Origin of the sequence: Arthrobacter sp. NyZ413 (genome assembly GCF_049390645.1) — a bacterium.
In the GTDB taxonomy this organism is placed as follows: Bacteria; Actinomycetota; Actinomycetes; order Actinomycetales; family Micrococcaceae; genus Arthrobacter.
In genome coordinates, this window is the sequence record NZ_CP155434.1 from 1423047 (window position 1) to 1535193 (window position 112147).

General features: G+C 64.7%; 111 protein-coding genes, 3 tRNA genes and 1 riboswitch (1 of these 115 running past the window's edge). Of the genes, 83 read left to right on the top strand and 31 right to left on the bottom strand.

What is annotated here, in order from left to right; translation table 11 throughout:
• The 5 genes in view from ABCW42_RS06660 to ABCW42_RS06680 are tightly spaced (at most 39 nt apart) and all read left to right on the top strand, a layout consistent with a single transcriptional unit that may run on beyond the window.
• Window positions 1-271, top strand: partial view of an extracellular solute-binding protein gene (locus tag ABCW42_RS06660; RefSeq protein WP_423184104.1) — the 3' end only. It extends 1052 nt beyond the left edge of the window; the window shows 271 of its 1323 coding nt (coding positions 1053-1323); its start codon lies off the left edge, out of view; the stop codon is at window positions 269-271.
• Window positions 268-1230, top strand: coding sequence for a carbohydrate ABC transporter permease (locus tag ABCW42_RS06665; protein ID WP_423184105.1), 963 nt, complete (start codon window positions 268-270; stop codon window positions 1228-1230). Before ABCW42_RS06660 ends, ABCW42_RS06665 begins: the two co-directional genes overlap by 4 nt.
• Window positions 1223-2056 (top strand): carbohydrate ABC transporter permease, encoded by an 834-nt coding sequence (locus ABCW42_RS06670; protein ID WP_423184106.1) that lies wholly within the window; start codon window positions 1223-1225, stop codon window positions 2054-2056. Before ABCW42_RS06665 ends, ABCW42_RS06670 begins: the two co-directional genes overlap by 8 nt.
• Before the next feature lie 39 nt (window positions 2057-2095).
• Window positions 2096-3853, top strand: coding sequence for a DUF4091 domain-containing protein (locus ABCW42_RS06675; RefSeq protein ID WP_423184107.1), 1758 nt, complete (start codon window positions 2096-2098; stop codon window positions 3851-3853).
• Complete coding sequence (locus tag ABCW42_RS06680; protein ID WP_423184108.1) at window positions 3838-5019, top strand: Gfo/Idh/MocA family protein; 1182 nt, start codon at window positions 3838-3840, stop codon at window positions 5017-5019. Before ABCW42_RS06675 ends, ABCW42_RS06680 begins: the two co-directional genes overlap by 16 nt.
• Before the next feature lie 12 nt (window positions 5020-5031).
• Here ABCW42_RS06680 and ABCW42_RS06685 read toward each other — a convergent pair whose 3' ends face one another.
• Complete coding sequence (locus ABCW42_RS06685) at window positions 5032-5976, bottom strand: LysR family transcriptional regulator (RefSeq protein ID WP_423184109.1); 945 nt, start codon at window positions 5974-5976, stop codon at window positions 5032-5034.
• A gap of 115 nt (window positions 5977-6091) precedes the next feature.
• Between ABCW42_RS06685 and tdh the strand changes: the two genes are divergently transcribed.
• From tdh to ABCW42_RS06740, 11 genes are all read left to right on the top strand, one after another.
• Entirely contained in the window at window positions 6092-7138 is a 1047-nt protein-coding gene (tdh, locus tag ABCW42_RS06690; protein WP_423184110.1) for an L-threonine 3-dehydrogenase, read from the top strand.
• Window positions 7139-7186: 48 nt separating this feature from the next.
• The gene (locus ABCW42_RS06695) at window positions 7187-8395 is read left to right on the top strand and encodes a glycine C-acetyltransferase (protein ID WP_423184111.1); all 1209 of its coding nucleotides are present in this window, start codon (window positions 7187-7189) and stop codon (window positions 8393-8395) included.
• Between the two features lie 6 nt (window positions 8396-8401).
• Entirely contained in the window at window positions 8402-9826 is a 1425-nt protein-coding gene (locus ABCW42_RS06700; protein ID WP_423184112.1) for a 6-phospho-beta-glucosidase, read from the top strand.
• Window positions 9827-9871: 45 nt separating this feature from the next.
• Window positions 9872-10360 (top strand): pyridoxamine 5'-phosphate oxidase family protein, encoded by a 489-nt coding sequence (locus ABCW42_RS06705; protein WP_423184113.1) that lies wholly within the window; start codon window positions 9872-9874, stop codon window positions 10358-10360.
• A 6-nt stretch (window positions 10361-10366) separates the two neighbouring features.
• A complete protein-coding gene (locus tag ABCW42_RS06710; RefSeq protein ID WP_423184114.1) occupies window positions 10367-11464 on the top strand; it encodes an NAD(P)/FAD-dependent oxidoreductase in 1098 nt (365 codons plus the stop codon).
• An 11-nt stretch (window positions 11465-11475) separates the two neighbouring features.
• Entirely contained in the window at window positions 11476-12699 is a 1224-nt protein-coding gene (gene hutI, locus ABCW42_RS06715) for an imidazolonepropionase (RefSeq protein WP_423184115.1), read from the top strand.
• 177 nt (window positions 12700-12876) lie between these two features.
• Window positions 12877-13812, top strand: a complete 936-nt coding sequence (locus ABCW42_RS06720) for an SIS domain-containing protein (RefSeq protein WP_423184116.1) — start codon at window positions 12877-12879, stop codon at window positions 13810-13812.
• A 9-nt stretch (window positions 13813-13821) separates the two neighbouring features.
• Window positions 13822-14772: an ROK family protein gene (locus ABCW42_RS06725; protein WP_423184117.1), complete on the top strand. Its 951-nt coding sequence runs from the start codon at window positions 13822-13824 to the stop codon at window positions 14770-14772.
• Entirely contained in the window at window positions 14769-15728 is a 960-nt protein-coding gene (locus ABCW42_RS06730; RefSeq protein ID WP_423184118.1) for a 1-phosphofructokinase family hexose kinase, read from the top strand. The genes ABCW42_RS06725 and ABCW42_RS06730 overlap by 4 nt, the downstream gene beginning before the upstream one ends.
• Window positions 15725-16564 carry a class II fructose-bisphosphate aldolase gene (locus ABCW42_RS06735; protein ID WP_423184119.1) on the top strand — a complete coding sequence of 280 codons (840 nt, stop codon included), beginning with the start codon at window positions 15725-15727 and terminating at the stop codon, window positions 16562-16564. Before ABCW42_RS06730 ends, ABCW42_RS06735 begins: the two co-directional genes overlap by 4 nt.
• 23 nt (window positions 16565-16587) lie before the next feature.
• Window positions 16588-17379 (top strand): DeoR/GlpR family DNA-binding transcription regulator, encoded by a 792-nt coding sequence (locus ABCW42_RS06740; RefSeq protein WP_423184120.1) that lies wholly within the window; start codon window positions 16588-16590, stop codon window positions 17377-17379.
• Between the two features lie 11 nt (window positions 17380-17390).
• Here the strand turns inward: ABCW42_RS06740 and ABCW42_RS06745 are convergent, their stop codons facing one another.
• Complete coding sequence (locus ABCW42_RS06745; RefSeq protein WP_423184121.1) at window positions 17391-18071, bottom strand: histidine phosphatase family protein; 681 nt, start codon at window positions 18069-18071, stop codon at window positions 17391-17393.
• A 115-nt stretch (window positions 18072-18186) separates the two neighbouring features.
• On the opposite strand from ABCW42_RS06745, the gene ABCW42_RS06750 reads away from it, so the two are divergent.
• Window positions 18187-18951 carry a CPBP family intramembrane glutamic endopeptidase gene (locus tag ABCW42_RS06750; RefSeq protein WP_423184122.1) on the top strand — a complete coding sequence of 255 codons (765 nt, stop codon included), beginning with the start codon at window positions 18187-18189 and terminating at the stop codon, window positions 18949-18951.
• Window positions 18952-19120: 169 nt separating this feature from the next.
• Here the strand turns inward: ABCW42_RS06750 and ABCW42_RS06755 are convergent, their stop codons facing one another.
• On the bottom strand, window positions 19121-19759 hold the full coding sequence (locus ABCW42_RS06755) for a VOC family protein (protein ID WP_133202806.1): 639 nt from the start codon (window positions 19757-19759) through the stop codon (window positions 19121-19123).
• A 229-nt stretch (window positions 19760-19988) separates the two neighbouring features.
• Between ABCW42_RS06755 and ABCW42_RS06760 the strand changes: the two genes are divergently transcribed.
• The gene (locus ABCW42_RS06760; RefSeq protein ID WP_423184123.1) at window positions 19989-21305 is read left to right on the top strand and encodes a bifunctional o-acetylhomoserine/o-acetylserine sulfhydrylase; all 1317 of its coding nucleotides are present in this window, start codon (window positions 19989-19991) and stop codon (window positions 21303-21305) included.
• Window positions 21306-21373: 68 nt separating this feature from the next.
• Here the strand turns inward: ABCW42_RS06760 and ABCW42_RS06765 are convergent, their stop codons facing one another.
• Window positions 21374-23767, bottom strand: a complete 2394-nt coding sequence (locus ABCW42_RS06765; protein WP_423184124.1) for a S8 family serine peptidase — start codon at window positions 23765-23767, stop codon at window positions 21374-21376.
• A 213-nt stretch (window positions 23768-23980) separates the two neighbouring features.
• Window positions 23981-24096, top strand: a riboswitch (SAM riboswitch).
• A gap of 13 nt (window positions 24097-24109) precedes the next feature.
• Between ABCW42_RS06765 and metX the strand changes: the two genes are divergently transcribed.
• Window positions 24110-25231, top strand: coding sequence for a homoserine O-acetyltransferase MetX (gene metX, locus ABCW42_RS06770; protein ID WP_423184125.1), 1122 nt, complete (start codon window positions 24110-24112; stop codon window positions 25229-25231).
• A gap of 39 nt (window positions 25232-25270) precedes the next feature.
• Here the strand turns inward: metX and ABCW42_RS06775 are convergent, their stop codons facing one another.
• Together ABCW42_RS06775 and ABCW42_RS06780 are read right to left on the bottom strand one after the other, a co-directional pair.
• Window positions 25271-25714, bottom strand: coding sequence for a hypothetical protein (locus ABCW42_RS06775; RefSeq protein WP_423184829.1), 444 nt, complete (start codon window positions 25712-25714; stop codon window positions 25271-25273).
• A 52-nt stretch (window positions 25715-25766) separates the two neighbouring features.
• A complete protein-coding gene (locus tag ABCW42_RS06780; protein ID WP_423184126.1) occupies window positions 25767-26603 on the bottom strand; it encodes an SGNH/GDSL hydrolase family protein in 837 nt (278 codons plus the stop codon).
• Between the two features lie 72 nt (window positions 26604-26675).
• Between ABCW42_RS06780 and ABCW42_RS06785 the strand changes: the two genes are divergently transcribed.
• Window positions 26676-27341: an alpha/beta hydrolase gene (locus ABCW42_RS06785; RefSeq protein WP_423184127.1), complete on the top strand. Its 666-nt coding sequence runs from the start codon at window positions 26676-26678 to the stop codon at window positions 27339-27341.
• A 64-nt stretch (window positions 27342-27405) separates the two neighbouring features.
• On the opposite strand, the gene ABCW42_RS06790 is transcribed toward ABCW42_RS06785, so the two are convergent.
• Window positions 27406-27636, bottom strand: a complete 231-nt coding sequence (locus tag ABCW42_RS06790) for an RNA-binding S4 domain-containing protein (protein ID WP_423184128.1) — start codon at window positions 27634-27636, stop codon at window positions 27406-27408.
• A gap of 156 nt (window positions 27637-27792) precedes the next feature.
• On the opposite strand from ABCW42_RS06790, the gene ABCW42_RS06795 reads away from it, so the two are divergent.
• The 18 genes from ABCW42_RS06795 to ABCW42_RS06880 all read left to right on the top strand — a co-directional run bounded on the left by ABCW42_RS06795 (window position 27793) and on the right by ABCW42_RS06880 (window position 45072).
• On the top strand, window positions 27793-29178 hold the full coding sequence (locus ABCW42_RS06795) for a glycine--tRNA ligase (protein ID WP_423184129.1): 1386 nt from the start codon (window positions 27793-27795) through the stop codon (window positions 29176-29178).
• Between the two features lie 2 nt (window positions 29179-29180).
• Window positions 29181-30155 (top strand): GNAT family N-acetyltransferase, encoded by a 975-nt coding sequence (locus ABCW42_RS06800; RefSeq protein ID WP_423184130.1) that lies wholly within the window; start codon window positions 29181-29183, stop codon window positions 30153-30155.
• 195 nt (window positions 30156-30350) lie between these two features.
• The gene (locus ABCW42_RS06805; protein WP_423184131.1) at window positions 30351-31478 is read left to right on the top strand and encodes an FAD-binding oxidoreductase; all 1128 of its coding nucleotides are present in this window, start codon (window positions 30351-30353) and stop codon (window positions 31476-31478) included.
• Window positions 31479-31535: 57 nt separating this feature from the next.
• Complete coding sequence (locus tag ABCW42_RS06810) at window positions 31536-31724, top strand: BBE domain-containing protein (protein ID WP_423184132.1); 189 nt, start codon at window positions 31536-31538, stop codon at window positions 31722-31724.
• 53 nt (window positions 31725-31777) lie between these two features.
• The gene (locus tag ABCW42_RS06815; RefSeq protein WP_423184133.1) at window positions 31778-33211 is read left to right on the top strand and encodes a YibE/F family protein; all 1434 of its coding nucleotides are present in this window, start codon (window positions 31778-31780) and stop codon (window positions 33209-33211) included.
• Window positions 33212-33333: 122 nt separating this feature from the next.
• Complete coding sequence (locus ABCW42_RS06820; RefSeq protein WP_423184134.1) at window positions 33334-34272, top strand: ABC transporter ATP-binding protein; 939 nt, start codon at window positions 33334-33336, stop codon at window positions 34270-34272.
• Window positions 34269-35045, top strand: a complete 777-nt coding sequence (locus ABCW42_RS06825; protein ID WP_423184135.1) for an ABC transporter permease — start codon at window positions 34269-34271, stop codon at window positions 35043-35045. The genes ABCW42_RS06820 and ABCW42_RS06825 overlap by 4 nt, the downstream gene beginning before the upstream one ends.
• A 22-nt stretch (window positions 35046-35067) precedes the next feature.
• The gene (locus ABCW42_RS06830) at window positions 35068-36201 is read left to right on the top strand and encodes a sensor histidine kinase (protein ID WP_423184136.1); all 1134 of its coding nucleotides are present in this window, start codon (window positions 35068-35070) and stop codon (window positions 36199-36201) included.
• On the top strand, window positions 36198-36809 hold the full coding sequence (locus tag ABCW42_RS06835) for a response regulator (RefSeq protein WP_423184137.1): 612 nt from the start codon (window positions 36198-36200) through the stop codon (window positions 36807-36809). Before ABCW42_RS06830 ends, ABCW42_RS06835 begins: the two co-directional genes overlap by 4 nt.
• A gap of 55 nt (window positions 36810-36864) precedes the next feature.
• Window positions 36865-38046 (top strand): tRNA dihydrouridine synthase DusB, encoded by a 1182-nt coding sequence (gene dusB, locus ABCW42_RS06840; protein WP_423184138.1) that lies wholly within the window; start codon window positions 36865-36867, stop codon window positions 38044-38046.
• Window positions 38047-38119: 73 nt separating this feature from the next.
• Complete coding sequence (locus tag ABCW42_RS06845; RefSeq protein WP_423184139.1) at window positions 38120-39430, top strand: deoxyguanosinetriphosphate triphosphohydrolase; 1311 nt, start codon at window positions 38120-38122, stop codon at window positions 39428-39430.
• Between the two features lie 155 nt (window positions 39431-39585).
• Window positions 39586-39897, top strand: coding sequence for a hypothetical protein (locus ABCW42_RS06850; RefSeq protein WP_423184140.1), 312 nt, complete (start codon window positions 39586-39588; stop codon window positions 39895-39897).
• Window position 39898: 1 nt separating this feature from the next.
• Entirely contained in the window at window positions 39899-40888 is a 990-nt protein-coding gene (locus tag ABCW42_RS06855; RefSeq protein ID WP_423184141.1) for an FAD:protein FMN transferase, read from the top strand.
• Complete coding sequence (locus ABCW42_RS06860; RefSeq protein ID WP_423184142.1) at window positions 40881-41438, top strand: ferric reductase-like transmembrane domain-containing protein; 558 nt, start codon at window positions 40881-40883, stop codon at window positions 41436-41438. The genes ABCW42_RS06855 and ABCW42_RS06860 overlap by 8 nt, the downstream gene beginning before the upstream one ends.
• Window positions 41435-42721, top strand: coding sequence for an NADH-ubiquinone oxidoreductase-F iron-sulfur binding region domain-containing protein (locus tag ABCW42_RS06865; RefSeq protein ID WP_423184143.1), 1287 nt, complete (start codon window positions 41435-41437; stop codon window positions 42719-42721). Before ABCW42_RS06860 ends, ABCW42_RS06865 begins: the two co-directional genes overlap by 4 nt.
• Before the next feature lie 2 nt (window positions 42722-42723).
• Window positions 42724-42963: a ferredoxin gene (locus ABCW42_RS06870; RefSeq protein ID WP_423184144.1), complete on the top strand. Its 240-nt coding sequence runs from the start codon at window positions 42724-42726 to the stop codon at window positions 42961-42963.
• 9 nt (window positions 42964-42972) lie between these two features.
• On the top strand, window positions 42973-44925 hold the full coding sequence (gene dnaG, locus ABCW42_RS06875) for a DNA primase (RefSeq protein ID WP_423184145.1): 1953 nt from the start codon (window positions 42973-42975) through the stop codon (window positions 44923-44925).
• Between the two features lie 74 nt (window positions 44926-44999).
• A tRNA-Asn gene (locus ABCW42_RS06880) sits at window positions 45000-45072 on the top strand.
• A gap of 125 nt (window positions 45073-45197) precedes the next feature.
• Here ABCW42_RS06880 and ABCW42_RS06885 read toward each other — a convergent pair.
• Together ABCW42_RS06885 and ABCW42_RS06890 are read right to left on the bottom strand one after the other, a co-directional pair.
• Window positions 45198-46328 (bottom strand): IS1249 family transposase, encoded by a 1131-nt coding sequence (locus ABCW42_RS06885; protein ID WP_423184146.1) that lies wholly within the window; start codon window positions 46326-46328, stop codon window positions 45198-45200.
• A 128-nt stretch (window positions 46329-46456) separates the two neighbouring features.
• On the bottom strand, window positions 46457-47227 hold the full coding sequence (locus ABCW42_RS06890) for an MBL fold metallo-hydrolase (RefSeq protein ID WP_423184147.1): 771 nt from the start codon (window positions 47225-47227) through the stop codon (window positions 46457-46459).
• Window positions 47228-47383: 156 nt separating this feature from the next.
• On the opposite strand from ABCW42_RS06890, the gene ABCW42_RS06895 reads away from it, so the two are divergent.
• Window positions 47384-47456: transfer RNA gene (locus tag ABCW42_RS06895), tRNA-Asn, on the top strand.
• A 128-nt stretch (window positions 47457-47584) separates the two neighbouring features.
• Here ABCW42_RS06895 and ABCW42_RS06900 read toward each other — a convergent pair.
• The 3 genes from ABCW42_RS06900 to ABCW42_RS06910 all read right to left on the bottom strand — a co-directional run bounded on the left by ABCW42_RS06900 (window position 47585) and on the right by ABCW42_RS06910 (window position 49524).
• A complete protein-coding gene (locus ABCW42_RS06900; protein ID WP_133202828.1) occupies window positions 47585-47992 on the bottom strand; it encodes a hypothetical protein in 408 nt (135 codons plus the stop codon).
• Window positions 47993-48049: 57 nt separating this feature from the next.
• On the bottom strand, window positions 48050-48226 hold the full coding sequence (locus ABCW42_RS06905; RefSeq protein WP_423184148.1) for a hypothetical protein: 177 nt from the start codon (window positions 48224-48226) through the stop codon (window positions 48050-48052).
• A gap of 68 nt (window positions 48227-48294) precedes the next feature.
• On the bottom strand, window positions 48295-49524 hold the full coding sequence (locus ABCW42_RS06910; protein WP_423184149.1) for a multidrug effflux MFS transporter: 1230 nt from the start codon (window positions 49522-49524) through the stop codon (window positions 48295-48297).
• Window positions 49525-49700: 176 nt separating this feature from the next.
• On the opposite strand from ABCW42_RS06910, the gene ABCW42_RS06915 reads away from it, so the two are divergent.
• The 6 genes from ABCW42_RS06915 (at window position 49701) to ABCW42_RS06940 (ending at window position 54913) form a co-directional block, all read left to right on the top strand.
• Entirely contained in the window at window positions 49701-50549 is an 849-nt protein-coding gene (locus ABCW42_RS06915; RefSeq protein WP_423184150.1) for a phage holin family protein, read from the top strand.
• Window positions 50550-50599: 50 nt separating this feature from the next.
• Window positions 50600-51223 carry a CDP-alcohol phosphatidyltransferase family protein gene (locus ABCW42_RS06920; protein ID WP_423184151.1) on the top strand — a complete coding sequence of 208 codons (624 nt, stop codon included), beginning with the start codon at window positions 50600-50602 and terminating at the stop codon, window positions 51221-51223.
• On the top strand, window positions 51223-52128 hold the full coding sequence (locus tag ABCW42_RS06925; RefSeq protein ID WP_133202832.1) for a DMT family transporter: 906 nt from the start codon (window positions 51223-51225) through the stop codon (window positions 52126-52128). The genes ABCW42_RS06920 and ABCW42_RS06925 overlap by 1 nt, the downstream gene beginning before the upstream one ends.
• A 111-nt stretch (window positions 52129-52239) precedes the next feature.
• Window positions 52240-53436: a glycosyltransferase gene (locus ABCW42_RS06930; RefSeq protein ID WP_423184152.1), complete on the top strand. Its 1197-nt coding sequence runs from the start codon at window positions 52240-52242 to the stop codon at window positions 53434-53436.
• 88 nt (window positions 53437-53524) lie between these two features.
• Window positions 53525-53598, top strand: a tRNA-Ile gene (locus ABCW42_RS06935).
• A 124-nt stretch (window positions 53599-53722) separates the two neighbouring features.
• On the top strand, window positions 53723-54913 hold the full coding sequence (locus ABCW42_RS06940) for an acyl-CoA dehydrogenase family protein (protein WP_423184153.1): 1191 nt from the start codon (window positions 53723-53725) through the stop codon (window positions 54911-54913).
• Between the two features lie 8 nt (window positions 54914-54921).
• Here the strand turns inward: ABCW42_RS06940 and ABCW42_RS06945 are convergent, their stop codons facing one another.
• A complete protein-coding gene (locus ABCW42_RS06945) occupies window positions 54922-55491 on the bottom strand; it encodes a M23 family metallopeptidase (RefSeq protein WP_423184154.1) in 570 nt (189 codons plus the stop codon).
• Window positions 55492-55575: 84 nt separating this feature from the next.
• Window positions 55576-57618, bottom strand: a complete 2043-nt coding sequence (locus ABCW42_RS06950) for a HelD family protein (protein ID WP_423184155.1) — start codon at window positions 57616-57618, stop codon at window positions 55576-55578.
• A 476-nt stretch (window positions 57619-58094) separates the two neighbouring features.
• On the opposite strand from ABCW42_RS06950, the gene rpsB reads away from it, so the two are divergent.
• The 6 genes from rpsB to ABCW42_RS06980 all read left to right on the top strand — a co-directional run bounded on the left by rpsB (window position 58095) and on the right by ABCW42_RS06980 (window position 62987).
• Window positions 58095-58934: a 30S ribosomal protein S2 gene (rpsB, locus tag ABCW42_RS06955; RefSeq protein ID WP_423184156.1), complete on the top strand. Its 840-nt coding sequence runs from the start codon at window positions 58095-58097 to the stop codon at window positions 58932-58934.
• Between the two features lie 121 nt (window positions 58935-59055).
• Complete coding sequence (gene tsf, locus ABCW42_RS06960; protein ID WP_423184157.1) at window positions 59056-59892, top strand: translation elongation factor Ts; 837 nt, start codon at window positions 59056-59058, stop codon at window positions 59890-59892.
• Between the two features lie 147 nt (window positions 59893-60039).
• On the top strand, window positions 60040-60777 hold the full coding sequence (pyrH, locus tag ABCW42_RS06965; RefSeq protein ID WP_423184158.1) for a UMP kinase: 738 nt from the start codon (window positions 60040-60042) through the stop codon (window positions 60775-60777).
• A 121-nt stretch (window positions 60778-60898) separates the two neighbouring features.
• Window positions 60899-61456 carry a ribosome recycling factor gene (gene frr, locus ABCW42_RS06970; RefSeq protein ID WP_133202850.1) on the top strand — a complete coding sequence of 186 codons (558 nt, stop codon included), beginning with the start codon at window positions 60899-60901 and terminating at the stop codon, window positions 61454-61456.
• On the top strand, window positions 61456-62382 hold the full coding sequence (locus ABCW42_RS06975) for a phosphatidate cytidylyltransferase (protein WP_423184159.1): 927 nt from the start codon (window positions 61456-61458) through the stop codon (window positions 62380-62382). Before frr ends, ABCW42_RS06975 begins: the two co-directional genes overlap by 1 nt.
• A 26-nt stretch (window positions 62383-62408) precedes the next feature.
• Window positions 62409-62987, top strand: a complete 579-nt coding sequence (locus tag ABCW42_RS06980; protein WP_423184160.1) for a DivIVA domain-containing protein — start codon at window positions 62409-62411, stop codon at window positions 62985-62987.
• A gap of 9 nt (window positions 62988-62996) precedes the next feature.
• Here ABCW42_RS06980 and ABCW42_RS06985 read toward each other — a convergent pair whose 3' ends face one another.
• From ABCW42_RS06985 to ABCW42_RS07000, 4 genes are read right to left on the bottom strand one after another with little or no spacing between them, the layout of a single operon-like run.
• Window positions 62997-64472 carry a cation acetate symporter gene (locus tag ABCW42_RS06985; RefSeq protein WP_423184161.1) on the bottom strand — a complete coding sequence of 492 codons (1476 nt, stop codon included), beginning with the start codon at window positions 64470-64472 and terminating at the stop codon, window positions 62997-62999.
• Window positions 64469-64831: a hypothetical protein gene (locus tag ABCW42_RS06990; protein WP_423184162.1), complete on the bottom strand. Its 363-nt coding sequence runs from the start codon at window positions 64829-64831 to the stop codon at window positions 64469-64471. Before ABCW42_RS06990 ends, ABCW42_RS06985 begins: the two co-directional genes overlap by 4 nt.
• Entirely contained in the window at window positions 64828-65547 is a 720-nt protein-coding gene (locus ABCW42_RS06995; protein WP_423184163.1) for a LytR/AlgR family response regulator transcription factor, read from the bottom strand. The genes ABCW42_RS06990 and ABCW42_RS06995 overlap by 4 nt, the downstream gene beginning before the upstream one ends.
• A gap of 15 nt (window positions 65548-65562) precedes the next feature.
• Entirely contained in the window at window positions 65563-66729 is a 1167-nt protein-coding gene (locus ABCW42_RS07000; protein ID WP_423184164.1) for a sensor histidine kinase, read from the bottom strand.
• 204 nt (window positions 66730-66933) lie between these two features.
• On the opposite strand from ABCW42_RS07000, the gene ABCW42_RS07005 reads away from it, so the two are divergent.
• Window positions 66934-67308, top strand: coding sequence for a DUF485 domain-containing protein (locus ABCW42_RS07005; protein ID WP_423184165.1), 375 nt, complete (start codon window positions 66934-66936; stop codon window positions 67306-67308).
• Window positions 67305-68921, top strand: coding sequence for a solute symporter family protein (locus ABCW42_RS07010; RefSeq protein ID WP_423184166.1), 1617 nt, complete (start codon window positions 67305-67307; stop codon window positions 68919-68921). The genes ABCW42_RS07005 and ABCW42_RS07010 overlap by 4 nt, the downstream gene beginning before the upstream one ends.
• A gap of 95 nt (window positions 68922-69016) precedes the next feature.
• On the opposite strand, the gene ABCW42_RS07015 is transcribed toward ABCW42_RS07010, so the two are convergent.
• The 4 genes from ABCW42_RS07015 to ABCW42_RS07030 all read right to left on the bottom strand — a co-directional run bounded on the left by ABCW42_RS07015 (window position 69017) and on the right by ABCW42_RS07030 (window position 71514).
• Window positions 69017-69616, bottom strand: coding sequence for a hypothetical protein (locus ABCW42_RS07015; RefSeq protein ID WP_423184167.1), 600 nt, complete (start codon window positions 69614-69616; stop codon window positions 69017-69019).
• A 60-nt stretch (window positions 69617-69676) separates the two neighbouring features.
• Window positions 69677-70090 carry a DUF4383 domain-containing protein gene (locus tag ABCW42_RS07020; RefSeq protein ID WP_133202860.1) on the bottom strand — a complete coding sequence of 138 codons (414 nt, stop codon included), beginning with the start codon at window positions 70088-70090 and terminating at the stop codon, window positions 69677-69679.
• 122 nt (window positions 70091-70212) lie between these two features.
• Window positions 70213-70881 (bottom strand): hypothetical protein, encoded by a 669-nt coding sequence (locus tag ABCW42_RS07025; RefSeq protein WP_423184168.1) that lies wholly within the window; start codon window positions 70879-70881, stop codon window positions 70213-70215.
• A 147-nt stretch (window positions 70882-71028) separates the two neighbouring features.
• Window positions 71029-71514, bottom strand: a complete 486-nt coding sequence (locus ABCW42_RS07030; protein ID WP_133202861.1) for an Lrp/AsnC family transcriptional regulator — start codon at window positions 71512-71514, stop codon at window positions 71029-71031.
• Between the two features lie 195 nt (window positions 71515-71709).
• Between ABCW42_RS07030 and pdhA the strand changes: the two genes are divergently transcribed.
• From pdhA to ABCW42_RS07045, 3 genes are read left to right on the top strand one after another with little or no spacing between them, the layout of a single operon-like run.
• Window positions 71710-72876 (top strand): pyruvate dehydrogenase (acetyl-transferring) E1 component subunit alpha, encoded by a 1167-nt coding sequence (pdhA, locus tag ABCW42_RS07035; RefSeq protein ID WP_423184169.1) that lies wholly within the window; start codon window positions 71710-71712, stop codon window positions 72874-72876.
• Window positions 72876-73886, top strand: coding sequence for an alpha-ketoacid dehydrogenase subunit beta (locus tag ABCW42_RS07040; RefSeq protein WP_423184170.1), 1011 nt, complete (start codon window positions 72876-72878; stop codon window positions 73884-73886). The genes pdhA and ABCW42_RS07040 overlap by 1 nt, the downstream gene beginning before the upstream one ends.
• Complete coding sequence (locus tag ABCW42_RS07045; protein ID WP_423184171.1) at window positions 73883-75262, top strand: dihydrolipoamide acetyltransferase family protein; 1380 nt, start codon at window positions 73883-73885, stop codon at window positions 75260-75262. Before ABCW42_RS07040 ends, ABCW42_RS07045 begins: the two co-directional genes overlap by 4 nt.
• A gap of 8 nt (window positions 75263-75270) precedes the next feature.
• Here the strand turns inward: ABCW42_RS07045 and ABCW42_RS07050 are convergent, their stop codons facing one another.
• Window positions 75271-75927, bottom strand: coding sequence for a TetR/AcrR family transcriptional regulator (locus ABCW42_RS07050; RefSeq protein WP_133202865.1), 657 nt, complete (start codon window positions 75925-75927; stop codon window positions 75271-75273).
• 158 nt (window positions 75928-76085) lie between these two features.
• Between ABCW42_RS07050 and ABCW42_RS07055 the strand changes: the two genes are divergently transcribed.
• The 7 genes from ABCW42_RS07055 to ABCW42_RS07085 are packed head-to-tail and all read left to right on the top strand — an operon-like array spanning window position 76086 to window position 83904.
• Window positions 76086-77693, top strand: a complete 1608-nt coding sequence (locus ABCW42_RS07055) for a carboxyl transferase domain-containing protein (RefSeq protein ID WP_423184172.1) — start codon at window positions 76086-76088, stop codon at window positions 77691-77693.
• A 3-nt stretch (window positions 77694-77696) separates the two neighbouring features.
• Window positions 77697-79823, top strand: a complete 2127-nt coding sequence (locus ABCW42_RS07060) for an acetyl/propionyl/methylcrotonyl-CoA carboxylase subunit alpha (protein WP_423184173.1) — start codon at window positions 77697-77699, stop codon at window positions 79821-79823.
• A 2-nt stretch (window positions 79824-79825) separates the two neighbouring features.
• Window positions 79826-80980: an acyl-CoA dehydrogenase family protein gene (locus ABCW42_RS07065; RefSeq protein WP_423184174.1), complete on the top strand. Its 1155-nt coding sequence runs from the start codon at window positions 79826-79828 to the stop codon at window positions 80978-80980.
• A gap of 20 nt (window positions 80981-81000) precedes the next feature.
• Complete coding sequence (locus tag ABCW42_RS07070) at window positions 81001-81792, top strand: CoA transferase subunit A (protein WP_423184175.1); 792 nt, start codon at window positions 81001-81003, stop codon at window positions 81790-81792.
• Window positions 81793-81794: 2 nt separating this feature from the next.
• Window positions 81795-82547: a CoA transferase subunit B gene (locus ABCW42_RS07075; RefSeq protein WP_423184176.1), complete on the top strand. Its 753-nt coding sequence runs from the start codon at window positions 81795-81797 to the stop codon at window positions 82545-82547.
• A complete protein-coding gene (locus ABCW42_RS07080; protein WP_423184177.1) occupies window positions 82544-83071 on the top strand; it encodes a MaoC family dehydratase in 528 nt (175 codons plus the stop codon). The genes ABCW42_RS07075 and ABCW42_RS07080 overlap by 4 nt, the downstream gene beginning before the upstream one ends.
• Window positions 83068-83904 carry an HpcH/HpaI aldolase/citrate lyase family protein gene (locus ABCW42_RS07085; protein WP_423184178.1) on the top strand — a complete coding sequence of 279 codons (837 nt, stop codon included), beginning with the start codon at window positions 83068-83070 and terminating at the stop codon, window positions 83902-83904. The genes ABCW42_RS07080 and ABCW42_RS07085 overlap by 4 nt, the downstream gene beginning before the upstream one ends.
• Before the next feature lie 8 nt (window positions 83905-83912).
• On the opposite strand, the gene ABCW42_RS07090 is transcribed toward ABCW42_RS07085, so the two are convergent.
• The gene (locus ABCW42_RS07090; protein WP_423184179.1) at window positions 83913-85382 is read right to left on the bottom strand and encodes a lipase maturation factor family protein; all 1470 of its coding nucleotides are present in this window, start codon (window positions 85380-85382) and stop codon (window positions 83913-83915) included.
• Window positions 85383-85420: 38 nt separating this feature from the next.
• Here ABCW42_RS07090 and dxr point away from each other — a divergent pair, with 38 nt between their 5' ends.
• The 5 genes from dxr (at window position 85421) to ABCW42_RS07115 (ending at window position 90393) form a co-directional block, all read left to right on the top strand.
• Window positions 85421-86605 carry a 1-deoxy-D-xylulose-5-phosphate reductoisomerase gene (gene dxr / locus ABCW42_RS07095; RefSeq protein WP_423184180.1) on the top strand — a complete coding sequence of 395 codons (1185 nt, stop codon included), beginning with the start codon at window positions 85421-85423 and terminating at the stop codon, window positions 86603-86605.
• 17 nt (window positions 86606-86622) lie between these two features.
• Window positions 86623-87954 carry a M50 family metallopeptidase gene (locus ABCW42_RS07100; RefSeq protein WP_423184181.1) on the top strand — a complete coding sequence of 444 codons (1332 nt, stop codon included), beginning with the start codon at window positions 86623-86625 and terminating at the stop codon, window positions 87952-87954.
• Window positions 87955-88010: 56 nt separating this feature from the next.
• Window positions 88011-88307 carry a YciI family protein gene (locus ABCW42_RS07105; RefSeq protein ID WP_423184182.1) on the top strand — a complete coding sequence of 99 codons (297 nt, stop codon included), beginning with the start codon at window positions 88011-88013 and terminating at the stop codon, window positions 88305-88307.
• Between the two features lie 63 nt (window positions 88308-88370).
• Window positions 88371-89537 (top strand): flavodoxin-dependent (E)-4-hydroxy-3-methylbut-2-enyl-diphosphate synthase, encoded by a 1167-nt coding sequence (gene ispG, locus ABCW42_RS07110; RefSeq protein WP_133202877.1) that lies wholly within the window; start codon window positions 88371-88373, stop codon window positions 89535-89537.
• Entirely contained in the window at window positions 89500-90393 is an 894-nt protein-coding gene (locus ABCW42_RS07115; protein ID WP_423184830.1) for a GNAT family N-acetyltransferase, read from the top strand. The genes ispG and ABCW42_RS07115 overlap by 38 nt, the downstream gene beginning before the upstream one ends.
• Window positions 90394-90432: 39 nt before the next feature.
• Here ABCW42_RS07115 and ABCW42_RS07120 read toward each other — a convergent pair whose 3' ends face one another.
• Genes ABCW42_RS07120 through ABCW42_RS07130 form a run of 3 tightly spaced genes read right to left on the bottom strand, consistent with a single transcriptional unit; the run spans window position 90433 to window position 92590 of the window.
• Window positions 90433-91041 (bottom strand): TetR family transcriptional regulator, encoded by a 609-nt coding sequence (locus ABCW42_RS07120; protein ID WP_423184183.1) that lies wholly within the window; start codon window positions 91039-91041, stop codon window positions 90433-90435.
• Window positions 91038-91781 carry an ABC transporter permease gene (locus ABCW42_RS07125; RefSeq protein ID WP_423184184.1) on the bottom strand — a complete coding sequence of 248 codons (744 nt, stop codon included), beginning with the start codon at window positions 91779-91781 and terminating at the stop codon, window positions 91038-91040. Before ABCW42_RS07125 ends, ABCW42_RS07120 begins: the two co-directional genes overlap by 4 nt.
• A gap of 8 nt (window positions 91782-91789) precedes the next feature.
• Complete coding sequence (locus ABCW42_RS07130; RefSeq protein WP_423184185.1) at window positions 91790-92590, bottom strand: ABC transporter ATP-binding protein; 801 nt, start codon at window positions 92588-92590, stop codon at window positions 91790-91792.
• A 524-nt stretch (window positions 92591-93114) separates the two neighbouring features.
• Between ABCW42_RS07130 and ABCW42_RS07135 the strand changes: the two genes are divergently transcribed.
• From ABCW42_RS07135 to ABCW42_RS07145, 3 genes are read left to right on the top strand one after another with little or no spacing between them, the layout of a single operon-like run.
• Window positions 93115-94926 (top strand): proline--tRNA ligase, encoded by a 1812-nt coding sequence (locus ABCW42_RS07135; RefSeq protein ID WP_423184186.1) that lies wholly within the window; start codon window positions 93115-93117, stop codon window positions 94924-94926.
• Complete coding sequence (locus ABCW42_RS07140; RefSeq protein ID WP_423184187.1) at window positions 94923-95717, top strand: sulfite exporter TauE/SafE family protein; 795 nt, start codon at window positions 94923-94925, stop codon at window positions 95715-95717. Before ABCW42_RS07135 ends, ABCW42_RS07140 begins: the two co-directional genes overlap by 4 nt.
• A gap of 9 nt (window positions 95718-95726) precedes the next feature.
• Complete coding sequence (locus ABCW42_RS07145) at window positions 95727-97118, top strand: pyridoxal phosphate-dependent decarboxylase family protein (protein ID WP_423184188.1); 1392 nt, start codon at window positions 95727-95729, stop codon at window positions 97116-97118.
• 34 nt (window positions 97119-97152) lie between these two features.
• On the opposite strand, the gene ABCW42_RS07150 is transcribed toward ABCW42_RS07145, so the two are convergent.
• The 3 genes from ABCW42_RS07150 to ABCW42_RS07160 are packed head-to-tail and all read right to left on the bottom strand — an operon-like array spanning window position 97153 to window position 100046.
• Window positions 97153-98175 carry an aminoglycoside phosphotransferase family protein gene (locus tag ABCW42_RS07150; protein WP_423184189.1) on the bottom strand — a complete coding sequence of 341 codons (1023 nt, stop codon included), beginning with the start codon at window positions 98173-98175 and terminating at the stop codon, window positions 97153-97155.
• 35 nt (window positions 98176-98210) lie between these two features.
• Complete coding sequence (locus tag ABCW42_RS07155) at window positions 98211-98939, bottom strand: VIT1/CCC1 transporter family protein (RefSeq protein ID WP_423184190.1); 729 nt, start codon at window positions 98937-98939, stop codon at window positions 98211-98213.
• Window positions 98940-98990: 51 nt separating this feature from the next.
• The gene (locus tag ABCW42_RS07160) at window positions 98991-100046 is read right to left on the bottom strand and encodes a DUF4439 domain-containing protein (RefSeq protein ID WP_423184191.1); all 1056 of its coding nucleotides are present in this window, start codon (window positions 100044-100046) and stop codon (window positions 98991-98993) included.
• 149 nt (window positions 100047-100195) lie between these two features.
• Here ABCW42_RS07160 and rimP point away from each other — a divergent pair, with 149 nt between their 5' ends.
• The 6 genes from rimP (at window position 100196) to ABCW42_RS07190 (ending at window position 106743) form a co-directional block, all read left to right on the top strand.
• On the top strand, window positions 100196-100819 hold the full coding sequence (rimP, locus tag ABCW42_RS07165; RefSeq protein WP_423184192.1) for a ribosome maturation factor RimP: 624 nt from the start codon (window positions 100196-100198) through the stop codon (window positions 100817-100819).
• Complete coding sequence (nusA, locus tag ABCW42_RS07170) at window positions 100809-101789, top strand: transcription termination factor NusA (protein WP_423184193.1); 981 nt, start codon at window positions 100809-100811, stop codon at window positions 101787-101789. The genes rimP and nusA overlap by 11 nt, the downstream gene beginning before the upstream one ends.
• Window positions 101790-102049: 260 nt before the next feature.
• On the top strand, window positions 102050-102325 hold the full coding sequence (locus tag ABCW42_RS07175; RefSeq protein WP_423184194.1) for a YlxR family protein: 276 nt from the start codon (window positions 102050-102052) through the stop codon (window positions 102323-102325).
• A gap of 152 nt (window positions 102326-102477) precedes the next feature.
• Entirely contained in the window at window positions 102478-105372 is a 2895-nt protein-coding gene (infB, locus tag ABCW42_RS07180; protein ID WP_423184195.1) for a translation initiation factor IF-2, read from the top strand.
• A gap of 296 nt (window positions 105373-105668) precedes the next feature.
• Window positions 105669-106178 carry a 30S ribosome-binding factor RbfA gene (gene rbfA, locus ABCW42_RS07185; protein WP_423184196.1) on the top strand — a complete coding sequence of 170 codons (510 nt, stop codon included), beginning with the start codon at window positions 105669-105671 and terminating at the stop codon, window positions 106176-106178.
• Between the two features lie 82 nt (window positions 106179-106260).
• On the top strand, window positions 106261-106743 hold the full coding sequence (locus tag ABCW42_RS07190) for a nucleoside deaminase (protein WP_423184197.1): 483 nt from the start codon (window positions 106261-106263) through the stop codon (window positions 106741-106743).
• 15 nt (window positions 106744-106758) lie between these two features.
• On the opposite strand, the gene ABCW42_RS07195 is transcribed toward ABCW42_RS07190, so the two are convergent.
• Entirely contained in the window at window positions 106759-107913 is a 1155-nt protein-coding gene (locus ABCW42_RS07195) for a pyridoxal phosphate-dependent aminotransferase (protein ID WP_423184198.1), read from the bottom strand.
• A 76-nt stretch (window positions 107914-107989) separates the two neighbouring features.
• Here ABCW42_RS07195 and truB point away from each other — a divergent pair, with 76 nt between their 5' ends.
• The 6 genes from truB (at window position 107990) to rpsO (ending at window position 112140) form a co-directional block, all read left to right on the top strand.
• Window positions 107990-108940 (top strand): tRNA pseudouridine(55) synthase TruB, encoded by a 951-nt coding sequence (gene truB / locus ABCW42_RS07200; RefSeq protein WP_423184199.1) that lies wholly within the window; start codon window positions 107990-107992, stop codon window positions 108938-108940.
• 2 nt (window positions 108941-108942) lie between these two features.
• Window positions 108943-109296 carry a hypothetical protein gene (locus ABCW42_RS07205; protein ID WP_423184200.1) on the top strand — a complete coding sequence of 118 codons (354 nt, stop codon included), beginning with the start codon at window positions 108943-108945 and terminating at the stop codon, window positions 109294-109296.
• Window positions 109297-109319: 23 nt separating this feature from the next.
• A complete protein-coding gene (locus tag ABCW42_RS07210) occupies window positions 109320-109748 on the top strand; it encodes a hypothetical protein (protein WP_423184201.1) in 429 nt (142 codons plus the stop codon).
• A 77-nt stretch (window positions 109749-109825) separates the two neighbouring features.
• Window positions 109826-110809, top strand: coding sequence for a bifunctional riboflavin kinase/FAD synthetase (locus ABCW42_RS07215; protein ID WP_423184202.1), 984 nt, complete (start codon window positions 109826-109828; stop codon window positions 110807-110809).
• A gap of 25 nt (window positions 110810-110834) precedes the next feature.
• Window positions 110835-111689, top strand: coding sequence for a tryptophan 2,3-dioxygenase (gene kynA / locus ABCW42_RS07220; RefSeq protein WP_133202897.1), 855 nt, complete (start codon window positions 110835-110837; stop codon window positions 111687-111689).
• Window positions 111690-111870: 181 nt separating this feature from the next.
• The gene (rpsO, locus tag ABCW42_RS07225) at window positions 111871-112140 is read left to right on the top strand and encodes a 30S ribosomal protein S15 (protein WP_133202898.1); all 270 of its coding nucleotides are present in this window, start codon (window positions 111871-111873) and stop codon (window positions 112138-112140) included.
• Window positions 112141-112147: the final 7 nt, after the last annotated feature.

The following is a 112147-nucleotide window of genomic DNA, read 5'->3' on the forward strand; positions in this document are numbered from 1 at the left end:
AGCCAAGATCCAGGCGGAAACCGGAACCGTCATTCCAGCCTTCAATGGCACCCAGGATGCTTGGGTCAAGTCCGTTCCCTCTGTTGACCTCAACGTGTTCCTTGACCTGGCCAAGGACGCCTCGCCGTACCCGGTGTCAGCCGACACTGCGGCGTGGAACGAACTCGAGAACACCTTGCTGCCCCAGGCGTTCGCCGGAACCAAGCCGGTTGCCGACGTCGCCAAGGATCTTGCCACGCAGATGAATGCCGCACTGGCCAAAGAATCATGAAAACCCAGACCCTGACGCCCGAGTCGACACCCACGTCTACGCCCGGCCGTGCCACTGAACCGACCAGGGTTCGCTCCAAAGGACGATCAAAATCGGATGGCTGGTGGCCCTGGCTGTTCGTAATTCCTACCGTCGTGGGCATCGGCGTGTTCTACCTTTGGCCGATTGCCCAGACGTTCTACTACAGCTTCACCAAGTGGGGAGTGTTTGGCGGGACCAAGTTCATCGGCCTGGACAACTACGTACGGATGTTCGCTGACTCCACCATCCCGCAGTCAATCCTCAATACGCTGATCTACACGGTCATCGTGCTTCTGGCGATACCCATCGCGGTCATCCTGGCGTCTTTGATCGAGCGTCCCGGTTTGCGGTTCGCGGCCTTGTACCGGACGTTGTACTTCATTCCGTACATCACCATGCCGGCCGCCGTCGGGATCGTGTGGCGGCTGATCTACAACGGCGACTTCGGGCCCATCAACTGGTTCTTGGGCTTGTTCGGAATCCAAGGGCCCTACTGGACGTCCACGCCGGGGTTCGCCCTGCTTGCCGTGGCTACGGTGGGGTTGTGGATGTCGCTGGGATTCAACCTCATCATCATCAGTGCGGGGCTGCGCGAGATCCCTCGTGAGCTCTTCGAAGCCGCCGAAATGGATGGGGCCGGCCGGGTCCGCCAGTTCTTCGGCATCACGGTTCCTTTGCTGACACCCAGTATTTTCTTCGTCACGATCGTCACCGTGATCAGCGGCTTCCAGCTGTTCGACCTGCTGTACGTGATGATGGGGAAGGCCAACCTGGCCATGCCGCAGACGCAAAGCCTCGTCTATATCTTCTACAACCAGGCCTTCCTGCAGAACGACAAGGGCTACGCGGCAGCCATCGGCATCCTGATCCTGGCCATCATCGCCCTCTTGACCGCTTTCCAATTCCGTATCCAGAAGAGGTGGGTCAACTATGTCTAGCTCGAAAGGCGGCAAGCAAGGCTCCAACGTCCTGGCCCACTGTGTCCTGGCCATCGGCGGCCTGGCGATGGTTTCACCCCTCCTGTACCAGATCGTGATGTCGATTTCGACGAACGCCGAAGTCCAAAGCACGCCGCCCACACTGTGGCCCGGCGTTATCCAGTGGCACAACTTCGCTGACGTTTTTACTTCGATGAATTTCGGTTCGCAGCTTTGGGTGACTGTGGCAATTACCGTCATCAGGGTGATCGGCCAGGTGCTGCTGTGCTCGATGGCGGGCTACGCGTTCGCGCGGATGCGGTTCCGGTTCAAAGGACCCATCCTGGCCGTGGTCTTGTCGATCATCATGGTTCCGTCCCAGTTGTTCCTCATCCCGCAGTACCAGATCATCCAAAACCTGGGCTGGCTGAATAGCATCGCGGGCATCGTGGCTCCGGGGATCTTCAGCGCCTTCGGCCTCTTCTTGATGCGCCAGTTCTTCATGGGGCTCCCCGACGAACTCGAAGACGCGGCCAGGCTTGACGGGGCCAACCCGTTCCAGGTCTTTTTCCGGGTCATGCTGCCCCTCGCTGCCAACGGGCTCTGGGCGCTGGTCATCATCACCGTGTTGTGGTCCTGGAATGACCTGCTCTGGCCTTTGGTGGTGACGTCGACGGCGAACGCCGCACCGTTGAGCGTGGGGCTTTCGAACCTCCAGGGCGAACACGCGAACAACTACCCGATCCTCATGGCGGCGTCGTTGATGGCCATGGCGCCCATCCTGGTCATGTTCCTGCTCATGCAAAAGCGGGTCATGGCCGGCATCGGCCGCTCGGGGCTCAAGTAGGGGCTCAAGTAGGGACTCAAGTAGAAAGGATTCGCTGCCTTGACGGAACAGAACGCTGTCCCGACGGAGGGCTGGCGGTTCGTGCTTGCCGACTCCTTGGAGAAGGTCTACCCGGACGTTCCACCGCGGCCGTTGGACAGGACCATCCCCATGTCGGTTTTCCCGGGCGAGACTGCGTCGGTCCAAGTGGCCATCAGGCCTCCGATGAAGCACGATTTCCGGTTCTCCGGACCGCTCGCGGTTTCAGTCAGCGGAGCCGCGGCGGGAATCGTGTCCATTTCCCAGGTTGAGCTGGTGCCGTGCTCCTTGGCGGCGTTCCCGGAGCATGATTCGGGCTATGACCGCGACACGCCAGGACTGTACCCGGACCTTCTACGGCCTGCTTCGGACGGGCTGATCCATCCCCGCTACGGGCAATGGACGGCCGCCTGGATCGACGTCGTGGTCCCTTCCGCGGAGCACGCGGGAGACCACGAAATCCGGATTTCGCTACGGGACACGGAGGGCCGCATCCTCTTCACCACTGGTATCAAGGTCACGGTCCTGGCGGTTCGGGCGCCGGAACTCGGGATTGTGAACGCCCACTGGTTCCATTGCGACGGGCTGGCGGCCCACTACGACGTCGGCGTGTTCAGCGAGGAGCATTGGTCGATCATCGATGCCTTCATGGGATCTGCGGCGAGGATGGGAGCCAACTCGCTGCTGACGCCCACATGGACTCCTCCGTTGGATACGGCGGTCGGGGGAACCCGGCTGCCAACCCAACTGGTCGGCATCCGCGAGGATTCCGGTTACCACTTTGATTTCAGCAAGCTGCTGCGCTGGGTAGGCCTTTGCGCCAAACACGGCATCCGCTACTTGGAAATTGCCCATTTGTTCACGCAATGGGGGGCCAAGGCAACACCGGCGATCTATGTGCAGACTGCCCAAGGCCTGGAACGCCGTTTCGGCTGGGACGTGCCCGCCACGTCGGCATCGTACCGGGAACTGATGGCCCAGCTGCTTCCGGCCTTGCGCTCGTTCCTTGCCAAGCATTGGTCGCTTTACCGGGTCATCTTCCACATCTCCGATGAACCGGAGGGTGCCGAAGCCCTCGCGGGGTACCGGCAGGCAAAGGACGCCGTCGCGGATCTCCTGGACGGACTGACTGTGGTTGACGCCCTGAGCGACTTTGACTTCTACAGCAGTGGGGCGGTGCCGAACCCAGTGGTGGCAACAGATGCCGTGGCGCCGTTCCTGGACGCCGGCGTGAAAGATCTGTGGGTCTACTATTGCGTCGCCCAGGACAGAGATGTAGCCAACCGCTTCATTTCCATGCCCTCGGCGCGTAACAGGGTGCTGGGCCACCAGCTCTTCGCCTTGGATTGTGGTGGCTTCCTGCACTGGGGATTCAACTTCTACAACTCAGCCCACTCCTTGGCCACGGTCGATCCGTTCAAGGACACCTGTGCCGGAGGGGCTTTCCCGGGCGGCGACGCCTTCATGGTCTACCCGGGACCGGACGGGGTGCCGTGGGAGTCGATTCGCTACAAGGTGTTCGCCCAAGCCATGTGGGACCACCGGGCATTCTCGCTGCTGGCACAACTGGCCCGCCGCGAGGACGTGCTGGCACTCATCGATACGAACGGCTCGGGCGGCCGCCTCGCCATGGACAGCTTCAGCTACGACCCCCTTCATTACAGAAGGGTCCGCGAGCTGGTCAACGAAGGAATCGCGCAACGCGTGGGTCAAACAACCTCTCATGACGCGGGCACATCAACTATCCAGATAGGAAAGCATTTATGGACCTCAAAGTAGGCATCGTCGGATTCGGTTTGCGGGCGTCCTTGTGGCGCCACGCGCATCAACCCGGCCACGGTTCGGAAGTCACAGTCGTGTGCGATCTGGGCGAGCGGGGCAGGGCCGATGCGGCCGAAAAGATCCCGACGGCGGTCATCACCGACGATTTGGACGTCTTGCTCGACTCCGGTTTGGACGCTGTCCTGGTCCTCACCCCGGACAACCAGCACGCCGCCGTCGCCGTCCGGACGCTCAAGGCCGGCATCCCCACGTTCTGCGAGAAGCCTCTTGACGTCACGCTGGAAGCGGCAGACCTCATCCTGCAGACGGCCTTCGAAACCGGAACGCGCCTCTACGTGGGCCACAACATGCGGCACATGCCCGTAGTGGTGCAAATGCGCGACATCATCCAGGCAGGCACCATCGGAGACGTCAAAGCCATCTGGTGCCGGCACTTCGTCGGAAACGGCGGGGACTACTACTTCAAGGATTGGCATGCCCAGCGTGCCAACACCACCGGCTTGCTGCTGCAAAAAGGTGCGCACGATATCGACGTCATCCACTGGCTCGCCGGCGGATACAGCACCAAGGTCCAGGCGGTCGGCGAACTGGCGGTGTATGGTGACGTCACTTCTCGCAGGGACAACTCAGGCCGCCGGATGGGCGATTGGTTCTCGGTGGACAATTGGCCACCCACCGAACAGACGGATCTCGCCGAGACGATCGACGTCGAGGACATCTCCATGATGAACATGGTCCTGGACAACGGTGTACTTGCGTCCTACCAGCAGTGCCATTTCACGCCCGACTACTGGCGGAACTACACCGTGATCGGCACGAAGGGCAGGATCGAGAACTTCGGCGACGGTCCCGGCGAACAAATCAAGGTGTGGACGACGCGGACCAGCGGTTTCGCGGAGCCGGATGATGTGATCGAGATCCAGGACGGCGAGGGTGGCCACGGCGGCGCCGATCCTCGCTTGATTTCGGAGTTCCTCCGCTTCGCCGCTGAGGGCGGGCTGACCCAGACCAATCCGATCGCGGCCCGGCAGGCGGTTGCCGCCGGTGTCCTGGCGACGGAGTCCCTCCGCGGCGAAGGTTCCTCGAAGATTGTTCCGGACTTGCCCGAGGAACTCGTGGAATACTTCGACGCCGGACAGCCCGCCCGGGTCCGGGAACCTTAGCGTCCCGGGCTATTAAGCGCCGGGTGGGTCGCCGCCGGCGAGCCCGGTCATGACCGTCCGCAATGCGTCGCAGACGGCCATGACCGACGCCCGCTTGAGCGTTTCCGGGCGGGCAAGGATATCGATTTTGCGCACCGAATTGACCCCGGCCAGCGGGCGCAGCACCACTCCGGCGTCCAGGACGCGCCGGGCGGTAAACCGTGGCAGCAGGCCGATCGCGCCTCCCGTCGCCACGAGGGAGGCAACAGTCGAGTAGTCGTTGATGCGGTGCAGCACTTCTGCCGGCCGCCCGCTCACGGCGACGACGGCGGCCAGCACGTCCGCGGGCGAGTACCCGGCGCGGCTGGTCACCCAGGGTTGCCCGACGACGTCGGCCGGCTTGAGTTCGCGCCTGGCTGCGAGCGGGTGCCCGGCCGGGAGAGCGACGTCGAGCGGTTCGTCGGCGAGCGGGATGACGGCCACTTTGTCGCGAGGCCATTCCGGGCTGTGTTCCATGCGGTGGGCGAGGACGAGGTCGTACCGTGCGGCCAAGCCCGGAAAGTCTTCCTGCGCGACGTCCTCGTCAGCAAGCTTCACGCGGGGGACGCTGTTTTCGGGAGCGCCGTGGCCCGCTTCGGCCAGCAACGCCGCCAGGGGAGCGAAAAGGGCCTGCCCGGCGCTGTGGAAGGCGCTGACCGTCACGGTGGAACCGGGGGAATCGTGGTAGGCGCCTATAGCGGCCCGCGCATCCGCCATGGCGCTCACGACGGCGGCCCCTGCGTCGGCGAGGACCCTCCCCGCGTCGGTGAGCACCAGGGCCCTGCCCTCCTTGCGGGTCAGGGGCACCTCCACGGATTTTTGCAGGAGCGCGAGCTGTTGCGATACGGCGGAAGGGGTGACCATGAGGGTCTCTGCGACAGCCTTGACACTGCCAAGATCTCCTAGTTCCCTGAGCATCTGGAGCTGGTGCACTTCCATTTAGTAAATGCTAAATCGTTGATTGAGAAAAACCTAGTTGTGCTAAACCTTTGCGGGGGCTTCAATGAAGTGGAACGGCACACAAACGGCCCCGTCCCTGGAGTGAGGAAGACCAATGAAGGCTCTCTACAAGTCCGGCCCGCACGCCGGTTTTGAACTCGTCGAACGTCCCGAGCCGGAAGCCGGTCCCGGCGACGTCAAGATCCGGGTCATGACCACGGGCATCTGCGGAACGGACCTGCACATCCAGTCCTGGGACGCCTGGGCGCAAAGCATCATTGAAACTCCGCTGATTGCCGGCCACGAGTTCTATGGCGAAGTGGTGGCCGTGGGGGAGGACGTCCGCGACGTCAAGGTGGGGGACCGGGTTTCCGGTGAGGGCCATGTGGTGTGCGGGATTTGCCGGAACTGCCGTGCCGGCCGCCGCCAGATGTGCATCCACACGGTGTCCGTCGGCGTGCAGCGCGATGGCGCGTTCGCCGAGTACGTCGTGATTCCGGAGACCAACGTCTGGGTCCACCACGATCCTTCCGTCACGCCGGAACTTGGGGCGATCTTCGATCCCTTCGGCAACGCCGTGCACACGGCCTTGAGCTTCCCGCTGGTCGGCGAGGACGTCCTCATTACCGGTGCCGGGCCCATCGGACTCATGGCAATCGCCGTCGCACGCCACGCCGGCGCCCGCAAGATCGCCATCACGGACGTCTCGGCCCCGCGGCTGGAGCTCGCCAGGAAGATGGGCGTGGATCTCGCCGTCGATGTTTCGAAGATGCGGGTCAAGGAGGCCCAGGAGGAACTAGGCATGCGTGAAGGATTCGATATCGGCCTGGAAATGTCCGGACATCCCACCGCGTTGCCTGAGATGATCGACAACATGAACCACGGCGGACGCATCGCCATGCTCGGCTTGCCCAGCCAGTCCATCGATATCGACTGGGGCAAGGTGGTCACCCACATGCTCACCCTCAAAGGCATTTACGGCCGCGAGATGTTCGAGACGTGGTACGCCATGAGCGCCATGCTGTCCTCAAACGCCGAACTCCACCGCAACGTCTCCGCCGTCGTCACGGACAAGCTGTCCGCCACTGACTGGGAAAAGGGATTCGAGATCGCCCGCGCCGGCGTGGGCGGCAAGGTTGTCCTCGACTGGACCGAACTCTAGCAAAGACCACACACAGACTGTCCTCCGATCCGGCACCGGGAGCCACCAATGTACTCAAGCATCAAAGACCAACTGCACGGCGAACTCGAGGAAATCCGCTCCGCCGGACTCTTCAAGACCGAGCGGCACATCGACTCACCGCAGGCCAGCCACATTTCGGCCGGGCAGCTCGGACAGCCTGCCAATTCCGTCCTGAACTTCTGCGCGAACAACTACCTGGGCCTCGCCGACCACCCGGACATTATCGCGGCCGCCAAGTCCGCCATGGATGAGCGCGGCTTCGGCATGGCGTCGGTCCGCTTCATTTGCGGTACCCAGGACCTGCACCTTGAGCTCGAAGCCCGCGTTTCACAGTTCCTGGGAACGGAAGACACCATCCTGTTCTCCAGCTGCTTCGACGCCAACGGAGGCGTCTTCGAATCCCTTTTCGGACCCGAAGACGCCATCATCTCCGACGCCCTCAACCACGCCTCCATCATCGACGGCATCCGCTTGAGCAAGGCCAAGCGCTTCCGCTACGCGAACCAGGACATGGCCGACCTTGAGGCCAAGCTCATCGAGGCCTCCAGCGGTGAGGCGCCTGCCCGCCGCAAGATCATCGTGACCGACGGCGTCTTCTCGATGGACGGGTACCTCGCCCCGCTCAAGGCCATCTGCGATCTTGCGGAGAAGCACGATGCCCTGGTCATGGTGGACGACTCCCATGCCGTGGGCTTCATGGGCCCCACGGGAGCCGGCACCCCGGAGCACGCAGGCGTGTCCGACAGGGTGGACATCTACACCGGCACCTTCGGCAAGGCCCTCGGCGGAGCTTCCGGCGGCTACGTCTCCGGGCGCGGGGAAATCATCGCGATGCTGCGCCAGAAAGCCAGGCCCTATCTGTTTTCGAACTCGTTGGCGCCCGCCATCGTCGCGGCAACCATCAAGGCGCTCGAGCTCGTCCAGGGCTCCGGCGAGCTCCGCTCGAGGCTCTTCGCGAACGCGGGGCTGTTCCGCCGTCGGATGGCCGAGGAAGGATTCGAGCTCCTCAACGGCGAGCACGCCATCATCCCCGTCATGTTCGGCGATGCCGTGGCGGCGGCGAAGGTGGCCGACGAGATGCTGCAGCACGGCGTCTTCGTCACTGCATTCAGCTATCCCGTGGTGCCGAAGGGCGCGGCACGCATCCGCGTGCAGCTCTCGGCCGCCCATAGCCCGGAGGACGTCGAAGCATGCGTCCAGGCCTTCGTGAAGAGCCGTGCCGCAGCGGACCTCTGACCGGCCATGATCCTCACCCTCTTGGGCGGCGGCGGTTTCCGGGTTCCGTTGGTCTTTTCGGCATTGCTGGCGGACCACGGGCCCGGCCGCGTCACCGCGCTCCGGCTGTTCGATACCGACGCAACCCGGCTCGCTGTGGTCGCCAAGGTGCTCGCCGAAATGGCGGAGGGGGTCCCGGACGCGCCGACGGTCACGCTATACACCGAGCTTTCCGCGGCGCTGCCAGGCACGGACTTCATCTTCTCGGCCATACGCGTCGGCGGGCTGGAGGGCCGCGCGGCCGATGAGCGGATCGCCCTGCAGCACGGCGTCATCGGCCAGGAGACCGTCGGCGCCGGAGGGATTTCCTACGCCCTCCGGACCATACCCGTGGTGGTGGGCATCGCCGAAGCCGTCAGGAAATACGCACCGCACGCCTGGTTCATCAACTTCACCAACCCGGCGGGCGTCATCACGGAAGTCATGATGCGGTTCCTCGGCGACAAGGTAGTGGGGATCTGCGATTCGCCCGTGGGCCTCGCGCGGCGTTGCTTGTCCGCGGCAGGCGTACGGGGGGTGGACGTCCGCGGGGAACGCGTGGAGATCGACTACATCGGCCTCAACCACCTTGGCTGGCTCCGCGGCCTGGCGGTGGATGGCGAGGACGTCCTGCCGCGCTTGCTCGCCGACGCCGCGGCGATCGAATCATTCGAAGAGGGCCGCCTGTTCGGAGCGCCATGGATCCAGGCCCTCGGCGCAGTGCCCAACGAATACCTGCACTATTACTACTTCAGGCGGGAAGCGCTCGACGCCGACGGTCGCGCCTCGGACACCCGCGGTGCCTACCTCGAGCGGCAACAGTCCGCCTTCTACGAGGGCCTCCGGCCCGGAAACCACGAGGCCGGAAACCACGAGGCCGGAAACCACGACGCCGGACGGCCCGTTCCGCGTGAAGGCGGCGGAAAGCCGGCGCTCAGGCTGTGGGAAAAGACCAAGCTGGACCGCGAAGAGACGTATATGAAGAGCAACAGGGACGCCGCCGGTGCCTTCGAGCGGGACCCCGCGGACCTGGAGTCGGGCGGCTATGAGGGCGTCGCGCTGGCGATCATGCGCGCCATCAGCCAAGGCGAAACCGCGCGCCTCATCCTGAACGTGCCCAACGGGGCTACTTTGGCCGAACTAGGCCCCGAGGCCGTGATCGAGGCGCCCTGCCTCGTGGACGCGGACGGGGCCAGGCCACTTCCGGCCCGGCCCTTGCCTGATTATGCCCGCGGCCTCGTGGTCAACGCCAAGGCCGTGGAACAAGCAACCATCGAGGCCGCGCTCACGGGTTCCCGGCGCGCCGCCTATAAAGCGTTCGCCATGAATCCTTTGGTGGACTCTGTCCGGGTGGCGCGGGGCTTGCTGGACGACTACATCGGGCACTTCCCGCAGCTCGGGTACTTGCGCTAGGGATGGCTCTGTCCCGCGACGCCCCGGAGGCCTAGGATCGGCACCATGGACAATGATGAAGCGCAACACCCGGTCGCAGGCCAGCAAGCCACCGAAGTGTTGGATTCCCAGGAATGCTGGAGCCTCCTGAGGACCGTGTCCGTCGGGAGGCTCGCCGTGTGGCTCGGAGACCACCCGGATATCTTTCCCATCAACTACGCCGTGGACCGGGGGACGGTGGTGTTCAGGACCGGGTCCGGGACCAAGCTCGAGGCCGCCTTGAGTGATTTTCCGGTCGCCATGGAGGTTGACGGCGTTGACGCGAACACCGGGGTTGCCTGGAGCGTCGTGCTCCGTGGAAAGGCGGCACCCGTGACGCAGATCGACGACGTCGTAAAGTCCTTTTCGTTGCCTCTCTTCCCGTGGGAAGCCGGCCGGAAAGACCATTTCGTGCGGATTCCCGCAGACTCGATCTCCGGTAGGCGCTTCACCGTCACGGAACCTTTGACCTGGTGGACTCCGTACAGCGGCGTCAAACCGTCCGCGATGGAGTAGGCGCGGATGGCTTCGATCTATGACGTGGTGATCGTCGGTGGCGGGATCGCCGGACTGTCACTCGCTTCCGCGCTGGCGGGCCAATGCTCGGTTGCCCTCGTGGAAGCCGAACAAACGCTTGCCTACCACACGTCTTCGCGTTCCGCCCGGCAGCTGATCCCGAGCTACGGTCCCGCCGTCGTGCAGGAACTCACTGTCCGGACGCTGGAACTCATGTCCGCGCGGGACGCGGCGCTGCCGGTGCCGGTGCTGGAACCGCGGTCCTTCATGCTGGTGGGTGACGAAGCAACCGTCAAAGCCGAAGCCAGCGGCCACATGCATTCGATCACGCACGCCGAAGCCCTGGAATTGTGTCCGGCGTTGAAGCCCGGTGCGTTCACCGTGGCGGGGTTGGACACGGGATCGTTCGCCTGCAATGCGCCGGTGCTCTTGCAAGACCACCAGCAGCGCGCCGAGGCCGGGGGAGTGGACATCGTTACGGGCGCTCGGGTCCATTCGGCCCAGCGGCTTGGCTCGGGCTGGCAGCTCGGCGCCGGGATGGAGGGGTTCCAGTCCGCCGTCGTCGTCAACGCGGCCGGTGCGTGGGCTGACGAACTCGCTGTGCTCAGCGGCGTCGAGAAGCTCGGGCTGCAGCCGTTCCGACGCACTGCGGCGATTGTCGACGTCGAACGCCCGCTTGCGCCGGGAACTCCGATGGTGGCGGCCGCCGACAACACTTACTACTTCCGGCGGGAAGGCGAACAGGTACTCATTTCGCCATCCGAAACCGTGCCGAGCGGACCGGAGGACGCGCGTCCCAGGCCGGGGGACGTGGAGGCGATCGTCGCGCTTGTGGATTCACTCACGACCCTGGGGATCCGTTCCGTCGCCAAGGCCTGGACCGGGCTCCGCACCGAAGCCGCGGACGGCGTCCCGGTGGTCGGCTTCGACGCCGAAGCTTCAGGATTCTTCTGGCTCGCCGGTCAAGGAGGCTACGGATTCCAGACGTCCTCGGCCATCGCCGAACTCGCGGCCGCCGACATCCTGGGGTTCCTCTCCGGAGCCAGTCCGGTATCCCGTACAGCGTCGGAGCTTGCGGCCACCCGATGGTCCATCCGCCGTTGAACAATAGGTTCATGAGCGGGCAGACGAGCACACTGATCAGCAACATCGGCGAATTGATGACCCAGGACGCGGAGCACCGCGTCCTCAAGGACGCCGCGATGGTGATCGAGGGCGAACGGATCTCCTGGATCGGCGCGGCCGTGGACGCGCCCGCCGCCGACCGGTTCGTGGATGCGGAAGGCCGTGCCGTGCTGCCGGGATGGGTGGACTCCCACTCGCACCTAATTTTCGCCGGCGACCGTACCGCCGAATTCGAAGCGAGGATGGCCGGCCAGAGCTACAGCGCGGGCGGCATTGCCGTCACCACCGGGGCGACCCGCGCGGCGAGCGATGACGAATTGCGGCGCCTTGCCGCAGGGCGCGTGGCCGAAGCTGTTTCGCAAGGCACCACCTACCTTGAGAGCAAGACCGGCTACGGGCTGGATGTCGAGAACGAGGCGCGCAGCGCCCGCATCGCCGCCGAGACCGTGGACGAAGTGACCTACCTGGGCGCGCACCTTGTTCCCGCCGGCGCCGACGCCGAGGAATACACGGACCTCGTGTGCGGTCCCATGCTCGACGCCGTGCGTCCGCACGTGCGCTGGGCCGACGTCTTCTGCGAGCGGGGCGCCTTCACCGAAGAGCAGTCGCGCCGGGTCCTGGCGGCTTGCCGGGAGGCGGGCCTCGGCCTGCGCGTCCACGGCAACCAATTGGGCGAAGGGCCGGGTGTGCGATTGGCCGTGGAGTTCGGAGCCGCAAGCGTTGACCACGTCAACTACCTCAACGACGCCGATGTCCAGGCTCTTGCGGGAACCTGGAGCAAGTGGGACGCGTCCACGGGAACGGGGGAGCGTGGCACGGTGGCCACGTGCCTTCCCGCCTGTGACTTGTCCACCCGTCAGCCCCTCGCGCCGGGCCGGGCGCTGCTTGACGCCGGCGTGCAGATTGCCTTGGCCGCGAACTGCAATCCCGGCACGTCCTACACGAGTTCGATCGCCTTTTGCGTCACGACGGCCGTGCTGCAGATGCACTTGAGCGTCCACGAAGCCGTCCGGGCGGCCACCTACGGCGGCGCGTTGGCGTTGGGCAGGGAGTCGGGCAACGACGTCGACGGCGAACGCGCGGTGGGCTCGATCGCCGTCGGGCACCGCGCGGACCTGCACATGCTCAAGGCGCCGTCGGCCACGCACCTCGCGTACCGTCCCGGCATCCCCTTGACGTTCGCCGTCTGGCGGGCCGGAGAGCGCGCGGCCTAAAGCCTGCAGGCGCCGAAAGCAGGGTCCTTCCGTTCCGGAGGGGCCCTGCTTTTTCTTTGCCCGCGGTGAGGGTGCGACGATTCTTGTGCGATTGAAAATGATCGTTTAGTGTTTGTATAGATCAAAAAACGTCAAATCGAATCGGCGAGCAGTCGGCGGACAGGAGCGGTAAGCACGATGAGTAACAACACCCCCGGTGCCTTCATTGGACTCGGCGCCTTCATGGAAGAAGAGCTTTCATCTCAGCCCGAGGTCTGGCGCAGGGCGATCGAACAGGCCTCGGCCGAGCACCTGCTGCCCGCGGACGGCGAGCGGGTCGCCGTCGTTGGCTGCGGAACCTCCTGGTTCATGGCGCAAAGCTATGCCGCTGCCCGCGAGGCGGCAGGCAAGGGCGTCACCGACGCGTTCGCGGCGTCGGAAGCCTTCCTCAACCACAACAGTCCGGACCGCAAGTACGACGCCGTCATCGCCATCACGCGCTCCGGCACCACCACTGAGGTGCTCGAGTTGTTGGCGGCTTTGAAGGGCACGGTGCGCACCATCGCCGTGATCGGCGACGTGGAGTCGCCCATCACCTCCCTTGCCGACGCCGTGATCGGACTCCCGTACGCCGATGAGAAGTCCGTGGTCCAGACGCGCTTTGCCACGACGGCCCTCGCGTACCTGTTGACGAGCCTTGGCGTGGACCTTGGCGACGCCATTGAGGAGGCCCGTGCCGCCGTCGTCGAACCGGTCCCGCAAGAACTGATCGATGCCGAACAATTCACGTTCCTCGGAACCGGCTGGACCGTGGGCCTGGCCCACGAAGCGGGACTCAAGATGCGCGAGGCCGTGCAGGGGTGGACGGAATCCTACCCCGCGATGGAATACCGCCACGGTCCCATTTCCATTGCCGCCCCGGGCCGCGTCACGTGGCTCTTCGGAGAGCAGCCCGAGGGCTTGGACGCGGAAATGGTCCGCACGGGAGCTCTCTACCTGAATACCGGCAAGCATCCCCTCGCGGAGCTTGCACGCGTCCACAAAGTCACGCTGGAACGCGCACGCGCACGGGGACTTAACCCTGATGTGCCACGAAACCTCACGCGCTCAGTCGTCCTGAACGCCACGGCCTAGGGCCCTCCCATGATCCTCGGAGCCGCCGAATCCGCTGTCCTGGCGTTCGACGTCGGCGGGACGGACCTGAAGGCCGGGCTCGTCGACGCGTCCGGAAACATCCTTGGCCTGCGCAGGATTCCCACGCCACGCGATCCGGGCAATCCCGGTGATGCAATCGTGGACGCGGTAGGCACCCTCGCCGCGGAGTTCGCAGCCGAATTCCCCGCCCACGCGGCAAAAGCCGCCTGCGTCGTCGTCCCGGGAATCGTGGACTCCGACGCAGGAATCGGAATCTACTCGGCAAACCTCGGATGGCGGAACTTCCCCTTCCGCGAAATGGCAACGCGGCGCTTGGGCCTCCCGCTCGCTTTCGGCCACGACGTCAGCACGGCTGCCGAGGCGGAATTCCGTTTCGGTGCTGCCCGCGACTACAGGAATGTGGTGGTGATGGTGGTCGGAACAGGGATCGCGGCGGCCGTGATCTCCGACGGCTACCCGCTGCGGGCCGGGGGCTTCGCCGGGGAATTGGGCCACGCCCTTGTTCCGGACCCTGACGGCAAGGGTCACGCGATCCTCGAGGCAATCGGATCCGCCGGCGGAATCGCGCGGCGCTACAGCGAAAAATCCGGAACTCCGCGCGCCGGAGCCCGGGAAGTGATCGAGCGGGCCACGGCCGGCGATCAACTTGCTTCCCGGATCTGGTCCGACGCCGTGGACGCCCTCGCCTTCAGCCTCAGCCAGTGCGTGAGCATCATCGGTACCGAAGCAGTGGTGGTAGGCGGCGGCCTTGCCGAAGCCGGCGATCGACTCCTGGATCCATTGCGCATGCGCCTTGACCAGATGCTCGACTTCCAACGCCGGCCCGTGATCGTGCGCGCACAACTCGGCCAGGACGCCGGATTGCTCGGTGCGGCATTGCGGGCCCGCGCCCTCCTGCCGGCCGCGAAAGCCACCTCCGGAACCGGGGTGGGGCGATGAACCACGAGATAGGGCGCGTCGTCACCATTACGCCCAATCCAGCCATTGACATCAGCTACCACGTCGCAGGGATCACTGCCGGAGCGAGCCACAGAGTGGAGTCCCCGATCAGCCGCGCCGGAGGCAAAGGCCTCAACGTCGCCCGCGTGGTGCACCAGCTCGGCTACCCGGTGCTCGCCCTCGCCACCGCCGGAGGAGCCACGGGAGCGGAAATCGCCACGGACCTCATCGCAAGCGGCGTGCCGCACCGTTTGGTTCCCGTAGCAGGGGAAACGCGGCGCAGCATAGCGCTCGTGGACACGGTGGGCGGCGAAACATCCATCTTCAACGAGCGGGGAAAGCCCCTGGAACCCGCCGAATGGCAGGCGCTCGCCGCCGTCGTCGTCGAGTCCCTGGAGAGCGGGAACCGTACCGGAGTGATCGTCGCTTCCGGGAGCCTGCCGCCCGGCGCCCCAGCCGACTTCTACCCGGCGATCGTAAGGTTGGCGCACGACGCCGGGATCCCCGCCGTCGTCGACACCTCCGGTCCCGCGATCATCGCCGCCGCCCGCGCGGGAGCGGACCTGCTCAAACCAAACCATCACGAACTGCTCGAAGCTACCGGCGAGAGCGATCTCGAAGCCGCCGCGAAGCGGTTGATCGGCGAAGGAGCCAAGACCGTCCTGGTGAGCGCGGGCGCCGAAGGAATGCTCGCCTTCCATCACGCCGCGCCCGGGGGCTACTGGAGCGCCCGGCTCCCGGAAGCGCTCAGCGGAAACCCCACGGGAGCCGGCGACGCCGCAGTGGCTGCTGCCGCCGTCGTCCTCGCCGCCGGCAACCCTGACATTCAGACCATGCTCCGCAAGGCCACGGCCTGGTCGGCGGCGGCGGTGCTCATGCCGGCCGCCGGCGAGATCTCGCCGCTCTACGCGGACCTCGAACAGCAACTGATTCTTAACTGGAAGGAAACCCCATGACCCTTGTCGGTTCCCGGGAACTCATGGAAACCGCCGCCGCGGGCGGCACCGGCCAAGGCGCCTTCAACGTCGTCCACCTCGAAACCGCGGAAGGACTGGTGGCCGGGGCGGAAGCCGCCGGGCTTCCGGTGATCCTGCAGATTTCGGAAAACTGCGTCCGCTTCCACGGCGGACTGGTGCCGATCGCCCGCGCCACGATGTCCATCGCGCGGGACGCGGCGGTTCCCGTGGCCGTGCACCTAGACCACGCCGAAACCGAGGAACTGGCGTTACAAGCCATCGACCTCGGCTTCGGTTCAGTGATGTACGACGGCGCCCACTTGCCTTACGCCGCCAACGTGAAGGTCACGCGGCGGGTCGGCGAATACGCCGAAGCCCACGGAGTCTTCTTCGAGGCGGAACTCGGGAAAGTCGGAGGAAAGGACGGCGCCCATGCCCCGGGCGTCCGGACCGACCCCGCCGAAGCACGGTCCTTTGCGGAAGAAACCGGAATAGATGCGCTCGCGGTCGCCGTCGGGTCCTCGCATGCCATGACCGAACGGACCGCAGCCCTCGACCTCGGCCTCATCACCCGCTTGAAGGAAGCCGTCCATCTTCCGCTCGTCCTCCACGGTTCTTCCGGCGTAGCAGACGAAACCCTGGTGGCGGCGATCCGGGCAGGTATGACTAAGATCAACGTATCCACACACTTGAACGGGTTCTTCACCCGCGCCGTCCGTGAATACCTGGATGCCAACCCGTCAGTGGTGGACTCCCGGAAGTACATCAAGGCCGGCCGGGACGCGCTGGTGTTGGAAACCGCACGTCTGCTGACGCTGTTTGCGAAAGTGGACTAGCTTCAATTTCCGGAAGGTTCGTGATGACCCGCAACGATCGGCTGACAGCCATCCTTGACCTCCTCGCAGAGTCAGGGCACGTTGAAGTCGAAGATATCGTGACCCGCTTGGGCGTCTCGCCTGCCACGGCGCGCCGAGACCTCGACAGCCTTGCCAAGCAGAGGCTGCTGAGCAGGACCCGCGGGGGAGCCACCACGGGCTCAGTTGCGTACGACCTTCCGGGACGGTACAACCGGGACGACAACGCCGAAGCCAAACAGCAGATCGCCCTTGCGGCGTCGGAGCTGATTGTGCCCGGTGCCGTGATCGGACTCAGCGGGGGCACCACCAACACGGCCCTCGCCCAAGTCCTCTCCACCCGCGAAGACTTGAATGCGCCCTCCAACCGGCCCATGCTGACGGTAGTCACCAACGCCATCAACATCGCGGCCCAACTCGCGGTGCGCCCCAACATCAAGATCATGGTCACCGGTGGCATCCTGAACCCCCGCTCCTATGAGCTCGTGGGACCGTACACGGACGTCATCATGCAGAAGGTCGCCCTGGACATCGCCTTTATCGGTGTCAACGGGGTTGATCCCAAGATCGGCCCGACCATCACGGACGAGGGCGAAGCCATGGTGAACACCGTGATGGCCCGCCGCGCCACGGAGTCCTACGTCCTCGCCGATTCCAACAAGATCGGCAAGCGTGCCTTTGCGGCCATGGCAGGATACGAGTTCCGCCGGCTCATCACCGACTCCGGTATTTCGGACCAAGACAAGGCCGCGTTCGAGGCCGCCGGCACCGAGGTCATCGTCGCGAAGGATTCGTAGCGGGGCGCCGTTCAGAACCTCATGGGCGGCGCGTTCAGGACTGTGGCATCCATGCCCCGCTGCACCCACTGGCTGAACGGTGTATCGAGGTCATATTTGCCTTGCTCGTTGAGAACGAGCGTCCGCAGTTCGGCATTGCCCGGGTTGTTGAGTGATTCGAAGTACTCTACCGACCAATGGAACCACCGCATGCAGAACAGCCGCATCGTGAGGCCATGGGTCACCAGGAGGGTGTTCGGAGCATAGTCCGGCTTTTCCCAATGCCGGTACAGCGTTTCCATGAAGGACGAAATACGGTCGTACACATCCGAGCCTGATTCACCTTCGCGGAAGCGGTAGAAGAAATGCCCGTAGAGGTTGCGCAGTTCCTTCTGGTCGCCGATGTCGCCGGCGATCTGGAAGTTGGCCCAGTCTTGTTCGCGCAGCCGTGGTTCTTCGATGACCCTTTCCGTCAGGTTGCCTAGCTCAAGTGCCTCAAGAGTCTGGTACGCCCGAAGATATGGCGACACATAGACGCACACCGGCTCGCCGTCGAGCTTCCTGCGCAGTTCGGCGCCGGCAACCCGGGCTTCCTCGATCCCGCGCTCTGTGAGCGGGATCCGGTAATCGGGCACGCGGTTGTAAATGGACGTATCGGCATTGGCGGCCGACTGGCCGTGCCGGATCATGAAAATTCTTGCGGGCGCGCTCATCCCACCAAGCATAGGGTCCGACGCCGGAGCGGGGCGCCGGTGCCTTGGCGTACAGGCCATCGGGGTACAGGCGCCTCACGGGAAAATATCAGGCAAATGCGGGCAAGATAGGAGCATGCTCCTTGCCTCAACGCGCCGGCTGCGCACCGAAGTGCTGATTGTCCTTGGCCTGTCACTGGGCCAATCAGCCGTGTATTCCGTGGTGCAGTTGTTGGACAAGATGACCCGGGCGCCCTTGGCGCAGGGAACATCCACCCTTAACCAATCCCAGAGCCCGCGCGAGTATTTCGACCTCACGTACCAATTGCTGGACATTGCCTTCGCACTGGTTCCCGTGGTGCTGGTGTTCTACTTCCTGGCTGTCGACCGACGTTCGGGGGAGAGTCCTTCCGGGTTCGCCCGCTTGGGCTTCAACTTCGCACGGCCTGGCCGCGACGCGCTCCAGGGGCTGGGGCTCGCCGCCTTGATCGGCATCCCGTCGCTGGGGCTCTACGCTGTGGGCCGGGCATTGGGGATCACCACAGCGATCATCCCCAGCGGCCTGGACGCCTATTGGTGGACGGTGCCGGTACTGGTCCTCTCCGCTATACGGCACGCGATCGTCGAAGAAGTCATCGTGGTGGGCTACCTCCTGGACCGCTTCGCGAAGTTCGGCTGGAGCACGCCGCTGGCCATCGTGCTGAGTTCGCTCCTGCGCGGCAGCTACCACCTCTACCAGGGCTTCGGGCCGTTCATCGGCAACATGGTGATGGGCCTCGTTTTCGGCTGGATCTATACCCGGACGAAGAGGGTCATGCCGCTCGTCGTGGCCCATTCCCTCCTGGACATCGTGGCATTCGTCGGATTCAGCGTGTTCGGGAAGGCAGTCGGGCTGGGGTAGGCGGCACGCCGCGCCGAGTCGCGCCGCGCCTCAGTCGTGCCTCCGCTCGGCGCCGCGCGACGCCGGTCAAAAAAATTCGGCCGCCATTTACGGGTGACATCGTTGGCACCCGTGAATGGCGGCCGAAGCTGGCGGGCCTCCTTGCCCATGGCCAGTCAGTGGTGGCCCGTCAGATAGTGACGGCCCCGTTGGCGGTTTCAAACGTTACCGACATGATTCCCGGCGTTCCATGCGGAGCCATCCATTGGACCGCAACGTCCTCAAGGGGCTTCTCCACGGGCTCGCCGAGCCATTCGGTGACACGCTCGGCGGAGCCGGCGATGGTGAGGCTGGACATCTTGACGTCGCTCGCGTAGACGAGGGAGGGATGAAGAGCCGGGTCGCCCTCCCAGCGGAGCAGGTACGGAACCTGCGGATCCGCGATGAGGCCGAGGATGCCGATTTGCTGCCAGACGAGTTCGCGGCCGTCCGGGAACTTGCGGTTGCCGGGGACTGCGGAACGTCCGAGTCGCTGTTCGAAGGGGCTCAGGTCGTCAACGGCGACGCACCAGCCCATCCAGCCACCTCCCGCAGCGGAGCGTGCACGGACGGCTTGTCCAAAAGGTGCCTTGTCGGATGCCGGGTGGTCCAAGACCTCGACAACCTCCAGGTATTTGTGGTCAGCAAGGGGAATGATCATGTTGCGGGTACCGAAGCGCGGGTGCACTCCGCCCCGGACTGCGTCCACTCCCAATGCTGCGGAAATCCGCTCGGTGGTGGCCAAGAGGCCATCTCGTTCACAAGCGTAAGAGACGTGATCCATGCGCATGGCTTCATCTTGGCACTTTGTGATTGAGCTCTCAGCTAAGTCAAGCCTAACCGAGATGGGATGTACTAAAGATGCAGCTCAGGGACGCATGAAGACCGAATGCTACTGCGTTCGTCACAAAGGTTCCGTCCAGTGCGCTGCCATCCCTAGACTGGCGGGAACCGCGCGCCGGACGGCTGAACCGCGGCCCATTGCTCCACCCAACAACCCGAGGAACGAGGAGTCCGCAATGTCCCAAGGATGGTCATTCGAAACGCGACAGATCCACGTCGGCCAGGAGCCGGACGCCGCCACAGGCGCCCGGGCGCTTCCCATCTACCAGTCCACCTCGTTCGTTTTCCCCAGCGCCGAAAGCGCGGCAAACCGCTTCGCGCTGGCCGAGCTCGCCCCCATTTACACCCGCATCGGCAACCCCACGCAGGACGCTGTCGAACAGCGCATCGCGAGCCTCGAGGGCGGCTTGGCCGCACTCCTGCTGAGCTCAGGCCAAGCAGCGGAGACGTTCGCCATCCTCAACATCGCCGAAGCCGGTGACCACGTGGTGGCGAGCCCGAGCCTCTATGGCGGTACCTACAACCTGTTGGCCCACACCCTGAAGAAGTTCGGAATCGACGTCACGTTCGTGGAGGACCCGGACAACCTCGAGCAGTGGCGCGACGCCGTCCGGCCCAACACCAAGCTGTTCTTCGCCGAAGTGGTCTCCAACCCGCGGCAGGACGTCCTGGACATCGAGGGCGTTTCCAAGACGGCGCACGAGGCCGGTGTTCCACTGGTGGTGGACAACACCCTCGCGACGCCCTACTTGATCCGTCCGCTCGAGTGGGGTGCGGACATCGTGGTCCATTCGGCCACGAAGTACCTTGGCGGCCACGGTTCAGCTATTGCGGGCGTCATCGTGGACTCCGGGAACTTCGACTTCGCCAAGAACCCGGAGCGCTTCCCCAACTTCAACACTCCGGACCCGAGCTACAACGGCCTCGTCTACGCACGGGACCTCGGCAAGGACGGAGCCCTCGGGGCCAACCTCTCCTACATCCTCAAGGCCCGCGTCCAGCTCCTGCGTGACCTCGGTTCCGCGGTATCGCCGTTCAACGCGTTCCTGATCGCCCAGGGCATCGAGACGCTGAGCCTGCGGGTGGAACGCCACGTCGAGAACGCCACCAAAGTGGCGCAGTGGCTTGAAGTGCATGACGACGTCGAATCGGTCGCGTACGCGGGCCTCCCGTCCAGCCCCTGGTTCGAGCGCGGCCGCAAGTATGGTCCCAAAGGCACCGGCGCAGTTGTTTCGTTCACCATTCGGGGCGGGATCGAGGCCGGCAAGCGATTCGTGGACGCACTGGAGCTGCATTCGCACGTGGCAAACATCGGAGATGTGCGTTCCCTCGTGATCCACCCGGCGTCGACCACCCACAGCCAGCTCACGCCCGAACAGCAAGCCGTGGCAGGCGTGAACCCCGGCCTGGTCCGGCTGTCCGTGGGCATCGAGCACATCGACGACATCCTCGCCGACCTCGAAGCCGGGTTCAGGGCAGCCAAGGGAGCATAGGCCAAAGCCCGGGGCACAGTAGACCGTCCAGTCGTGGGCGTCCGCTTCGGCGGGCGCCCACGACCCCGTTAACCCCCTATGTAGTACCCGGACGTATCGGCGATGAGCTGTACTGTGCCCGAGGAACTGTTGGTGAAGGCAATGGTGCCGTCCGGGGCCACGGGAGTGATCGAGAAGTTCGGGATGATCTGTCCCGTCGCGTAGTTCACGTTCGAAGTGCTCGGCTGGGAGCTGCCGCCCGCATACGCCGTGATGTAGCCGAAGGACGACGGGTTGGCCACAGTGATGTTCATCGCGACGGCGGAAACGCCGGACGCTTGGATACCGCCCCGGCCGGTGACCTTGACCCTGATGGTCTGGCCTGGGGCGACCGGTCCGAGGACGCCGCCGGTGCCGTCGCGGGAGTCAAGTTGCCGGAAAGGTGCCTGGGCAGAAAACGCGCCTGCCGCCGTCGGCGTTCCCGCGAGGAAGTAGCCCGATGTGTCCGCGATGAGCTGGACCGTTCCTCCGGACGTATTGGTGAACGCGACCGTTCCATCCGGCGCGACTGGCGTGATGGCGAAGTTCGGCACGATCTGGCCGGGGGAGAAGTTCAGGTTCGAGGTGCCGGGCCGCGGGGTCCCGCCGGCGTACGCGGTGATGAAGCCGTTCGACGTCGGATTGGCCACCGTGATGTTCATTGCGACGGCGGAAACACCGGACGACGGGATGCCGCCGCTGCCTGTGACCCGGACCCTGATGGTCTGCCCTGGTGCCACCGGCCCCTTGACGCCACCGCTGCCGTCCCGGGTGTCGAGCTGCCGGAACGGAGCCTGCGCGGAGAACGTGCCGGGTACCGAGGGCACACCGGTGGCAAGGTAGTAGCCCGTGGTGTCGGCGATGAGCTGCACAGTGCCGTTGGACGTGTTCGTGAAGGAGATGGTTCCGTCCGGCGCGACCGGCGTGATCGCGAAGTTCGGGACGATCTGGCCTTGGTCGAAGTTCAGGTTGGAGGTGCCGGGCCGCACCGTGCCGCCGGCGAAAGCGGTGATGAAGCCATTCGACGTCGGATTCGCCACGGTGATATTCATGGCGACTGCGGAAACACCTGATGCGGGGATTCCGCCCTGGCCGGTTACCTTGACGCTGATGGTCTGGCCCGGTCCGAGGGCTCCGAGGACGCCGCCTGTGCCGTTGCGCGTGTCCAGTTGCCGGAACGGAGCCTTGGCGACGAAGCCGCCCTGCGATACGACGGCCCCGTTGCTGTCATCCGAACCGACATAGAGGAGGCGGTTCGGAGTCCCGGCGCCCGCGTATTGAATGACGCCGGGAGTTGCCGATGCGGTCATGGACGCTGCCACCTGTGCGGGACTCCATGACGGGTGGGCATAGAGGATCATCGCTGCCGCGCCCGCGGCGTGGGGCGAAGCCATGGAGGTGCCGTTGAGGACAGCCGTGGCTGTATTCGAGGTTTGCCAGTCCGATGTGATCTGGACACCAGGGGCGTACAGGTCAACGCAGGATCCGTAGTTTGAGAAGGATGCCTGCCCGTCGAAGCTGTCGCTCGCGGCGACGGTGATGGCGGCGGGCACCCGGCTGGGGGACAGGGTGCATGCGTCCGTACTGGAATTTCCTGCCGCCAGGGTGACGGTGATGCCGCTGTTGATCGCGCCTTGGACGGCGTCGTCCAGGCTTTGGTTTGCCGGTCCGGAGAGGCTGAGGTTCGCGATGGCAGGCTGGCCGGCCTGGTGCTGCTGGACTATCCAGTCCAAACCGGCAATGACGTCGGAGGAGTAACCCGTGCCGTCACAGCCCAGGACCCGCACCGGGACGATGGTGGCGGACTTTGCCACGCCGTAAACGCTTCCGGCCGCGATGCCGGCAACGTGGGTCCCGTGCCCGGCTTCCGAGATGGTCGGGTCGGTGCACGGAGCGTTGGCCGCTTGTCCCGAGAAGGCACTCCACCCGGTAGTTACCCGGCCGCCGAAGTCTTGGTGCGTACCCAACACCCCGTTATCCACGACGTAGATGGACACCCCGGCCCCGCTTGACGGTGGTGTGTAGCCCCCGGACAACGGCAGGGCCCGCTGGTCGATGCGGTCCAGGTTCCACGGAGCCGGCGACTCGGTGCCTGAAATCCGGACGGGCGTGTCCAGTTCCACCGATGCCACGCGGCTGGACTTCGCCAGCTGCGCTGCCTTGGCAGGCGTCGCGGTGACAACTGCGCCCTTCACGGCGTGCGTGAAGGTCTTGTCCACTGCGACTCCCTCCGAGCGCAGCTCCTGGGCCTTGCCGGCGACGTCCGTCCCTGGCACGTAGTGGACCAGGTAACGGTCCTCGCCCGCCGCGGGGCCAGTGCTTGCCGCGGGGCCAGTGCCCGCCGTAGGGCTGCTGTCCGCCTGGGCGGGGAGCGGGACTCCGAAGGTGAAACCCGAAGTGAGGAGGAACAGGGCTATCGGAACGAGGCCGAGCGGCTTTTTCACGATCTTCAATCTTCCTGTGGCGCGCAGTGCTGGTGGAGGCATTCGACGGCGGAGACTACTTCCCACCATTCTATCGAGCCACATGCGCAACACGCGCCCCTTCTTTTTCAGGACGCCCCTGTCCGTGCTTGGCGAATAAAAGGCCATCAATTGTCACAAAGTCGTCATAATCTTCGTCAGGAGGGTGCCGTTTTTCCTAGACTCTTCACACAAGGTCATGAGTGCCAGCAACAGCCCCGGCTTGCTGGCCGGCAACCCTCCTCTCGCGGTGGGGTGCCCCGGGTGAAGACCTGGCCCTTCGCTTTTTTGGCGGCGGGCAAGCGCGATGTGAGGTGTCAACGAATGACAATTGCTGCAACAGCCGTACCCCTTTCCGGTTCCTCGGACGGAACCCTCAAATACCAGTCCGTCGGCGCCCTTGAGCTCGAAGCCGGCGGTTTCCTTCCCGGCGTCGTCCTCGCGTACGAAACGTGGGGACAGCTCAACGCGGACGCTTCCAATGCCGTCCTCGTGGAACACGCCCTGACGGGAAGCACGCATGTGGCCCGTGGCGACAGCGACGAGGAAGGCTGGTGGGAGCACCTCGTCGGTCCCGGGGCCACCATCGACACAGACCGCTACTACGTGGTCTCCGTCAACATCGTGGGAGGGTGCTACGGAAGCACAGGGCCGTCGTCGTCCGCTCCCGACGGGAAACCCTGGGGTTCCCGCTTCCCGCTGGTGACGCTGCGGGACAGCACCGTGGCCGAAGCGCGGCTGGCGGACGCACTGGGGGTCAGGAGTTGGCACACGGTGGTGGGCGGGTCCATGGGAGGCGCCCGTGCGCTGGAATGGGCAGTCACCTTCCCGGACCGCGTCAAGCGGTGTGCGGTCATTTCGGTGGGTGCCCACAGCACTGCCGAGCAGATCGCCTTCGCCCAAGCCCAGACGCTAGCCATCCGGCAGGATCCTGCTTTCAACGACGGCGACTACTACGGCCAGGCCGCCCCCGAAGCGGGGCTCGCGCTTGCCCGGCGCATCGCCCACATCACCTACCGTTCGGCGCATGAGTTCGACTTCCGCTTCGGACGCAACCCCCAGGGCGCCGAGTCGCCGCTCGACGCGGCACGCCTGGACCGCCGCGGCCGCTACCAAGTGGAAAGCTACCTCGACCACCAAGGAAGCAAACTGGTCAAGCGTTTCGACGCCAACAGCTACATCGCCATCACCGAAGCCCTCATGAGCCACGACGTCACGCGCGGCCGGGGCACTTTGGAAGACGCGTTGTCCGTGGCCACGGCGGAATTCTTCGTCGCGGCGGTGAACTCGGACCGGCTCTACTTCCCGGAACAGTCACGCGAACTCGCGAACGCCCTCCCGGGCGATGTGCCTGTCCACGTGATCGAGGCGCCCATCGGGCACGACGGATTCCTCACCGAAATCGGCCAGCTCGGTCCCCAGCTGCGGGACGCCTTCTTCGGCTGATGCTGCTTCTTCGGCTGATGCTGCGCCTCTTGGGCGGCTTCAGCCGTTCATGATCTCCTGGCGGAGCTTCATGTAGTCCTCCATGGCAATTTTCCCGTCGCTGTACTGCTGGTCGAGTTCGGCCAGTTTGCGGGCACGGTAGCCCTGCGGGGCGGCATCATGCGGGAGGGTGCTGTTCGCTGCCGGAGCGGATGACGACGGCGGAGCGGCCTGTGGTGCCGGAGGCTCCGGCGGATACATGCTTGGATCGTACGGCCTGGGATCGTAGCGGCCCGGGGGTGGCGGGTTCATGGGAGCCGGACCCGGAGGATAGGGGTTCTGCCCGTGCGGTCCTTGGTTGTAGTTCCCGGGCGGGCCGACGGGGAAATTCCGGTAGCCGTTGGTCTCGAACTCGTCATTCCGGGTCCTGCGCATGCGCGAGCGGTTGTACATGCGGATTCCCATCGGAATCAGCCAAAAGCAGACGATGATCCAGAAGAACATACTGTTCACGGTAGCGGCCTCCCTGTCTTCCTCCAGCTTAGACCCGCACCCGCTAGCCCCGGGGCACGGGCGAACCGGCGGAACCGAAGACGGGTCCCGGCGTCGGGCGCTTTGGCAGGATTCCATCGCCGGACGACTGGTGGCGGATCCGGCGGATGACCCAGGGAACGAAGTACTCGCGCGCCCACACCAGGTCTCCGGACCGTGCCTCGCGCCAACTGCGGGGCGGGAGGGGCTTGGGCAGGAGTGGCTCAAGGCGGTGTGGCACGTTGAGGGCATCGAGCACCATCGCGGCAATCGTATGGTGGCCAAGGGGCGAGAAATGCAGGCGATCCGCGTCCCACATCTGCGAATCGGCGAGTTGGCGCAAGGACCACATGTCCGCCACCACGGCGTCGTGCCGGGCGGCCACCGTCCGCAGGTTCTCGTTGTAGATGGCCACTTTCCCGCGGATGCGGCTCAGTACCGAAGATGCGGTGTCCGGTCCATTGAACAGGACTACGGTCGCGCCTTCGGAACTGAGCGTCTGAACGGCGGCATCGAGTTTTTCGGCCAGGGCATCGGGGTCGCCTCCTGGCCGGATGAGGTCATTGCCGCCGGCGGAAATGCTCACGAGGTCGGGCCTGAGCTCCATGCACGGAACAAGCTGTTCATCGAGGATCTGCTGCAGCAAACGCCCCCGGATGGCGAGGTTGGCGTAGGCGAAGTCCTGGTGCCCGCGGCTCAATTCCTCGGCCACGCGATCAGCCCAACCGCGGTGGCCGCCGGGACTGTGGGGCTCGGGATCGCCGATGCCCTCTGTGAAGGAATCACCTAGAGCCACGTACCGGGTCCACGGGTGAAGTCCTTCCCCGGGATCGTTGACCGCCGTGGAATCAGTGTCACTCACGTTCTATCCTGCCTTTGCTGCGAAGCTACATGGCGTAACTAGTTACTCGTCGGTAACTGTAAGAATAGACCCATGAGTCAAGCTGCCGCCTTTCACGCCCCGTCCTTTTCGGATCCCGTAGTCCTCTGGTCCCATGAGGAAAACGAACGGGCGGGAAGGCCCTTGCTGGTGATGTTGCACGGCTACGGATCCAACGAGCAAGACCTCTTCAGCCTGGCAGAGCTGCTGCCTTCGGAGTTCGTCGTAGCCTCCCTGCGGGCGCCCCTCGCCACGGGCCCGGGCTTCACGTGGTTCCCGCTCACGGCGTCCATCGACTACTCGCTCGAGGCCGTGAAGGACGCCGCGGAGTATGTCCTTTCCTGGCTGGACTCGGTCAAGTCCGGCTTCAGTTCCGTGACGCTCCTCGGTTTCTCGATGGGTATGGCGATGGCCACCTCCGTGTTGCGGCGGCGCCCCGCCGACTTCGCCGCCGTCGTCGGTCTTTCAGGTTTTGCCGTCGACGCCGGAACGGACACCGCGTTCCGCGACGCCGAACTGGACGGTACCGTTCCGCTCTTCTGGGGACGGGACCAGCAGGACCCCGTCATCACGCCGGACAAGATCGAATTCACCATGGGCTGGGCGCGCAAGCACACCGACCTCACCAAGGTCCTCTATTCGGGCATGTGGCACGGCATCAACCAACAGGAAATCGGCCACGTCCGGGAGTTCCTGGAACACAAAGTCCTCACCAACTAAGAGTTTGTGTACACATCACACCCGTTAAAACGGCTCTTGAGGGGTATTAGGTGTACACAAACTCCTAGGAATCCTTGGTGATGCGGACGGTTTGTCCGTTGACGCTCACGGTGTCGCCCGCATGGAGCTGGCGGCCGCGGCGTTCGTCGATGTCTCCGTTGACCTTGACCAAGCCGTTCTTGATGAGCTCGGTGGCTTCCACGCCGTCCTCCACAAGGTTGGCGAGCTTCAACAGCTGGCCAAGGCGGATCATGTCGTCACGGATGGGGATCTCTTCGATTTCCGGGTTGCTCATACAAGCAATCATGCCTGACGGACAGCCTTCGGTACTTTCCAAAGGCCGGTAGGCTAGGACACGCAGCTTTCCTGCAAAGCATTCCCCTTGATGACTGTTCCCCTAGAGCAAAACCGCGGACCGCACCCAGCGGCCCTGTAGAACATTGGAGTACCCATGGCAGCAAAATCCGTCCTCGACCAGATCATTTCCCTCGCCAAGCGGCGCGGCTTCGTGTTCCAGGCCGGTGAAATCTATGGTGGCTCGCGTTCCGCTTGGGACTATGGGCCCCTCGGTGCCGAACTGAAGGAGAACATCAAGCGCCAGTGGTGGCAGAGCATGGTCCGTGGCCGCGAAGACGTGGTGGGCTTGGACTCCTCCGTGATCCTGCCCCGCCAGGTATGGGAAGCTTCCGGACACGTCGAGGTGTTCTCGGACCCCCTGGTCGAGTGCCTTTCCTGCCACAAGCGTTACCGCGCAGACCACCTCGAGGAAGAATACGAGGAGAAGAAGGGCCGCCCGGCCGAGAACGGCCTCAAGGACATTGCCTGCGCCAACTGCGGCACCCGCGGCGAATGGACGGAACCGCAGGAATTCTCCGGCCTGCTCAAGACCTACCTCGGGCCGGTGACCAGCGAAGAAGGCCTGCACTACCTCCGCCCGGAGACCGCACAGGGCATCTTCGTGAACTTCAACAACGTCCTGACCACCTCGCGCAAAAAGCCGCCGTTCGGCATCGGCCAGATCGGCAAGTCCTTCCGCAACGAGATCACGCCGGGCAACTTCATCTTCCGTACCCGCGAGTTCGAACAGATGGAAATGGAATTCTTCGTCGAGCCCGGCACGGATGAAGAATGGCACCAGTACTGGATGAAGGAACGCATGTCCTGGTACACCGGCCTGGGCATCCGGCCGGAGAACCTGCGTTTCTTCGAGCACCCGCAGGAAAAGCTCAGCCACTACTCCAAGGGCACCACGGACATCGAGTACCGCTTCGGATTCCAGGGCTCCGAATGGGGCGAGCTCGAAGGCATCGCCAATCGGACGGACTTCGACCTTTCGACCCACTCGAAGGCGTCCGGCCAGGACCTGAGCTACTTCAACCAAGCCACCGATGAGCGGTACACCCCGTACGTGATCGAGCCCGCCGCCGGCCTGACCCGCTCCTTCATGGCCTTCCTGATCGACGCGTACACGGAGGACGAGGCCCCCAACACCAACGGGGGCGTCGATGTTCGTACGGTTCTCCGACTGGACCCGCGCCTTGCTCCGGTCAAGGCGGCGGTCCTGCCGCTGAGCCGCAACGAGTCCCTGTCCCCGAAGGCCAAGGACCTCGGCACACAGCTGCGGAAGAACTGGAACATCGATTTCGACGACGCCGGTGCCATCGGCCGCCGCTACCGTCGCCAGGACGAGATCGGCACGCCGTTCTGCATCACCGTTGACTTCGACACCCTTGACGACCAAGCCGTCACGATCCGTGAGCGCGACACCATGAGCCAGGAACGCGTCTCCCTCGACAAGGTTGAGGCCTACCTTGCCGCGCGCCTGATCGGCGCCTAGGAATGGCCCTCGAGTACCGCGAATGGCGGGAGGGCGACGACCTCGCCCTCCTGGAAATCTGGGGTGACCCGGAGACGTTGCCTGCCCAGCAATTCCGCGCAGCCTTCGCGCCGTCGAGCGACGGCGGGCAAGGCCGGCAGTGGCGCCGTTGCATCGTGGCCGAGGACGTCGTTGACGGCGTCGGCATCCCGGTGGCCGCAGGTGTGGTCCACGAAGCATCGCTGCATCCGGAACGGCTGTGGGCCTACATCGAGGTCGCCAAGGACCATCGCCGCAGCGGCATCGGGGCCACGCTCCTGACCATGCTGCGGCACGAAGCCGCAGAGTCGCCGTCGGGAGTCAGCAAACTGCGGAGCAAAGTGGAACCGGGAACCCCAGGGGCGGCGTTTGCCGAATGGGCAGGGCTTGCCCCTATCCAGCGTTCGCAGCTCGTCGTCGTGGATCCCGAGCCCTTGAAGCTCCCGGTGTTCGGAGACGGTTCCGAGGAAGCGGCGTCCGAGCAAGTGGAGGACCTTGCCACGGGGTCCGTCGAGTTGAGCGACGTCGTCGGGCGCTATTACACGGCGGTGCACCATTGGGACAGCCCGGGCGAACTGGGCATTCCCAGAGTGCAGCGCTTGTTCCTGGATGAGCTCGCAGGAGCCCATGGTGCGCTCGTGCTGCGCGCACCCAAGGCCAGTGCGTTCGGTGTGGACGTACCGGCGAGCCGCAAGGGTAAGCTGCAGGCCTTCGCCATCAGCTACGCGCAAGGCAACTCGGATGACCCCTCTGAAGTGTTCCTGGGCCACGAGCCGCGCTTGGAGGAAGGCCCGGCACGCGAAGCCGTGCGCGATCTGCTCGCGCTGATCGCGTACCAACACCCTGTGCTGCTGGAAGTGGACGATTCCATGACGGCCCTGCGCGCCGTCGTGGATCCCCTGCTGGATCAGGGCAAAGCGAAGCTCCGCGGAGCCGACACCGTGGTAGTCAGCGACTGAACCTGTCCCTTTTCTCGCGCGTGCGGTGGCCGTTTCTTTTTTGAAACGGCCACCGTTACGCGTTAACCCGGAACATCTTGACGGCGTTGCCATGTGGGTGTAGGCCTTACCGGGTAAGCCCCGGCCGCTCGTCTGGCGGGTAGGCGGCAGGAAGCACGGATCCGGTCTCACACACGAGAATCGGCGGTAACACCCATGAATGGAACAGCGCTCGACGGACTGCGCGAACAGCTTCGCGGGCAACTCGTCACGCCCGATGATCCGGACTACGATTCAGCCCGTTCTGTCTACAACGGAATGGTCGACAAACGACCTGCCGGCATCGCCCGTGTGGCGCAGGTTGCAGACGTCATCGCATGCGTTAACTTCGCCAGGGAGAACTCGATGCCCTTGGCCATCAGGGGAGGCGGACACAGCGCTCCCGGTTTCGGGACGTGGGACGACGCCCTGGTGATAGATTTCGCGAACCGCAACGGTGTGCGTGTGGACCCCGAAGCGGCCACTGCCCGCGCCGAGGCAGGGACAACCTGGGCCGATTTCAACCACGCGACGCACGCTTTCGGGCTGGCAACGCCCGGCGGGATCGTCGGGTCCACGGGCATCGCCGGTCTGACCTTGGGCGGCGGCATCGGATACTTGGCCCGGAAGCACGGCCTCTCTTGTGACAACCTGATCTCCGCCGATGTTGTCACCGCGGACGGTAAGTTCCTCGTTGCCAGCGAATCCCGCAATGAAGACCTCTTCTGGGCATTGCGGGGCGGCGGCGGCAATTTCGGCGTGGTGACTTCGCTCGAGTACAAGCTGCACCCGGTGGACATGGTCCACGTTGGCATCGTCATCTACCCGGCCGAACACACGGAAACCGTCGCGAAGTTCTACCGGGATTACATCGAGGATGCGCCGGAGGAGTTCGGGGCATTCCTTGGCTTCCACCAAGGGCCGCCCGTCCCGTTCCTCCCGGAAGAGTGGCACGGCAAGCCGGTGAGTGTCGTCGTCGGGATGTGGACGGGGGACATGGCAGAAGGCGCCGCGCGCTGGCAGCCATTCCTCGACGTCGCGCCCGTGGCCGGGTCCCTCATCGCTCCAATGCCGTACCCCGCACTCAACGTCGCTTTCGACGGACTCAACCCCAAGGGCCTGCAAGGGTATTGGAAAGCCAATTTCATCAGCGAGCTCAATGACGGCATCATCGGGGCACACAAGGAATTCGGTTCCACTGTCACCAGCGTCAACACCTCGGTCCAGTGGTGGTGCCGTCCGCCGCGGCAGGGCAGCTCGAACTGGTCCGCCGGATCGTCAAGGGCATCAAACCAGCACACGTGACGGACGAAATCGAGGTGGCGGGCGCGTGAACCGGAAGCCCATCATCGCGGTGGTGGCATGCGGCATCATTGCCGCCCTGGTACTGGTCTTCGGCGTCAGTTGCGGCGGCGGGAACAACAACGCGGCGGCGCCCAAAGCAGGATCCAGGACAACTACGGTGCCAACTACGACCGCCTGCAAGCCATCAAAGGAAAATACGATCCCGGAAACCTCTTCCACGTGAACCAGAACATCAAACCCGCATGACCTGTTGTCCCCGCCGCTCCCAGTAGGGTTGAAGGCATGAGGTCTTCCTACTGATGGGTCACGGTCATTCCCACGCCCACGCCGAAAATCCGGAGCCTGGCCCGCAAGCGCTCGCGGCACGCAAGCGGGCAAACTGGTTCCTTGTGGCGGTCTTGGCGCCGCTGGCAGTGCTCACGGCCGTAGCAATGTTCCTCATGTGGCCGAGCGGGAGCAAGGAAGGTATTTCCTTCGCCAGCCCGTACCAGGCGGCGCCGGGGGTGACTTTCGATACCGGAAAGATCCAGGCCGTCACCCAGGAGAACTGCACCCAGGGCGTGCCGCCCGCGGGGACAGGCCAGGACCCTGGCAGCCAGCCGCAACAAGGTTCGCAATGCACGTTCGCGTCAACGCAGCCGGACAAGGGCGGCAGCCCCGTCAAAGTGGTCATCAACCCTGATGTTGCCAAGTCGCACGGCGTCAAGGTGGGGGACAGCATCCGCTACTTGAACCTCACCGGCGTGCAGGGCGCGACGGCGGGCAACGGCTCGCCGTCGTACGTTTTCCTGGATTTTGTCCGGAACGTTCCCATGGCGCTCTTGGCGATCCTCTATGCCGTGGTGGTGATCGCGGTCGCACGCTGGCGGGGCTTCAGGGCGTTGCTGGGCCTCGCGGGGGCGTACCTCGTCCTGGTGAGCTTCATGCTTCCGGGATTGGTGGAAGGCAAGCCACCGCTGCTTGTGGCGTTGGTCGGCTCCACTGCGATCATGATGGGCGTCCTCTACTTCGCCCACGGCTTCTCGGCCAGGACCTCCACCGCGCTCCTAGGCACCATTTTCGGCCTTGGCATTACGGCGCTCCTGGCGGCCTGGGCAACTGACGCGGCCAACCTGACGGGGATCGGAACCGGCGAGGGCGCCACGCTCGTGAACATGTCGGACAAGATCTCCCTCTCAGGCATCATCCTGTGCGGCCTCATCATCTCGGGCCTCGGGGTCTTGAACGACGTCACGATCACCCAGGCCTCGGCGGTCTGGGAGCTTTACGAACTGGCACCCGAGACGGGCGCGCGCACGCTGTTCACCTCGGCGATGCGGATCGGCCGTGACCATATCGCCTCCACGGTCTACACCATCGCTTTCGCCTACGCGGGAGCCGCCCTGCCAATCCTCATCATCGTCATGCTGTATGACCGGCCCCTCGTGGAAGCCTTGACGAGCGCCGAACTGTCCGAGGAAGTCGTCCGGACCTTGGTGGGTTCCATCGGACTGGTCCTGGCCATCCCTGTGACGACTTTGATAGCCGTGCTGGTGGTCAAGGCGACAGGACGACGGCGGCTGGCGGTCGCCGTGGATTCCGGGCCGGCTTCGGTAGCGCCCGACGACGGCCCGTTCCGCGAGCTCGAAACCTCGCCCCGGTCGGCGGACGCCTTCGAGTCGTTCGACACCGGTGAGCTGGCGGCCGTCGTCATGACCAGGAGGGCGCGCCGGGACGCCGAGCGCCGGCAGTAACCCGCCCGCCCGAACACCGGTCATGACATTTGTCATCCCGCATTGGTGACACGCGGCCCGGGTGCCGGACCGGGAAAGCGGCTTTGATGGGTAGTGGAGCAAACCATCAGCCAAGGAGCGCCATGACAACAATGAGTGTTCCGGCCGTCCACGCGGCCGGACTGCACAAGAGCTTCGGGAAAGTCCACGCCGTCCGCGGCCTGGACCTGACCGTGCAACCGGGGGAGGTGGTGGCCTTCCTGGGGCCCAACGGCGCAGGCAAGACCACCACGATCGACATGATCCTGGGCCTGAGTGCTCCGGACCAAGGAAACGTTTCCATTTTCGGCCATTCACCCCGCGGAGCCATCGCGCGCGGCCAGGTGGCAGCCGTCATGCAGACCGGCGGGCTGCTGCGTGATATCAGCGTCCGCGAAACCGTTCAACTTACCGCAGCGATGTTCGATTCCGCCCGTCCTGTCGACGAAGTCCTTGCCCGGGCCGGCATTCTGGAGATCGCCGGCCGCAAGGTGGAAAAGTGCTCCGGCGGCCAGCAACAACGGCTGCGCTTCGCCATGGCTCTTGTCTCCGATCCCGGGCTCCTCATCCTGGATGAGCCCACCACGGGCATGGACGTTGCCGGTCGGCGCGATTTCTGGTCGGCCATCAGGGCTGACGCCCTGCGGGGACGGACGGTCATCTTCGCCACTCACTACCTTGAAGAAGCCGATGCCTACGCGGACAGGATTGTCCTGGTCCGGCAAGGGCGCATCGTTGCCGACGGCACCGCCGCTCAGATCAAGAACCTCGCCTCCGGCCGCACCGTCAAGGCCTCCTTGCCGCAGTCGGACCGTGCGCTGCTGGGCGGGATGCCGCCGGCGGAAAGCGTGGAGTACGACGCCGGACGCCTCACCGTCCGCACGGGCGACTCGGACGCGATCGTGCGCTTCCTCCTCAAAACCACGGGAGCCCACGACATCGAGGTTGCCGCCAACAACCTGGAAGAAGCCTTCGTTGCCCTCACCGGAGACGAAGCCTTGACGGACACCACCACGAACGCTTTCGAAGGAGACCCCGTATGAGCACGGCGGCAATCATCCAGGACCGGGTTCCCTCCCGCGGCGGAGTCAACCGCACGTTCCTGTGGATCGAAATCAAACGGATGCTCCGGAACCGCCGGACCATCATTTTCACCTTGGTCATGCCGGCTGTCTTCTTCTTCATTTTCGGCCTGTCCAACAAGGACCAGCACCTGCCGAACGGACACACGTACGGCCAGTACATCCTCATCAGCCTGACGGTGTACGCGGCCATGACGGCGGCCACCGGTGCGGGAAGCCAAGTGGCCGTGGAGCGAGCACAAGGCTGGAGCCGCCAGCTTCGGCTCACGCCTCTCATGCCGGGGGCGTACATCGCGGTGAAGGCATTGGCCGCACTGACACTGTCCTTGGTGGCCGTCATTGCCCAGTTCGCCATCGGTGCCATGGCAGGGGTCACGATGGATGCGCAGACCTGGCTGACGGCTGGCCTCGTCGCCTGGCTCGGTTCCCTGGTCTTCGCTGCCCTGGGGCTGTTCGTGGGGTACCTCATGCCAAGCCAGAACGTCATGCAGATCCTCGGCCCGGCCCTGGCCATCCTCGCCATGCTGGGCGGGCTGTTCATGCCGATCGAGGTCATGGGGGACACCTTTGGCCAAATCGCGAAGTTCACGCCGGCCTACGGGATCGGACAATTGGCCCGAAGCCCCATCACTGGTGAGTTCGACTGGGCGTGGGTGGTCAACGTGGTTCTGTGGCTCGCGGTCTTCGTTGCCGGGGCGGCGATGGCTTTCCGCCGCGACACGAAGCGCGTCTGAAGCGGCCACTAAGGTAAGCACCATGGACAGCGGCGCTTTTACCGGCAGACCCGGGCTTGAGGGACGCGGGCCCCGGGGCTGGTTCATCGGGGCAGGGTTTTCCATCATCTTCTGGACCGGACCAACCTGGAGCCTCGTGTGGTCCGTTGACGAGCCGGGAGCCTGGAAGGCGGCTTCGACGCTGGCCCTCATCGCGTTCTTTGGAGCGTACGTGTACCTGCCGCAGTTCAGTTGGCGCCGGGCCATCCGGACCGGCATCCTGTCAGTCGGCATCCTGGTGGCGTTGAACGCAGTGGTGGTTGCCCTGCTAGGGAAAGACGCGTTGTGGACGTGGACTTTCCTCGCTTGCGCCATCGCCATGACGTCCCTTCCGCGGCGGGCGGACTACTTCCTCATCCTCGCGCTGTCCGGGGCTTCCTTGGTCACGCAACTGCTGACAGGCAACGCTGACCAGGCATACTTCCAGCCGGCAATCATCCTTTCCCTCGGACTCATGATGTCCGCCTTCTCCCGGCTCATCCGGCAGACCCTGCGGCTACGTGAAGCACAGACGGAACTGGCCGATGCCGCGGTGGCAGCTGAGCGCAGCCGCGTAGCCAGGGACATGCACGACATCCTGGGGCATTCCTTGACCGTGATCGCCGTCAAGGCCGAACTGGCCGAGCGTTTGCTGGACACAGCGTCGCCGGATCCTGCCCGGGAAAATGCCGCAATCGACCGTGCCGCCGCCGAAATCGCCGCAGTACAGGACCTCGCGAGGGGTGCGCTCGCCGATGTCCGGGCCACTGTGGCGGGATACCGCGGAGTCAACGTCCTCGCGGAACTGGCAGCCGCCCGGACGGCGCTGGAGTCGGCCGGGATCGATGCCGAATTGCCCGGAACGGTCGAACAGGTTCCCGCGCGGCACCGGGAACTGTTCGGCTGGGTGCTGCGCGAAGGCGTCACGAACGTGGTCCGGCATTCCGGTGCCGCGCACTGCCGCGTCCGGTTCACGCCGTCGAGCGTTTTGGTCGAGGACGACGGCGTCGGGCCGGCGTCGGGGGCACGCCCGGGCAGCGGACTGGCCGGGATCCGGGAGCGCGCCGGTGCTGCGGGAGGAACGGTCAGCACCGGCCCGAGTGAGCTGGGAGGATTCAGATTGGCGGTGCAAGTATGAGTATTCGATTGGTGATTGCCGACGACCAGGCCCTGGTGCGCGGGGCGCTCGCGGCGCTGCTGGGCCTGGAGCCGGACATCGAAGTGGTCGCGGAACTCGGCGATGGAACCGGGGTGGCGGCCGCCGTCGTCGAACATTCCGCCGACGTCGCCATGCTCGACGTCGAGATGCCGGGATTGGACGGGATCAGTGCGGCCGCCGCCGTCCGGCGGGCCGCCCCGTCCTGCAAGGTCCTCATGGTCACCACGTTCGGCCGGCCGGGATACCTCAAGCGCGCGATGCTGGCAGGGGCTTCGGGATTCGTAGTCAAGGACACCCCGGCCCGGCAGCTCGCCGAAGCCGTGCGGAAAGTCCGTCAAGGCCTCCGCGTGGTGGATCCGGCGCTCGCGGCGGAATCGCTGACGGCCGGGGACAGTCCGTTGACGGACCGCGAGGCGGAGGTGCTCAACGCAGCGTCCGACGGCGGTACGGTCGCCAACATCGCGAAGGCCGCGATGCTCTCGGAAGGGACCGTCCGCAACTACCTTTCCTCGGCCATGGCGAAAACCGGCGGTCGGACCCGGGCGGAGGCCGTGCGGATCGCCGAAGACAACGGCTGGTTGCTCTGACTGCCGGAAATCCATCTGGAACACCCGATTTGCCCCGCTTTGAGACAATGGACGGGTGACTGTCGTAGCAACACCCCCTTCGCCCAAGCTTGAACTGCCTCCCCTGCAGCTGGGCAGGATCACAGTGGACACTCCCGTGATCCTGGCCCCGATGGCCGGCATCACCAACTCGGCGTTCCGCCGCTTGTGCCGTGAATACGGCGGCGGCCTGTACGTCGCGGAGATGGTGACGTCCCGTGCCTTGGTGGAACGCACCCCGGAATCGCTCCGGATCATCTCGCATGACGAGGACGAGAAAGTCCGGTCCGTGCAGTTGTACGGCGTGGACCCGGTAACCGTTGGCCAGGCCGTCCGCATGCTTGTCGAAGAGGACCGCGCGGACCACATCGACCTCAATTTCGGCTGCCCCGTGCCCAAAGTGACCCGGCGCGGCGGTGGTTCCGCCCTCCCGTGGAAGATCGACCTCTTCACCTCGATCGTGCAAACGGCGGTCAAGGAAGCGTCCAAGGGCGGCATTCCGTTGACCATCAAGATGCGCAAGGGCATCGACGACGACCACCTCACGTACCTCGACGCCGGCCGGATCGCGCGCGATTCCGGTGTTGCCGCCGTCGCACTCCACGGCCGCACAGCCGCGCAGTTCTACTCCGGGAAAGCCGACTGGTCCGCCATCGCCCGCCTGCGTGAAGCGCTCCCGGACATTCCCGTGTTGGGCAACGGCGATATCTGGTCCGCTGAAGACGCCGTGCGCATGGTGCGTGAAACGGGGATCGACGGCGTCGTCGTCGGACGCGGATGCCAAGGCCGGCCATGGCTCTTCGGTGACCTCCAGGCCGCTTTCGAAGGAAGCGAAAAGCGCCACCGTCCCGGCTTGCGCGAAGTGGCGGACGGTGTATACCGCCACGCGGAGCTCATGGTGGAGACCTTCGGCAACGACGAATACAAGGCGCTCCGCGAGATCCGCAAGCACATCGCCTGGTACTTCAAGGGGTATTCCGTCGGCGGTGAATTGCGGGCCAAGCTGGCCACCGTCCCCACCCTCGAGGTGTTGCGCGAATTGCTGGACGAGCTCGACACGGACTTGCCGTACCCGGGTATCGACTCGGAAGGCCCGCGCGGCCGTGCCGGGACGCCCAAGAAGCCTGCGCTTCCCAAGGACTGGCTGCTCTCACGCCAGATGGACGCGGATCAGACCCGGGATATCACCGCGGCGGAACTGGACGTTTCCGGCGGCTGACCGCCGCGCATGCAAGACTGGCTTCAAGAAGCCATGACGGCTATGGGCCGGTAAGCGGAGGAGGCAGATACCGATGGGAACGAAAGAGATGTCCGCGGCGCGGGCTGCCGAAAACCCCGGGGGCATCCCCGGCTATGGGGATACCGACTCGGAACGCTGGGTGCGGGAACCGCGGAAGAGCACATACCGTTCGGATTTCGAGCGGGACAGGGCCAGGGTCCTGCATTCCTCCGCGTTGCGGCGCCTGGGGGCGAAAACCCAAGTGGTCGCACCGGACACGGACGACTTTGTCCGCACCCGCTTGACGCACAGCCTCGAAGTCGCCCAGGTAGGCCGCGAGCTCGGCCGTGTCCTCGGATGCGATCCGGATGTCGTGGACACCGCATGCCTGAGCCATGACCTCGGACACCCGCCTTTCGGCCACAACGGCGAATCCGCGCTCAATGAGGTGGCCCACGCCATCGGGGGTTTCGAGGGCAACGCCCAGACCCTCCGTTTGCTCACGCGGCTCGAGCCGAAGGTCCTCACGGCCGATGGCCATCCGGCGGGATTGAACCTGACCCGCGCGAGCCTGGACGCAGCCTCCAAATACCCGTGGTCCGCCGTCGACGCCCCCGTCATCCACGGACACCGGAGCAGCAAGTTCGGCGCCTACGAGGACGACCTGCCGGTCTTCGCGTGGCTGCGGGACGGCGCCCCGGGCAACCGCTCGTGCATCGAGGCCCAGGTCATGGACCTTGCCGACGACATCTCGTACTCGGTCCATGACGTCGAAGACGCGATCGTCGCCGGACATTTCCAGCTCAAATGGCTCGACAACCCGGACCACCGGGCCCGCGTGGTGGGGTACACGAAGCAGTGGTACCTCCCACACAACGATCCCGCCGAAATCGATGCCGCGCTCGCCCGCCTCGAAGCCACCAAGGTGTGGGTCCGGGAAGCGGACGGCAGCCGGAAATCCATGGCTGCGCTGAAGGACATGACCAGCCAGTTGATCGGCCGTTTTTGCCAAAGCGCCCTCGAGACCACGCGCGCCCGCTTCGGTCCGGACCGCCTCACGCGCTACGGCGCCGAGCTCATGGTTCCCGACGAAACCGTCACCGAGATCGCCGCGATGAAGGGCCTGGCCACCACCTTCGTGATCTCCACGGAACACCGCCAGCCAGTGTACGAGCGCCAGCGGGAAGTGCTGCACGCCCTCGTCTCCGTGCTCAACGCGAGCGGCGACCGCCATTTAGAACCGATGTTCGCCGCGGACTGGCGCGACGCCAAGGACGACGGCGCGCGGCTGCGCGTCGTGATCGACCAGGTGGCGTCCCTCACCGACGCCTCGGCCTTGGCGATGTACGAGCGGTTGGTGGGCAGCCTCCCGTCGCTCTGGTAGCTTTCCAGGGATCCCGACGGCGATCCAAGCCAACCCTGCGGCGGTTCCGTCCGCCCCTTCCACGTGTAAACGATTGATATCCGATTCAAAGCGTTTACATAGGAAAAAGGCGCACCATGAAGTCAGGGGAAGCGCTGCATGGAGAGGAGCCGTTCATGAGTATCCGGAACAGGGGCAAACGCCTCGCCAGCGGCATCACCGCGGTGGCGGGAGCAGGAAGCCTTGCCGGTGCCGGGATCGTCGCGGCTGTCTTGTACGCGGGGACGCCGGGCAGCGCTTCGCGGGTTGACAACTCCTCTACCAATTCCAATACGTCCGACGGCTCGGTGGGTGGCGATTCCGGGTCGACGTCCGGCGACGGCAGCAACCCGTACAACGGTTTCAGCCGGTCCCGGAACTTCGGCGGGACGAATCCTGTCCAGCCCGGATATGGCGGCGTGACGCACGGGAACTCCTCCGGGTCCTGACATGGGAGGAGAAACGGACGGCAGCGCACAGTCACGGTGGACCGTCTGGGGCCTGGAAGCTTCGATGGTAGTGACCGACGCCGGTGTCCTCGCGGCAGCCGAAGATATAGTCCGGTCCGTCCTGGCCGAGATCGACCAGGCATGCAGCCGTTTCCGGGCCGACTCGGAACTCATGCGGCTCCAACCGGTCCTGGCCCAAGGGGCAAGTGTCAGCCCGACCCTCCTAACCCTGGTGAATCACGCCCTCGATGCCGCCCGCTGGACCGACGGTGATGTTGATCCGACCCTTGGCGCCGATTTGACCGCCCTCGGGTACGACCGGGACATCGTCAGCGTGAAGTTGTCCCCGGACAGCCTTACCGGTGGCGGGGCTCTCAACCTGGACCGTGGTGAGGCTTCCCTGCCTTCCCGCACGGGTTCAGGATGGGCGAGGGTCACGGTCGACGGCGATGTCCTGACGGTTCCTGCCGACCTCCGCCTTGATTTAGGGGCGACCGCGAAAGCTCATGCCGCCGACCGCGCCGCGGCGATGGTCCACTCCGTTCTTGGCTGTGGCGTCCTCGTCAGCCTGGGTGGCGATATTGCGACGGCCGGCACGGCACCGCTACCTGGAGCGTGGCAGGTCCTGGTCCAGGACTTGCCGTCCGATCCGCTCCAACGAATCTCCCTGGAGCCCGGGTTCGCCGTTGCAACCTCGAGCACGCAAAAACGGCGTTGGAAGCACGGAGGAAAGGACGTTCACCACATTCTTGATCCGCGCTTCGGGCTGCCCGCGGAGGACGTGTGGCGGTCGGTGACCGTCGCTGCCCGGAGTTGCCTCGAGGCCAACGCGTTCAGCACCGCCGGCGTCGTTCGCGGCCTTGCCGCTCCTGGCTGGTTCCGCTCCATGAGGGTGTCCGCAAGGTTGGTCGACCGGGAAGGACGCGTGGTGACCACGGGAGGTTGGCCGAAGGAGAACTACGTCCGGGAAGAGGCGGTAACCCATGGATGAGGCGATGTGGGCCTTCGGGAGGGCCAGCGGATTCGTCTCCCTTGCGCTTTTCACGGCCTCGGTCCTTTTGGGCATCGTCAACCGTTCCGGCAGGCCCCTGTTGACCCTGCCAAGGTTTTCCATCAGCATCCTGCACAGGAACATCGCCCTCCTCGCCACAGTGTTCCTCGGCTTGCACGTCGGCTCCTTGATGTTGGATCCGTTTGCCAGGTTGCGGCCGGTGGACGTCCTTGTGCCCTTCCTGGGTTCCTACAGGCCGCTTTGGCAGGGGCTTGGGACTGCGGCTCTCGACCTTCTGGTCGCTGTGGTGGTCACGGCCCTCCTGCGCCAGAGAATCGGCCTGCGAACGTTCAAAGCTGTGCATTGGTTCGCGTATGCCGCCTGGCCTGTTGCGATGGCGCACGCCCTCGGCAACGGCACGGACGCGGGCAGCGCATGGTTCCTCGCATTGGCTGTTGCGTCGGCGGCTGTGGTTGTCGGTGCGTTGTTATGGCGGCTCTCCGCGACATTCCTCGAAACCACCAGGGCCCGTCAAGGGAGGCCGCTATGAACGTGCACGCCGGCGTGGACCAGCAGGCCACGCGCCGTCCACAACAGCAGGTCCACCCCAAGGCAACGCGGCCTTTTCCTTCCCGGCTGATGGCCGCGGGACCGGCTGCCGGCTTGGCTGCCCACCTGGCTACCTTCGGCCCCCTGTACGCTGACGCCGCCGCGTCGCTTCCTGGCATGCTGGAGGCAGCCGGGCTGACGGGACGCGGCGGCGCTGCCTTCGCGACGTGGCACAAGGCATTGTCCGCCAGCCGTTCCGGGAGGCCAGGCAATTCCGGGAAGCAAGGAGCCGTGGCTCCTGTGGTCATTGCGAACGGGGCCGAAGGCGAACCGCTGAGTTTCAAAGACCGCACGCTGCTGGCCAACGCCCCGCACTTGGTGATCGACGGATTGCTCGCAGTGGGCCGGGCTGTGTCCGCAGCACAGGTGTATATCTACGCTTCCAGCGTCAGCCTGCCCGGAGTTGCCCGAGCCGTCGCTGAGCGCCCGGGTTCACCCGGAATAGTGCTCGTGGAAGCCCCTCCGGGCTTTATTTCGGGCGAGGCGAGCGCCGTTGTGAACTACCTCGCAACAGGTGCCGCGATCCCGTTCGACAAACAGGGGCGGCTCAGCGAAACGGGGTTCAAGGGGCAGCCCGCGGTAGTGCTCAACGTGGAAACCCTGGCACACATCGCCTTGATTGCGAGGTACGGCCCGGATTGGTTCCGCGAAGTCGGCACGCCAGAGGACCCCGGCACCCGGCTCGCTTCAGTGTCGGGCGGGGCGCCGGAGGACGACTTTGTGCTGGAACTACCAGGGGGAGCGGTGCTCACCGACGTGCTCTTGGCCGCGGGAACCAACCTTGCCAACGTCTCGGCCGTGCTCGTGGGTGGCTACCATGGCCGGTGGGTCCGCCCGGAACCATACTTGATCTCGCCTTTCGGCCCGGCCCACCACGTGGTCCGGCCTGGCGCCGGTGTGATCCATTCGATCGCCGCCGGACAATGCGGACTGCAGGTGACCGCCGGCATGGCCCGATACCTTGCCGGCGAATCCGCCAAACAATGCGGACCGTGCATGTTTGGACTACCCGCGATGGCTTCGGTTTTCGAACGGCTCGCGGCAGGAGTGCCGGATCCGCGGCTGCCGACCGAAGTGGATCGCCTCGCGGCGCTCGTTGCCGGCCGCGGTGCCTGTCGCCACCCGGACGGTACCGCACGATTGGTCACCAGCGCGCTCGACGTGTTCTCGGACGATGTCCAGGCGCACCTCTCGGGACGTTGCCTGTCGGCAAGGCGAAACTAGCCATGGGAACTATCCTGCATATCGACTGGACCAAGTGCGACGGGCGCGGACTCTGCACGGAGTTGCTCCCGGCACTGCTGGGCCGCGACGATTGGGGCTACCCCGTTGCCCTCGGCTACCAGGGCCAAGCCCGTACCGATGTCCCGATTGAGCCGCGTGACGAGGAAGCTGCACAAGAAGCAGTCTCCCTGTGTCCGACCATGGCGCTCGCACTGAGGAAGGCCACCTCCCGCGGCGACTAAGATGGTTGGGTGGCTGGACTGATCAAACGTGAAGATATCGACGAAGTCCGCCAGCGCACAGACATCAAAGAAGTGGTGGACGGTTACGTCACCCTGAAAGGCGCGGGACTCGGAACCTTCAAGGGCCTGTGCCCTTTCCACGACGAGCGTTCGCCCTCGTTCACCGTGCGCCCGCAAGTGGGCCGTTACCACTGCTTCGGATGCGGCGAAGACGGCGATGCCATCTCGTTCGTCCAAAAGATGGATCACAGCTCGTTCCAGGAAGCGGTGGAAAAGCTCGCTGCAAGGATTGGTTACGAGCTCCGCTACGAAGACGGCGGCACCGGCCCCAACCGCGAAGAAGTCGGCAAACGGCAACGGCTCCTGGACGCGCACAAGATCGCGGACGAGTACTTCCGCTCCCAATTGCTTACCGGCGGCGCGGCAGAGGGCCGGAACTTCCTGCACGGCCGCGGCTTTGACCGGGCCGCCGCCGAACAGTTCGGCGTGGGCTATGCGCCGCAGGGTTGGGACTCGCTCCTCAAGCACCTCCGGGGCCGTGGTTTCACGGACGCCGAGCTGAGGCTTACCGGTATGTTTTCGGAAGGCAACAGGGGCATCTACGACCGTTTCCGTGGCCGGCTTATTTGGCCCATCCGCGACATTGCCGGAGACACCATCGGCTTCGGTGCCCGAAAACTCTATGAAGAGGACCAAGGCCCCAAATACCTGAACACTCCCGAAACGACGCTCTACAAGAAGTCCCAAGTGCTCTACGGCATCGATGTCGCGAAGCGGAACATCGCCAAGGACCGCCAGCTTGTGGTGGTGGAGGGCTACACGGACGTCATGGCCTGCCATTTGGCAGGGGTCGGCACCGCCGTGGCTACCTGCGGCACAGCGTTCGGTACGGACCACATCAAGGTCGCCCGCCGCTTGCTGTCCGACGACGGCAGCGGAGGAGAGGTCATCTTCACCTTCGACGGGGACGCCGCGGGCCAGAAAGCCGCGCTGCGCGCCTTCGAGGAGGACCAGCGATTCGTCGCCCAGACTTACGTCGCCGTGGAACCTACCGGGGCGGATCCGTGTGAACTCCGCCAGCTCAAGGGTGATGCAGCCGTCCGGGAACTGATCGGCACCCGCAAGCCCTTGTTCGAATTCGCCATCCGTGCCTCGCTCAAACGGCACAACCTGGACACCGTGGAAGGACGGGTGGCCGCACTCCGGGAGGGGGCGCCCGTCGTTGCCCAGATCCGCGATTCCGGACTCCGCCCGGGCTATGTGCGTGAGCTGGCCGGGTGGCTCGGCATGCCCATCGAAGAGGTCAGCCGCGCCGTGGGCCTCGCAGCCAAGCGCGCTGCCTCCGGGGCGTCGTCGACGTCCGGTTCCAGTACCCATGGAACGGGACCCTCGACGGCGGCAGTCCAGGCCGGGCCGGGAGCACCGGCAGGCCAGGCGGCAGCACCGCCGTCGGACGCTTCCAGCCCTTACATGCGCCCGGACCCGCGGGACCCGGTTGCAGCCATGGAGCGCCAGGCCCTTGAAGTGGTGATCCAGAATCCTGCCTCGCTCGGCGACGGCACCGTGCACCATGGCACGTGGCAGCGCTTCGAGGAGTCCCGTTTCACGACGCCCGCCTACGCAGCCGTACACACCGCTGTCCGGGCGGCCGGACTGGCGTACGCGGGCGACCCCGTCGCGTGGGTGGAGGGGATTCGCCGGGAAGTGCCGGAACCGCTGCAGGGCCTGGTCTCCGAGCTCGCGGTGGTGCCGTTGCCGGCCAGTACCCCGGAGGCGCTCCAGCGGTATTGCCGCGACATCCTGGCCCGCCTCTTCGAGCTGCAGATCACCAGGGTCAAGGCGGACAAAATGGGCCAGCTCCAGCGTCTGGATCCCGCGGCATTCCCTGAAGAATTCCAACGGCTCAACCGGGAACTCATGGAGTTGGAAATGCAGCGCCGGGCCCTCCGCGCGGACGGATGACGGCTTTTCGGAGACGCTTGATGGCGCCGATTTCGTTTCCTGCCCGGCCTTTGTTAGGCTAGTACCCGCTTCATTCCTCCGTAGCTCAATTGGCAGAGCATTCGACTGTTAATCGAAGGGTTACTGGTTCAAGTCCAGTCGGAGGAGCGCTACTGAAAAATCCCCGTCCTCGTAGGAGGGCGGGGATTTTTTGCGTGCCGAGTCAGCGAGGCCCGGGACGTCGGCCGCCCAGCTCGGGTTATAGGACAAAACGTGTGTAAATCCCGGGCGCGTCATGTGCGGCCTGCCCATCCTTTGCGGGTCCAGAGGCCTTCTTCGGCGATGAGGCCGGTGCTGTAGAGCTCAGGGCCTGGGTTCTGTTCGGTAGGGGCCGCGGGTGTGGTCTTGGCGGGGCGGTAATGACTGGTCTTGATGAGTTTGGCCGGTGGCAGCGGCTGCTCGCTGTGGAGGTAGAGGTACCATTCGATCGCGCGTTTGCGGTGCTCTTCGCTCATTCCGCGGTGTGCTCGGAGGAGTAGTCGGAGTTGGGCGTTGGTGCCGCCTTCAATGCGGTTGGTGGTCGAGGCGATCTGAAGGCCTGCGAACTCGGTGCGCAGGTAGGTGAACAGCGTCCCGGCCTGGCTGAGTCGTTCCAGGAGCCGGTATGCCTTGCGGAGCCTGTCATGGGTGTACCACCAGGCCTGATTGGCCCTGACCCATCCCGGCACGACGGCGGTGCCGTTTCGGTAGGTGCGGGCTTTGACCAGGTGCCCGTGGCTCCGGTGCCAGTCATTGAGCCCGCCTAGCCACGCGGCGGCTTCGGACGCGGTGGGGATCCTCGTCAATGCCCGCCCGAGCCGCAGCAATGCCTTGCCTGCGTCGGTCCGGGGCCGGCCAGTCAGGTAGGTGCGGACATTGCGCTGGACATGGACCAAGCAGCGTTGGACCGCGGTCTCACTCCAGCACTCGGACAGGGCTGCTGCGATTCCGGAGCCACCATCGGTAATCACGACGGTGGGGGCCCGGAACCGGCCGAGCAGGGCAGCCCACGCGGCCTTCTTTTCGGTGTCGCACCACTGCCAGCCGAGCACGTGATCCCCAGCGACAGCGATCAGGCAGCACCACGAGCCCACGTAGATCCCGTCGACCTGGATCTGGTCATGGATCTCGCCGGTGACCGGGATCTCCGGGGCGATGTTCCAACACCACGAGGTGCGGCGCCGAAAGGACCTTGCCGTTCCGAAGGAGGTCGCGGACGACTGGCTCGACGTGCCCAGCAGCCAGTCCAGGAACGCGTCCAATTCCGCACGCCGGCTCACGTCAGGACGTTCACCCGAACGGCTCGCCCCGCATTCCAGGCACCGGTATCGCTGCTTGCCGGCAGCTGTCTTGCCGTTCCGAACCAGCGCACGACCACAAATCAAACACTCCAGAGATATGCAAGCACCCCAGCCACACTAAGCTTCAAAAGCTTAGCTATCCCTGATTTCCCGCGCGCTCACTGGGAAGCAAGCCCCTCCCATACACACGTTTTGTCCTATAACCCCCCAGCTCATCCGAAAGGCGGGTAGCTGCCGTCGGAGACGAGGTCCGTGATTCCGTCGGGCGTCTCCATGAGGGGCCCGTGGCCGGGCAAGACATGCCGCACATCGAGCTTCCTCAAGGTTTCCGCGCTGGTTTTGGCCTCGGCGGGCTTGTGGTGGAACACCGCGGGGAGTAGCTGAGGTCCGCATGCCGGGCTGACGGCGTGGCCTGTGATGAGTGCGTCACCGGTAATCACTGCCATTGCGGACGGGACCAGGAAGGCCGCGTGTCCGCTCGTGTGTCCAGTGCAGGAAATGAGCTGCGGACGCCCGGGAAGCCCGTCCAGGACCTCCTGGGTGATGGCTTCCACCCCGGGGACCGCGACGTCGGACAAGCCGCCCGCGCGGACGGCGTGGAAGGCCCAGGCTCCCAAGCGAGGGTGCAGGATCCGCAGGCCGAAGTCCTTCACGCCGACCTGCTCCAGGATCTCGCGCCTGACATTCGGCAGTTCGGCGGCGTCGGCAAATACCGGGATACCCATGGCAGATAATCTCGCGGCATTGCCGATGTGGTCCGAATGGCCATGGGTCAGGAGCACCGCGGTGGCGTTTTCCATCGCCAGGCCCAGATATTCGATGCTGGATTGGAGGAGCGGCCAGTTTCCCGGATATCCCGTGTCAACGAGAGTGAATTTCTTGCTCCTCCGAAGGATGGTCCAATTGACGGCGGGGCCTTCGACGAAAAAGACGTCTTCTGCGACTTCCTTCACGTTGTTCCCGGGGGACCAGTTCTTCGACATGCTTCCGTCCGTTCGTGGCTGGCGGAGCATCATGTCTCCGGGGACCGTGGGGCGGTTTCAGCATAGCGGGGGAAGCCGTGACAAGGGCTTTGGACGGCCGTTTTCGAGCCGATTTCACTTGTGGCAAAACCTTTGCTAAAGTCATAACCGCTTCATTCCTCCGTAGCTCAATTGGCAGAGCATTCGACTGTTAATCGAAGGGTTACTGGTTCAAGTCCAGTCGGAGGAGCAAACAACAAATGAGCCCCGTATCGGTTATTTACCGGTACGGGGCTTATTTTGTTTTCATGTAAAGCGGGTTTGCCGTTTGTTCCACGCCGGAAAAATCGAATGCCGCATATCCGAAGAACCGGGTGCCTAGACGAAATCCATCTCGACTTGCAGGAACCGTGCGGCTTCTTCCACTGCATCCTGGAATGCCTGGTCTTCGGTGGGCGGGGTCCGTGGATCCCGTGGATGCCACTCGTGGGCCGCGGAATGGACGCGGGTGAAGCCTCCGCCAGGAGGCGCGTAGAAGATGCCGAAGCGCTGGACGGGCCATTCGGGTGATGTTTCGGGGGCTACCAACAAGGCCGATCCGTTGCTTGGGTTGAACCATTGGGCGATCGGCCTGCGGCGGTCTTCCGTGAAAAGCCCGGCGGCGTAGAGGGCCGCAGATTGGGGGCTGGTCACGGTGCACAGGCGGTCCCACCACAGCGGGAGGATGCCGTCATCCTTGCGCTGCCAGGGAGTCGGAAGAGGCTGCAATTCCTGCCAACGGGGCACATCTCAACTTTATCGCCGGGCACCGGACTGCAACAGATCCCGCGCGCTCCCGGCTGTTCAGTCGCGCTTCCAGGGGCCCGGATTGACGCGGTACAGGAGCGCCGCCCCTACGACGGCACCCAGGAGGGCGCCGAACAGCGGGTTTCCAGCCCGTGCGAGGAAGAAGCCGACGACGGCGCCAAGCACCGCGCCGATGAAAAGTCCCCGGCCGTTGCGGTTTGGTTTGCGCGTCATTCCTCGAGCCTACTTCCTGCGGTCCCGCACGTGCCCGCGGGCCCCCGCGCCGCCGTCGTCATCCCGCGTCAGTGGATGGACGGCACGGACCGGGGACGAACCACGAGCCACAACGCCGCGACTGCACAGGCAAGGCAGACTGCCTGGACTCCACCCATGGGGATGGCGGAACGGACGCCGAGCCAGCCGACGATCGGCGGAATGACGCCGGCCATGAAGAAGTTGGAGGCACCCAGGAGGGATGCCGCGGTTCCGGCTTGTGCGCTGTGCTTGGCCAAGGCGAGGACCTGGACGCAAGGGAACATGAAACCTGTTGCGAGGATGTAGAACCACAGCGGGACCACGATGCCCCACAGTCCGAAGTGGAGCATGTCGAAGGTGACGATGAGGGCCGCCATGAGCAACATCCATGCGGTGGCGACGGCCATGATCCATTGGGGCGCGACGCGCTTGATGACCCTCGAGCTGATCTGGACGCCGGCCACGATGCCCAAGGAGTTGATGCCGAAGAGCAGCCCGTATTCCTGCGGCGAGAAGTCGTAGACCTGCTGGAAAAGGAATGTGGACGCCGAAAGGTAAGCGAATAGTCCGCCGAAGTTGAACCCGCCCACCAGTAGCATGCCAACGAAAATGCGGTCGGCGAACACCGCTTTGTAGCGTTGGCCCGCCGTCGACGTCGATTGCCGGCGGAGTTCGGCAGGGTACGTTTCGCGGATGAGGAACACCGCGGCGATGATCACGAGCAGGCCGTAGATCGTGAGGAAGTAGAAGATCCCGGGCCACGGCATGATCAAAAGTAATTGGGAGCCGATGATGGGAGCGAGGATGGGCGCCAGGCCGTTGACCAGCGACATGCGGGAGAACATGCGGACCATGGCGTATCCGGCGAAGAGGTCGCGCACCATGGCCATGGCCACGACGCCGCCGCCCGCGGCTCCGACGCCCATGAGGACGCGGAACAACGCGAGTGTTCCGATGTCCGTGGAAAGTGCGGCGCCGAGCGAGGATCCGATGTGCAATGCGGTAGCGAGGATCAAAGGCATGCGGCGCCCGAATTTGTCACTGAAAGGCCCCACTACCAATTGCCCGACGGCGAAGCCAACCGTTGTGCCGGTCAATGTGAGTTGAATCGCAGCAGCCGGGACGTCGAAATGATGCTCCAAAGCCGGGAACGCCGGTAGATAAAGGTCTACCGTAAATGGACCCAAGGCGGTAAGCGCCCCAAGGAGGAGGATATAGAGGAGTTTTTCTCGTCGGCTCAGGGAATCGCCCGGTGCAGGGGGAGTGGTCACGATCACCAATCCTAGGTGCCAAAGATCATATTTATCAGGTTCGAAGGGGCGCGCCGCGCGACTATACCGGAAGTTGGGGCTGAAGGTGAATGGTAGTTTTGTGGACAGGTGCGCGTGGGCAGTTATTCGTCCCGGCACTGTGCCGGGGTAGGAGCAAAGTAGGAAGCAGTGAGGCGGAACCAATGAGTGGACGTCACAGCGGACGGGCTGGCCAGCGCCCGGGTATTTCGGCATTGCCGGACACCCTCAAACTTGCAGCCAGGCTCGCGCCGAGGCAGCTTAATGACGAAATCAGCCTGGCCAAGATGGAACTCGCGGGCAAAGGGAAGCAACTCGGGGTGGCGGGTGCATTTGTCGGCGTCGCGCTTGTCTTCGTGGGATTCCTCGTCATTGCCTTGGTTGTCGCAGCCATCCTTGGCCTCGCCACTGTCATGCCTGCCTGGCTGGCGGCGCTGGTTGTCGCGGCCGCGTTCCTCCTGATCGTCCTGATCGGTTCTTTGATCGGCCTCCGTGGGTTCAAGAAGGCCATGCCCGTCCTGCCCGAGCAGACCGTCCGTGGCGTCAAGCACGATCTCGGCATCCTCAAGGAAGGATCGTCGTTCGACGCCAGCGTCCTCGACCCGTCGTCGGACGCGTACAAAGCCGCGCAGGCCGCCAAGGCCGCGAAGGCTGAAATGGCAAAGGCCGAAAAGGCGGCCAAGGACGCCGCCCGCAAAGCCGAGCAGCCCCCTGCACCCAGCGAGGCCGAGCTTCTCCGGCGCTTGAAGCAGCGCCGCGAGCACCTTGCCAGTGTGCGTGACCAGCTCAACGTCGAACTCGACGTCAAGACCCAAGGAAAGGCCCTCCTCAACGCCGCCGAGCACAAGCTCGACGACGGCCGCCGGTTCGCATCCAAGACGTTCACCGATCTCTCCGCCAAAGTCCCGGCCGGCCTCACCGAAAGGCTCATCGCCCGCTGGAAGGAAATCTTCCTCTTCGCCGCCTCCGCCACGGTGGCGACCGTGGGATTGAGGAAGCTGTTCAAGAAGTAATCGAGACGGCTATCGACACCACCAGCCGCGGATTGCAGGAAGGGGGACAGATGAAATTCATCGGCGCAGGCGCCCGCCCTGGGCAACCGCAAATCGATCACGATCTCGTCTTCACCGTCCCCAATTTCCTGACCGTCCTGCGCTTCATGGGCGTTCCGGTCTTCGTCTGGCTGGTCCTTTGGGAGAAGGAATACGGCTTCGCCGTGCTGGTCCTTGCCATCATGGGCGGGACCGACTGGGTGGACGGCTATGTGGCCAGGCGCTTCAACCAGGCCTCCAAGCTGGGCCGCGTCCTCGACCCCGCGGCCGACCGCCTCGCCCTCATCACCGTTGCCGTAACCCTTGCCTTGGCCGGCGTGGTCGATTGGTGGTACCTCGCCGCACTGGTGGTTCCCGACGTGATCCTTGGCACAGCCTCCCTTTTCTACTTCCATAGCCACCCGGACCTTCCCGTGAGCCGCGTCGGCAAGATCCGGACTGCGTTCCTTCTCGTCGGCACGCCACTCCTGGTGCTCTCCAAGTTGGCGGTTCCTTTCGCCGGGACCTACTTCGTTATCGCCTGGTGCTGCCTCGGCCTCGGCCTCCTGGGGCACTGGGTGGCCGCCTACAACTACTTCTGGGCGATCCTCCGCAAGGGCAAAGAGCTGAAAGCCCACGACGGCGGTCGTCGCTGATGGTCTGGTTCGCTGTACTTCTCGCCGTGCTCGGCGCTTTTTGCCTCGCCATCGGCGCCCAACGCCAAGGGAGCGCCGTCAAGGCGGACACTGGTGGCCTCGCGCTCAGCTCCCGCGGATTCCTGCGGCTCCTGCGCAACCCGCGGTGGGTCCTGGGACTCTTGCTGCTTGGCTTGGGGATGGCCATGAACGCGATCGCCCTGGTCTCTGCCCCCCTGACCGTGGTCCAGCCGATCGGCGCCATCGCCTTGGTAATCACCACCGTCGTCAACGCCAAGGACCAAGGCCTCACCATCAACCGGGGGACCGTCGTAGCCATCTCGTCCTGTGTGACGGGCTCGGCGTTGTTCGTCCTCCTGGCGGTCAACGCCACTCAGGAAAACCACCATGTGAGCGGCGAAGACGAAGCAACCATTGTGCTCCTCCTCGCGCTTGCCGTGGGACTGTTCGGATCGCTCGCGGCGATGTTCCGGCACCGCATGAACGCCTTCGTGTACATCCTCGGCGCCGGGGTGCTCTTCGGTTTCGTGGCTGTGTTGACGCGCATCATCGGCAGGCACTTGCTGGATCCGAACGGACTGTTTCTGCTCAACGTCCAGTGGTACACCGTGGTGGCCATCGCAGCTGCCGGCGGGCTCGGTTCCTGGTTCGTCCAGAGCGCCTATTCCAGCGGACCACCGGACCTGGTCATCGCGGGCCTGACCGTGATTGACCCCATTGTGGGCATTGCGATCGGCATCGCCATTTTGGGTGAGCTTCGTCCCGATGTCCACGCCGTGCTGGCAATCGCCATGGCTGCGGCCGCTCTCCTTGCTATCGTGGGAGTTATTGCCCTGAGCCGGCACCATCCCGAAGTCACCAAGCGCAAACGTGACGCGAAGGCGGCATCCAGCCGGAAGGCCTAGGTCAATAGCTCGACAACAGTGCCCCGCACACCTGCGGCCGGCAACCGGCGAAAACATCGGAGGGCCAAGCGCCTTTCGACGTTCGCACCGTGACAATCAGGAGTTCTCCACGTGACCATTCCCGAAACCACCAAACCCCTCACCATCCTGATAGCGGCAGACACCTACCCGCCGCACGTCAACGGCGCAGCCCAGTTCGGGTACAGGCTGGCCAAGGGCATGACGGCGCGGGGACACAACGTCCACGTCCTGGCCTGCAGGGCGGACAGCGGAAAGAGCTTCACCGAATTCCGGGACGAAGCCACGGTGCATCGCCTGAGGTCCCACGCGGTGTTCACGCATGAATATTTCCGGATCTGCTTCCCTTGGGAAATCAAGAAGGAAATAGCGCTGCTCTTTGACCGGGTGAAGCCCGACGTCGTGCACATCCAAAGCCATTACATGATCGGTGAACACGTCCTGTACGAGGCCGTGAAGCGCGGCATCCGGGTGGTGGCCACCAACCACTTCATGCCGGAAAACCTCAATCCCTTCCTACCCTTCCCGCAGTGGTTCAAGAACATCATCGGGCGTATTTCGTGGAAGGACATGGGCAAGGTCATGGGCCAGGCCGACGTCGTCACCACGCCCACTCCGTTGGCCGCCAAGGCCATGCACCAGCACGCCTTCCTGCGCAAGGTCCTGCCCTTGTCCAACGGGATCGACTCCGCGGCGTACGAGGTCAAGCCCGACGAAGTCATTGAACCCCATCCCTACCCGACGGTCCTCTTCGTCGGACGCCTCGCCGAGGAAAAGCACGTGGACGTGCTGATCGATGCGATCTCCAAGACGCCCGCGGAGCTCAACGTGCACCTGGAAATCGTGGGAGGCGGCGAAGTCCGTCCCGCCCTCGAGGCCCAGGCGAAGCGCCTAGGCCTAGGGGACCGCGTCAAGTTCGTTGGACTGGCAAGCGATGAGGAGCTGCGCAAGGCGTACATTCGCGCCGACATCTTCTGCATGCCTGGAACCGCCGAACTGCAGTCCCTCGTGACGCTCGAGGCGATGTCGGCCTCGACGCCGGTGCTCCTCGCCAACGCCATGGCGCTGCCGCACCTCGTCAACGAAGGCGAGAACGGTCATCTCTTCACTCCCGGCGACAGCAACGAACTCGCCGCACGGATCACAGAGCTTTTCCGCCTCCCCGCCGGCGAACTGGAGACCATGGGCAAGGCCAGCCGATGCATGGTGGAACCGCACAGCATCCAAGGGACCCTGCAGACCTTCGAGGATCTTTACCGCGGTGCGTCCTACGAGGACAAGGTGCTTTAGCGGTCACGCGGCGGAGCAATGGCCTTGGCGGGCGAATTGTTTTGCTAGAGTGTTTTGGCCGGGCGCTGACAGTGCTTCCGGCCGACACGGGGCTATAGCTCAGCTGGTTAGAGCGCGGGACTCATAATCCTAAGGTCCTCGGTTCAAGTCCGAGTAGCCCTACGGGAGAGGAGCCTTTGACTCACGGAAACGTGAGCCAAAGGCTCCTTTTTGTTGTGCAGGTTTTGTTGCGGTGTGTCACTCGTTGCGATAAGTTACTCATCGGTAACTTAAGCGAAGGGGTGCCATGTCCAAGCCAGCAATCGATCTCGACAACCTCCCATATGCCGACGGGGATTTCTTCGGCTTTGAGGACCTGCTCACGGGAAAGGAGAAGGACAGGCTGGCCGAGATCAGGGACTTCCTCTCCCGCGAAGTCAGGCCGATCGCTGTTGACTGGTGGAACCGCGGCGAGTTCCCCCTTGACCTCATCCCCAAGCTCGCGGAGATAGATCTGGTCAGCCCCGTGAAGCGGCAGGGCCATTCTCACGTCTTTGCCGGACTCATCCACGCCGAAGTCACCCGCGCCGATACCTCGATTGCCACGTTTATGGGCGTCCACGACGGCTTGTTCACCGGCTCCATCGAGGCGCTCGCCTCGCAAGAGCAGCAAGACGAATGGCTCCCGGAGATCTACTCCCTCAAGAAGGTGGGTGCCTTCGGGCTGACCGAACCCCTGGGCGGTTCGGATGTAGCCGGAGGTACCCGGACCACAGCGCGCCGGGACGGGGATTCGTGGATCCTCAACGGCGCCAAGCGATGGATCGGCAACGCGACGTTCTCCGACTGGGTGGTGGTTTTTGCCCGGGACCTCGCCGACAACCAGGTCAAGGCGTTCATGGTGGACACCGGCCTTCCCGGATTCAAGGCCAGCAAGATCGAAAACAAGATCTCCCTGCGGATCGTTCAAAACGCGGACATCACCCTCGATAACGTTGTGGTTCCGGACTCCTTCAAACTGGCCAATGCGAACAGCTTCAAGGACGTCAACAAGGTACTCAAGGTCACGCGGCTCGCGGTTGCCTGGCAGGCTGTCGGCCAGCAACTCGCGGCGTTCGACGTCGCCCGGCGCTATGCGGTGGAACGCATCCAGTTCGGGAAGCCCTTGGCCGCTTTCCAACTGGTGCAGGACCAACTCGTGCAAATTCTCGGCAATGCGGTCAGTTCGATGGGCATGATGGTCCGCCTTGCCCAACTCGAGGACGCTGGAGTGGCCAGGGACGAACAATCCGCCCTGGCTAAAGCGTTCACCACGGCCCGCATGCGCGAAAGCGTTGCCTTGGGCCGCAGCATCCTCGGCGGCAACGGGATTGTCACCGACTTCGGAATGGCCAAGATCTTCGCCGACGCAGAGGCGATCTACTCCTACGAAGGCACGCACGAAATCAACACCCTGGTTGCCGGACGGGCGATCACTGGAGTCTCCGCCATCGTCTAGGCGCAATGCTATTTACCATCCGCCGGCCCTGGTTCATTGAACGCTGGCCGGTTAAGGGGAAGCAGCACCGACGGGCGGAGATCAGTGACGAACGCGAGGGGATTGACGTAGTCCTCTCCGCGCCGGACACCCCAGTGGAGGCACGGAATAGCCTCGCGATGGCCGTTTTCCAAAGTTCCGATGACTTGGCCTTTGGACACCGGAGCGCCTTCCTTGAGCTCGGACTTCACAGGTTCGAAGCTGCTCCGGATCCCGCCGCCGTGGTCGACTGTGATCACAGGCCTGTCCACCACGGTGCCCACGAAGCTCACGGTGCCGTCCGCAGGAGAGGTAACCGGGCCGGCGTCGTACGCTGCTTGCAAGTCCACGCCGCGGTGCCCGCTCAACCACGGCTTGTCCGGCGGTTCGAAACGCCGCAGGACCGGCGGAACGGGAGGCAGCGGCCACGACCACTCCGGCCGGGTGCGGGATACCCCTTGGCCGGCCGGAGGAGCGGCCTCAGCCCATACGGGCGTGCTCGCGGGCGCCGCGAGAGCCAGCACCAAGATGAGATGGAACAAGGATTTCGCCGTTCGCATGGCACCAGCCTTCGGCATCCTGTCGGCTCCCGGTAGCCCGGAAGACGGCTATGTGGAAAACCGCGGAAAGCAGCATTCCCGAAGCTACGGAGTGAGAACGGCCAGCTGCCGGGTCGCCCGGGTCATTCCGACATAACGGTCCACGGTGCCCTCGATACCCGCGCCGAATGCCTCCGGGTCAACCAGCACCACAAGATCGAACTCCAAGCCCTTCGACTCTTCCGGCGACAAGACGCTCACACGCGGAATTCCCCGCACTGAGTCGAAGCCTGACGGCGTCGCACTGATGACGCACGCAGTGCCTTCCGTGTGGGTGGAGAGCCAATCGTCGAGGACCTGCTCCAGATCCGACGCAGCCGCATGAAGCACGGGGATACCGCTGCTTCGGATGGACGAGGGCACGTTGGCATCCGGAAGCGCGGCCCTGATGACGTGCTCGGCTTCCGCCATGATCTCGGAGGGCGTGCGGTAGTTGACCCCGAGGGGCGCCACGGTGACGGCGGGCATCCCGATCCGGCCGAGCCTTTCCTGCCAGGACTCGGCGAATCCATGCCTGGACTGGGCACGGTCCCCGACCACCGTGAAGCTGCGGGACGGGCAACGGAGCAAGAGCATGCGCCATTGCGCGTCGGTCAGTTCCTGTGCTTCGTCCACGATGATGTGGGCGAACGGCCCGGCGAGCTGGTCCGGCTCGGCTTGGGGCAAGGCATCGTAGTCGACCAACTTCTCCTGCATGTCCTGCCCACACAGCATCGACATCACAAGGAGCTCCGAATCGTCCGCGGCCACCAGGTCTTCGACCACACGATCCATGAGCTCCCGCTCGCTGGCGATTGCCGCGTTATGAAGGCGCTTGCGCCGGGACGATTCCGGATCACCGAGGCGTTGCCTGGCCGCGTCCAGCAACGGCAAATCGGAGACCGTCCAAGCCGTCAGCTCAGTGTTCCGGGCCAGCGCCGTCCGCAGCATCGCGGTGGTGGCGTCGTCGCCGTCGTACGTGTCCTGATGCCTGTCCATGAGGATTCCGAGCAACTCTTCCCAAACCTCGTCCCGGGCTTCATTGTGCGGGGTGCCGGGTGAAGGGGCGGCAAACGCGTCTGCCCAGTCCCGGGCGCCGAGCAGGAAATCGCCGTACGGAGTTTCCACCTCCACATCCATGGCCGGCGGCTCCTCGTAGAACCTGACTGCCGCTTCGATCGCGTTCACGAGGTCCGCGGACGATTTCAAGCCCGCAACCTGCGGATCTGATTCGACGACGGCGGTGGCTCCCTCGGGAACCAGGTCCCGCAAAGTGCACATCTGCACGCCTTCCTCGCCCAGGCTTGGGAGGACGTCAGCGACGTAGGCCAGGAAGCGCCGGTGCGGGCCGACGAGCAGCACGTGGCTTGAGCTGCGGGTGCTGCGATGGCCGAAGCGCGGGTCGGAATAGAGGAGGTATGCGGCGCGGTGCAAAGCCACAACCGTCTTTCCGGTACCCGGGCCGCCGTCGACCACTAATGTCCCGCGGGAGGAAGCCCTGGTGACGGCGTCCTGTTCGGCCGCGATGGTGCCGAGGACGTCGCGCATCCGGTCGGAACGGCTGCTGCCCAGGCTTGCGATAAACGCGGAAAGGTCTTCGAGGGCCGCCTGCCCTTCGAGGCCTTCCGGGGTGAACGCCTCGTCCCAATAGTCGCTGACACGGCCGCGGTTCCAGCGATAACGACGGCGGCTGGCGACGCCCATCGCTTGGGCGTGTGTGGCTCCGAAGAACGGCTCGGCGGCAGGGGAGCGCCAGTCGACGAGCAGTCGCCGGCCTGCACTGTCCGTGAGGCCAAGCCGTCCGATGTACATGGGCTCCGGACTGCCGGCCAGGACGATGCGGCCGAGGCACAGAGCCAGGCCGAAGCGGCGCAAGGCGCGGAGGCGGGCGGTGATCCGCCGCACTTCCGCGTCCCGCTCGAGGGCTTCCTGCCCTGGCCGGCCCGGTGCCTTGCGTGCTTTGTCGAGGCTGTCGGAGAGCTCGGCGATCGAGTGTTCGAGGCTTTCTGCGATGGAGGCGAAGTGGCGCTCGTCGTCGGCAATGAGCACGGGGTCGGATTTGCGGACGAGGTGGTCGGGAAGATCGAACGCGCTGGTGGACAGGGGCATGTGGTCAACTCCATTTCCGGGCGGGCAGCAACCAATTCTGCGCCGGGCAGCAACCAATTCTGCGCCAGGGCGGGGGCCTTGCGGCAAGGGCCGGGGGCGGGGATATCCTGAAAATGGAGAGGGAAAACCGTGGCTGGTGCCGCGGTTTTCGCGGTCATGGGGCTGGGTCCGCTGTAGTACACTTGGTGGAGCAGTCTGCTGTGCCCTCAAGCTTGTTCAGGAGCGCGTCTCATTCAGTTGCGCGAGGGTGTCAGGCTGACTACGCGTATCCAACCCTCCAACGGTGAATCCCCATGGATTCGATGCTGAGGAGGATTGTGCCTCTTGCGGTCCGGTGAGCCATCGCCGGATGAGGGGTGCAATGGATGCCAGGAGCCGGGCCCGATCGGGTCAGGCTAACCAACCGTCAACTATTGGCAGGGTAAGAGCGGCCCGTGTGGCTCTCTCATGAATGACCTGCCGGAAGGAGCGTCGGCATGCCCGTCGTAACCATGCGCCAGCTGCTTGACAGCGGCGTCCACTTTGGACACCAGACCCGTCGTTGGAACCCGAAGATGAAGCGGTTCATCTTCACGGAGCGCAACGGCATCTACATCATCGACCTTCAGCAGTCGCTGTCCTACATCGACCGCGCTTTCGAGTTCGTCAAGGCTACTGTCGCCCACGGCGGCACCGTCCTGTTCGTCGGCACCAAGAAGCAGGCCCAGGAAGCAATTGCTGAGCAGGCTACCCGCGTTGGCCAGCCGTACGTCAACCAGCGTTGGTTGGGCGGTATGCTCACCAACTTCCAGACCGTTGCCAAGCGTATCCAGCGCATGAAGGAACTCGAAGAGATCAACTTCGAGGACGTCGCCGGCTCCGGCTACACCAAGAAGGAACTCCTGCTCCTCAAGCGCGAGCTCACCAAGCTGGAGACCAACCTCGGTGGTATCCGCAACCTGAGCAAGGCTCCTTCCGTCCTGTGGGTTGTCGACACCAAGAAGGAACACCTTGCTGTTGACGAAGCCAAGAAGCTGAACATCCCGGTTGTTGCCATCCTGGACACCAACTGCGACCCCGACGAAGTCGATTTCCCGATCCCGGGCAACGACGACGCCATCCGCTCCGTCAACCTGCTGACCCGCGTCGTTGCCGACGCCGTTGCCGAGGGCCTCATCGCCCGCAACCAGCGCGCAACGGGTACCACGGAAGCTCCGGAAGAGCCGCTGGCCGAGTGGGAGCGCGAGCTCCTCGAGGGCAGCAAGGCCGAAGCTGCGGCTGCTGAAGCTGCTGAAGCCCCGGCCACCGAAGCTCCCGCCGGCGAAGCCGACAAGTAAATCCGGACCTTCCCGGCGCCGGATAGTGGCGCCGGGAGTTACTGACAGGATGGTGGCCCACGAGGTGGGCTGCCGTCCTGTCAGTCCGTAAACACATAAATTTCTAGACAGAGGGGTTCACATGGCGAACTACACTGCTGCTGACATCAAGGCCCTGCGCGAGCGCACCGGCGCCGGCATGATGGACGTCAAGAAGGCTCTTGACGAAGCCAACGGCGACGCCGAGAAGGCCATCGAGATCATCCGCATCAAGGGCCTCAAGGGCGCTACGAAGCGTGAAGGCCGCTCCACCGCCGAAGGCCTGGTTGCCGCCAAGGTCACCGGTAACGTCGGCGTCATGATCGAAGTCAACTGCGAGACCGACTTCGTTGCCAAGGCCGACCGCTTCATCCAGCTGGCCGACAAGGTCCTGGCAACCGCCGTCGAGTCCGGCGCTGCCGACCTCGAGACCCTGCTGGCCACCGACGTCGACGGCAAGCCGGTTTCCGAGTACGTCATCGAAGAAGGCGCCGTCCTCGGCGAGAAGGTTGTGGTTCGCCGCATCGCCCGCATCGAAGGCGGCACGGTTGACGCCTACCTGCACAAGACCTCCAAGGACCTCCCGGCCCAGGTCGGCGTCCTGTTCGCTGTCGAGGGCGAAGGCGAAGCCGCCGCAACCGCAGCCCACGACGTCGCTGTCCACGTCGCAGCCATGGCTCCGAACTACCTGACCCGCGAAGACGTCCCGGCCGAACTGGTCGAGTCCGAGCGCCGCATCGCCGAGGAAACCGCCAAGGCTGAAGGCAAGCCCGAAGCTGCCCTCCCGAAGATCGTGGAAGGCCGCGTGACCGGCTTCTACAAGGGCGAGGTCCTCCTGGACCAGGCGTTTGCGAAGGACTCCAAGAAGACCGTTGCCCAGGTCCTCGAAGAGGCCGGCGTCAAGGCAACCGCAGTGGCCCGCTTCCGCGTCGGAAACTAGTCAGTCATAAAAAAGGGGTGGTCACTTCGGTGGCCGCCCCTTTTTCATGCAATGGATCGCCCGCATCGCCGGGCGTCCGGGTCAGCGGCTTTATGCCCTGGCCCCCAGCAAGATAATCTAGCCAGAGTGAACCAACGGGAAGGCACCATGGAAACCGAGAACACTGCAATCCAGCCCGGGAAGACCCGCCGCCGCGTTCTGCTGAAGCTGTCCGGCGAGGTCATTGGCGGCGGTAAGCTCGGTGTCGATCCGGAAACCGTCCGCGCCATCTCCAAGCAGATCGCAGCAGCCGTTTCCGAAGTCGAGGTTGCGATCGTCGTCGGCGGTGGAAACTTCTTCCGCGGCGCCGAACTGTCCCAGAGCGGCATGGACCGCTCGCGCGCCGACTACATGGGGATGCTTGGCACCGTGATGAACTGCCTGGCCCTGCAGGACTTCCTGGAGCAGGCCGGCGTCGAAACCCGCGTCCAGAGCGCAATCACCATGGGCCAGGTGGCCGAGGCCTACATTCCACGTCGCGCAATCCGGCACATGGAAAAGGGGCGCGTCGTCATTTTCGGCGCCGGTGCCGGCCTCCCGTACTTCTCGACCGACACGGTAGCCGCCCAGCGCGCGCTCGAAGTACACGCCGACGTCGTCCTCATGGCGAAGAGCGGCGTGGACGGCGTTTACACCGCCGACCCCAAGAAGGACCCCGCGGCCCAGAAGCTCGAAACGCTCAGCTACGATGAGGCCTTGCGCCGGGACATCCGGGTCATGGACCAGACGGCCATGACCATGTGCAAGGACAACGACTTGTCCATGGTGGTCTTCGGCATGGAGGGCGAAGGGAACGTCACCCGTGCCATCCTCGGCGAAAAGCTCGGCACCCTGGTCACTCCGTAGCGGGGGAGTGACTCCCGGGCAAGGACTAGGATATTTCTAGGACTCTTCCGCTCGAGAGGGCGGAATTCTATTGTGCATCGCGGCCCGCGGATCGGGTCGCGACTATTTCTGAGGAGAAACCGTGATCGAAGAAACCTTGCTCGAAGCCGGGGAAAAGATGGACAAGGCGATCGAGGTAGCCAAGGAGGATTTCGCCTCGATCCGTACCGGCCGTGCCAACCCCGGGCTCTACAACAAGGTCATGGTGGAGTACTACGGCACTCCCACGCCGCTGCAGCAGTTGGCGTCCTTCGCGATTCCCGATGCCAAGACCATCCTGATCACCCCGTATGACAAGACGGCGTTGCGCGATATCGAGAAGGCCCTGAGCGACTCTGAGGTGGGCGCGAATCCTTCCAACGACGGCAATGTCATCCGGATTACCATCCCGGAGCTGACCCAGGAACGCCGCAAGGAATACGTGAAGATCGTCAAGGGCAAGGGTGAGGACGCGAAGGTCAGCATCCGCAGCATCCGGCGCAAGGCCAAGGACGCCCTGGACAAGCTCGTCAAGGACGGCGAAGCAGGCGAAGACGAAGGCGCCCGCGGCGAGAAGGAACTGGACGCGATCACCAAGGCCCACGTCGACGGCATCGATGAGCTCCTCAAGCGCAAGGAAGCCGAGCTGCTCGAAGTCTAATGAGCGAGGCTGAGCCGGCGCCCGCGCACGGGGCTCCCACACGCGCAAGGCGCCCACGACGAGGCAACCCGACGCCCAAGGCGGGCCGTAATCTTCCGGCTGCCATCGGCGTCGGGCTTGCCATGCTCTTCGCCATCCTCGGCGGGCTGCTCTTCCTGCCCTTGGGGTTCGTCGTCCTGACCACCGCGTTCGCCGTGATCGGGGTGTGGGAGCTCTTCCGTGCCCTCGACAGCCAGGGAACCCGGATGCCGATCATCCCCGTGTTGACGGGAACAGTCGCCATACCGTTCGCGGCCTATTTCGGTGGCTTGGAAAGCATGCTTTTCGCCATGGTGCTCAGCAGCACGGCCGTCCTGCTCTGGCGTTCGCTCGAAAGCGCTGCGGGCGCGCCGCGCAGCGTCTTCGCGGGAATCTTCACCCTCGCGTGGGTGCCTTTCCTGATCAGTTTTGCCATTGTGCCGCTGCACGCCAGCGGAGGAGCGACGACGGCGGGCTTCTGGCCGGACGGGCAGGTCCCGGGCGGCGCGTGGCAGATTGCCGTGATGCTGTTGCTGGTGGTGTCCAACGACACCTTTGGGTACCTCGTCGGCGCCCTGTTCGGCAAGCACCCCATGGCCCCCAAGATCAGTCCCAAGAAATCCTGGGAGGGCTTCGGCGGTTCCGTCGCCGGAGCCATGGTCATCGGTATCCTGGCCAGCTTGTTCGTCCTGGACAAGCCGTGGTGGGTCGGCGTGGTGCTCGCGGTCGGCATGGTGGCAGCTGCGACTGCCGGCGACCTCGCCGAATCCATGGTCAAACGCGAACTTGGAGTCAAGGACATGAGCAGCATCCTGCCTGGCCACGGCGGCGTCATGGACAGGCTCGATTCAATCGTCTTCGCGGCTCCCACAGCATTCATTCTTTTCGCGCTGCTGAGCGGCGCCTGACAACATCCAGAAGGAAAACACCGTCAGTGGACATTCGTCGTCAAATCCCCGCTGCGTTCCAGCGCGTGGAGCGCAGCAAGTACGGCTACAACGCAAAGCAAGTGGACCAGTTCTTCCAGCGGGCCAGGGTGTCGTTCGAGAACAGGGCCGAGGCTTCGGAAAAGATCGGCAGCCAGGATGTCCGTGCAGTGTCCTTCGATCCGGTCAAGGGAGGCTACGACGCCTCGGTAGTCGACGCCGCCCTTGACCGCCTTGAGGACGCCTTCGCCCGCAGGGAACGGGACGAGCTCATCGCGGCGGAAGGCGAAGACGCCTGGCTGCTGAAGATCGGCAAGCTTTCGGGTGTCCTGAGGGGCCGGCTGCACCGGCCCGACGGCGAACGGTTCCGTCGCCCGGAAAAGAAGCGCACCCGCGGATACAACATCGCCGAGGTGGATGCCTTGTGCGCGTCGCTGATCGGCTACTTGGAAAACGACAAACCGCTAAGCGTTGACAACGTCCGCCGTGCGGCCTTCTCCGAAGCCAAGGGGCACGACAGCTACGAAGAGGCCCAAGTGGATGCCTTCCTGGACCGCGTTGTCGAGCTCATGGCGGCCATCGACTGACGGACTAAGTCAGCGCACTTGGCGCCCGGTGGCCACGGGCCGTTCAGGCACGTGCAGCCTGGTCATGAGGCGGGTGACGCTCCGCGGAACCCGGTGTTTGGTGGCCCGCGAGACCAACACCATGACGCCGAACGCCGCTGGAACGGTCCAGGCCGCGGGTTGGGCAAGCCACGCTGGGGCGAGGGTTGAACCCATGATCGTGCCCGCGCCCAGCGCACCGCCGCACAGGACGGCCCCCGTCACCATCCCGGCGATGGCCCCGGCATCGCTCAGTCCGCGCCACCAGATGCCCAGGAGCAGGACGGGGCAGATCGTGGACGCGGTGAACGCGAAGACCAATCCCACGCTGCCGGCCAGCGCCGTCGAATCGGTGGTGAATGCGAACGCCAAGGGTACGACGGCGGCCACGAGGGCGGCTGCACGGAACCCGCGGACGCTGCCGCCCAAGAGGTCCTGGCTGATGACGCCTGCGAGCGACACCACCAGGCCGGACGTCGTAGAGAGGAACGCGGCGAACGCTCCCGCAACCACCAACGCGGAGAGCAGGTCGCCGGGGATCCCGCCGAGCAGCTTCCCGGGGAGCAGGAGCACCAGCGCATCGGGCTGGCCGTTGCGTGCCAGCTCCGGGGCGAAGACGCGCCCCAGCAAGCCGGTCGCCGTCGGGAAGAGGTAGAAGACGGACAGCAGTCCCAGGACGATCAGCGTAGTTCGCCGTGCCGACTGGCCGTCCGGGTTGGTGTAGAACCGGACCAGGACGTGGGGGAGTCCGAGCGTGCCGAAGAGGAGCGCCACGAGGAGCGAGACGGTTTGGTACAGCCCGGCTGACGGAAGGCCCGTGGGATTGCTGGCGGCCTCCGCAACGGCGAGCGTTCCGGCGTCCGCTTGGTGCAGGAGCAGGAACACCACCGGAACCGCAAGGGCCGTGAGCTTGAGCCAGTATTGGAACGCCTGGACGAAGGTAATGGAGCGCATTCCGCCGGCCACAACGGTCAGGCACACCACCACGACGACGGCAGTGGAGCCGACCCAGGACGGCAGGCCTGTGCTGATGCGGATGGCGAGACCGGCCCCGTGAAGTTGCGGCACGATATAGAGCCACCCGACAGCTACCACCACGAGGCTCGTGACGCGGCGGACGGCTTTGGACTCGAGCCGGGCCTCGGTGAAGTCCGGGATGGTGTAGGCGCCCGAGCGGCGCAGCGGAGCGGCCACGAACAGCAGGAGCATCAGATAGCCGGCGGTGTAGCCCACCGGGAACCACAGCGCGTCCGTTCCGGTCAGCAGGATGAGCCCGGCAACGCCCAGGAAGCTTGCGGCGGAAAGGTATTCGCCGCCGATCGCCGAGGCATTCCACCAGGGCCGGACAGTGCGGGACGCTACATAGAAGTCGCTCGTAGTACGGGAAATGCGAAGTCCGTAGAAGCCGATGGCCGCCGTCGCAAGCACCACAGCCAGGAAGGCAGTGAGGCCGACCGCCGGATTCACCTGTCCTCCACGAGGTCGCGGTAGCGGGCTTCGTTCCGCGCCGCGGCGCGGTTGTACAGCCACGCGCTGAGTCCGATCACCGGGTACAGCGCAGCGCCGAGGATGATCCAGTTCACCGGGACACCAAGAATCCGCATTTGCGCCAAGTCGGGGACAAGCGCCACCATCAGGCCATAAGCGGCGATCACCAGCAGGAATCCCGACGCCACAACAACGGCGAGACGAAGTTGCGAACGGATCAGTGACCGGACGAATACTTGGCCGACATCCGAGTCTTCGGCGGCTTCACGCGATGTGTAGGGCCTCTTCGGCGCGGGCCTGGCAGCGGATTGGGGTGCGGTGACCCGGACGCGGGTCATCCTTGCGGCCGGATCCGGGTGGCCTGGAGCTTGTCGCGCACGTAGGGCAGGTGCCTGCGGCTGATGGGCAGTTCGGCCCCGGCAACCGTGACGCTTGGCCGAGCCGCGGCGAGTTTCATGTGCCCGACGTGGTTGAGGGACATCAGGTAGGAGCGGTGGATCCTGATGAATCCGGCGTCGGCCCACTGCTGTTCGAGGTCGCTGAGCGGGACCCGGATCAAGTAGCTGGCTTCCGCGGTGTGGAGGCGTGCGTAGTCTCCTTGGGCCTGGACGTAGCTGACGTCGTCCCGACGAATCATCCGCGTGGTTCCGCCCTGGTCCACCGTGATCATCTCCGGAACCTTGCTTCTGTCCTTCATCAGCTCGCAGATGCGGCTGACGGACCGCGTCAGCCGTTCGGTCCGCACGGGCTTGAGGAGGTAGTCGACGGCGGCCAGTTCGAAGGCTTCCAGCGCGCAGTCTTCGTCGGCGGTGACGAAGACGACGGCGGGCGGCCGGGTACTGTGCGAAATGGCGCGGGCGATGTCCAAGCCCGAGACGACAGGCATGTGGATGTCGAGGAAAACCGCATCCACGGATTCGGCGTCGAGGGTCCTGAGCGCTTCGGCTCCCGAGACGGCGCGGTGGATCGTGCCGATGCGCTCGTCACGCCCCAGCAGGAAGGCGAGCTCTTCAACGGCGGGGAGCTCGTCGTCGGCGACGAGTACGTTGATCATGTTTATAGATTAGCTTCAGGCGTCATGGCGCGGTTGGGACTTGGGCACGCGCATCGTGATAAGCATGCCTTCGCCCTGTGCTGTTTCGATGACCAGGCCGTGGTCGTCGCCATAGACCTGCCGGAGCCTGGCATCGACGTTCCGCAAGCCAACATGGTCGGCGTCCGAATACCCGGCCAGGACGGCCCGCAAGTGCTCCGGATCGATGCCCACGCCGTCGTCTTCGATGGTGACCTCCGCGAAGGCGCCGGAGTCGTTGGCGCAAATGGTGATGTGGCCGGGGCCATCCTTCGCTTCCAGCCCGTGGCGCACGGCGTTTTCCACGAGAGGCTGCAAGCTGAGGAAGGGAATCACGGTGCTCAGGACTTCGGGCGCGATCCTGAGGCTTAGCTGCAGCCGCTCGCCGAAACGGGCCTTCTCCAGCAGCAGGTAGCGGTCAATGCTGCGAAGTTCCTCGGCCAAGGTGGTGAAATCGCCATGGCGCCGGAATGAGTACCGCGTGAAGTCGGCAAACTCCACCACCAGCTCGCGGGCCCTCTCGGGATCGGTATTGATGAAGGAAGCGATCGCGTTGAGGGAGTTGTAGATGAAATGGGGACTGATCTGCGCCCGGAGAGCCCTGACCTCGGCTTCGATGAGGAGGGTGCGCGAAGCATCGAGTTCGGCGAGTTCCACCTGAACTGCCACCCAGTCCGCGAGCTCGCTGGTCGCGCGGACCAGCCCGGCTCCGGCTTGGGGAGCGAAGGCCGCAACGGCGCCCACCACCCGGTTGCCGGCCCGGATCGGCGCGACGACGGCACTGAGTTCGCGGGATGCGGAAACCACCGCGGTCCGCCCGTCGTTGAGGACTCCCGCGGCGAGGTCCATGAGCGACGGCTTGAGTTCCTCGGCGGCGCCGTCCCATGCCAAGACCGATTCGGCGTCGGTGATTGCCAGGGCGTCGCATCGGAGCATGGAGCGCAGTTGCCTGCTCGCCTTCGCGGCTCCCGCCGCGTGCAATCCGGTCCGCAAATGCTGTCCAGCGCGCGACGCCGCGTGGAGGGTCTGGTACGTGGCCCGCTCGGCATCGGTGCCCAACTCCCGGAAGGAGCGGATCACTTTGAGCCCCACCCCGACGACGACGGCCACGGCGAGGACGATGACCGCAATGGCGGCCGCGGTGACGAGCGGGGAATCCGGCATGGAGCAAGAGTAGCGAATCCGCGTAAGGCAGCCGCAGGGGAGCAGTGCCTTTCGGAGTGTGCCGTTCGGCGCAACAACATGTCCGCTGGGCGACGCCCGGTGCCGTAGGTCTGGAAGTGCCGGGCCCGCCCGGTCGATAGTGATGTCAGTCACACTGGGCCGGAGCGTGCGGCTGATGTGGACGTTCACCACCAGGAGGAAACCATGGGTAACGAAGCCCCAACACCGGACACAGCGTCCGTCGATTTCCAGGAAGTCCAGCAAAGCCCGCAGTTTCACGAGCTCCGCAAGCGCCACCGCAGTTTCGTCTTCCCCATGGCCATCGCGTTCCTGCTGTGGTACTTCGCCTATGTCCTCCTGGCCGACTACGCGGTGGGCTTCATGTCCACCAAGCTGTGGGGGAACATCAACGTCGGCCTGGTCCTGGGCCTGCTGCAATTCGTGACGACGTTCGGGATCACCACTTGGTACGTCAGCTACTCCAACCGCAAGCTCGACCCCGTTGCCGAAGAGATCCGGCACGGCATCGAAGGCCATGAATTCGACAAGGACGCCGCCGTGAAGGGACTCGCGCAATGAAAACGATGGTCCCCATGGTCGAGGTCTCCGCGCTCAAGGACACCACGATGCTGAACATGGGCATTTTCGCCGTGTTCGTCCTGGTCACCATGGTCATCGTGTTCCGGGCCAGCCGAAACAACAAAACCGCCGCCGACTACTACGCGGCGGGCCGCTCCTTCACCGGCTCCCAAAACGGAACAGCCATTGCCGGCGACTACCTCTCGGCAGCTTCCTTCCTCGGGATCACCGGAGCGATCGCCGTCAATGGCTACGACGGGTTCCTGTACTCCATCGGCTTCCTCGTCGCGTGGCTCGTGGCGCTGCTCCTCGTGGCGGAGCTGTTGCGGAACACAGGGAAGTTCACCATGGCGGACGTGCTGTCCTTCCGCCTCCGGCAGCGCCCCGTGCGCATCGCCGCCGCCCTTTCCACCCTCGCCGTCTGTTTCTTCTACCTGCTGGCCCAAATGGCCGGTGCGGGAAGCCTGATCTCCTTGCTCCTGGGCATCAGCGATTGGGGAGGCCAAGCGCTGGTGATTGTCGTCGTCGGCGCCCTCATGATCATGTACGTGCTGATCGGCGGAATGAAGGGGACCACCTGGGTCCAGATCATCAAGGCTGTCCTCCTCATCTGCGGTGCGGCCGTCATGACCCTGTGGGTCCTCTCCATCTACGGCTTCAACCTCTCGAACCTCCTCGGTTCCGCGGCGGACGCCGCAAAGAATCCCAATGTCCTGAACCCGGGCCTGCAATACGGCAAAACAGGGACCTCCAAGCTGGACTTCCTGTCCCTCGGCCTGGCCCTTGTCCTCGGTACGGCTGCCCTGCCGCACGTCTTGATGCGTTTCTACACCGTGCCTACCGCGAAGGAAGCCCGCAAGTCCGTGGTCTGGTCCATCTGGTTGATCGGCTTGTTCTACTTGTTCACGCTGGTCCTCGGGTATGGTGCCGCCGCGCTGGTCGGGGCCGACACCATCAAGTCGGCCCCCGGCGGAGTCAATTCCGCCGCTCCGCTCCTCGCGTTCCACCTGGGCGGGCCGTTGCTCCTGGGCTTCATCTCCGCCGTCGCGTTCGCAACAATCCTTGCCGTGGTCGCGGGCCTCACCATCACGGCGGCAGCGTCGTTCGCGCACGACATCTATGCGAACGTCATCTCCAAGGGCAAGGCCGATCCCGGGGCCGAGGTCAAAGTGGCCCGGAGGACAGTCGTGGTCATCGGCATCCTGGCCATCCTTGGCGGCATCTTCGCCAACGGCCAGAATGTCGCCTTCCTCGTCGCCCTTGCCTTCGCGGTAGCGGCGTCAGCCAACCTGCCGACCATCATCTACTCCCTGTTCTGGAAAAAGTTCACCACCCAAGGGGCCATCTGGAGCATGTACGGAGGGCTTGCCGCCGCAATCATCCTGATCGCCCTCTCGCCAGTGGTTTCCGGTGCGAAGACGTCCATGATCCCAGGCGCGAATTTCGCGGTTTTCCCGCTGAGCAATCCCGGCATCGTGTCTATTCCGCTCGCGTTCCTGCTCGGTTGGCTTGGAACCGTGTTGGACAAGCGGCGTGAGGACGCGGCCAAGCAAGCGGAAATGGAGGTTCGTTCGCTGACCGGTATCGGAGCCGAGAAGGCACTGAACCACTAGGGTCCCTGTTGGTCCCGCCAAAAACAGCGTCCGTCCCGCCGCTATTCAACGCGGCGGGACGGACGCTGTCCTTGTTCTGGATACTGCAGGCAGGTTCAGTGATGGTGCCCGGTGGGCAATGAATGCTCCTGGTGCGGGACGGCGTGCTGGCCGGCGACGGAAGCCGCGAGCCCCGGCGTCGTAATCGCGGCGACCACGACGGCGGCCGCGAAAGCCGCCGCTACCAGCAATCCGGGGTGTGGGGGAACCGCCATTCTTGCGCCCGGCCGGGCGCTGGTTTCCTCACCGTCCGGGTACCTCCGGGCAATCCATGCGGACGATCCCAACGTCATGAGGACCAGGAAAAGAGCAGCCAGGTGGCCGCCGTCGAGCACTTGTTGGGAAATACCCACGGTGAGCGCGGCAACGTGGAACACCACTGCCACTGCCAGCGCTTTGGCGGTCAACCGACGGAACCTGAGCCGGCCGCGCTGCAAGCTTGCCACCGAGACCGAGAGCAACGCCAAGCCCCACACCGCCACAACGAAACCCGGCAACATGAGGGGTCCGCGGGGCAGAATGTAGCTTGACGCGATGGAAAGCTCCACGAGGCCGGCACCCATTCCCGCGAAGCAAGAAAACAAGGTGACGGATGCCCCTGCTGTCGGCCCTACGGACGACGGTGTTTGTACTGTTCGCGCTGATTGCGCTGTCACGGTCGGCTCCTTCCGGATCCGTTGCTTTGCGGTCCCTGAACCGCGGTTCCCCGGGTGGTCCTAGGCGTGGGCCCTGGCGTGGCCGGCCGGGACCTTGTCCTGCGAGAGTCCCACGCCCAGCAGTACAACAGCGCTCGCGAGGTGCAGCACATTGTCTGCTCCGTTAAGGGCAATGATATTCAGTGCGGAACCAACGAGGAACAGCCCAAGGATACCTACCAGGAGGTAGACGGCGCCGACGGTTGAATTGACGGCTTTGGAGAGGGTTGCGTTGTTCAGGCCGGCGTAGAGCAGTGCCGCGCCGACCGCCAGGTGAATGATGTTGTGCAAGGGGTTGACCGCAAAGATGATCAGGTTGGCACCGTCGGTCGCGAAGAATCCGATCCCCGAGGTGACAAAGAATCCAAGGACACCCACGAGCAGGAAGACGGCTCCAAAGATGGTGGCGATCAGGCGGTTGGGTGAAGTGCGCATGGTCCAAACCTTCCGGTATGGCCGGAGTCTCCGGCCTTTGGTCGAGCCCCGGGCGGGGCTCTCAACCAGCGGTTCGGAGCACTCGGCCAGGCGGATGGGTGGACTTGGGAAACTTTTTTGCGTCAGCCTTCGGGCCGGAGGCGGATGGCATCCATCTTGGGGTCGTTGCCTTCAAAGTTGTACTGGAGATCGATGGTCTTGCCTTGGCATTGCAAGGTGCCGATGACCTCTGCGGTGTTGGTCCCGTTGACCGTACTGACGTTCACTGAGTCGTAGTGCGGCTTGCACGTGCTGTCCAAGCCCAGGCCCGCAACACCGCTCTCGAATTCGTCTTTCGTCAGGTTTTGGGCCAGGTCCGGGTGCATGTATTGGTCGTATGCTTGCCCGCTCTGGCCGTTCACGATCAGGCGCGTGAAATCATCGGAGGCAGCCCGCGCCTTGTTCGTGGCGCTTCCCACCACGTTGAACAGCACGACGGCACCCACTATGACCAAGACAAGGAAGGCGCCCGCGACTCCCAGGACGATCCAGAGAAGCCTGCGGTTCCTGGGCCGCGGCGGCGGAGGGCCGTACGGGCCCGGATATTGTCCGTAGTGGGCTGGCGGGTACTGTCCGGAGCCGTATTGCGCCGATGGGTACTGGCCGGGCGCGCCATATTGTCCCGACGGCGGGAACTGGGTTGGCGGGCCGTAGGGTTGGGCCGGGCTGTGCTGGTGCGGACCAGCGCCCGACGCCGGTTGGCCGGCGTCGGGGTCATGGTTCGGCTGCGGCGGCACGTGCGGGGTGCTCATGGCAATTCCCCTTCCCGGCGGCCAGGCGTGTGCCGCCAACCGGACGGAAGCCGCCTCCCGGCCCCCATGGCGTCCACCTGCATCAAATCGTACAAAGTTGCTCAGGGCAAGGGCCGGGCCCGGCTTTACCGGGTGACCCGGTGGAACTTACGTGGCGCGGGGCGCTTTCTGGCTGGTGCGGTTCAAGAGGGGCTGCACCCGGAAGGGGATCAGTTCGCCCATGGACATGGCGGTATCCGTGCGTTCCACGCCGTCGCACGCCAGGATCTTGCCGTTGATGCGGAACAGGTCCTCGGCGTCGAGCGCTACCACCCGCAAGAGGAGGTCGGCTGATCCTGTCAGCCCGTATCCCTCGAGGATTTCCGGGATTTCCGCGAGTTCCACGGTCAGTTGTGCGAGCTTTTGCTGCTGGACGTGGATCGAAATGAAGGCCATGAGCGGATAGCCGAGAGCCGCGGGATTGATGCGTCGTTCGAACGAGAGGAATGCGTGTTTCTTCTCCAATTGGGCCAGCCGGGCCTGCACGGTATTACGGGACAATCCCAGCTTCTGGGCGAGGGCCACCACGGTGCCGCGGGGGTCCTTGGCCATGGCCGACAGCAGCCGGGTATCAGTGCCATCCAAAGCTTGCATAATGCGCAACGGTAGCACGGTGCAGGTCACTGAAATAGGGCATTATGCGCAGAATTTCCGGCGGTGGTTGTACCCAATGAGCATTGTGAGTAGGGTCACAATTAATCCGGGCGACGACGCCGGGATGCTGGCACGCGAGTGGACCACAAGTCCTTCCGCAAGCCTGTGAGCACGAGCTGAAAGGTGCGATCAACGGTGTTGACGGACAAGGCCGGCAAGGACGCCTACGAGGCTTCGACAACCGGAATCAGTGCAGAAAATCCGCGTCGGACCGGCGGGAACCTGGTCCAATTGATCTCCGCCAACGGGGAACGCATCAGCCACCCGGAGTTCGATCTTTGGGTCAGCGACGTCACCGACGAGCAGTTGTGCTCGCTGTATGAGGACATGACGGTCATCCGGCGCATCGACGCCGAGAGTACGGCACTGCAGCGCCAGGGAGAGCTGGCCTTGTGGCCGCCGCTCCTCGGCCAGGAAGCATCCCAGATCGGCTCGGCCCGGGCCCTCCGCGACGATGACTTCGTCTTCCCCAGCTACCGCGATAACGGCGTGGCCTATTGCCGTGGCGTGGACCCGCTGGACATGGTGCGGGCCTGGCGCGGCAATGCGTCATTCGGTTGGGATCCGTACCGCTACAACATCGCCACCCAACAGATCATGATCGGATCGCAAACGCTGCATGCCACCGGATATGCCATGGGTATCCAGAACGACGGAGCGGACTCGGCGGCGGTCGCCTATTTCGGTGACGGCGCCACGAGCGAAGGCGATGTCAACGAGGCCATGGTGTTCGCGGCCAGTTTCCAGGCGCCGGTGGTCTTCATCTGCCAAAACAACCATTGGGCTATCTCCGAGCCGGTCCGGCTGCAGTCCCACATCCAGATCGCCGACCGCGCCTTGGGCTTCGGCATCCCCAGTATCCGCGTGGACGGGAACGATGTCCTGGCCGTCATGGCAGTCACCCGCATCGCCCTTGACCGGGCGCGCAAAGGCGGTGGTCCCACCTTCATCGAAGCGGTGACCTACCGTATGGGACCGCATACGACGGCGGACGACCCCACTCGGTACCGCGATGCCAACGAACTCGAGGATTGGCGCGCGAAAGACCCGATCGCAAGGCTCAAGACGTTGCTCCTGACGAAGGGCCTCCTGACGGACGAGGCTGAAGCGAGGGTGCGGGCGAAAGCGGACGAGGTCGCCAACAAGCTGCGCTCAGGCTGCGTCAATATGCCCGACCCCGCGCCCCTGGACCTTTTCAACCACGTCTACAGCACGCCCAACTCGTGGATCGAACGGCAGAAGGACCATTACTCCCGCTACCTCGAAAGCTTCAGTGGATCAACCCAGGAAGGTGCACTCTGATGAGCAAGCTGACCTTCGCCCGCGCCATCAACGCCGGCCTGCGCAAAGCCCTCGACAGCGATCCCAAGGTAGTCCTCATGGGTGAGGACATCGGCACGCTCGGTGGTGTCTTCCGTGTGACCGACGGACTGCAGAAGGACTTCGGCAAGCACCGCGTGGTAGACACCCCGCTGGCCGAATCGGGCATCCTCGGGACCGCCGTCGGGCTCGCATACCGTGGCTACCGTCCCGTATGCGAAATCCAGTTCGACGGGTTCATCTACCCGGCGTTCGACCAGATTGTCAGCCAAGTGGCCAAGATGCACTACCGCACTCAAGGGCGCGTGAAGATGCCCATCACCATTCGCGTGCCGTTCGGCGGCGGCATCGGTTCTCCCGAGCACCACTCGGAGTCACCGGAAGCGTACTTCACCCACACTTCGGGGCTGCGCGTCATCAGCGTTTCCAACCCCCAGGATGCCTATACGATGATCCAGCAGGCCATCGCTTCGGACGATCCCGTGCTGTATTTCGAACCCAAGCGCCGCTACCACGACAAGGGCGATGTCGATGAGGCCGCGGACCTGTCCACCGCATTGTCCATGGAGAAGGCCCGGGTGGTCACCCAGGGCAGCGATGTCACGCTGGTCACCTACGGTCCACTCGTGAAAACGGCAAGCGATGCCGCCCTGGCGGCCTCCGACGAGGGCATTTCGGTGGAAGTGATCGACCTCCGTTCGCTCGCGCCGATCGACTTCCCTGTGGTGGAAGCGTCCGTCCGCAAGACCGGCCGCCTGGTGATCACCCACGAAGCAGCCCAATCCGGAGGGCTCGGCGCCGAAATCGCAGCCAGCATCACCGAGCGTTGCTTCAACTACCTTGAATCCGCCCCGGTCCGGATCACCGGGTTCGACATCCCGTACCCGTACTCAAAGCTTGAAATGCACCATTTACCGGACCTCGACAGGATCCTGGACGGCGTGGACCGCTCGCTGGGCCGCCGCAACTCGTTGAGCGGGCTGGAAGGATGACGGCCACGATGATCAAGGAATTCAGGCTGCCGGACCTCGGCGAGGGGCTGACCGAGTCGGAAATCCTCAGTTGGAAAGTAGCCGTGGGGGACACCGTGGCCCTCAACCAGGTGATCGCGGAAGTCGAAACGGCCAAGGCTGTGGTTGAGTTGCCTTCGCCCTTCGCCGGAACGGTCGCGGCCCTCCATGAAGAGGCTGGTGCCGTAGTGGAGGTCGGCAAGCCGATCGTCTCGTTCGAGGTCGACGACGTCGGTGCTGCCGGTTCAACCGGCGCCGGTTCCGGTTCGGAAGTTTCCACCTCGAACGGCGCCGCCGCGGCTGTTCCCCAGGCGACCCCGGCCAAACGGGAGGCCAACCTCGTGGGCTATGGCGCCGTCGTCGAAGAATCCGGGCACCCGGTGCGACGCCACCGCACCTTCGACCCGGTCGCTGAGCGGGAGGCTGTCCAGGCACCCGTGCGGCAACCAGTCCAGCAGCCCGCGCCGCAAACCATCCAGGAACCGGAGCGTCCGCGCTCCACCCCGCCGGTCCGAAAGCTGGCGAGGGACCTTGGGATCGATCTCCAGTTGGTCAAGGGCACCGGACCGGCAGGGCTTATCACCCGATCCGACGTCCAGGGCTTCGCCGCCGGATCGCACGAGCAAACGGAGGCGCGGGCTGCCGCGGTTCCCGGTGGGCGTGAGACCCGGACGCCGATCAAGGGTGTCCGGAAGTTCACTGCCGCGGCCATGGTGCAAAGCGCCTTCACGGCACCGCACGTGACCGAATTCCTGACCGTCGACGTCACGCCAACCATGGAGCTTTTGGAACGGCTCAAGTCGAGCAAGGCATTCGCGGGCTACAAACTGACGCCGTTGACCATCGCGGCCAAGGCGGTGTTGATTGCGCTGCGCCGGAACCCGACCCTCAACTCCCGTTGGGACGAGGCATCGCAGGAGATAGTGCAGTTCAACTACGTCAACCTGGGAATCGCCGCGGCAACGCCACGAGGGCTGACCGTTCCAAACATCAAGGACGCGGACGGCATGACGCTCCTGGAGTTGTCGGCCGCCCTGTCCGAGCTCACGGATACGGCCCGATCCGGAAAGACCTCGCCGTCGGACCTGTCGGGCGGGACAATCTCCATCACGAACATCGGAGTCTTCGGTATCGACGCCGGCACCCCCATCCTGAATCCCGGGGAAGCCGCGATCATTGCCCTCGGTGCCGTTCGTAAGGCCCCTTGGGTACACAACGACGAACTCGCCGTGCGGCAAGTGATGTCGCTCAGCCTGTCCTTCGACCACAGGCTCGTGGACGGCGAGCAGGGTTCGAAGTTCTTGGCCGAACTGGGGGCTATCCTGGCTGACCCCGCGATGGTCATAACGATGGTCTAGCCCCTTGGCTACTCCACCATCAGCGCAGCCAAGGCCATGCGCTCAAGGATGGGCCGGGCGCTCTTGGCTGCCATGCGGCGCCCATGGTGCCGCACGGAATGGGGAGTCGAGTTGATGAGGCCGAAAGCGGCGTGTGCCCGCACCCGCAGTTCGCTTGGATCCGTGTGGGGATGCACGTCGCCGAGCACCTCGACCCAGAGCTCGACATAATTTCGCTGGAGGGCGCGGACTTCGGCCTGGTCGGCCTCGCCAAGGTTGCTGAAATCCCGGTCCTGGACGCGGATGACGTCGGGGTTGCTCAGGGCGAAGTCGACGTGGAACTCCACCAACCCGCGAAGGGCCGCTTCTGCTTCCGGCGCATCGGACACCACGCCGCGTCCGCCGTCGAGCAGGTTGCGGCTCACGCTCAGCAGGAGCTCGGCGAGCACCGCCTGTTTCCCGGGAAAATGCCGGTAAACCGCAGGCCCACTGACTCCCGCGGCGGCGCCCAGGTCCTCCAGCGAGACGCGGTTGAAGCCATCGGCCGCGAAGAGGCCGGCGGCGGCAGCCAGAAGTGCCTTTCGCCGTGTCTCCTTGGCCTGGCTGCGCTGGGTCTGGACGTGATTGTCCTGCTTGGTGCCATCCTTGGCGGGGGTGTCCTTTGGGCTCCGCTGGAACGTGACCACGATTCCTCCTTGTTGCACGCGATCCGCTGTGAGCTCAAGGCCGGGGCGCCGCCGGGGATGCGCCAAGGTGATGGACAACACAGTTAACAGAGACTAACCTAAATTCCAGTTACGCGGTACTAACTGAGATGGCCGTTGGCCGGGATGGAACGCAGTCGATGGAGACACTTGCCAGCCAGCTGGATACCGGCAGCGAGCAATTCGCCGCCAACGCCGAGGCGCAGCTGTCCCTCGTGGGCGAACTGAAGAAGCGCCTCGCCGTGGCTGCCCTTGGCGGTCCGGAGAAGTCCCGCGAGCGCCATATGTCGAGGGGCAAGTTGTTGCCGCGGGAGCGCATCGACTACCTGCTGGACGATGGGAGTCCGTTCCTGGAGATCGCGCCCTTGGCGGCCAACGGCATGTACAACGACGATTCGCCCGGCGCCGGAATCATCACGGGGATTGGACTCGTCCACGGCCGCCAAGTGATGGTGGTCTCAAACGACGCCACGGTCAAGGGCGGGACCTACTACCCGATGACGGTCAAAAAGCACCTCCGGGCCCAGGAAATAGCACTTGAGAACCGGCTGCCGTGCATCTACCTCGTGGATTCCGGGGGAGCGTTCCTGCCCAGGCAGGACGAGGTTTTCCCTGACAAGGAGCACTTCGGCCGGATCTTCTTCAACCAGGCGAAGATGTCCGCCGCGAAGATCCCGCAGATCGCCTCGGTCATGGGCTCCTGCACCGCCGGCGGCGCCTATGTTCCGGCGATGAGCGACGAAACGGTGATCGTCCGCAACCAGGGCACGATCTTCCTTGGCGGCCCGCCCCTCGTGAAAGCCGCGATCGGCGAAATCGTCACGGCGGAAGAACTTGGTGGCGGGGACGTGCACTCGCGAATCTCGGGCGTCACGGACCACCTCGCGGAAAATGACGAGCACGCCTTGCAGATTGTCCGTGACATTGTCTCCACGCTGCCCCTGCCGGCCGCGCCCGCCTGGGAGGTGGACGCCGTCGTCGATCCCGTTGCGGATCCGGAGGAAATCTACGGCGCCGTTCCTACGGACGTGAATGCCCAGTACGACGTCCGGGAAGTCATTGCCCGCCTCGTCGATGGTTCAAGGTTCCACGAGTTCAAGAAGAACTACGGCACCACCCTGGTCACTGGATTCGCGAAGCTGCACGGCCACCCGGTGGGAATCGTGGCCAACAACGGCGTGCTTTTCAGCGAGTCCTCGCTCAAGGGTGCCCACTTCATCGAATTGTGCGACCAGCGGGGGATCCCCTTGATTTTCCTGCAGAACCTCTCGGGTTTCATGGTGGGCAAGGACTACGAGCAAGGCGGGATCGCGAAGAACGGCGCCAAGATGGTCACCGCCGTGGCTACGGCCCGCGTGCCGAAGCTGACCGTGGTGATCGGAGGTTCCTTCGGGGCCGGAAACTATTCGATGTGCGGCCGTGCCTATTCGCCGCGGTTCCTGTGGATGTGGCCGGCCTCGCGGATTTCGGTCATGGGCGGAAACCAGGCCTCGAGCGTGCTGGCCACAGTCAAGCGGGACCAGTTCGAAGCGCGCGGCGAGCAATGGTCGGCCGAGGATGAAGAAGCCTTCAAGGCCCCCATCAAGCAGCAATATGAGGACCAAGGCAGTCCCTATTACTCCACGGCCCGGCTCTGGGACGACGGCATTATCGATCCCTTGGACACGAGGCGCGTCCTGGGGATGGCCCTTGATACGGTCTCCCGCCAACCCCTGCCGGATACGTCATTCGGCCTCTTTCGGATGTGAGCCATGACCACTAAGCCATTCGATACCGTCCTCGTCGCCAATCGCGGGGAAATCGCCTGCCGTGTGATCCGCACCCTTAAAGCCATGGGGATCCGGTCCGTCGCGGTCTATTCAGACGCCGACGCCGGAGCCCGCCACGTGCGCGAGGCCGATACCGCCGTCCGGATCGGCACCGCCGCCGCTACGGACAGCTACCTGCGCATCGATTCCATCATCGAAGCCTGCCTGCAGAGCGGCGCCCAGGCCGTCCACCCGGGCTATGGGTTCCTGGCGGAGAACGTCGAGTTCGCGAAAGCCCTGGACGCAGCCGGCATTGCGTTCGTCGGCCCGGGCATCGAGGCGATCGACATCATGGGCGACAAAATCCGCTCGAAAAACCACGTGATGTCCTATGGCGTCCCCTGCGTTCCCGGCGTTGCCGAGCCCGGCCTCAGCGACCAGGAACTCATCGAGGCGGCGCCCGGCGTCGGATTCCCCCTGATCATCAAGCCCTCGGCCGGCGGCGGTGGCAAAGGCATGCACGTCGTAGAGCGGCCGGAAGACATGGCAGCCACGCTGGCAACCGCGCGCCGCGTCGCCGCCGGCGCCTTCGGCGACGACACGCTCTTCCTGGAGCGGCTCGTCCCTGCACCCCGGCATATCGAAGTCCAGGTACTCGCGGACAACCACGGCAACGTCATACACCTCGGCGAGCGCGAGTGCTCGTTGCAGCGACGGCACCAAAAGGTGATCGAGGAAGCGCCGTCCCCGTTGCTGGAGTCCCAGCCAAACGGGAAGGAACTCCGCGCGCGCATCGGCGAAGCAGCGTGCGACGCAGCCCGGTCGGTCGCGTACAGCGGAGCAGGCACGGTCGAATTCCTTGTGTCGGACCAGGATCCCGGGCACTTCTTCTTCATGGAAATGAACACCCGCCTCCAGGTCGAGCACCCGGTCACCGAAATGGTCACCGGGATCGACCTTGTCGAATGGCAAGTGCGGATCGCCGCCGGTGAGGTCCTCACCGTGGCGCAGTCCGACGTCGTACTTGACGGTCACGCCGTCGAGGCGCGCGTCTACGCGGAGGTTCCTGAACGCGGCTTCCTGCCGTCCATCGGCGAGGTCGTGGCGCTTCGTGAGCGGTCCGGCGACGATCCCCATGTCCGGATCGATTCCGGCATGCTCCGGGGAGCGGCCGTCACGGGGGACTACGACCCCATGCTCGCCAAGGTCATCGCGTGGGGACCGGACCGCAAGTCGGCCTTGGACACGCTGGACCACGCCCTGGCGGACTACTCGTTGCTTGGTGTCCAGACGAACGTCGAGTACCTGCGGCTCCTGATCAACGACGACGACGTCCGCGCGGGCCGCCTCGATACCGGGCTCATCGGGCGCAAGCTCGAAGGGATGCAATTCCGCCACGCGGCGGACACGGAAATCGTTGCCGCAGCCCTGCTCGCCCGCAACGCTGTGGCGCCGCTTGAAGCCGAGTCGCCATGGAACGCTGCCGATGGCTGGCGAGTGGGCGCACCTGCCCCGTGGCGGGTGACTATCGGCCTTCCCGACGGCGGCCTTGCCACCGTCTCGCTGACCGGGCACGGTCCGGACACCACCGCACGCGTGGATGCCGGCGTCGAACACCCCGGCATCGAACACCGCGCGGCGCTGCGTGCCGGTACGCCGGGCACTGGAGACGCCGTGTTGGTGCTCGACGGCGTCGAGCACCTTTTCGAGCTCGGCTTGCCTTCTGCCGGCGGTACCCCGGGTGCCAACCTTCCGCGGGAAATCTGGCTTGGCAGCGGCGGCTGGTCCTGCCGGCTCGAGATCCTTGACCGCGAGGCCCGCCTCCAACGGGTCCTCGCGGGGATTCAGCGCGAAGAGGGAGCCGCGGACCCGGAAGTCCGCTCTCCCATGCCCGGAACGGTTGTCTCCGTCCCTGTGAACAACGGAGACCAAGTGGAGAGCGGACAGGTCCTCGTCGTAGTCGAGGCGATGAAGATGGAGCACCAACTCGTGGCCTCTGTGTCCGGCACAGTCCACCTCAGCAGCAAACCGGGGGACCTCGTCAAAGCGGACCAGGTCCTCGCCACCATCCACGTAGCAGCCGAATCCCCGACTCCGGCAGCAGGAAACCAGGAAGACAAGGAAGCCTAGCCATGGAACTCAACGAGGAATACCAGGACCTGAGCGACTCCGTCCGGGAATTCGCCGACGAGGTGGTGGCCCCGGTGTCCACCAAGCACGACGAAGAACACAGTTTCCCGTACGAGATCATCAAGCAGATGGGGGAGATGGGCCTCTTCGGCTTGCCCTTCCCCGAAGAGTATGGCGGCATGGGCGGCGACTACTTTGCGCTCGCGCTGGCCCTGGAGCAGCTAGGCCGGGTGGACCAGTCCGTCGCGATCACACTCGAAGCCGGCGTCTCCCTGGGAGCCATGCCGGTGTACCGCTTCGGTACCCAGGAACAGAAAGAGCGCTGGCTGCCGCAATTGACCTCGGGCGCCGCGCTCGCAGGGTTCGGGCTGACGGAACCGGAAGCCGGCTCGGACGCGGGCGGCACCAAGACGAATGCCCGCCTTGAGGACGGCCATTGGGTCATTAACGGCAACAAGGAGTTCATCACCAACTCCGGAACGAACATCACCCGACTGGTCACGGTGACCGCGGTCACGGGGCAAGGGACACGCGAGGACGGGAGCCTCAGGAAGGAAATCTCCACCATCCTGGTACCTACCGACACGCCCGGGTTCACGGCGGAAAAGGCGTACAACAAGGTCGGGTGGAACGCGTCAGACACGCATCCGCTCACGTTGAAGAACGTCCGCGTTCCGCAGGAGAACCTCCTTGGCGTCCGGGGGCGCGGCTATGCCAACTTCCTTTCCATCCTCGATGAAGGCCGCATCGCGATCGCGGCGCTCGCAACGGGCGCCGCGCAAGGATGCGTCGATTTGTCCGTGAAATACGCCAAGGAACGCATGGCATTCGGCCAAAACATCGGCAAGTACCAAGCGGTACAGTTCAAGATCGCCCGCATGCAGGCGCGGGCCCATACCGCCCGCCTCGCGTACTACGACGCCGCGTCAAGGATGCTCGCGGGGAAGCCATTCAAGACCGAAGCGGCCATCGCTAAGATGGTCGCAGGCGAGGCAGCCATGGACAATGCGCGGGACGCCACCCAGGTGTTCGGCGGCTACGGCTTCATCAACGAATTCACGGTGGCACGGCATTACCGCGATTCCAAGATCCTGGAAGTCGGGGAGGGAACCACCGAGGTCCAGTTGATGCTCATCGCCCGCGAGCTGGGCCTTTAACCGCTAGGGAAAGGTGAACGATGATCGACAAAGTTGTTGCCAGCGCCGCGGAAGCGGTGAAAGACATCCACGACGGCGCCTCACTCGCCGTCGGCGGCTTCGGCCTTTGCGGAATCCCGGTGGCCCTCATCGGCGCCCTGTACGCCCAGGGGACCTCCGGTTTGGAAACCATCAGCAACAACTGCGGCGTTGACGACTGGGGATTGGGCATCCTGCTCAAGGACGGACGGATCAGCCGGACCATCAGCTCCTATGTCGGCGAGAACAAGGAGTTCGCCCGCCAGTTCCTCGCCGGCGAGCTGGAAGTTGTCCTCACTCCGCAGGGGACCCTCGCCGAGAAACTCCGCGCCGGGGGCGCCGGCATTCCGGCGTTCTACACGAAAGCCGGAGTGGGCACCCAGGTTTCCGACGGCGGACTTCCGCAAAAGTACGACGCCGACGGTACGGTCGCGACCGCGTCCTCACCCAAGGAGGTCCGCACCTTCAATGGCGGAGACTACGTGCTGGAAGAGTCCCTGACGCCCGACTTCGGGCTCGTCCATGCGTGGAAGGGTGACCGCCACGGCAACCTCGTGTTCCATGCGACGGCCATGAATTTCAACCCGTTGTGCGCCATGGCCGCCCGGGTCACCATCGCCGAGGTGGAAGAGCTCGTGGAACCCGGCGAGCTGGACCCGCAAAACATCCACACCCCGGGAATCTTCGTCCACCGGGTGGTGCTCGCTCCGGACACCGAGAAACGCATCGAAAAGCGGACCGTGGCATTGGCCCCGGCGCCGGAATCGGAACCAGGCCGGAAGGCAGGAGCGTAAACATGGAAACCAACACCGCCCAGGACGTGCCGCCCCGTCCGGAAGCGGTCCGGCACGAGTACCGCCGCTCCGACGTCGAACACCACGAAGGCAAGGGTTGGACGCGGAACGAACTGGCCGCCCGCGTGGCCCGCGAGCTCAGCAACGGCCAATACGTCAACCTCGGGATCGGCATGCCCACCCTGATTCCCAACTACATTCCGGATGGCGTGGAGGTGATCCTGCATTCCGAAAACGGGATCCTCGGCGTCGGTCCCTACCCGGCCGACGACGCCGTGGATCCGGACCTCATCAATGCGGGCAAGGAAACCGTGACCGTCAATGCGGGCGCCGCGTTCTTCGATTCGGCAACCTCGTTCGGCATGATCCGGGGCGGTCATGTGGACGTCGCCGTGCTGGGTGCCATGGAAGTCGCCGCCAACGGAGACCTGGCCAACTGGATGATTCCCGGAAAAATGGTCAAGGGCATGGGCGGCGCCATGGACCTGGTGTTCGGCGCCAAGCGGGTCATCGTGATGATGGAGCACGTGGACCGCAACGGCAAGCCCAAGATCGTCAAGGAATGCTCGCTACCGGTCACCGGGAAAGGCTGCGTCGACCGGATCATCACGGATCTCGCGGTGATCGACGTCGTTTCCGACGGCGGGGAATCGCGGTTGGTCCTGCGCGAACTGGCGCCGAACGTCTCGGCCGAGGACGTCGCCGCGGCCACGGGCGTCGAGCTTTTCGAGGAAGACCAGGAACTCACGGTATGACAGCGGACCCCGCCGTCCCCGAAAAACGCGTTATTGAACAGCGCGGGCTGTATTTCGATGAGCTTGAAGAAAGCGTGGTCTACGCCCACCGGCCGGGCCGCACCGTCACCGAGGCGGACAACGTCCTGTTCACCACGCTCACCATGAACACGCAAGCCCTGCACCTGGACGCCGCCTGGAGTTCCAAGCAGCCCTTCGGGCAACGGCTCATGAACTCCATGTTCACCTTGTCCACCATGGTGGGGCAGTCAGTGAATCAGTTGACGCAAGGCACCATCATCGCCCAGCTCGGCCTCACGGACGTCACGTTTCCGCATCCGCTGTACCACGGCGACACCCTCTACACGGAAACCGTCATCACCTCGAAGCGGCTGTCGTCGTCGCGTCCCGGGCAGGGAATCGTGACCATGCAACACACAGGCCGCAACCAAGCCGGAACCGTGGTGGCCCTCGCCACGAGGACCTGCCTCATGTGGATCCGGACCGCGCATCTGGAGGCGCAACAGGGGACAATCAATACATGACGTTCACGATGGGTCCCGCACTGCTTTTCTGTCCCGCCGACCGCCCCGAACGGTACCAAAAGGCCGCCGAGCGTTCCGACGCCGTGATCCTGGATCTCGAAGACGCGGTGGCTCCCGAGAGCAAGAAACGGGCCAGGGGAGCCATCCTTGCACAGCTCGGATCGGGCGGCGAGACCGCGGAGCTCGATCCGAGCCGGACGATCGTCCGGGTCAACCCCGTGGGTACGGCGGAATTCGAGAAGGACCTGCACTGCCTCGCGCACACCCCGTATCGCACGGTGATGCTCGCCAAGGCGGAGTCCCGCGAACAATTGAAGGTGCTTGAGGGCTACCACGTCATTGCGTTGTGCGAGACGGCCAAGGGGATCGTCAACGCGGTCGAGATCGCCCAGGCGCCCAACGTCGTCGGGCTCATGTGGGGCGCCGAGGACCTGATCGCGTCCATGGGCGGGACCTCCAGCCGGAAGGACGACGGCGGCTACCGGGCGGTAGCTCTGCACTCCCGTTCCACTGTGCTGCTGGCAGCGAAGGCCGCGGGCAAGGAAGCAATCGACGCGGTCTATGTGGATATTCCGGACCTCGCAGGACTGGCTGTTGAATCCGCCGATGCCGTAGCCAGCGGATTCGGGGCCAAGGCCTGCATCCACCCCAACCAGGTTGCCGCGGTCCGCGACGCCTATGCTCCGTCTGCGGACGTCGTCGCCGAAGCGCAGGAGTTGCTCGACGCCGCCGCCTCAGCCGGCACGGGAGTTTTCCAGCACAAAGGAAAAATGGTGGACGGTCCCATCCTTAAGCACGCCGAAGCGACGCTGCGCAGGGCCCGGCTCTCGTAAAACGCAGCTCAGCTCCCATGCTGCCGCGACCGCGGCAGGGACAACGGCGGGATCACTTCGTACAGCTCCATCCGGATCCAGCGTTGGCCGGTTTCCCGGAACTCGGCCCGGGTTGCGAACCGGTACAGGAAGCTGCGGGCCCGTACCCACCTCGGCCGCCCGCCGTCGAACGGGTCAAGGCGCAACAAGCGCAAGGTGGGCTTGTCGGCGTCGAGCAGCTTGCCGAGGAACGCATAAAACCATTCCTCATGCACCGTCCGCAGCGGCAGGAACCACATCAACCAATCAAGCCGCAGATGGTAAGGCGCCCACTGGCGCGGCAAGCGCCGGACGTCCCCGGGCTTGCCTTTGAAGCCGTACTCGAGCCACTCGGCTTCGTCGACCGGCGCGTCGGACCGGGTGCCTTCGACCACGATTTCCACCCTGTGCCGCGTCACGGTGCCGAAAGCACCGTACGTGTTGACCAGTTGCCAGCGGTTGAAGCTCGCGTTCATGAGCTGCCCGCGCGAAACCAGGTTCCTGGCCGGCCAATAGCTGAGCACCAGCAGGAGGACAGTGACGCAAAGAACGACGGCGAGCCACCAGGGCGGCGTCCCGGGCGCCGTCGTCGCTGCACCGGCATGCGGTGCCGGGGTAAACGGCAGCACCGCGTGGATCACGGGGTCGCTCACCGCAGCGAAAGCGAGCACGATGGCGGACCAGTTGAGCCAGGCGAAGTTCCCGCTACCCACCAGCCAAAGTTGCGTGAAGACAACAATCCCGGCGGCAACGCTGGCGAGCGGCTGCGGGAAGAACAGGAAGAACGGCACCACCAGCTGGGCGAAGTGGTTGCCGAGCACTTCGACGCGGTGCAGCGGTTTCGGCAGGAGGTGCGCCTGGCGGCTCAGCGGCCCAGGCATGGGCTGCGTCTCGTGGTGGTAGTACAAAGCGGTCAAATCACGCCATTCGCTCCCGCCATGGATCTTGATCATGCCGGCGCCGAACTCCAGCCTGAACACGAGCCACACCAGCAAGATCAGGATGGTCCTGGGCGGGGGAACCTGGTTCGAACCGAGGAATGCCACAGTGAATCCCATTTCGAGCAGGAGCATCTCCCATCCGAACGCGTAGAAGGTCTGGCCGACGTTCACCACCGACATATAGAGCAGCCACAAGGCCAGGAACGCGAGCGCGGGCAGCCACGGCGGTCCCAACTGCGGCAGCCCGAGCACAAGGACACCGGAGACGAGCAGGCCGATGGCGCACACGGAGCGCAGCAAAGTGTCCGAATATCCCCAGCGGAAGAGGCTTGGCCTGCGCAGTTTCCGGTGGCCATCAACGTACCGCGGGACGGGGAGGAGCCCATGTTCGCCCAGGAGTGCGGGAAACTGGTTCAGCGTGGACAAAAACGCGATGAAGTAGAGTACCGCTGTTCCGCGCTGGAGCACTTGCCGGGCGAATTCATAGTCCGGCGCCTCGAACCACGAGACCCACTCCACAAATCAACGCTACGCCTGGGGTACGGGATACTTAAGCAATGCAGCCGCGAAAAATCGTTCTCCTCGGGTCCACTGGTTCCATCGGCACGCAGGCAATCGACGTCGTCGACGCCGCCCCCCATTTGTTCGAGGTTGTGGCACTCAGCGCGGGCGGCGGGAACCTTGACCTCATCGCTCAGCAGGCCGTCCACACCAAGGCGCAGGCGGTCGGAATCGCCCGGGGCGATGCCCGTGAACTGCAGGAGCGGATCGATGCTGCCGCGTCCGCCGTCGGGATTCGCAACTACAAGCCAACCATCATGACCGGACCGGACGCCTCCACCCGGATTGCCGCCATCGAAGCCGATGTGGTCCTCAACGGCATCACCGGATCCATTGGTTTGGCACCGACCCTGGCGGCCTTGAATTCCGGAGCCGTCCTGGCCTTGGCCAACAAGGAATCCCTGATTGTCGGCGGCGCGCTGGTGAAGGCCGCGGCCGCACCCGGGCAAATCGTGCCGGTGGATTCGGAGCACTCGGCCATTGCCCAATGCCTCCGTGCCGGCTCGGCCAACGAAGTCGAAAAGCTCATCCTGACGGCGTCCGGTGGCCCGTTCCGGGGGCTCACCAAGGAACTGCTCCGGGACGTCACCCCGGCCGAGGCACTTGCGCACCCCACATGGGACATGGGCCTCATGGTCACCACCAATTCGGCCAGCCTCGTCAACAAGGGACTCGAGGTGATTGAAGCCCACCTGCTTTTCGACGTCCCGCTCGACCGGATCGACGTCGTGGTCCACCCCCAATCGGTGGTGCATTCCATGGTCGAGTTCGTCGACGGCTCGATCATCGCCCAGGCTTCCCCACCGGACATGCGCCTGCCGATCGCCCTCGGACTGGGCTGGCCGGACCGCGTGCCCCGCGCCGCCAAGTCCTGCGATTGGAGCCAGGCCACCAGCTGGACATTCGAACCGCTCGACTCGGTGGCGTTCCCCGCCGTCGAGCTCGCCAAGGACGCCGCGAAGCAGGGGAGCACATACCCGGCGGTCTTCAACGCGGCCAACGAGGAAGCGGTGGAAGCCTTCCACGCCGGCAAGATCCGCTTCACGGACATCGTGGACACCGTGGAGTCCGTCCTCAGCGAACATTCAGGATCCTTCGAGCTGACGGTGGACTCGGTGTTGGATGCTGAGAGTTGGGCACGAACACGCACCCATGATCGTTTAGCCAACAGCACCCTTTAGGAAGCAGTACTTAAGGCATGAATCCCGCCATCCTGTTCATACTCGGAGTCGTCTTCGTCGCTATTGGCGTGGCGGTTTCCATCGCGCTCCACGAAGTCGGGCACCTCGTGCCGGCCAAGCTGTTCAAAGTGCGGGTTACGAAGTACATGATTGGTTTCGGCCCCACCATCTGGTCAAAGCGGAGGGGCGAAACCGAATACGGCTTCAAGGCCATTCCCTTGGGCGGCTACGTCGCCATGATCGGGATGTACCCGCCGAACAAGGAAGACGGCAGCGTTCGCCCTTCCAGCACCGGCATGTTCCAGACTTTGGCCTCAGAGGCCCGTTCGGCGGCGCACGAGGAAGTCGGCCCCGGCGACGAGAAACGGGTGTTCTACAAGCTCCCGGTCTGGAAAAAGGTCATCATCATGCTGGGCGGCCCGGCAATGAACTTCCTCATTGGCCTTGTGCTGACCGCCGTGCTGCTCATGGGATTCGGCGTGTCCAGCCCCACTACCACCATCGCGGACGTTTCCAAATGCCAGGTCAAACAAGGCGAAACGGTTGATCCCAACTCTGCGGCCTGCCAACTGACTCCCGCGGCCCAGGCCAAATTGCAGCCCAACGACGTCATTACCGGCTTCGACGGAAAGACTGTGACCAGTTGGGCGGAACTGACCGGCTGGATCAGGGCTTCTGCGGGCAAGGCGGTGCAAATCACGGTGCAACGCGGCGGTCAGAGCGTCACTACCCAGGTGACGCCGGTCCTCTCGGCGCGTCCGGTCATCGGAGACAATGGCCAGCAGGCCAAGGGTTCGGACGGCAAACCGCTCTACGAGGAGGTCGGGTTCCTTGGCATTGGTGCCCAGACCGCCATGGTGCCGCAACCGGCGTCGAGCGTCCTTCCCATGGCCGGCGAGAACATCAAGCAAATCGCCGGCGTAGTCCTGAACCTGCCCGCCAGGGTGGTGGGCGTAGCCCAGGCCGCTTTCAGTTCGGAGCCCCGCGATCCCAACGGTCCCATGAGCGTTGTGGGTGTCGGCCGCGCGGCGGGTGAAGTCGCCGCCATGCAGGACGTGCCGGTGCAATCGCGGCTGGCGGCCCTCATCGGGCTCATCGCAGGCTTGAACTTCGCCCTCGCCGTCTTCAACCTGATTCCCCTGCTCCCGCTCGACGGCGGTCACATCGCGGGTGCCCTCTACGAGGGAGCCCGGCGCCGGATCGCCAAGCTGTTCCGCAAACCGGACCCCGGAGCTTTCGATATCGCCAAGCTCTTGCCGCTCACCTACGTGGTTGCCGGCCTCCTCATGGCGATGAGCGCACTCCTGATTTATGCCGACATCGTCAAGCCCGTGAACCTCTTCGGATGACCCGGCCGCCTTTCGTCGCGGCACTCCCGTCCGCACCGGGGGGATAGGCTATCCATATGACTGTTTTCGCTGTTGAGTACGTGTACGACGCCGAATCCGCCGAAGTACGCGACGAACACCGCCCTGCCCACCGCGCTTGGCTCGCAGGCTTGGCCGAGCAGGGAACCTTGCTCGCCAGCGGACCCTACGCCGATGGCGCTGGTGCGCTGTTGCTGGTCCGCGCCGCCGACGAGTCCGAGCTGAACGCGACGCTCAAGGAGGACCCCTTCGCCGCCGTGCAGGGAATCTCCGGAATCCGCACCTCCGCCTGGAACCCGATCATCGGCGTGCTCTCCAACTACGCATCCGCGTAGCCTGACTGGCCGGGGCCCGGGCCCCGGCCACACGATTTACCCATTTCAATCCAAGGAGTCCACGTGACCTCGGTCAGCCTGGGAATGCCGTCAGCCCCTCCACCTGTTCTTGCGCCGCGCCGCAAAACCCGCCAGATCAAGGTGGGATCGGTCGGCGTCGGCTCGGATTTCCCCATCAGCGTGCAATCGATGACCACCACTCCCACCACGGACATCAACGCCACGTTGCAGCAGATCGCCGAACTCACGGCCTCGGGCTGCGATATTGTGCGTGTCGCGTGCCCGTCCGCAGATGACGCCGAGGCGCTCCCGATCATCGCCCGCAAATCCCAGATCCCGGTGATTGCGGACATCCATTTCCAGCCGAAGTACGTGTTCGCCGCGATCGAGGCCGGTTGCGCCGCAGTACGGGTCAACCCCGGCAACATCCGCAAGTTCGACGACCAAGTCAAGGAAATCGCGGCCGCCGCCAAGGACCACGGCACGTCCATCCGGATCGGCATCAACGCCGGCTCCTTGGAACCGGGCATCCTGAAGAAATACGGCAAGGCCACTCCGGAGGCGCTGGTCGAATCCGCGGTGTGGGAGGCGTCCCTTTTCGAGGAGCACGGCTTCCACGACTTCAAGATCTCGGTCAAGCACAACGACCCCGTGGTGATGGTCGCCGCCTACGAAATGCTCGCCGAGAAGGGCGACTGGCCGCTGCACCTTGGCGTGACCGAGGCAGGACCGGCCTTCCAAGGCACCATCAAGTCGGCCACGGCCTTCGGTGCCCTCTTGTCCAGGGGCATCGGAGACACCATCCGCGTTTCCCTCTCCGCGCCTCCGGTAGAGGAAATCAAGGTCGGTAACCAGATCCTGCAGTCGCTCAACCTGCGGCCGCGGAAGCTGGAAATCGTCTCGTGCCCTTCGTGTGGTCGCGCCCAGGTGGACGTCTACACCCTCGCGGAGCAAGTCACCGCCGGACTCGAAGGCATGGAAATTCCGTTGCGTGTCGCGGTCATGGGCTGCGTCGTCAACGGTCCGGGTGAGGCCCGCGAAGCGGACCTCGGAGTTGCCTCCGGAAACGGCAAAGGCCAGATCTTCGTTAAAGGCGAAGTCATCAAGACCGTGCCTGAAAGCCAAATTGTTGAGACACTGATCGAAGAGGCCATGCGTATCGCTGAAGAGATGGGGGAGGCCGATGGCGAAGATGCTGTCAAGGGTAGCCCCGTGGTTAGCGTCTCGTAGCAAAGACGAAACCGGCCCGGACGGCGTCGCCGTCCGGGTCCTCGGTGCTGCGGACACACCCGCCTTGCGGGCGCTTGCCATGGAAGACCCGGTTGCGAACGTCTTCATCCTGTCGCACCTTGATTCATCCGGTAGCGCCGCGCCGACGTCCGGCGGCGCGAGCGTTTTCGGAGTGTTCGACGGCGGCGTCCTCCTTGGCGCGTGCTGGGCCGGCGCCAACCTGGTTCCCATTCAACTGGACCCGGAACTGACCTCGCTCGTGGCTGCCGCGGCGCACCGGGCAGGCAGGCGCTACGCCTCGATCTTCGGCCCCGCTGAGCCTGTCCTGGCTTTGCATTCCCATTTGGAAAGGCTCGGCCACCTCGCCCATGAAGTCCGGGCCGAACAGCCACTGCTGGCCATTTCCGGTCAGCCCGCTGTCCAGGCCGACCCGCGGCTGGGCTTTGGCGACATCAAGGATTTCGACAGCATCCTGCCAGCTTGCGCGGCAATGTTCGAAGAAGAAGTCGGATACTCGCCGTTCCTTGGGAGCGAAGACTTCTACAGCCGCCGGGTGGCCGGACTCATCCGTCAAGGCCACTCCCTGGTACACATCGATACCGGCGGCACAGTGATGTTCAAAGCCGAATTGGGTGCCGTGACGGACGAAGTCACCCAAGTGCAGGGGGTCTGGATGAACCCGGCCTTCCGCGGCCGGGGGCTCAGCGCCGGGTACATGGCGGCCGTGGTGGTCCTCGCCCAGCAGTTCGCGCCCGTCACCAGCCTCTACGTCAACGAGTACAACACCAGGGCCCGCGCCACCTACGAACGCGTCGGTTTCAAGCGGCTGGGAACTTTCGCGACTGTCTTGTACTGATCCCTGTGCTGTATTGACGCGGCTGCCGCGCGGACAAGGCTACGTGAGCTCGCCTGTGAGGTAGTGCTGGACGTTGGGGGCCACAAGGCGTACCACGTCATCCTGGGATACTGACGCGAGCGGATCCAAGCGGACCACGTACCGCATCAGCATGAGCCCCACAATCTGAGTGGCTACGAGGCTTGCGCGCATCCTTTTTTCCTCAGGAGTTCCCGGGAGCTCGGCCATGATCGTGGAGAGGACGGTGTGCGTAAGCATCTCGCGCATCAATGCTGTCTTGGCCTTCGAGCCGAGGGTTCCCCTGACGAACGCCACGAGTCCGTGTTGCGCCGGACCTTCCCACAGGCGCAGGACCGCCCTGACGATCGCTTCGGCGCGCTGGCCGGGGTCCACCGATTCGACACCGGAAAGCACGTCGGCCGGGTTGGCCGGGAGCTCCACGCTCAAGGCGAAGAGCTCGTCCTTGCCATCGAAAAAGTGGTGGACCATGGCCGGGTCCACTTCGGCTTCACGGGCCACTTGCCGCAGGCTTGTGCCCTCGAATCCGTGTTCCGCGAAAAGCCGTCGCGCCGTCGCCAGGATCCGTTCGCGCGAATCGCTTCCCCCGCTGCGGCGTCCCCGCCGCCCTGGAGGATAGGCGCCGCTCACGAGGTCCGCCGTCGGAGGGTAAACGAGGCCAGGACCAGAACCGCCACCACGATCCCCGCCATGGTCACCGCGTCCTGCCACATCGCTTGGGTGGCGTCGGTGTTTCCGGCGATTTGCTGGAGCGCGTCCACCGAATATGTCAGCGGCAGGACATTGGAGATGCTCTCCAGGAAGCCGTTCATGTGTTCCCTGGCAACGAAGAGGCCGCACAACAGGATCTGCGGGACCACGACGACGGGCATGAACTGCACCGCCTGGAATTCGGTCCGCGCGAATGCCGAACACAGCAAGCCCAGCGCGACTCCCAGCACAGCATTGATGACGGCGATCATCACCACATATCCGGGGCCTCCCTTGATGTCCAGGTTGAAGATCCAGTAGGCCACCGCCGTCGCGACCAGGGATTGGAGGGCCGCCATGAGGGAGAAGGCTATGGCGTAGCCGAACAGGAGGTCGGCCTTATGGATGGGCGTGGTCAGGAGCCGTTCCAGCGTACCGGTGGTCCGTTCGCGCAACATGGTGATCGACGTGACAAGGAACATGACCACAAAGGGGAAGATGGCCAGCATCATGAGGCCCACACGGTCGAACGTCCGCGGGAATCCGGGCGGCAACGTCTCGTTCTCGTAAAGGTAGTACACGGCGGCGAGAAGGAGCGCCGGGACCACCAGGATCAGCGCGACGCTCCGGTGGTCGTGCCGCAGTTGCTCGAGGACCCGCCTTGCAGTGGCGAACATCATTCGCGGATTCACGGCGCCACCTGGCTTTCGTTGGTATTCCGGTTTGCCGATTCCGATTCCCGGATGATGTGCAAAAAGGCCTTCTCGAGATCATGGCTTCGGCCGCGTTCGCTTAATTCCGTCGGGCTGAGTTGCGCAAGCAGTAAACCGTCGCGGAGCAGGAGCAGCGAGGAACAGTGGGAGGCCTCCTCCATGACATGGCTGGAGACGATCAAGGTGGTTCCTGCTGCGGCCATCGCGGCGAACCGCTCCCACAGTTCAGCGCGCAGCACCGGGTCCAGGCCGACGGTTGGTTCATCCAGCACCAACAATTGCGGATGGGAGACCAGCGCGCACGCGAGCGAGACGCGACTGAATTCGCCGCCGGACAGGCTGGCCGTCTTTTGCCTGGCCAGCTTTTCGAGCCCGACGGCGGCAATCGCCTCAGCAGCGTCACTTGCCTTGGCGTCGTGCATGGCACCGAAGTACCTGATGTTCGCTTCGACGGTGAGGTCCGGATAGACGCTTGGAGCCTGGGTGACGTATCCGACGACGTGCCGCAGTGAGGGTGTCCCGGCCGGCCGGCCCAAGACCTCAATGGCTCCGGCCCTCAGCCGTTGGACCCCAACAATGGCGCGCATCAACGTCGTCTTGCCGCTTCCGGAAGGGCCGAGCAAGCCCGTGATACGGCCCGGTTCAATGGCGAAGTCGATGCCGCGAAGGATCTTCTTGCGGCCACGGGTCACATGCACGCCTGTTGCTTTGACAGCCGTGGGACCGGGTGGCTTGGCTCGTCCCGACGCGCTGTTTCCCGAACTGCTGTTGGACATCGCAGCCTCCCGATACGTTTATTCATCAGATGATGAATAAACGGTATTCCCAGTCTCCAGGTTCGTCAACCAGAAGGGCCTGCCGAATATTGATAAGCCCAAATCCTTGAATGTTGTGGTCCCAATCACTTAGGTTCGAAATCAGCCGTGTCGTTGGGGTGCGGATGGGTCCAGGGGGGAAACGCACAATTGGCTGCTCTGGGAAGCAAGACCATCCATGAACTCGGTAGCAAGATCTTCGCAGCCACAGGTGCTCTGACCGCCCGGCATGGGGTGGCGGGCGGGTAGCGCTTGTGGTCGACCGGCTGTTGAGCCACGCCATGGCAGGATGACCAGCCGCTCGCGGCCAGGGGCTTCCTTTGTTCATGGCGTGGCTCGACCGCGTCTACGCCGGGCGCCACGGTGTTCGCGGCGGGCGACCACGCCGAAAGGGCGGCCGCGGCGGCAAGGGGCCGGGCTGCGAGCCGGTAGATTGGTACACAGTAGTTTTTGCCAGCTCTTGCCATAGAAACGGATTCTGCCCCGTGATCGTTCGCCTCTCCCAGCTTTTCCTGCGCACCTTGCGTGAAGATCCCGTCGACGCCGAAGTCGCCAGCCACAAACTCCTGGTCCGGGCCGGCTACATCCGCCGCGCCGCGCCAGGCATCTACACGTGGTTGCCTCTGGGTTTGAGCGTCCTGCGCAAGGTCGAAGAGATCATCCGGGAAGAAATGGCTGCCATCGGAGCCCAGGAAGTCCACTTCCCCGCTCTGCTGCCCAGGGAACCCTATGAGGCAACGAACCGCTGGACCGAATACGGCGAAGGACTGTTCCGCCTCCAGGACCGCAAGGGTGCGGACTACTTGCTCGCGCCCACCCACGAGGAAATGTTCACCCTCCTGGTCAAGGACCTGTACTCCTCGTACAAGGACCTCCCGCTGAGCCTGTACCAGATCCAGAACAAGTACCGCGATGAAGCGCGCCCCCGGGCAGGCCTCCTCCGCGGACGCGAATTCATCATGAAGGACTCCTACTCGTTCGACGTCGACGACGCGGGACTGGACGCCAGCTACGCCGCCCACCGTGCCGCGTACTTGAGGATCTTCGACCGTCTGGGCCTGGAAGTCATCCCCGTAACCGCCACCGCGGGCGCCATGGGCGGCTCCAAGAGCGAAGAATTCCTGCACCCGACCGACGTCGGCGAAGACACCTTCGTACGGTCCGCGGGCGGTTATGCGGCAAACGTCGAGGCTGTGTCCACGGTGGTTCCGGCCGACATCGACTTCAGCAACGCCCCGGCGGCCCGCGTCCTGGACACGCCGGACACGCCCACCATCGATACGTTGGTGGCCGCGTCCAACGAGCTCGCGCCCCGCAGCGATTCCGACGGCGGCACTTGGACTGCCGCCGACACGCTGAAGAACGTCGTACTCGCCGTCACGCTACCCACGAAGGAGCGTCAGATCGTCGTCATCGGCGTCCCCGGCGACCGCGCCGTGGACTTGAAGCGCGTCGAAGCGAACATCGGCGCCTACCTTCCGATTGCCGGCGAGATCGGCCTTGAAGCCGCCAACGAAGAAGACCTGAAGAAAATCCCCCAACTCGTCAAGGGATACATCGGCCCCGGCCTGTCCCTCGACGAACCGGTCCTTGGCCTCGAGGGTTCCAGCAAGTTGCTCTTCCTCGTGGATCCGCGCATCGTGTCCGGCACCAGCTGGGTCACCGGTGCCAATCAGGACGGCAAGCACGTCTTCGGCCTCGTCGCCGGACGCGACTTCGCCTGGGACGGCGTCATCGAGTGCACGGAGGTCCGCGCGGGTGACGAAGCGCCTGACGGTTCCGGTCCGCTCGAGACCGCCCGCGGCATCGAAATGGGACACATTTTCCAGCTGGGCCGCAAGTACGCCGAAGCCTTGGACCTGAAGGTCCTGGACCAGAACGGCAAGCAGGTTGTCGTCACCATGGGCTCCTACGGAGTAGGCGTCACCCGCGCCGTGGCCGCACTTGCCGAATCGAACAACGACGAGCGCGGCTTGGTCTGGCCCCGCTCGGTTGCCCCTGCGGACGTCCACGTCGTCGCCGTCGGACGTGGCGAGGACATCTTCGCGGCTGCCGAGAAGCTCTCCGCCGAACTCAACGCTGCCGGACTGGACGTCATCTATGACGACCGGCCCAAGGTCTCGCCCGGCGTCAAGTTCGGCGACGCCGAACTCATCGGCGTCCCCACGATTCTTGCGGTTGGCCGCGGACTCGCGGAAGGCGTCGTCGAAATCAAGGACCGCCGCACCGGTGACGCCGAAAATGTCGCAGTCGAGAAGGCAGTCGACTACGTGGTTAACGCCGTCCGCCAGAAGTGATCTCCGGCTTCGAATCCATCCAGCTCGGCACGGTCATCATGATCGTGGTGGCTGGATTCGCAGCCGGCTGGGTTGACGCGGTGGTAGGGGGCGGGGGACTGATCCAGCTCCCCGCCTTGCTCCTGGTCCCGGGAATCGCTCCGGTCCAGGCGCTTGCCACCAACAAGATGGGTTCCATTTTCGGCACGGCAACCAGTGCCACGACGTACTACCGCAGGGTTGGCCCGGACCTCAGGACTGCCATACCCATGGCCGTGATCGCCCTTGCAGGAAGCTTCGGCGGGGCACTCCTCGCCGCGAATCTTCCCGCCAGCGTGTTCAAACCGATCATCGTGGTCGCCCTGATCGCCGTTGCGGTCTTCACAGCGCTGCGGCCCAATGCCGGCGAGCTGACCGCGCTGCGCCACCAGGGCCACCGGCACTATGTGGTGGCCTGCGCGATCGGGGCTGTCATTGGTTTCTACGACGGACTCATTGGCCCCGGAACGGGATCGTTCCTGGTCATCGCACTCGTTTCCGCCATGGGCTATGCCTTCCTCGAGGCGAGTGCCAAAGCGAAGATCGTCAACATGGCCACCAACGCCGGGGCGCTTTTGTTCTTCCTCCCGCATGGATCGTTGTTGTGGGGGATCGGCATCATGCTTGGCTTGGCCAACATGGCGGGCGGATACCTTGGGGCCAGGACAGCGGTGAAGAAGGGCAGCCGCTTTGTGCGCCTGGTGTTCCTGATCGTGGTTGCCGCGTTGATCGTCAAGCTGGGCATCGATGTGTGGAACGACTATTCCGCGTAGCATGCACTCATGTGGGCGGATTCCGACGACTATCAGCAAGCGCTCGAGCGGGCCCACGAGCATACGAGGAAGTGGCTGGAGGCCTTGCCGGGACGGATAGTCCGGCCGAGTGCCACAGCAGACGAGGTCAAGGAACGCTTCGGCGGGCCGTTGCCGGAAACCGGACTCGATGCGGCCGCGGTGGTCGATTTCCTTGCCGGGAACGCGGAACCCGGATTGATGGCGATGCAGTCCGGGCGCTTCTTCGGTTGGGTCATCGGCGGCACTGTTCCGGCCGCCATGGCCGCGGATTGGATGGTGTCCGCCTGGGACCAAAACTCCGGCCTGCGCTTTGCCTCTCCGTCTACCGCAGGAATCGAAGAGGCGGCCGGGGAGTGGCTCCTTGAGCTGCTCAACCTTCCCTCAGGGTCCGACGTCGGGTTCGCCACCGGCGCGAGCATGGCCAACTTCACCGCACTTGCCGCGGCCCGATGGCGCCAGCTCGCCAATGCCGGATGGGACGTCAATGCGGACGGGCTCCAGGGCGCTCCGAAAGTACGCGTCCTCGCAGGGGCCGAGCGGCATGACAGCCTGGACATGGCCCTGAGGTTCCTGGGCCTGGGAGCGCCCGAACTCGTGCCGGCAGACGGCCAAGGAAGAATCGACCCCGTCGCGCTCCGACGCACCCTTGAATCCGGCCCCCGGGACGCTCCGGCGATAGTCTGCCTCCAAGCGGGAAACCTGCATTCCGGAGCCTTTGATCCTTTCCCGGCGGCAATCTCGGCTGCCCGGGACCACGGCGCCTGGGTCCACGTGGACGGTGCCTTCGGCTTGTGGGCAGGGGCGGTTCCCGGACTTCGGCACTTGACGGAAGGAGTCGAGTTGGCCGATTCCTGGGGTACCGATGCGCACAAGACACTCAACGTGCCCTACGACGCCGGAATCGTGGCGGTGCGCGACGCTGCCGCGCTGCGATCCGGGATCGGCATGCATGCCGCCTACCTCATGCAGGACGACCACGGACCTGCGGATCCGATGGAGAAGGTCCCCGAATTGTCCCGACGGGCCAGGGGAGTGCCTGTCTGGGCGGCCTTGCGCTCCCTGGGGTCCGACGGCGTGCGGCAGCTCGTGGCCGGTCGCGCGGATTGTGCCGCGGAACTGGGCCGCCGGCTTGCCGGGGTGCCGGGCGTTGAGGTCCTCAACGATGTGGTGTTTACACAGCTTTCCCTGGCTTTTGGTTCGGATGAGAGGACGCGTGCCGTGACGGACTACGTCATGGCGGACGGTCGGGTGTGGATGTCGGGTTCCCGGTGGCACGGGAGGGACATCCTGCGTGTCTCCGTGACCAATTGGTCCACGGATTCGGCGGACCTGGAGGTCGCCGTGCAAACGATCAGGGATGCGCTCGAGGCAACGGCCTAGCTTGCGGCGACGCGGGACGAATCGGGCACGACGGCTACGAGGACCCTGCCTGCCCGGGCTCGGGCAGTTGGTGCGCCGAGGGGAGCCCCTCCAGTGTCCGTCCGGCGAGGGTGCTCGCAACCCACAACGAGCGGGCGAGGTCGCCGTCGTGCCCGGGTTTTCCTGCGTACCAGAGCGCATTTTCCACTTCGCGGACCAGGCTCCACTGCCTGGCCACTTCGCTGTCCAAGCCGGCCGCGGCACTGAAATCGGCGCACCGCTCCAGGAGCGCGAGTTCCGGCGCCGTCGCGGAAAGATCGCCGATGCGGTTCCACAGGATGGGCGCAACCGCGAATTCCGCTTCACCGATCATTGGCTGCGGATCAATTGCCACGTATCGGGTCTTTCCGTTGGAGGCGCCTCCCGCGAGGTGAGGGAGGATGTTCATGAAGTGCAGATCGCAATGCACCAGGACATCCTTGCCTGACCGCCGTCCCACCGCGCCCCGCGTCTGGCATACTTCCAGCGCGGCTTCGAGGAGCCAGCGGGGGAAGGGCTGGCCGTTTTGCTCCCAGTCCGCTGGCAGGTCGTCGCTCAAGCGTTCGGCGTGCGCAGCGATGTGGTCGAATTCCCGCCATTCCGGACTCGCGTCCGGTTCGATGCTGAGTTCCTTGACAATCGCGCCCCAGGCGTCGCGGGCGTCGTCGATGGGAGCGCTGTGGAGCCAGTTCCCGGCGTCGAGGCGTTCCAGGAGCATCGAACACGAGGCAGGGTCGGCGTCGTGCATCCGCACCGCGCCTGCACCGTCCCAGAGCGCGAGCGCATGGCTCTCAAGAAGGGCCTCCGGGTGCGGGAACGCGATCTTGAGCACTGAACGGTTTCCGCGGTGGAGAACGGGGACAACAATGCCGCCATGGCCGTTCCAAGGTTCGACGCCCGGTTCCAGGTCCACGGACAACCGCCACCGTTCCAAGCCGGAATCGATCAAGCCGGGCAGGCGGGAAAGCCATGCGCGCCCTTCCGCCGTGCGGGAGTAGCGTGCCCGGAGATCGCTCGGAATGGAAACGAAGGTAGTCATTACCGCCAGACTACCCAAACGGGTCGCCCGCAGGTTTAGACCACTCCGGTGGAACCCAGCAGGCTTCCGATGATGAACGTCGCGGCGAGGGCGAGCGCGCCGCCGATCACGACCCGCACGGCGGCGCGGGTCTTCGAACTGCCGCCGATCCATGCTCCGATGGCGCCGGTGACAGCCAGCGCCACCAGGACTGAAATGAAGGTCAACGGGACCCGCAGGCCGGGCGGCGGGAGCAGGATCGCGAGCAGGGGCAGGATCGCGCCCAGAGTGAAGGCGATGGCTGAGGCGAAGGCTGCGTGCCAAGGGCTCACGATGTCGTCTTCGTCGATGTTCAACTCGGCGGAAAGGTGCGCGGCCAAGGCATCGTGCTCGGTGAGTTCCTGCGCCACCTTCCGCGCGGTATCGGGACTCAGGCCCTTGGACCGGTAGATGGCCGTGAGTTCTGCCAGTTCCTCCTCGGGCTGCTCTTCGAGCTCCCGGCGCTCCTTCTCGATGAGCGCCTTCTGGCTGTCGCTTTGGCTGCTGACGGAGACATACTCACCGAGCGCCATGGACACCGCACCGCCCACAAGGCCCGCCGCGCCGGCGGCGAGGATCGCACCCGTGCTGGTGGTGGCTCCGGCGACACCGACCACGATCGCGGCAACGGAGACGATGCCGTCGTTGGCGCCAAGGACGCCTGCGCGGAGCCAATTGAGCCGATGCGCGAGGTCGTTGGCGTGGGGTTCGTTTTCGTGCAGTGCTGCAGTTTCGATGGAAGCCATGCTACAAGCCAAGCACTCGGGCCCGGGAGCCGCTAGGAAAGAAAGGCTTTCCTATGGAGCCGGCGTGCCGGCAGGCAGGGGCGGCAGTCCGGCGTCGTCCACTGGGAGTCCAGGGAACGGACCCAGCTGCGTGCCCCAGGCTTCGCTGCGTTTCGCGGTCTCGACCAGGACTCCCAGGGCCCATTGGCGGGTGGTGCCGTCCGAGAGGGCCACGAGGTCGGCGTAGGCTTCCAGCGAACTGGCTTCCATGCTCCCCAGCGTCGCTGCGGGCTTCGACGGAAACGTGACGGGCAGCCTGTAGCCGGCTTCACGCGGCGGGGTGGCCACGCAATGCAAGCGGCCTTGGTCCTCCGCACTCCGGAGCAATTCCTGGTGCCGGGCGAGCCACGTCGCCGCGGTAGCGGAGGATTTCGCATCCAGTTTGGTCACAGCCACCTGGTACGCGTAAACCGCCTCTTGCTCGGAACTGACCACGGCGGCCAGGGCATCGGGGAGGTCCGCCCGCGAACCGGTTTCGGCGGCCGACGTGGCAGCTGCCGAGGCCTCCGGCCGGGGAGGGCAGCTCGGAAAGGCCGCGGGGGCGGGAACCGCCTCCACCGTCGCCGTCGGTTGCGGCAAGCCCCAAGCGGTTGCGAGCCGCGATGATTCCAGTAGTTGCGAGGTCCCGACGGCGGCAAGCAGCCGTGCGACGCCGCCGTCGGCTTTCCCGGCGTCAGCCAATCGGCGCGAAGCGCTTGATGCGAGGGCGGCTACGAAGGACTCGCGCGTCGGGGGTTCTTGGCTCGCCGCAGGCGACGAAGGTGCGGTGCTTGCGGTACCGCTGCCCTGGACGCTCAAGGACGGCGAGGTTGCAGAACCCGGCAACAAGGCCCGGCTTTGGGTTGTGAGCAACGTAACGGTTGCCGCCAGGCTGGTGGAATCGGTTTCACTCCCTGCGCCGCGATCCGCCGCCGGTTCCAGGAGGGTCGCGCCGCGGGCGAGGTCCTCGGTTGAATCCAGGGCTTCGGTACGGGCGGCCTGCGAGAACGGCACTGCCTGTGGCTTGCCCGTATTGCGCGGTACGAGCACTGATCCGACGCCCAGCACGAGCACTGCGAGCAAAGCCACAAGGACCGTTCTCGTCCATCGATGGCTTGGGGGTTTTTCGGCAGTCTCGTTCCTCACAACAGACTATGGTGTCACGCCCGTGCACCACGCGACCGCAAATGTCGTTAAGCTAGTAGTCACAACATCATCTATCGGGAGGCGGCTGGCCAGTGAGTCATTCGGAAGCCAGGACTTCATCAGACCCGGATCCGGCGAATCCAACAGAACGCGAGGTCCGCAACCCGGAAGAGAGCAGGCTGAGGGACCTCTTGGAACCCGCCGTCGTGGCAAATCGGCTGTACCTCGAGGATGTTGCCATCCAGGTCGCCGGCTCCCACCGCGTGGTCCACGTGGTCATCGATCTTCCGCAGGAAGAAACCGGCGGCGTCAGCCTGGACGTCATCGCAGACGTCTCTAGGGCGCTTTCGGACGTCATGGACAACGATCCCCAGGCCGACTCGCGGCCCTACGACCTCGAGGTGTCCTCGCCCGGCGTCGGACGGCCCCTCACTGAACCGCGCCATTGGCACCGCGCCCGCGGACGCATGGTCAAGGTCAACGTGATCCAAGGGGACAACGTCACTGGCCGGATACAGTCAGTGGATGACGAAGGCGTCACGCTGGTTCCTGAGCAAGAGGTCAAAAAGGGGACCAAGCCCAAACAGGGCGAACCAGTAAAGATTCCTTTCGACAGGATCCGCCAGGGAAAAGTCGAGGTAGAGTTCAGCCACCTCCATGAGGCAGGGCTGGAAGACGACGAGAACGGACCTTCAGGGAGGCCAAATGGATATTGATATGAGTGCGCTGAGGCTCTTGGAGCGCGAGCGTGAAATCCCGCTGGACCTCCTCATTCCCACCATTGAGCAGGCGCTCTTGGTGGCTTACCACAAGACGCCGGGCGCTTTTGAGAAAGCCCGCGCTGAGCTGGATCGAAAGAGCGGCCACGTCACCATCTGGGCCACGGAAATCGACGACGACGGCGAGGCCGTCGGCGAGTTCGAAGACACTCCGGCCGGGTTCGGGCGGATCGCGGCAAGCACTGCGCGGCAAATCATCCTGCAGCGCTTGCGCGACGTCGAAGACGACAACGTCCTCGGTGAGTTCAAGGGTCGCGAGGGCGAGCTTGTCGCCGGTTTGATCCAGCAGGGCAACAACCCCCACATGGTCCAGGTGAACCTGGGCTCCGTGGAGGCCCTCCTGCCGCCGCCCGAACAAGTTCCGGGGGAGAGGTACACCCACGGAAACCGCCTGCGCGCATTCGTCGTGGATGTCCACCGCGGCGCCAAGGGGCCTTCCATCACGCTGTCGCGATCACATCCGGGCCTTGTCCGGAAGCTGTTCGAGCTGGAAGTGCCGGAGATCGCGGACCGAACCGTCGAAATCGTGGCGCTGGCCAGGGAAGCAGGGCACCGCACCAAGATGGCGGTCAAAGCCAACACTCCAGGCATCAACGCCAAGGGTGCGTGCATTGGCGAAATGGGTTCGCGCGTTCGTGCGGTCATGACCGAACTCAACGACGAAAAGATCGACATCGTCGACTTCAGCGAGGACCCTGCGACGTTCATCGCGAACTCGCTTTCGCCGTCGCGCGTGAATTCCGTCACTATCACGGATGAATCCACGCGTTCGGCGCGGGTTGTGGTCCCGGACTACCAGCTGTCGCTCGCCATCGGCAAGGAAGGCCAGAATGCCCGCCTTGCCGCCAAGCTGACCGGCTGGCGCATCGATATCGTTTCCGACGCCACTCCGGCGAAGGGCAACTAAACACGTTCCCGGGGTGCCCGGCGCCGATCCAGGCATGGCCTGGATTCGGTGGCCGGGCATCCTGGGGCTTAGAATGGATGGAACCGGGCCTATGCCCGGTATCCGTGCGCTTTGGCGTGCTCACGGCAACGTGCTCACAGCAAAGAGTGCAGAACGCGAAGGCAGGAAAGACACTGAGGCGATTGATGGACCCGGTGACTGGACTGCCCCGCCCCAGGCACCAGCCTGTGCGCACCTGCATCGGATGCCGGAAACAAGGCATGCGGAATGAGTTGATCCGGCTTGTCGCCGAAGGCGGCGGGTCTCCCGTCGTCCTGGTGGATGTACGACGCCGGATGGCTGGCCGGGGTGCTTGGCTGCACCCCAGCAACACATGCCTGGCGCTGGCAAGCAAACGGCGTGCTTTTGTGCGGGCCCTTCCGGGCGCAAGCGAGATCACAGCCGTCCAAAGCTACCTGGCGGCAGTCGTGCCACCTGCGGACACACCCGTGAAAGCAGGAAAACCGTCCAAACCTGAAAGCGGGTCAGAAGACTGATGGAAACCCGATGAGTTCCCAGCGATGAGTGCGTAACGATGACATCTTTGTTGCGCTCTGCACAGGGCCTTTCCGCCGCATTCGTGGCAGGGGCCCGCAGTAAGAAGTAGACGGTTCGTGCCTGGCTCGGTGCGGACCGAGACAGGAGAAATGTGGCCAAGGTCCGCGTACATGAGCTCGCCAAAGAGCTCGGTATTACTTCCAAAGATGCAGTGACAAAACTGCAGGAATTGGGCGAATTCGTTCGCTCCGCCTCGTCAACCATCGAGGCCCCCGTCGTGAAGAAGCTTCGCGACGCCTACCCTGCTGCTGGTGGCGGTGCCGCAAAGGCGTCCGCACCTGCGGCTCCCCGCGCTGCCGCCCCGGCTGCGCCTGCTGCCCCCGCGGCACCTGCCGCGCCCGTGGCATCCCGTCCGGCTCCGGGCCCCGCTGCGCCCAAGGCCCCGGTTCCGGCTCCCAAGGCTGAAACCCCGGCGCCTGCCGCACCGGCAGCTCCCGCAGCTCCGGCGAACCCTGTTTCCGCCAAGCCCGGTGCCCGTCCGGCACCCCGGTCCGAAGCGCCGAGCCAGACCCGCCCCGGTGGCGGCCAGGCACCGCGTCCGGGTGGCCCGCGTCCCGGCAACAACCCGTTCGCCACTTCCCAGGGCATGCCGCGCGGCCGTGGCGGCGACGGCGAACGGCCTCCGCGTCCGGGCAACAACCCCTTTGCAACCTCCCAGGGCATGCCCCGGCCAGGCGGCAGCCGCGCTGACGGCGAACGTCCGGGCGGTCCCCGTCCCGCTCCCGGTGCGGGTGGACCGCGTCCGGCAGCTGGTGCCGGCGGACCCCGCCCCGCAGCCGGAGCCGGTGGACCCCGTCCGGGTGCCCCGCGTCCCGGTGCTCCCCGCCCGGGCGCTCCGCGTCCCGGCGGTCCGGGCGGCAACCGGCCTAGCCCGGGCATGATGCCCAACCGCACCGAGCGTCCCGCTCCCGCAGGCGCAGGCCGCCCGGGCGGAGCAGGTCGTCCCGGCGGCGGTCCCGGTCGTCCGGGCGGCGGTCCCGGCGCAGGCACCGGTGGCGGCGCACCCGCCGGCGGTGGCTTCGGCAAGGGCGGCCGCGGTCGCGGCGGCACCCAGGGTGCCTTCGGCAAGGGTGGCGCAGGACGCGGCAAGCAGCGCAAGTCGAAGCGCGCCAAGCGCCAGGAACTCGAGCAGATGAGTGCTCCGTCGCTGGGTGGCGTATCCGTACCCCGCGGCGACGGCAGCACCGTTGTACGGCTGCGTCGCGGTTCGTCCATCACGGACTTCGCCGACAAGATCGAGGCAAACCCCGCCGCGCTTGTCACCGTGCTTTTCCACCTCGGTGAAATGGCTACGGCTACCCAGTCGCTGGACGAAGACACGTTCGGCCTGCTCGGTGCGGAACTTGGCTACCAGGTACAGGTCGTCTCGCCGGAAGACGAAGAGCGCGAGCTCCTCGATTCCTTCGACATCGACCTCGAGGCGGAACTCGAAGCCGAAGGCGACGACGTCCTCGAACCGCGCCCGCCGGTTGTCACCGTCATGGGCCACGTTGACCACGGTAAGACCCGACTGCTCGACGCCATCCGGAAGACCAACGTGGTTGCCGGGGAACACGGCGGCATTACGCAGCACATCGGTGCGTACCAGATCAGCCACGTGCACGAAGGCACTCCGCGCGACATCACGTTCATCGACACCCCGGGTCACGAGGCGTTCACCGCCATGCGTGCCCGTGGTGCGAAGGTCACCGACATCGCCATCCTGGTTGTCGCAGCCGACGACGGCGTCATGCCGCAGACGGTGGAAGCGCTCAACCACGCCCAGGCTGCCAACGTGCCGATCGTCGTCGCGGTCAACAAGATCGACAAGGACGGCGCGAACCCGGACAAGGTCAAGGGCCAGCTCACCGAGTACGGCCTGGTTCCTGAAGAATACGGCGGCGACACCATGTTCGTTGAGGTTTCTGCCCGCCAGAACCTGAACATCGAGGAACTGATCGACGCCGTCCTGCTCACCGCGGACGCCGCCCTGGACCTCCGTGCCAACCCGGACAAGGACGCTCGAGGCATCGCCATCGAAGCGAACCTGGACAAGGGCCGCGGTTCCGTGGCCACCGTCCTGGTCCAGTCCGGTACCTTGGCGGTCGGTGACACGATCGTTGCCGGTACGGCCCACGGCCGCGTCCGCGCCATGTTCGATGAAGACGGCAACGCCCTCGACATCGCACTCCCGTCGCGTCCGGTCCAGGTCCTCGGCCTGTCCAACGTGCCGCGCGCAGGTGACACCTTCCTGGTAACCGCCGACGAACGCACGGCCCGCCAGATCGCCGAAAAGCGTGAAGCAGCCGACCGCAACGCCGCCTTGGCCAAGCGCCGCAAGCGCATCAGCCTCGAAGACTTCGACAAGGCCGTCGCCGAAGGCAAGATCGACACCCTCAACCTCATCCTCAAGGGTGACGTTTCCGGTGCCGTGGAAGCCCTCGAAGACGCCCTGCTCAAGATCGACGTCGGAGACGACGACGTTCAGCTGCGCGTCATCCACCGCGGTGTGGGTGCCATCACGCAGAACGACGTCAACCTCGCCACGGTGGACAACGCCATCATCATCGGCTTCAACGTCAAGCCCGCCGAGCGCGTGGCCGACCTCGCCGATCGCGAAGGCGTGGACATGCGGTTCTACTCCGTCATCTACTCGGCAATCGACGACATCGAGCTGGCCCTCAAGGGCATGCTCAAGCCGGAGTACGAGGAAGTCCAGCTCGGTACGGCCGAAGTCCGCGAAGTGTTCAAGTCCTCCAAGTTTGGAAACATCGCTGGCTCGATCGTCCGCTCGGGCATCATCCGTCGTAACACGAAGGCGCGCGTCAGCCGCGGCGGCAAGGTCATCGGCGAGAACCTCACGGTTGAGACGCTCAAGCGCTTCAAGGACGACGCCACCGAGGTCCGCACCGACTTCGAGTGTGGTATTGGTCTTGGCTCGTACAACGACATTGCCGAAGGCGACATCATCGAGACCTTCGAGATGCGCGAGAAGCCGCGCTCGTAGGGCGTTCGCTTTGGGTGGGGCCGTTGGATCTTTCCGGCGGCCCCGGCCCGCTCCGCCGACATGGGGGCCTGCAGGTGCGGGGCCGTTGGGTTTTTCCGGCGGCCCCGCCCCTACGCCGGACGGTTTTCGATCTGCGATCTCAAACCGCCCGGCTCCGACAGGCCCGATGCCACTCCCAGGCCGCCGAAAAAACCCAACGGGGTCCGTTGGCGACTCGCCTTGGGCGTGTTGCACCAAACAGAACTAAAGTACGCAAGCTGCTCACGCGCCGTCGTACCGAATTTTTAGGAGTAAAAATGGCTGATCCGGCACGCGCTGCCAAGTTGGCGCAGCGGATTAAGGTTGTGGTTGCCGAGGCGCTCGGCCGGCGGATCAAGGATCCGCGCGTCGAGAACATCACCATTACCGACGCGCGCGTCACCAATGACCTTCAGCACGCCACGGTTTACTACACCGTGTTCGGTGATGAAGCCGCCCACGCAGATGCCGCGAAGGCCCTGCAGAAGGCCAAAGGCGTGCTGCGCCAGGAAGTCGGCCGCAACATCACTGTGCGCCTGACGCCCACCCTCGAGTTCGTTGCAGACCTCATTCCGGTCAACGCCTCGAACCTTGAGGAACTGTTGCGCGTCGCCAAACAGCGCGACGCCGAAGTGGCCGCGCTGGCCGCCGGCGCCACGCACGCGGGCGACGCCGATCCTTACAAGAGCGATGCCCCGCAGGACGAGGACATCGACGAAGACGACTTCGACGAAGAAGACATCGACCTGCGGGCCGATGAGGATATCGACGAAGACAGCGGCAAATAGCCGAAGGATCCACGGGAAGGCCGGCTCCACTTGGAGCCGGCCTTCCCTGCCTTCAGGGGTCTTCGGTGGCTAAGATCGGAGCATGGCGCCGGACGAAGCTCAACAGCGGGGGACTTATCTCGACCACGCGATCAGGCTCGCCGTGCAAAACGTGTCCGACGGCGGCGGGCCGTTTGGCGCCGTCGTCGTCACCCCCGACGGGAGTGTCCATGAGGGCGTGAACCGGGTCACCCGGGACAACGACCCCACAGCGCATGCGGAAGTGGTTGCGATCCGGCGGGCGGCCTCCGAACTGGCGACGTTCGACCTCAGCGGCTCCGTGCTCTACGCGAGCTGCGAACCCTGCCCGCTGTGCCTCTCGGCCGCCCTCTGGGCGAGGATCGGCCACATCTACTACGCGGCCGATCGCCAAGGAGCGGCCCGCGCGGGCTTCGACGACGCTCTCTTCTACGAATACTTTGACGGCGCCCGTCCCACGCTCCTGCCGGTGGACCACACGCCACGGACGACGTCGGAAGATCCCTTCGACGCGTGGCGGAACAACGCGGAACGCACTGACTACTGACGGCGGCCGCTGGGGCTACCGCCGCGGCGGGAGGTGTTTGACGCCGGCGAGCAGTTCCTGCTGGTCGCCGCACAAGGCGATGCGGATCCAACCCTCGCCGATGGAACCGAACGCGGTCCCCGGCGCAACCGCCACGCCTGATTCCGCGAGGAACCGGTGCACCCACGCGCGCACGTTGCCGCCGCTGGCATGCGAGACATCGGCCCACAAATAGAAGGCCCCCTGCGCGCCCAGGAACGGGATGCCCTTTTCGGAGAGGACCGCGGAGGCCGCGTCACGGTTGGAACGGTAGTGCTCGCGAGCAGCGTCGACGTAGTCCTGCGGGCCCGTCAACGCGGCAATGGCAGCGTATTGCGACGGCGAAGCAACACAGGAAACGATCGCCTCCATGACGTTGTTCATGGTCCGCTCCAAGCCGGGCGGGCAAATGAGGGCGCCGATCCGCAAACCCGTCAGTCCATAGGTCTTCGACAGCGTGAGTGACGTGAAGACGCGGGCCTCGCCGGGCTCGACGCTGTCGAAACGGGCAGGGCTCGTATGCGGAACTTCGAAAGTGAAGGCTTCGTAGCATTCGTCCGAAATGATCCACAGATCGTGCTTGAGCGCCAGTTCCACGAGCTGCCGCGTCAGATCCTCGCCGATCACCGCGCCCAACGGATTGGACGGCGAATTCAGGATCAGCACCTTCGTCCGCGGGGTGATGAGCGCCTCAATGTCCTCGATGTGCGGTTGGAACGCGTTCTCCGGGTAGAGCGGGTAGCGCACCGGCACGGCATGGAGGAGGCGGCTGGTCATCGCAAAGGTCGGATACCCCGGATTCGGAATCAGGACCTCGTCTCCCGGGGCCAGCAGCAGGCTCATGGCGAAATGCAGACCCTGCTGCGCGCCGTCCACGACGTAAACCCGCTCGGCACCGACCGCCACCTTGTTGTGGGCCCGGAACCGCGCGGCGAAAGCTTCGCGCAGCGCCGGGATTCCGGCATTCGGGGTGTAGTTCGTCTCGTCATGGTCGAGGCAGGCGATACCTGCCTCGAGGATATGCCGGGGGAGTGCGAAGCCGGGTTCGCCGATGCTGAGCGTTATGGCTCCCGGAGTGCGCCAGGCCGCCTCGGTGATTTCTCGGATCTGGTTCACGGGGACGTCCGGGATGTGCGCGGCTAGCTCAGGCATGGGGCCATCTTAGCGGCGGCCGCCCACCTCCTGCGGCAGCCCGGACGCATGCCTCGGCGCGGATATACTGGGAGGCGTGCTTTCTGGACTGGTGATCGTCGACAAGCCGCAAGGATGGACCAGCCACGACGTGGTTGGACGGATGCGGAGGCTGGCCGGTACCCGGAAAGTGGGCCATGCCGGGACCCTTGATCCCATGGCTACAGGAGTCCTCGTCCTGGGAATCAACAAGGCCACAAGGCTTCTGACCTACATCGTCGGCACGTCGAAGACCTACTCGGCCACCATCCGCCTTGGCGAATCGACCATCACGGACGACGCCGAAGGCGAGGTCAAGGCTAGCCGCAGTGCCGCCGGAGTCACCGAGGACGCCATCCGGGCAGGGGTGGTGCAACTCAGCGGCGACATTCAGCAAGTTCCCAGCAGTGTGAGTGCCATCAAAGTCAACGGCGAACGGTCCTATGCGCGGGTCCGGTCCGGTGAAGAAGTCAAGCTCGCGGCCCGTCCCGTGACCATCCACCGATTCGATATCCATGCCATCCGAAGGTCCGACGACGGCAAGACAGTCGACGTCGACGTCACGGTTGAGTGCTCCTCGGGTACCTATATCCGCGCGTTGGCGCGCGACCTTGGCGAGGCGCTCGGCGTCGGCGGCCACCTCACGGCGCTTCGCCGCACCCAGGTGGGACCCTACACCCTGGAGCAGGCCCGTACCCTCGAGCAATTGGCCGAGGAACTGGAAATCCTCGACATGTCCGACGCGGCGCGGGCGCTGATGCCCAACCGCGAACTGAGCGATGCCGAAACCACCGAAATCTCCTTTGGCCGCCGCATTGCCGCCGGACCCGCCGCCGGCACCGATCAGGCGGCCACCGCCGAAAACCCCGCCGCCGCCTTCTCGCCTTCCGGTGAATTGGTGGCGTTGCTGGCCGACGCTGGAAGCTTCGCCAAGCCCGTCCTGGTCTTCGCGCCGGACACCGGCGGAACGGACACCGGCAGGCCGGCCGACGAAGGGCAGGCATCCTAGGCATGGATGGATACTTCTACGCGGTCATGATTGTGGGCCTGCTGTCGACGGTCATTTGCGTCGTTGCGGGCGTGATGAAAAAGGCGCCTAACGACGTCACGATTTTGTCCGTTGCCGCCGTCGAACTCGTCTTGCTCGTTTATCTCGTCGGATCGATCATCCGCGTGGCGCTCGGCGAGAAAATCGCCGGCGAGCCCTGGGAGTTCTGGGGATACATCATCACCGCGCTCATCCTTCCGGTCGGCGCCGTGTACTGGTCCATCCTGGAACGGACGCGGTGGAGCAATTTCGTCATGGGCGCAGTAGGCGTCACCGCGATGGTCATGGCGGCCCGCATGAACCAGATCTGGTACTGACATTGGAAGAAGAAGCAGACGAAGTGACAGTTGAGACCAGCACGAAGAAGACCCGGGACACCCGCAACACCGGTCCCGGAAGGCTGCTGATCGCGGTCTACGCGGTTTTCGCGATCTCGGCCACCGCACGTGCCGGGTACCAGATCCTGACCAAGTTCGCCGATGCTCCCTTGGCGCACGTCCTCTCGGCCTTCGCCGCCCTGGTGTACATCGTTGCCACGATTTCCCTCGCTAAGCCGGGACGGACCTGGTTCAAGGTTTCGCTCGTCGCCGTCCTCGTCGAATTGGTCGGTGTCCTGGTGGTGGGAGCAGTGAGCCTCTTCGATCCGGTGGCCTTCCCGCACGATACCGTGTGGTCCTACTTTGGCAGCGGCTATGGATTCGTGCCCTTGATCCTCCCTGTCCTTGGCCTGCTCTGGCTCTACCGGCGGCGTCCGTCGGGCAGCGCGTAGCAGGTAACCTTAGAGAGTTCCGGGGCCGGACCAGGCCGCCGGGCATTAGCGACTACCAGCAGTAAAAGGCGAGGTTGATGGTCCACATCTGGAACGATCCCACCGAGGTCCCCGAGGATTTCGGTCCCAGCGTCGTTACCATCGGGAACTTTGACGGCGTCCATCGCGGACACCAACAGGTGCTGTCGCAGCTTTTGCGTACGGCAGGGCAGCACGGTGGGCGGTCAGTCGTCGTCACCTTCGACCCCCACCCGTCCCAAGTCCACCACCCGGACTCCGCCCCCGAACTCATCATGGGCCTGCAGGACAAGCTGGACGCCTTGGCGGCCTACGGCGTCGACGCCGTCCTTGTCATGAAATACAACCTTGCGCTTGCCGCCATGACTCCGGAGGAGTTCGTCAGCACTGTCTTGCTCGACGGCCTGCACGCGGCGCACGTTGTGGTGGGCCACGACCTCCGCTTCGGCGTCGGCAACTCAGGCGACGTCGAAACGATGCGGACCCTCGGAGAGAAGCTTGGTTTCGGGGTACAGGTGGTCACCGAGTACGGCGCCGAAGGCTTCCCGGTACACGACGACGGCGGCACCGACCGCCGCTGTTCCTCCACCTGGGTGCGCGAGGCACTGGCCGAAGGCGACGTCGAGACCGCTGCGGCCATCCTGGGCCGGCCCCACCGGATGAGGGGCGAAGTAGTCCACGGTGCCGCGCGCGGGCGCGCCCTTGGCTTCCCCACGGCGAACCTGGACCACGGAGCGACTGGATACATCCCCGCGGACGGCATCTACGCAGGCTGGCTCGTCGACGAGTCCGGCACCCGCTGGCCGGCCGCGATTTCCGTCGGCTCCAACCCGACGTTCGATGGCGTGAGCCGCCAGGTGGAAGCCCACGTCATCGACCGGCCCGACGAAGCCGTGGAAGACTTCAACCTCTACGGCCAGACGGTCGTCGTCGAATTCACGGCGCGCCTCCGCGGCATGGTCGCGTATCGGGGACCCGAGGCACTGGTCGAGCAGATGCGGCTGGACGTCGTTCAAGCCCATAAGCTGCTCCTCGACAAATAGCGAGACAAATAGCGAAAGAAGCCCCGTGAGCGTTGAAAAGAACACCCGGCCACTGGACGAAGGCATCGTCAGGGATTTCAGCTCTCGCATGAGCTATGGCTCCTACTTGCAGCTTCCCGTGTTGCTGAGTGCCCAGCAGCCCGTGAGCCGGCCGGAACACCACGATGAGTTGCTCTTCATCATCCAGCACCAGACCACTGAACTGTGGCTCAAGCTGGTCCTGCACGAGCTCCGCAGTTCCGCGTTGTGGCTGCGCGAGGACGATCTGGGCGCCGCGCTCAAGGGGATCGCACGGGTCAAGCACATCCAGAAGACACTCACTGAGCAATGGTCGGTGCTGGCAACGCTTACTCCAACCGAGTACTCCGAGTTCCGCGGGTTCCTGGGCAACGCCTCGGGCTTCCAATCGAGCCAGTACCGGGCTGTCGAGTTCATCCTCGGGAACAAGAACGCCAAGATGCTGCCGGTGTTCGAGTCCGACCCGGAGTCCAAGGGCATGCTTGAGGAACTCCTGCACGCTCCGAGTATCTACGACGAATTCCTGGCCTACCTGTCCCGGCACGGTTATGACGTTCCGGCCTCCGTCCTGGAACGGGATGTGACCGTTGCCCACGAATTCGCGCCCGAACTTCTGCCCCTTTTCAAGCACATTTATGAACACGCCGCGGACAACTGGGCCGCTTACGAGGCCTGCGAGGAACTCGTGGACCTGGAGGACAACTTCCAGTTGTGGCGGTTCCGGCACCTGCGCACCGTGCAGCGGACCATCGGGCTGAAGACCGGTACCGGCGGCTCAAGTGGAGTCTCCTTCCTGAGGAAGGCACTCGACCTCACGTTCTTCCCGGAACTGTTCGCGGTCCGCACCGAAATCGGGCAGTGACCCGCCTTTGAGGAGCGTCACACGGCTCCTTTCGACATCTTTGCCGGGCTGCCGGTAAACTGGGGGATGGATCCGGCTGCAGTCCGTGGCGGCTGGACCTGTTTTGTGTGCGGTCAACGCCACTGACAACCCGGCAGTGAAGCGCTGAATCGGGACGCACGGCACAACTCTAGGAGTTCATGTGGCACTTGAAGCCGCTGTTAAGCAGTCCATCATCGAGGCATACGCAACGTCCAAGGGCGACACCGGTTCGCCGGAGGTCCAGATTGCGGTCCTGACTCAGCGGATCAAGGATCTGACTGAGCACATGAAGGAGCACAAGCACGACTTCCACACCCAGCGCGGTCTGCTGGCCATGGTCGGTCGTCGCAAGCGCATGCTGGGCTACCTCAAGAAGACTGACATCGCACGCTACCGTTCGCTCATCGAGCGCCTCGGCCTGCGCCGCTAGTTTGACT

Excerpts from the sequence above, each read along its gene's own strand:
- ABCW42_RS06665 (WP_423184105.1), top strand. The coding sequence starts at position 268 with ATGAAAACCCAGACCCTGACGCCCGAGTCGACACCCACGTCTACGCCC.
- ABCW42_RS06670 (WP_423184106.1), top strand. The coding sequence starts at position 1,223 with ATGTCTAGCTCGAAAGGCGGCAAGCAAGGCTCCAACGTCCTGGCCCAC.
- ABCW42_RS06680 (WP_423184108.1), top strand. The coding sequence starts at position 3,838 with ATGGACCTCAAAGTAGGCATCGTCGGATTCGGTTTGCGGGCGTCCTTG.
- ABCW42_RS06685 (WP_423184109.1), bottom strand. The coding sequence starts at position 5,976 with ATGGAAGTGCACCAGCTCCAGATGCTCAGGGAACTAGGAGATCTTGGC.
- tdh (WP_423184110.1), top strand. The coding sequence starts at position 6,092 with ATGAAGGCTCTCTACAAGTCCGGCCCGCACGCCGGTTTTGAACTCGTC.
- ABCW42_RS06695 (WP_423184111.1), top strand. The coding sequence starts at position 7,187 with ATGTACTCAAGCATCAAAGACCAACTGCACGGCGAACTCGAGGAAATC.
- ABCW42_RS06700 (WP_423184112.1), top strand. The coding sequence starts at position 8,402 with ATGATCCTCACCCTCTTGGGCGGCGGCGGTTTCCGGGTTCCGTTGGTC.
- ABCW42_RS06705 (WP_423184113.1), top strand. The coding sequence starts at position 9,872 with ATGGACAATGATGAAGCGCAACACCCGGTCGCAGGCCAGCAAGCCACC.
- ABCW42_RS06710 (WP_423184114.1), top strand. The coding sequence starts at position 10,367 with ATGGCTTCGATCTATGACGTGGTGATCGTCGGTGGCGGGATCGCCGGA.
- hutI (WP_423184115.1), top strand. The coding sequence starts at position 11,476 with ATGAGCGGGCAGACGAGCACACTGATCAGCAACATCGGCGAATTGATG.
- ABCW42_RS06720 (WP_423184116.1), top strand. The coding sequence starts at position 12,877 with ATGAGTAACAACACCCCCGGTGCCTTCATTGGACTCGGCGCCTTCATG.
- ABCW42_RS06725 (WP_423184117.1), top strand. The coding sequence starts at position 13,822 with ATGATCCTCGGAGCCGCCGAATCCGCTGTCCTGGCGTTCGACGTCGGC.
- ABCW42_RS06730 (WP_423184118.1), top strand. The coding sequence starts at position 14,769 with ATGAACCACGAGATAGGGCGCGTCGTCACCATTACGCCCAATCCAGCC.
- ABCW42_RS06735 (WP_423184119.1), top strand. The coding sequence starts at position 15,725 with ATGACCCTTGTCGGTTCCCGGGAACTCATGGAAACCGCCGCCGCGGGC.
- ABCW42_RS06740 (WP_423184120.1), top strand. The coding sequence starts at position 16,588 with ATGACCCGCAACGATCGGCTGACAGCCATCCTTGACCTCCTCGCAGAG.
- ABCW42_RS06745 (WP_423184121.1), bottom strand. The coding sequence starts at position 18,071 with ATGAGCGCGCCCGCAAGAATTTTCATGATCCGGCACGGCCAGTCGGCC.
- ABCW42_RS06750 (WP_423184122.1), top strand. The coding sequence starts at position 18,187 with ATGCTCCTTGCCTCAACGCGCCGGCTGCGCACCGAAGTGCTGATTGTC.
- ABCW42_RS06755 (WP_133202806.1), bottom strand. The coding sequence starts at position 19,759 with ATGCGCATGGATCACGTCTCTTACGCTTGTGAACGAGATGGCCTCTTG.
- ABCW42_RS06760 (WP_423184123.1), top strand. The coding sequence starts at position 19,989 with ATGTCCCAAGGATGGTCATTCGAAACGCGACAGATCCACGTCGGCCAG.
- metX (WP_423184125.1), top strand. The coding sequence starts at position 24,110 with ATGACAATTGCTGCAACAGCCGTACCCCTTTCCGGTTCCTCGGACGGA.
- ABCW42_RS06775 (WP_423184829.1), bottom strand. The coding sequence starts at position 25,714 with ATGTTCTTCTGGATCATCGTCTGCTTTTGGCTGATTCCGATGGGAATC.
- ABCW42_RS06785 (WP_423184127.1), top strand. The coding sequence starts at position 26,676 with ATGAGTCAAGCTGCCGCCTTTCACGCCCCGTCCTTTTCGGATCCCGTA.
- ABCW42_RS06790 (WP_423184128.1), bottom strand. The coding sequence starts at position 27,636 with ATGAGCAACCCGGAAATCGAAGAGATCCCCATCCGTGACGACATGATC.
- ABCW42_RS06795 (WP_423184129.1), top strand. The coding sequence starts at position 27,793 with ATGGCAGCAAAATCCGTCCTCGACCAGATCATTTCCCTCGCCAAGCGG.
- ABCW42_RS06800 (WP_423184130.1), top strand. The coding sequence starts at position 29,181 with ATGGCCCTCGAGTACCGCGAATGGCGGGAGGGCGACGACCTCGCCCTC.
- ABCW42_RS06805 (WP_423184131.1), top strand. The coding sequence starts at position 30,351 with ATGAATGGAACAGCGCTCGACGGACTGCGCGAACAGCTTCGCGGGCAA.
- ABCW42_RS06810 (WP_423184132.1), top strand. The coding sequence starts at position 31,536 with ATGCGGCATCATTGCCGCCCTGGTACTGGTCTTCGGCGTCAGTTGCGG.
- ABCW42_RS06815 (WP_423184133.1), top strand. The coding sequence starts at position 31,778 with ATGGGTCACGGTCATTCCCACGCCCACGCCGAAAATCCGGAGCCTGGC.
- ABCW42_RS06820 (WP_423184134.1), top strand. The coding sequence starts at position 33,334 with ATGACAACAATGAGTGTTCCGGCCGTCCACGCGGCCGGACTGCACAAG.
- ABCW42_RS06825 (WP_423184135.1), top strand. The coding sequence starts at position 34,269 with ATGAGCACGGCGGCAATCATCCAGGACCGGGTTCCCTCCCGCGGCGGA.
- ABCW42_RS06830 (WP_423184136.1), top strand. The coding sequence starts at position 35,068 with ATGGACAGCGGCGCTTTTACCGGCAGACCCGGGCTTGAGGGACGCGGG.
- ABCW42_RS06835 (WP_423184137.1), top strand. The coding sequence starts at position 36,198 with ATGAGTATTCGATTGGTGATTGCCGACGACCAGGCCCTGGTGCGCGGG.
- ABCW42_RS06845 (WP_423184139.1), top strand. The coding sequence starts at position 38,120 with ATGGGAACGAAAGAGATGTCCGCGGCGCGGGCTGCCGAAAACCCCGGG.
- ABCW42_RS06850 (WP_423184140.1), top strand. The coding sequence starts at position 39,586 with ATGAGTATCCGGAACAGGGGCAAACGCCTCGCCAGCGGCATCACCGCG.
- ABCW42_RS06855 (WP_423184141.1), top strand. The coding sequence starts at position 39,899 with ATGGGAGGAGAAACGGACGGCAGCGCACAGTCACGGTGGACCGTCTGG.
- ABCW42_RS06860 (WP_423184142.1), top strand. The coding sequence starts at position 40,881 with ATGGATGAGGCGATGTGGGCCTTCGGGAGGGCCAGCGGATTCGTCTCC.
- ABCW42_RS06865 (WP_423184143.1), top strand. The coding sequence starts at position 41,435 with ATGAACGTGCACGCCGGCGTGGACCAGCAGGCCACGCGCCGTCCACAA.
- ABCW42_RS06870 (WP_423184144.1), top strand. The coding sequence starts at position 42,724 with ATGGGAACTATCCTGCATATCGACTGGACCAAGTGCGACGGGCGCGGA.
- ABCW42_RS06890 (WP_423184147.1), bottom strand. The coding sequence starts at position 47,227 with ATGTCGAAGAACTGGTCCCCCGGGAACAACGTGAAGGAAGTCGCAGAA.
- ABCW42_RS06905 (WP_423184148.1), bottom strand. The coding sequence starts at position 48,226 with ATGACGCGCAAACCAAACCGCAACGGCCGGGGACTTTTCATCGGCGCG.
- ABCW42_RS06915 (WP_423184150.1), top strand. The coding sequence starts at position 49,701 with ATGAGTGGACGTCACAGCGGACGGGCTGGCCAGCGCCCGGGTATTTCG.
- ABCW42_RS06920 (WP_423184151.1), top strand. The coding sequence starts at position 50,600 with ATGAAATTCATCGGCGCAGGCGCCCGCCCTGGGCAACCGCAAATCGAT.
- ABCW42_RS06925 (WP_133202832.1), top strand. The coding sequence starts at position 51,223 with ATGGTCTGGTTCGCTGTACTTCTCGCCGTGCTCGGCGCTTTTTGCCTC.
- ABCW42_RS06940 (WP_423184153.1), top strand. The coding sequence starts at position 53,723 with ATGTCCAAGCCAGCAATCGATCTCGACAACCTCCCATATGCCGACGGG.
- ABCW42_RS06945 (WP_423184154.1), bottom strand. The coding sequence starts at position 55,491 with ATGCGAACGGCGAAATCCTTGTTCCATCTCATCTTGGTGCTGGCTCTC.
- ABCW42_RS06950 (WP_423184155.1), bottom strand. The coding sequence starts at position 57,618 with ATGCCCCTGTCCACCAGCGCGTTCGATCTTCCCGACCACCTCGTCCGC.
- rpsB (WP_423184156.1), top strand. The coding sequence starts at position 58,095 with ATGCCCGTCGTAACCATGCGCCAGCTGCTTGACAGCGGCGTCCACTTT.
- tsf (WP_423184157.1), top strand. The coding sequence starts at position 59,056 with ATGGCGAACTACACTGCTGCTGACATCAAGGCCCTGCGCGAGCGCACC.
- pyrH (WP_423184158.1), top strand. The coding sequence starts at position 60,040 with ATGGAAACCGAGAACACTGCAATCCAGCCCGGGAAGACCCGCCGCCGC.
- ABCW42_RS06975 (WP_423184159.1), top strand. The coding sequence starts at position 61,456 with ATGAGCGAGGCTGAGCCGGCGCCCGCGCACGGGGCTCCCACACGCGCA.
- ABCW42_RS06990 (WP_423184162.1), bottom strand. The coding sequence starts at position 64,831 with ATGACCCGCGTCCGGGTCACCGCACCCCAATCCGCTGCCAGGCCCGCG.
- ABCW42_RS06995 (WP_423184163.1), bottom strand. The coding sequence starts at position 65,547 with ATGATCAACGTACTCGTCGCCGACGACGAGCTCCCCGCCGTTGAAGAG.
- ABCW42_RS07000 (WP_423184164.1), bottom strand. The coding sequence starts at position 66,729 with ATGCCGGATTCCCCGCTCGTCACCGCGGCCGCCATTGCGGTCATCGTC.
- ABCW42_RS07005 (WP_423184165.1), top strand. The coding sequence starts at position 66,934 with ATGGGTAACGAAGCCCCAACACCGGACACAGCGTCCGTCGATTTCCAG.
- ABCW42_RS07010 (WP_423184166.1), top strand. The coding sequence starts at position 67,305 with ATGAAAACGATGGTCCCCATGGTCGAGGTCTCCGCGCTCAAGGACACC.
- ABCW42_RS07020 (WP_133202860.1), bottom strand. The coding sequence starts at position 70,090 with ATGCGCACTTCACCCAACCGCCTGATCGCCACCATCTTTGGAGCCGTC.
- ABCW42_RS07025 (WP_423184168.1), bottom strand. The coding sequence starts at position 70,881 with ATGAGCACCCCGCACGTGCCGCCGCAGCCGAACCATGACCCCGACGCC.
- ABCW42_RS07030 (WP_133202861.1), bottom strand. The coding sequence starts at position 71,514 with ATGCAAGCTTTGGATGGCACTGATACCCGGCTGCTGTCGGCCATGGCC.
- ABCW42_RS07040 (WP_423184170.1), top strand. The coding sequence starts at position 72,876 with ATGAGCAAGCTGACCTTCGCCCGCGCCATCAACGCCGGCCTGCGCAAA.
- ABCW42_RS07045 (WP_423184171.1), top strand. The coding sequence starts at position 73,883 with ATGACGGCCACGATGATCAAGGAATTCAGGCTGCCGGACCTCGGCGAG.
- ABCW42_RS07055 (WP_423184172.1), top strand. The coding sequence starts at position 76,086 with ATGGAGACACTTGCCAGCCAGCTGGATACCGGCAGCGAGCAATTCGCC.
- ABCW42_RS07060 (WP_423184173.1), top strand. The coding sequence starts at position 77,697 with ATGACCACTAAGCCATTCGATACCGTCCTCGTCGCCAATCGCGGGGAA.
- ABCW42_RS07065 (WP_423184174.1), top strand. The coding sequence starts at position 79,826 with ATGGAACTCAACGAGGAATACCAGGACCTGAGCGACTCCGTCCGGGAA.
- ABCW42_RS07070 (WP_423184175.1), top strand. The coding sequence starts at position 81,001 with ATGATCGACAAAGTTGTTGCCAGCGCCGCGGAAGCGGTGAAAGACATC.
- ABCW42_RS07075 (WP_423184176.1), top strand. The coding sequence starts at position 81,795 with ATGGAAACCAACACCGCCCAGGACGTGCCGCCCCGTCCGGAAGCGGTC.
- ABCW42_RS07080 (WP_423184177.1), top strand. The coding sequence starts at position 82,544 with ATGACAGCGGACCCCGCCGTCCCCGAAAAACGCGTTATTGAACAGCGC.
- ABCW42_RS07085 (WP_423184178.1), top strand. The coding sequence starts at position 83,068 with ATGACGTTCACGATGGGTCCCGCACTGCTTTTCTGTCCCGCCGACCGC.
- dxr (WP_423184180.1), top strand. The coding sequence starts at position 85,421 with ATGCAGCCGCGAAAAATCGTTCTCCTCGGGTCCACTGGTTCCATCGGC.
- ABCW42_RS07100 (WP_423184181.1), top strand. The coding sequence starts at position 86,623 with ATGAATCCCGCCATCCTGTTCATACTCGGAGTCGTCTTCGTCGCTATT.
- ABCW42_RS07105 (WP_423184182.1), top strand. The coding sequence starts at position 88,011 with ATGACTGTTTTCGCTGTTGAGTACGTGTACGACGCCGAATCCGCCGAA.
- ABCW42_RS07115 (WP_423184830.1), top strand. The coding sequence starts at position 89,500 with ATGCTGTCAAGGGTAGCCCCGTGGTTAGCGTCTCGTAGCAAAGACGAA.
- ABCW42_RS07125 (WP_423184184.1), bottom strand. The coding sequence starts at position 91,781 with ATGATGTTCGCCACTGCAAGGCGGGTCCTCGAGCAACTGCGGCACGAC.
- ABCW42_RS07130 (WP_423184185.1), bottom strand. The coding sequence starts at position 92,590 with ATGTCCAACAGCAGTTCGGGAAACAGCGCGTCGGGACGAGCCAAGCCA.
- ABCW42_RS07145 (WP_423184188.1), top strand. The coding sequence starts at position 95,727 with ATGTGGGCGGATTCCGACGACTATCAGCAAGCGCTCGAGCGGGCCCAC.
- ABCW42_RS07150 (WP_423184189.1), bottom strand. The coding sequence starts at position 98,175 with ATGACTACCTTCGTTTCCATTCCGAGCGATCTCCGGGCACGCTACTCC.
- ABCW42_RS07155 (WP_423184190.1), bottom strand. The coding sequence starts at position 98,939 with ATGGCTTCCATCGAAACTGCAGCACTGCACGAAAACGAACCCCACGCC.
- nusA (WP_423184193.1), top strand. The coding sequence starts at position 100,809 with ATGGATATTGATATGAGTGCGCTGAGGCTCTTGGAGCGCGAGCGTGAA.
- ABCW42_RS07175 (WP_423184194.1), top strand. The coding sequence starts at position 102,050 with ATGCGGAATGAGTTGATCCGGCTTGTCGCCGAAGGCGGCGGGTCTCCC.
- rbfA (WP_423184196.1), top strand. The coding sequence starts at position 105,669 with ATGGCTGATCCGGCACGCGCTGCCAAGTTGGCGCAGCGGATTAAGGTT.
- ABCW42_RS07190 (WP_423184197.1), top strand. The coding sequence starts at position 106,261 with ATGGCGCCGGACGAAGCTCAACAGCGGGGGACTTATCTCGACCACGCG.
- ABCW42_RS07195 (WP_423184198.1), bottom strand. The coding sequence starts at position 107,913 with ATGCCTGAGCTAGCCGCGCACATCCCGGACGTCCCCGTGAACCAGATC.
- ABCW42_RS07205 (WP_423184200.1), top strand. The coding sequence starts at position 108,943 with ATGGATGGATACTTCTACGCGGTCATGATTGTGGGCCTGCTGTCGACG.
- ABCW42_RS07215 (WP_423184202.1), top strand. The coding sequence starts at position 109,826 with ATGGTCCACATCTGGAACGATCCCACCGAGGTCCCCGAGGATTTCGGT.